The organism is Phyllobacterium sp. CL33Tsu, from assembly GCF_900113985.1.
Lineage (GTDB): Bacteria > Pseudomonadota > Alphaproteobacteria > Rhizobiales > Rhizobiaceae > Phyllobacterium > Phyllobacterium pellucidum.
In genome coordinates this window covers 1024731-1139588 of the sequence record NZ_FORJ01000001.1, presented here as the reverse complement: position 1 = coordinate 1139588, position 114858 = coordinate 1024731, and the positions used below count along the sequence as shown (strand labels likewise).

Sequence of the window (114858 nt, the reverse complement as noted above, 5' to 3'; positions counted from 1 at the left end):
TCATAGCCCTCGCGTCCGCCCCATAGCACGTAATTTTCGCCGCCAAGCTTCTGCGTCACGTCGATACAGCTTTTGACGGTGGCTGCCGCATAGGCGAAGACGTCTGGATCGGGGTTCGTGGCTGCGCCCGACATATAGCGGCGGTTGGAAAAGAGGTTGGCCGTGCCCCAGAGCAATTTGGTGCCGGTCTTTTCCATCTTGCCGGCGAAATAGTCGGCGATCTCGTGCAGGCGGCTGTTGCTCTCATTGATCGTGTCGCCTTCGGGACGCACATCCGCGTCATGGAAGCAGAAATAGGGCGCGCCGAGGATAGAGAACATTTCGAAGGCAACGTCGGCCTTCAGTTTGGCGCCTTCCATGGTGTCGTTGAACCAGGGGCGTTCGAAGGTCTGAGAGCCGAAAGGATCGCCGCCTGGCCAGACGAAGGAGTGCCAGTAGGCGACGGCGAAGCGAAGATGGTCCTCGAGGCGCTTGCCAAGGACCTTCTCGTCGGGATTGTAAAAGCGGTAGGCGAGCGGATTGTTGCTGTCCGGCCCCTCATATTTGACTGGCTTGATATCTCCGAAAAACCCGCTGCTCATGATTGAACTCCCTTTAGTGCTGGATAGAGGTTGTGATAGCGATTGTAGGCCGCGTCGAAGGCCCCGATCAGGTTCGCGTCCGGTTCGATGGTCGTATCCGTTGCGGGGGCGACGCAGATGGCATGCGGGTCAGCGCCTTCGGCAGCGATAAGCCCGAGGCGAGCAGCACCAAAGGCCGCACCGAAATCCCCATCCGCCGGTACGTCGACCGGTATGTTGAGCGCGGTGGCGATGGCTTTCAGCCAGTAGGTGGAGCGCGATCCGCCGCCGACAGCCGTGACGCGCTCAAGCCTGGTGCCGGCGGCAGCCAGGGCATGAAGGCAATCGCGGAAGGCGAAGGCAACACCTTCGAGCACGGCCTGTGTCAGAGCCGCCCGGTCGCTCGCATGTTCAAGCCCCTGGAACGACCCGCGGATCGCTGAATCGTTAAGCGGCGTGCGTTCGCCAGAAAGATAGGGCAGGAACGTCACGCCCGATGGCGCACGCAAATCCGCTCCAAGTTCGTCCGTGAGTTCGGCGGCTTTGCGGGAAACGATCCCGGCATACCAGTTCAGGGCGTCGGTCGCCGAAAGAATAACGCCCATCTGGTGCCATGTGTCCGGCAGGGCATGGCAGAATGTGTGCACGGCGCTTTCAGGGTTTGGCAGATAGGCGCGGTTGGCGGCAAAGAGCACCCCGGAAGTCCCGAGCGAAACGAAGGCATGGCCTTCTCCGACGGTGCCCATGCCGCAGGCCGATGCCGCATTGTCGCCGGCTCCGCCTGCGACCACCACCTTGTCGCCCATGCCCCAGCGCGCTGCAACATCTGGCTTCAGGATGCCGGACACCTCGGTTCCCTCGACCAGCGAGGGCATGTAGCTTTCATCGAGGCCGGTTGCGGCAAGCAGTTCCGGCGACCACGTGCGCTTGCCGACATCGAGCCAGGACGTGCCGGCCGCGTCGGACATTTCGGACACATGTTCGCCTGTCAGCCAGAAGCGCAAATAATCCTTCGGCAACAGAACGCGCTGCAGCCGCGCAAAAATATCGGGCTCGTTGTTGCGAACCCAGGCGATCTTCGGGGCGGTGAAACCGGGGAAGACGATGTTGCCGCTGAGGCTGCGGAATTTCGGGTTGGCGTCGAGTTCGGCTGCTTCCGCGTGGCTGCGGGTGTCGTTCCAAAGGATGCAGGGCCGCAGCACCTGATCGCCGGCATCGAGCAGTGTGGCGCCGTGCATCTGTCCGGAGAGGCCGATACCCTTGACGGCAGAGAGTTCGCGGCCATGGTTCGCCTTGAGCGCGGCAAGAGCGTCTTCCGTCGCCCGGATCCAGTGCGAAGGGTCCTGTTCCGACCAGCCTGAATGCGGGCGCGAAACGTCGAGATGTCCCGTGCCGGAGCCGACGATCTTTTGGTTCTCGTCGATCAGAAGTGCTTTGACACCGGATGTGCCGAGGTCGAGCCCGAGATACATGCTGGCTTCCTTCCTTCCTTGGGTGTTAGAGGGCGTGCTTCAATTGAGGGTCCTTGAGGTCGCCCGGCGCGAAGATTTGCGTGTCGAGGTGAAGCAAGGACGTCATCAGGCAGCCTTGTACGATAAGCGGATGTTCGTCCGGATAACAGCGTATGCTGAGATCCTGCGTCGCGCCCCAGCCGGAAGTGCCGGAAATGACGCCGCGCAATTCCTCTTCCATAAGGTCAAATACGCCGGCTCCGGGTCCAACCAATGCCACCGGCACGGGATCGATCAATGAAAACAGGCTGCGAAGGCCTGCGCCGATCGCCTGGCCGGCCTTGCGGAAGGCCGCACCCTCATCGCCGTTACCGGTACGGGCCCGGCCGGCGGCGGCCGCGAACGTCGAGGGATCTATATCCTGCGGCGGCGGGGTGGATTCGTTCTCGCCCGATATCGTCCGCAATATGGCATAGTCGCTGGCATAGGCTTCGATGCAACCCCGCCGGCCACATCGGCACAGCGCGCCTTTAGGGATGTGCAACATGTGCCCGAACTCCGCAGCCGAAGAGTGCGCCCCGACGAAGGGCTTGCCCTTGAGATAGAGGCCCATGCCGATGCCATGCGACAGCAGGATTGCTGCGAAATTCTCCCTGTAGTGTTCCGGATCGGTCCAGCGCAACGCTTCGGCTATCATGTTGCAATCATTGGCGACCGAAACATCCACGCCATAACGCCGCGACAGGACCTTGCCAAAGGCGATGTTCGTGTCCGGCGTGATCGGCGACCACAGCATGGTGGCGCCCGTGGCGTCGGTAACGCCCTGCACCCCCATGGAAATGTGCATCAACGGGCCGGTCCCTGAGGGACGTGTATCGATGAGGCTGTCCAGCATGGCGAATATCGATTGAAACAGCGCGTCCGCCGACATTTCAAGGGTCGGCACCCGCTCCGAAATTTCAGCGACGACCTGGCCCTTGTAATCGTAGAGGACCGCATGGACGAGGTTAAGCGCGAGCTCCACGGTAACCACGCTCGCAACGTCTGGATTGAGCACCAAGGCAATTTGCGGGCGCCCGCGCCGGTTGGAACCGAGGTCGCCCTCGCGCGCTTCGATGATGATGCCCTCGGAAATCAGCGAGGTCGTGATGGCGGAAACGGTCGAGGGGCTGAGCCCGGTCTGGGCCACGATATCGGTGCGCGACAGGAGGCCGTGACGGCGCAAAGCCGCCAGCGCAAGTCTACGATTCTGGCGCCTGACATCGTCGGGACGCGCGATCTCATCGATCAACAAACTCCACTCCTCCCCATAACCCTCTTTTTGTGCATTGCAAAAATGTTGTTGCGTTGCAATGGGTTATGCCTAGCAAAATCCATGTTGACATGGAAATGCTTTTAAGTCACTATTTTTTTCGAGCCTCGAAATAAAAGAGGTTTAGACGCGGGTCGGAGGTGTAGGCCCTCGTTCATCAGTCATCGTGCTGTGTGCACTGGGAGGATTACCATGAAGAAATATGCAACCGCTCTCGCGGGCGCTGCTGTCCTTGCTGTCTCTTTCGCGGGGCCCGTTCTGGCCAAAGACAAGATCGTCGGTGTATCCTGGTCGAATTTCCAGGAAGAGCGTTGGAAGACCGACGAGGCAGCGATCAAGAAGGCGCTCGAGGCAAATGGCGACAAGTACATTTCCGCCGACGCGCAATCCTCTGCCGCCAAGCAGCTGACCGATGTCGAGAGCCTGATCTCGCAGGGCGCCAACGCGCTAATCATCCTTGCACAGGATTCGAGCGCCATCGGCCCGGCCGTCGAAAAGGCGGTTGCGGAAGGTATTCCGGTGGTCGGCTATGACCGTCTCATCGAGAACAAGGATGCCTTCTACATCACCTTCGACAACAAGGAAGTCGGCCGCATGCAGGCGCGCGGTGTCTTCGCCGTCAAGCCGGAAGGCAACTACGTCTTCATCAAGGGTTCTTCGGCTGACCCGAATGCCGATTTCCTCTTTTCCGGCGCGCAGGAAGTGCTGAAGGAAGCAATCGACAGCGGCAAAATAAAGAATGTCGGCGAAGCCTATACCGACGGCTGGCTGCCGGCCAATGCGCAGAAGAACATGGAGCAGTTCCTGACCGCTAACGACAACAAGGTCGACGCAGTCGTTGCGGCAAATGATGGTACCGCAGGCGGCGCCATTGCCGCTCTCCAGGCACAGGGCCTTGCCGGCACCGTTCCGGTTTCCGGGCAGGATGCCGACTTTGCCGCGCTCAATCGCGTTGCCCTCGGCACGCAGACGGTAACGATCTGGAAGGACTCCCGCGAACTCGGCAAGCAGGCTGCCGGCATCGCTTCGGCTCTTGCCGACGGCAAGAAGATGGAAGAGATCCCGAACGTTCAGAAGTTTGCCGGCGGCGCCAACAAGGTCGAGGTCAGCGCCGTGTTCCTGACGCCCGTTCCGGTCACCAAGGATAATCTCGGCGTCGTCATTGATGCCGGCTGGGTGACGAAGGACGTCGTCTGCCAGGGCGTGAAGGCAGGCTCGGTACCGGCCTGCAACTAACACTTTCAAGTCTGATAGGATTGAGCGCCGCTGGTCCACTGGATCGGCGGCGTTCTAAAAGAAAATAAAACTGGGAGATTAACATGAGTGATCCGGCCATCAGTCTTGACCGGGCTCGCGCTTCCGAACTCGGTCTCGTTGCCAGGTTCTTCAAGGCGACCGAGCTCGATACCCGCCTCCTCGGCATGATCGGAGCGCTCGTCATCATCTGGCTTGCCTTCCAGTTTTTAACCGGCGGCCTCGTCAACGGCCAATTTCTGACACCGCGCAATCTTTGGAACCTGTCGGTCCAGACCTCTTCCATCGCGGTCATGGCGACCGGGATGGTCCTTATCATCGTCACACGCAATATCGATCTTTCCGTAGGCTCGGTGCTTGGGTTTGTCGGCATGGTGATGGGCGTGACGCAGGCCGAAATCCTGCCGAAGCTGATCGGCTTCGAACAGCCGTTCACCTGGGTTGTTGCGCTCGGGCTCGGCATCGTCGTCGGCGCGCTCATCGGCGGCTTTCAGGGCTTCGTCATCGCCTTCCTCGGCGTTCCCGCCTTCATCGTTACGCTGGGCGGCTTGCTCGTCTGGCGCGGCGCTGCCTGGTGGGTCACGTCAGGTCGCACGGTCGCACCAATGGATTCAACCTTCCGCCTCATGGGCGGCGGGCCGGAAGGGTCGATCGGGGCGACCTGGAGCTGGGTTGTCGGCATTGTCGCCTGCCTTGCCATTGTCGGCATGATCGTCAACGGCCGGCGCCAGCGCAAGCGTTTCAACTTTCCCCGCCGTCCGGTCTGGGCCGAGGCCTTTATGGCGGCGATCGCCTGTTTTCTCGTCCTCGGTGCGGTTTCGATCGCCAATCATTACTATTGGCCGATCGGTATCGTCCGCAAATATGCCGAGGCCAACAACATCACCATTCCGGATGGCGGCCTGTTCATCCCGCATGGCATCGCCATCCCCGTGCTGATCGCGGTCGCAACGGGCATCATCATGACCTTCGTGACGACGCGCACGCGTTTCGGCCGCTACGTTTTCGCCATGGGCGGCAACCCGGAAGCCGCAGATCTTGCCGGCATCAACACACGCTGGGTGACGATGAAAATCTTCATCATCATGGGCATTCTGTGCGCCATCGCCGGCGCGATATCGACCGCCCGCCTCAACGCTGCCACCAATGCGCAAGGCACGCTCGATGAGCTGATGACGATCGCGGCCGCTGTCATCGGCGGAACCTCGCTCGCCGGCGGCGTCGGCACCATTGCCGGCGCGATGATCGGCGCGTTGCTGATGCAATCGCTGAATTCAGGCATGGTCATGCTCGGTCTCGAAACGCCGCTGCAGAATATCGTTGTCGGCATCGTGCTTGTCGTTGCCGTCTGGCTCGACACGATCTATCGCCGCCGTACCGCTTGAGGGAGATTGAAACATGACCGATGCACAAACCCCTCTCGTCGATATCGAAAACGTCTCGATCGCCTTTGGCGGCATACGCGCCGTCGATGGCGCCTCGGTCGACCTGTATCCGGGCGAAGTCGTGGCACTGCTTGGCCACAATGGCGCCGGCAAGTCGACGCTGATCAAGGTCCTTTCCGGTGCCTACAAGCGCGACAGTGGCACAATCCGCGTCAATGGCGAGGAAGCGACGATCAACAATCCGCGCGACGCCAAGGCCTATGGCATCGAGACGATCTACCAGACGCTGGCTCTTGCCGACAACGTCGATACGGCTGCCAATCTCTATCTTGGCCGCGAGTTGATGACGCCGTGGGGAACGCTCGACGATGTGGCAATGGAGCACAGCGCCCGCGAAGTGATGGGCCGGCTCAATCCGCGGTTCCAACGCTTCAAGGACCCGGTCAAGGCGCTTTCAGGCGGCCAGCGCCAGTCGGTGGCGATTGCCCGCGCCATCCTCTTCAATGCCCGCATTCTCATCATGGATGAGCCGACGGCGGCCCTGGGGCCGCAGGAGACGGCGCAGGTCGGGGAACTCATCAAGCAGCTTAAGAGCGAGGGTATCGGCATTTTCCTGATCAGCCACGATATTCACGACGTGTTCCACCTCGCCGACCGCGTGGCGGTGATGAAGAATGGTCAAGTCGTCGGCACGGCGAAGGTCACCGACGTCACCGAAGATGAAGTCCTTGGCATGATCATTCTCGGCAAATGCCCACCCGGGGCAATTCCGGGGCCTGGCGCGGTGAACTAAAGGTAATAAAAAGGCCGCTCGAAGCGGCCTTTTTTTACTTTCAACCCTTAAAAGCTCAGACGGATTCGACGTGCTGGACTTCCGGTACGAAATGCTTGAGCAGGTTCTGGATGCCGTGCTTCAGGGTCGCCGTGGATGAGGGGCAGCCGGAGCATGCACCGCGCATGTTGAGGAAAACGGTGCCGTTCTCATAGCCGCGGAAGGTGATGTCGCCGCCGTCCTGCGCAACTGCCGGGCGCACCCGCGTCTCAAGCAGTTCCTTGATGGTATCGACGATTTCGGCGTCGGCGCTGTCGAAAAACTCGTCTTCGGAATCGCGTTCAGCATCGTCAGCAACCTGCGTGGCGCTCGTCATGATCGGCGCGCCGGACATGAAATGCTCCATGATGGCGCCGAGGATGGCCGGCTTCAGATGTTGCCATTCCGGACCGTCGCTCTTGGTGACGGTGACGAAGTCATAGCCGAAGAAGACACCGGATACGCCGGGGATTGCAAAGATCTTGCCGGCAAGCGGAGAAGCTGCGCCCGCGCTTTCAGCATCGCGGAAATCGGCCGTCCCCTGGTCGAGAACCACCTTCCCAGGCAGGAACTTGAGGGTCGCCGGATTGGGCGTTGCTTCGGTCTGGATAAACATGACGAATCTCGCGTGTCTAGTTTAGAATTGTTCAAAGGCGATATAGGCCTTAAAACTCAACTGTTCAAGTCAGGATTGTATCACGTTTCGCGGCGGGATCACGTAATCGCGTCGATATCCTCGTCAGAGAGATTGTATGGGACAACCGTGACAGGAATGGGGAAGGATTCGCGTCCCGCCAGCGACTGAACGAGGGGCCCCGGGCCTTCCTTGCCCGAGCCTGCCGCAAGGACGAGAATGGCAATGTCCTGGTCTTCCTCGATCAGCTTCTGTATCTCTTCCGATGTCAGCCCTTCACGCACAACGAGTTCGGATTCGATACCGATCGTCCCACGCACATTGGCCGCGAACTTGCTCAGCGTCGCGCTTGCCCGCTCCTGCGCTTCGGCCCGCATGATCTGCTCGACGCCGAGAAAAGCCTGGAAATCAGCCGTGTCGATGACGAAAAGGAGGAGCAGCACGCCGCCAGTCGTCTTGGCGCGGCGCGAGGCATAGGCCACCGCCCGCTCGCATTCGGGCGTCTCGTCGATAACGGCTAGAAATTTGCGGCGATGGCCCGCTTCCCGGCTGAGACGTTTCGATACCATGTGCCCGTTCCTGCCCTAACCGATGTGATCGTCCACCCCTTGCAGCACCCGGTCCTAGTCCTGCAGGAAGCCGATAATATCACGCACATTGCGCAGCGTCTTCTCGGCGAGAACGGCTGCCCGCTCACCGCCGTCCTTCAAGACGGAATCGACATAGCTCGGATCGGCCGAAATACGCCGCATCTCCGCGGCAATCGGCGCGAGACGCTCCACTGCGAGGTCGGCCAGTGCCGGCTTGAACACGGAAAATTGCTGGCCGCCGAAATCGCCGATCACCTTTTCCTTGTCCGCATCGATCAAGGCCGCATAGATGCCGACGAGGTTGTCCGCTTCCGGGCGGTCCTTGAGACCCTCGACATCGGACGGCAGCGGTTCGGCGTCGGTCTTGGCTTTGCGGATCTTCTTCGAGATCGTATCGGCATCGTCGATGAGATTGATGCGGGACAAATCCGAGGGATCGGATTTGGACATCTTCTTTGTGCCATCGCGCAGGCTCATGACGCGCGCAGCCGGCCCGCCGATGACAGGTTCCGTCAGCGGGAAGAAGCTGGCAATGGTCTCATCGCCCGATTGGGTCTCAACGCCGAGACCGAGTTCGGCGATGCGGCCGGAGAAATCCGTATTGAATTTCTGTGCAATGTCGCGCGTGAGTTCGAGGTGCTGTTTCTGGTCTTCGCCGACCGGCACATGGGTAGCGCGATAGGCGAGAATGTCGGCCGCCATCAGGTTCGGATAGGTGAAGAGCCCGACGGACGCGTTCTCGCGATCCTTGCCGGCCTTGTCCTTGAACTGGGTCATCCGGTTGAGCCACCCCATGCGGGCAATACAATTGAACACCCAGGCGAGCTCGGCGTGCTGGCGCACGCGGCTCTGGTTGAAGACGATGTGTTTCTTCGGGTCGATGCCGGAAGCCAGAAACGCCGCTGTCACCTCGCGCGTGTTGCGCATCAGCTCGGCCGGGCCGCCCCACACGGACATGGCCTGCGTGATCGCATGCTGGTCGACCACGCAATAGATGCAGTTATAGTCTTCCTGCAGAGCGACCCAGCGCCGGATAGCCCCCAGATAATTGCCGAGATGCAGATTGCCGGTTGGCTGGACACCGGAAAAGACGAGCTGTTCAAACGTGCTCATTAATCGTCCTTGATCGTTCGGGGATCGGGCTTGCAGGCGCCGATGGCAGTGAAGCGCGGTTTTGGCAGAGCCACACGCAGTATTCAAGCCCTATATCGTAGGCTGCTTGAGTTGAAGCAAGTCCCACTTGTTGCCGTAGAGATCCTGAAACACGGCGACGCTGCCATATGGCTCATGGCGTGGCTCTTCAAGGAAGATGACGCCTGATTTGACCATCGCCGAATGATCGCGCTCGAAGTCGTTCGTGTGAAGAAAGAAAGCAACCCGTCCGCCCGTCTGGTTGCCGATGGCGGCTTCCTGGGCTTGTCCGTCCGCTTTTGCAAGGAGGATACGCGTTCCGCCGTCGCCAGGCGCCACGACCACCCAGCGCTTTGATTCAGAAAGCGCGGTATCTTCGACGAGACGAAAACCAAGCTTTTGCGTGTACCAGGCGAGGGCTTCATCATAGTCGCGCACGACAAGCGTGATCAATCCGATGCGACGGCTCATGGTGCGGCATCTGTCGGCGTTGCTTCAGCGGCCTTCGCGCCGCGCTTCACGTTGCGACGGATCATGGCAAGGCTGGCGCCGCCCGTGCCGAAGGCAAGGGCAAAGTAGGAGATCATCGCCAGGATGACGAGCGTCAGCACGGCAACGGCTTGTGTGTGGAGCGGCGCATGCGGTGCAAGCGCAGGGCCCATCCATATAATCGCGTAATGAAGGCCGATCGCCATGATCGCCGCGGATATGAACAGTCGCGGGATGCGGGTGAGGAGAGGGATGTCGCGTCCCCAGTGGCCGCGCCATACCAAGGTCGCAAAGAGCAGGATGGCGTTGACCCAACCAGCAACGATCTCGGCGGTGGCGATGCCGGTCTCATACATGATCGGGAAGAGCGTGAGCGCGAGCGAGACATTCACCGCCACGGCAATTGCGGCAAAGATCATCGGTGTACGAGTGTCCTCGCGGGCAAAGAACCCGGGAAGGAACGCCTTGATCAGCACGAAGGCCGGAAGCCCCAACCCGTAGACGGCGAGGATATTGCCGACCGTATGCGTCGAGGTGGGGGAGAAGTTGCCGCGTTCGTAAAGCATGCGAACGATCGGCTCAGACATGACGAGCAGTGCCGCTGCTGCCGGCAGCGTCAGAAACAGGGTGAATTCCACCGAGCGGTTCTGCAGGCTCGACGCTTCCTTGAGGTTGCCGGAGCGCAGCGCGCGTGCGAGTTCCGGCAAAAGCACGGTAGCGACGGCAATGCCCACGACGCCGAGCGGCAGCTGGTAGATACGGTCGGCATAGGCGAGCGAGGAAATGGCGCCGGATTTCGCCGAAGCGATGTTGGTGTTGATCAAAAGGTTGATCTGCGTGATGCCCCCGGTTACTGCCGCGGGAAGCGCCAGAACCAGCAGGCGCTTCACGTTCTTGGTGAGATGCGGAAGGCGAAAGCCGATGGTGATGCCGGCATTGCGCACCGCAATCCAGACGATCGCAAGTTGCACGAGGCCGGAGACCATGACACCCCAGGACAGGGCGTAGCCGACCTGCCTGCCGTCCTGGCCCGTATACCAGGCATAGGCAAGCACACCGATCAGAATGACATTGAGAAAGACCGGGGCGATCGCAGCGGCAAAATAGCGGTGCAGCGAATTCAGCATCCCGCTCATCATCGCCGCCAGCGACATGCAGGCGAGATATGGGAACATGATGATCGCCATGCGCACCGTATTGTCGAACTTCATCGGGTCCTCGACGAAGCCCGGCGCGATGACATAGCGCACGATCAGCGGCATCGACACTTCCATCAGGATCGTCAGCGTCAGCAATACGGTGAAGAGGACGCCGAACACCTCTTCGGAGAAGCGCCGCGCCCCATCAAGACCGTTGGCCTCAATCTCCTTGGCAAAAAGCGGAACGAAGGCAGCGTTGAAAGCGCCCTCCGCAAAAAGCCGGCGAAATGTATTGGGAAAGCGGAAGGCGGCGTTGAAAGCGTCGGCGATCGGCCCAGTGCCGAGCGCGCTCGCCATCAGCATTTCGCGGGTGAAGCCGAAGACGCGGCTCATCAGCGTGCCGGATGCGACAGTTGCAAATTTCTTGACGAGACTCATTTATTCCGCCGTCATGAGGATGTTTTGCCGCTGTGGCTGGGCGGTGGTTATATCGCCTTCGCCGAAGAGCGCGAGCAGCTTCTTACGAATGCGGTTTTGCCGCGCCGTGTTGGTGACTTTCTGGCCGACGAGGTCCGTCACGTAAAACACGTCGATGACCTTTTCGCCGAAAGTCGTCACATGCGCCGAGGCGATATCGAGCGAAAGATCGGAAATGATCCCGGTGATCTCTGAAAGAAGGCCGGGCCGGTCGAGCCCCTCCACCTCGATGACGGTGAACTTGTTGGAGAGCGTATTGTTGATTTCGACGCCGGGCTCGATACGGAAAGCGCGAACCGCCCGCTTCGGCTTGGTGCGCGCCGCCAGCATTTCAGGAAGATAGTTGCGGCCGGAAAGCACATCCTCGATCAGGCGGCCGACGTTCTTCGCCCGCCTCCGCTCGTCGTCATCGGTCGGAAATTCGCGGCTGATCAGGATCGTATCGAGCGCCCGCCCGTCGCTGGTGGTGAAGATCTGCGCATCGACGATGTTGGCGCCCGCCGCGGCGCAGGCGCCGGCAATGATCGAGAGCAGGCGTGGATGATCCGGCGATAGAACCGTAATCTCGGTGACGCCTTCAAAATCATGGGTCTTGATCATGGTGGACAGCGTCTTGCCGGCCGCATCGGATTCGCGAATGAAGTTTGCGTGACGGATCTGGTCGTCGAGGCTGACCGTCAGGAGATAGTTCTGGTAGTGCAGCGCCAGGTAGGACTGGCGCTCGATCTGCGGCCAGGAAGAAAGTGCGTGTTCGAGCTGAGACCGTGCATGTTCGGTGCGTTCCTTGCGCGGAACCTCCGAGAAGCCGCCGGTCAGCAGCAATTCCGTCTCATAGAAGAGATTGCGGAGCAGCTGCCCTTTCCAGCCGTTCCATACGCCCGGACCCACCGCCTTGATGTCGCAGATGGTGAGGATCAACAGCAGCTTCATGCGGTCGAGCGATTGGACGATTTCTGCGAAATCCTCGATTGTCTTCCGATCGTTGAGATCGCGCGATTGCGCAACCCGGCTCATGGTCAGGTGCTGCTCGACGAGCCATGCGACCGTCTCCGTATCGGCCTTGGAGAGGCCAAGCCGGGGTCCTAGCCGCCTTGCGATGCGGGCGCCTGCAGTCGAATGATCTTCGGGACGTCCCTTGGCGATGTCGTGCAGGAGCAGCGCCACGTAGAGGATTTTGCGATCCTTCTTGAGCCCCGGCATGATCTGGTTGGCCAGCGGGTGTTCCTGGCCGAGATCGCCATGGTCGATCTCCGACATCACTGCGATGCAGCGCAGAAGATGTTCGTCGACCGTATAGTGATGATACATGTTGAACTGCATCATCGCGACGATCTTGCCAAAATCCGGGATGAACTTGCCGAGCACGCCGGATTCGTTCATGCGCCGCAAGATCAACTCGGGATTGCGCTCGGAAGTCAGAATTTCGAGAAAGAGCCGGTTCGCTTCCGGGTTTTCCCGCAATTCGCCATTGATCAGTGACAGCGAACGGGTGACGAGTTGCATCGCATCGGGATGAAACTCGAGGCCCTGCTGGTCGGCATAGTGGAACAGGCGGATCAGGTTTACCGGGTCCTTCTCGAAGACACCGTCATTGGCGATGGTGATGCGATGGTTGTCGATGACGAAATCGCTTGTCCCGGCAATCTTGCGCTTGCGACGGGAAAAGGTCAGGAAAATCCTGTTGAAGCCCGGCACGTGCTTGGCCTGTTCTTCCTCGAGTGCCGCGCAAATGATGCGCGTCAGATCGCCAACCTCCTTGGCAACGAGGAAGTAGTGCTTCATGAAGCGTTCGACGTCACGCTGGCCGGGATGCGCGGTATAGCCAAGGCGCCGGGCGATCTCGCTCTGGATATCGAAAGAGAGCCGTTCCTCGGCTTTGCCGGTCAAAAAGTGCATATGGCAGCGCACCGCCCATAGAAGGTCCTCGGCCTTGCGGAACTTGTTGTGCTCCGACCGCGACAGCACACCGAGCTTGACCAGCTCATCGCTGGTTTTGACGCGGTAGTAGTATTTGGCGATCCAGAACAGCGTATGCAGGTCGCGCTGGCCGCCCTTGCCCTCCTTGACGTTGGGCTCGACTAGGTAGCGCGTGGCGCCGGCCTTGCGGTTGCGCGCATCGCGTTCGGCAAGCTTGGCCTCGATGAATTGCGGACCCGTTCCCTTGATCACTTCGTCGTCGAACCGCTTTTCCAGCGAAGTGAACAGCTCCTCATTGCCACAGACATAACGCGCCTCGAGAATGCTGGTGCGTATGGTCATGTCCGCCAGCGACAGGCGAATGCATTCATCTAGATTGCGGGTGGCGTGCCCGACCTTGAGCCCGGCGTCCCACAGCATGTAGAGGATATACTCGACAACCTGTTCGCCCCACGGCGTCTGCTTGTAGGGCAAGAGAAACAGAAGATCGATATCCGACCCCGGCGCCAGGGCGCCGCGCCCATAGCCGCCGACCGCGACGATGCTCATGCGCTCCGCTGTCGAAGGGTTTACCGCAGGATAGACATGAGCGACCGCGAATTCGTAGAGCGCCGAAATGATCTGATCCATCAGAAAGGAAAGCCGCATGGCGCAACGTGTGCCCCCGGCATCTTTCATCAGCAGCTCTTCCGCCTTCTTGCGGCCGGATGCGAGCGTTTGCTTGACAAGCTGCAGCACGTCGTTGCGATCGACGGATGCTGCCCCATTGTCCTTCGCCGCCTTGACCAGATCTTCAAACTGCCGATGAAGTATGGTGGGGTTGACGATCTGTTCCAGTTTCAGGTCTGAGGCGTTCATGAACACGACTTTATGGATGATGGCTCGCTATAGCGCGAAATCAATTCAAACGGAATGACTTCATTTGAAACAGATCAGACGCACCCTTCATGAATTCGTTGCTGCAATGCCCTTCAGGCGGTAGAGCACTTCAAGCGCCTCGCGCGGCGTCATTTCATCGGGATTGACGCCGGTGAGCGCGGCGAGCAGGGCGCTGTCTTTTCCCTGTGCCGGCTTGGGTGCCTGGCGCTTCACTTCAACAGAAAACAGTGGCAGATCGTCGATCAGCTTATCGGCCTTGCCCGACGTATTGCCTGCCTCGAGCTGGTGCAGAACGTCGCGGGCCCGGCTGACGACCGCTTCCGGCAGGCCGGCGAGGCGGGCGACCTGAACGCCATAGGACCGGTCAGCCGCGCCCTTGGCGACCTCGTGCAGGAAGACGACATCGCCGTCCCATTCCTTGACCCGCATCGTGACATTGCCGAGGCGCGGCAGCTTCTCGGAAAGCGCCGTCATCTCATGAAAATGCGTGGCGAAGATCGCCCGGCACTGGTTTTTCTCGTGCAGATATTCGACCGCGGCCCAGGCGATGGACAGGCCGTCGAAGGTCGCCGTACCGCGCCCGATCTCATCGAGAATAACGAGCGAGCGGTCGCTCGCCTGATTGAGGATTGCTGCGGTTTCCACCATTTCCACCATGAACGTAGAGCGGCCGCGGGCGAGATCATCGGATGCGCCGACCCGCGAAAACAGGCGGTCGACGATGCCGATATGGGCCGAGCCCGCCGGTACGAACGAGCCCATCTGGGCAAGGATCGCGATCAGCGCGTTCTGGCGCAGGAACGTCGATTTACCGCCCATGTTCGGTCCGGTCAGCAACCAGATCGCGCCCTTGCCGGTTCCCTCGGGAGATAGCGTACAGTCATTGGCCACGAACGGGTTTGCGGCTTGGCGTCGTAGCGACTGTTCGACGACGGGATGGCGTCCGGCGATGATCGCGAAGGCCAGGCTGTCATCGACCAGCGGACGGCAATAGCCCTGTTCCTCCGCAAGGACCGCGAGCGACACCGAGACGTCGAGCGCCGCGAGTGCCGCCGCCCCGGCGCGTATCGCCTCGGCATTTTCGACGGTCTCCCGCGTCAGCTGCTCGAAAACATCAAGTTCGATGCCGAGCGCGCGGTCCGCCGCATTGGCGATCTTGGTTTCGAGTTCCGCAAGCTCGGTCGTCGTGAAGCGCATTGCATTGGCGATGGTCTGGCGATGAATGAACTTTGCCTTGGCCGCATCCGTATCGGTCATCACCGACGCATTGTTGGCAGTCACCTCGATGAAATAACCCAGCACATTATTATGCTTGATCTTCAGCGACCTGATGCCCGTCGTCTCCATATAGTCGGCCTGGAGGCCGGCGATGATGCGGCGTGAGTGGTCGCGAAGTGCGCGCATTTCATCAAGCTCGGCATTATAGCCGGGCCGCACGAAACCGCCGTCGCGCTTGAGTAGCGGCAGTTCATCGGCAAGCGCTGCTTCAAGATGGCTGAGAAAATTACGCGGCAACCCGGCGAGACAATCGCGGACCCTGGCAAGCTCGCTCGGCAGGATCTCTGTTCCGATCACGCGGCCGATCTCGTCGGCGGCTTCAAACCCGCGGGCGAGCGCGCCGAGGTCCCGGGGGCCGCCCCGTCCGACGGCAAGCCGCGAGAGGGCGCGCGGCATATCCGGCACCCCTTTGAGCGTTTCCCGGACAATGTCGGCAAGCGATTGCTGCAGCAGAAAGAAGGAGACAGAATCGAGGCGCGTGGAAATGGCCTCCGGGTCGGTCAGCGGGGCGGTGAGCCGCTCGGACAGCAATCGCGCGCCGCCGCCGGTAACCGTCCGGTCTACTGCCTTGAGTAAACTGCCGTCGCGATTGCCGGAAAGTGTACGCAGAAGTTCGAGGTTGGCGCGCGTCGCGGGATCGATGAAGAGCGAGGAACCCTCCGACTCGCGCTCCGGCCGCATCAGCGGCGGACGCTCCGCGATCTGCGTCTTTTCCACGTAGGCGATGGCGCCGGAAATCGCCGAAAGTTCGGCCCGCGAAAACTGGCCGAACCCGTCGAGCGTGCCGACATCGAAATAGCGCTGGATGCGGTTTTCCGCCGTTGCGCTGTCGAAGAGGCTTGGCGGCTGCGGCGTGACTGACCGACCGAGAATGTCGAAGATCGGACGAAGGTCCGGATCGTGGAAGACGGGATCGGCGACGATGAGTTCGCGCGGTTCGACCCGCAATATATCGGCGAGCATGCGGGACGGGTCGGTTTCGCCGACGCGGAAGGTGCCGGTGGAAATATCGATCCAGGCGAGCGCAAACTGGCCTTGGCCTCCGCCCTTCACACGGCCGAGCGTCATCAGATAATTGGCCTCGGATGGATCGAGCAGCTTTTCCTCGGTGATCGTCCCCGGCGTTACCAGACGGACGACATCGCGCTTGACGACCGATTTCGAGCCGCGTTTCTTCGCTTCGGCTGGATCTTCGATCTGCTCGCAGACGGCGACACGAAAGCCGCGCGCGATGAGCTTCTGCAAATAATCGTCGGCGGCATGGACCGGCACGCCGCACATCGGGATGTCATCGCCGAGGTGCTTGCCGCGCTTGGTCAGCGTAATGCCGAGCGCCCGCGACGCTGCGACGGCATCGTCGAAGAACAACTCGTAGAAATCGCCCATCCGATAGAACAGGAGGCTGTCGGGATTCGTCGCCTTGATCTCGATATATTGCTCCATCATCGGCGTCGGCCGCGCCGATGGCTCGGCATCGTAGGCAGGCGTTTCGATTATGGTTGCAAGTTCCGCCAATGCGCTCTCCTGATAGACCCTTGTCCAGTCTGGAGCAATCTATGCGCAAACGCAGGATTTACCCACCTCTGTAGCGGGGATCCTGCGTTCTTCTCCACAGATGATCTCAAGCGAAGCGCTTTGCTTCCGCGGCATAGTGGCTGACATAGCGTTCAGCGATGCGGCTGACCGGCAGGATGATCAAGACATCTGTCGTGCCGAAATCGTGATCGATGACGGCGCCGTCCCCGATCATCGCGCCAAGGCGAAGGTAGCCCTTGATGAGCGGCGGCATGGCAAACATGGCGACACGCGGGTTGATCGCCTCGGCCGGAACGAGGTCCATTGCCTGGTAGCGGTCAGGCAAGGCGCGGACGTCCCAATCGGGCGTCGCGCGGAAATTGTGCTGCAGGAACGAAAGTTGCAGCGCATGGGCTGCAGGAACGGTCCCCTGGAATGAGGCGCATCCGAACATGACCCCGATCGAATGATGGCGGCAATAGGTCCAGATCCCCTGCCACAGGAGTTCCACGGTGCGTTTCGAGCGGTACTCCGGCAGAACGCAGGAGCGCCCGAGTTCAAGGAAGCGCAAATCCGGCTTGGCACTGACGAGGCTTTCGATTGAATATTCGCTGGCTGAATAGAATCCGCCTGATGCAAAAGCCCGCTCTGAACGAAGCAGGCGGTATGTCCCGACGATCTGCTTGTGCTTGGGGCCGGCGATCGAGGTATCGTAGACCAGAAGATGATCGCAGACTGGATCGAAACGGTCTGCATCGCGCTGTTCGAGCGTCGCCGATCCCTTGGCGCCGAGCTCGTCGAAGAAAACCTTGAAGCGAAGCTGCTGCGCCGACTCGATCTCGTCCTCGGTCTGGGCAAGGCAGACCTCCATCGTGCCGATGCGACCGAGCACCGAAACAAGGTGAGGCGCCACAAGAGGCGAGGGCGTTGAATCAACCTGCGAGACCATGCGCTGATCTTTAGTAGGTGAAGCACGTTCAAGCAAGGCGATGCTCATGTCGATTCGCTCTTAAGAGAGGTTGATCGGTGGTTCGGTCGCCTCCTGAATACTACAAATCGATGACGGCAGCATGACGTGACGGTGGCAGGCTTGGGGCCTCTTGTGCCGCCATCTGAATCCTCGGGTCACATGACTCGCGGTCGAAGAAACAAGGAGAAGGTAGCATCGGAAGATGACCTGAGAGCACCAGGCTGGATCCTTGGGCCAAGCGCAAGGAACCCCCTATCTCAGTTCTTCCCGGGTTCACCCTTCGAAGCCCGGCGCTCGCGCAGCCAGGCGAGCACTTCTTCAAGCACGACCAGCGCCGCGCCGACTGAAATATAGGCATCGGCGAGATTGAAGACGGCAAACGACCAGGTCGGCAGATGGAAAAGAACGTAATCGATAACGTAACCGTGAATGCTGCGATCGATCAGATTGCCGAGCGCGCCGCCGATGATCAGGGCGAAGCCGAAGCGCGAAATCCAGCGGGTGGCCGTCGTCGTCCACCAGAGATAGCTGACGAAGCAGATGATGACGAGCGTCAGCGCAATCAGCGCAAGGTCGTGCAGCCCGCTGAGCATGGAAAAGGCAATGCCATTGTTGTGAACGCGAAACAGTGCGAGGAACGGCAACACGTCGATCTGCTGCTGGTAATCCATGCCGGTCTCGACCAGATATTTGATGATCTGGTCGCTGACGACCGCAAAGGCGACGACGGCCAATAGATTGTAAAGCGCTTTGGTTTTCATCGTTCTCTTGTTTCAGTTTCCGCCATCGAGTTTGAGCGCGTCGCGCCTTATCTCGAACAGCATGATCCCGGTTGCAATGGCAAGATTAAGCGAATCCGCGCGGCCCTCCTGCGGGATCCGGGCAAGCTTGTCACAGCCGGCCGCGAGTTGGTCCGGCAGGCCCTGCTGCTCATTGCCCATCAAGAGGACAACGGGATGGTTCGCATAAGGAATGGTGCGGTAATCGACGGCGCCTTTGAGGTGCGTACCAACGACGAGCCCGGCAAAGCCTTTGCGCCAGGCCAGGAACTCGGCCTCGGTGGCGCGCATGAGCGGTACCGCGAAGACCGAACCCATGGTGGCGCGCACGGTTTCGAGCGAGAATGGATCGGTGGTATCGCCGATCAGGATGATGCCCTTGGCGCCGACGGCGTCTGCCGTGCGAATGATCGTTCCTAGATTGCCGGGATCGCGGACCCGGTCCAGCGCCACATAGACGTCGTTGCCTCGCGGCCTCAGTGCAGCAAGCGGCTGGATCCGCTGTTCGAGGACGCCGACCACCATTTGCGGATTGTCGCGCCGGGTTATGGCGGCAATGACCTTCTCACTGACTTCGAGGACATCCCCGCCCTTGGCGATGGTGCGCGCCGCCACCTGCTCGACAAGTGAATTGCCCTTGCCTGCCTTGGAAAAGACGAGCGTGCGGATCGTCCAGCCGAGATCGAGTGCGTCGATGATCAGCTTCAGCCCCTCGGCGAGAAAAACACCCTCCTGATCGCGATATTTTTTCATCGCGAGTGCGCGCAAATCCTTCACGATCGGGTTGGTGAGGCTGGTCACTTCCTTGACCCTGCCGGGTCGCGCGAGTCCGGTGCCTCGGGTGTGGTCGTCGTGTCGCGTCATGTATTTTCCCAACGGCTGAACAGCGAGGTGGAAAGCGCGCGTCCGGATGAACGTTCGCGCAGGATAAGTTCGCCCGACTCCACCGTACCGCCGAGGCCGGTGAACGCATCGCGCATCAATTCATGAATCGCAAAAAACGAGGCGCGGATCGAATAGGCGGTCAACACGACACTGAGCGCATTGGGGGAAAGGATGGCGCGGCAGATATCGACCATGTCGGGGAGGTTGTCGAAAAGTTGCCACACCTCGCCGCCCGGCCCGCGGCCATAGGCCGGGGGGTCGAGTAGGATGATGTCGTAGGTGCTGCCGCGCCGTTCCTCGCGCATGACGAATTTCATGGCATCCTCGCAGATCCAGCGGATGGGCTTGCTGGAAAGGCCGGCCATTTCCTGGTTTTCGCGCGCCCAGGCGATGGCTTTCTTCGAGGCATCCACATGGGTGACCTCTGCCCCGGCCCGCGCGGCAACGAGCGAGGCAACGCCGGTATAGCCGAAGAGATTGAGCACCTTGACCGGCCGTTTCGCGTTTCGGATCAGCCTGTCCATATGCGCCCAATGGGTACCCTGCTCGGGAAAAACGCCGACATGCCGGAAGGAAGTGAAACGGCCATAGAACGGCAGGCCATCGAAAGCGAGCGGCCAGGTTTCACCGAGCGGCACTCTCGGAAAGTGCCAGCGGCCGACGCCTTCCTCATCCGTATTGCCGGTAAAGACTGCATCTGCCTTGTCCCATTCGGCCTTGTCCCAGGCCGGCAGCCAGATCGCCTGGCCTTCGGGACGCACGATGCGATAGGGGCCGTATTGCTCCAGCTTCAGGCCATTGCCGCTATCGAGGAGCGCGTAGTCCTCCGAAGGCAGGGTTTCGAGGATAAGGCCGGTTCGCTCCTCCGGACGTGCTCCGGACCGGCGCACAAGCACGCGTCGTGTCGACGCGTCCTGACGTGCGGAATCGTCGACGGCGGGCGTGCGCACCTGCTTGGCAAATTGCGGCCGCGGCTTTACCGGGCTTTGCCATTGCACGGCGCCCTTAGCGGGGTTGGCCTTGCTGGCAGCGCCCTTGGTCTTTCTCGTTTTTCCGCCGGATGGTTTCAAATCTCGCTTTCCCTGTCTTGGCTAGAACGCTCTAAGCCAAGATGTTGCAGGGCGAAAGCGAAATCCGAGCCGTTAGGCTTGTGATGCAGCGTTTGCCTTCTCAAAAACAAGGATTCCGGCCGCCAGATCCTCAAGTGCGGCACCGACCGATTTGAACAGCGTGATTTCCTCGGCGGACTGACGGCCCTTCATCGTGCCGCGGGTGAGGTCGAACAGGTCGCCGATGACATGCTCCTTACTGACAACACCAGCTTTGATCGGCTGTACGATGTCGCCGCCTTCCTTGAGTGCACCATCCCTGGTGTCGACGAACACCCGGGCGCGGCGGATGCACTCATCGTCGCTCTCCCGCATGGTCGGGGTGAATGCACCAATGAGGTCGACGTGCGCGCCTGGCTTCAGGTGCCTGCCGAGGACAAGCGGTTCGGTCGAGAGCGTCCCGGCGGTGATGATGTCCGCCTCGGCAATTGCCGCATCCTTGTCCGAAACGGCTTTTGCATTGAAGCCGTCGGCGGCAAGGTCCGCCGCCACTTTTTCGGCATTGGCGAGGTTGCGGTTCCAGATCGAGATTTCCTTGATCGGCCGCACGGCGCTGTGGGCCCGGGCAAGAAACCCCGACAGCGCGCCGGCGCCGAGGACGACGAGCTTCGATGCGTCTTCGCGCGCAAGGTAGCGTGCGGCGAGCGCCGATGCCCCGGCCGTGCGCCAGATGGTCAGCCGCTGCCCGTCTATGAGTGCCTTGGGTTCGCCGGTCTTGCCGTCGAGAAGCAGGTAGACGCCCATGACTGCGGGCTTCGCTACGGCGCCGTTATCGGGCGATACGGTGACGATCTTGACGCCCATATAGCCCTTGGAGGAGTCGCCGAGGGCATCGAAATCCGACCAGGCCGGCATGAGCAGCAAGGTCGATGCTGCGCCATCCGGCCGCTCGACTGTGTGGTGGTGGCGCACGGGCTGAATGACGCCCTGGCGGAACGCCTGTTCGATGGCGTCGATCATATCCGGCCAATTCAATAGCCTGTCGACCTCGGCCGGGGAGATCAGTTTCATGTCTTGTTCCTTGGGTTTTCTTGTAATTGTGCCCTAGTGGAGCGAGGGCAGGTTCGGCGTCGCACCACTATCGACCGATGCTTTCTTGGCTTCCTTGCGCAGGAGTTCCGCTTCGAGTTTACGCTGGCGCGACAGTTTCCTATGTTTTCCTTGGTTGAACCAGGTAGCGAAACTGCCGAGGATGAGTCCGGCGATCAAGGCAGCGAACAGCCAAACGAAGAGCGGGGCCGTGTAGGAAAGGGCTGGGTTTCCGGGATTGAACGGATCGATCGTCAGTTGAACTGGCCCGCGGTTCGCAACCGACAGCGCTATGAGAACGATTGCAAGCGGCACCAGCACGAGGACGATGATAATGCGATTGATCATGTATTCCTCCCGGCGCGCTTCACCCGCCCGTTCGATGAACCTCAGCTATTGGCATTGAGACGGTCGCGAAGTTCCTTGCCGGTCTTGAAAAAGGGCACCCATTTTTCTTCAACCTCGACGCTTTCGCCGGTACGCGGGTTTCGGCCACTGCGTGCAGGGCGGTTTTTGACCGAGAATGCACCGAAACCCCGAAGCTCGACGCGATTGCCCTCTGCCAGTGCATCCGTGATCTCATCGAAGATCGCGCCGACTATATTCTCGACGTCGCGCTGAAACAGATGCGGGTTGCGGTTGGCAATGATCTGCACGAGCTCTGATTTGATCACAGCGAGTTCCCTTTCGGTTCAAGACCAGGAGGACATAGGCCCCACCTCAAGACTATGTCACTGATCTTATATGTTTAATATTCTTTTATTGCGCCCCGGCAGGCTTGCCGTCAACGTGCCAAACAGAAACGAGTCCGTCAAGGAACATGCGGTCTCCGGTGAGCTGATTCAGCATTCCGGCGCTCTCCTCCGGCAGGCCGAGATAGCGGGCGAGCATTTTTGTCGCTGAATTTGAGAAGAACAGGCCGAGCGAGGATTTTTCCACGGGCTTCCATTCGACAACCGGCAGTTTGTCGTTGACGCCTTTGGTCTTCAGCCAGGCGATGGCTGTATCCTCGCCGCCGAGTTCGTCAATGAGTTTGTTGGCGATGGCCTGCCGGCCGGTGAAGACCGATCCATCCGCCAGCGCCAGCGCCTGCTCATGCGTGAACTTGCGCCTTTCCTGCACGAGCCCGACGAACCAGTCATAGGAATCGATGATCATGCGGTGGATCATTTCCTTGGCTTCATCGCTTGCCGGATTGAAGAAATTGGGTTCGGCCTTCAGGGGACTCGACTTGATAGTCTCGACTTTGACGCCGAGCTTGGTCAGAAGCTGCGAAATATCGGGGTATTGGAACAACACGCCAATCGAGCCGACGATCGACGATTGGCGCGCGACGATATGATCGGATGCGCTGGCGATCATGTAGCCCGCCGACGCTGCGAGCGTTCCGACTTGCGCAACCACCGGCTTCTTAACGGCAAGCTTGCGCACGGCCTCATAGATCGCCTCTCCGCCCGCTGTCGTTCCGCCGGGGGAATCGACCGACAGGATGACACCCCTTACGGCGTTGGAATCGGTCACGTCCTTGAGCCGCTTCAGCAGTTCCTCGTTCTCGAAGATCGTGCCTTCAATGCGGACCTTGGCGATATGCGGCGATGACCTGCTGGAAAACGCATCCGATCCTGCCACCGAAAAATAAAACAAAATCAGTGCGAGAGCGACAATCAACAGCGCCAGGATGCGCCAGAATGTCAGTTTTCGGCGCAGGCGCCGTCTGTCAATAATCGCGTCAGCCGTGTTTGCCATCGTTTTGTCCATTCGTTCTCAACGTCGGTAAAAACAATCTCTGCGACATCACGAGAGGGAAGTCTAGGGTAAGGTTCCTGCGCCGGCATCTCCTCGCGCTTCATTAGAAATGCGCTAGGACCTTGTATCTCGCACGCCAACGTCATACTTGTGGTGCGGTGCAACTCGCGCGTTTATCTGTTCGCCCGTTTCATCGAAAAATAACCATATTGGCGCCAAGTAGCCATACTATTGTCATTACGTAGTAACAGCCAGGCCATGTCAGTTCAGAGAAACGATACGCATCCGCACGTCCAGGCTGCCGCTGGTGCCGATCACCACGCAGAGGTGGCACGTCAATTTGCGGCGTCCGACAAGGATTCCGGTGTCTTTCGTGCGGCGGAACGCCATTCGCGCCGCGTGCGAATCCTGAAATTTGCGCTCCCAGCAGCGGCGATCGTCGGCGCGGCCGTCTTTTCCTGGTTCACGTTCTTTTCGACGACCAACATGCCGAGCAATATCTCGCTCGAGAATGCCGCGCTGGAAAACGGCAAGCTTGTCATGACGAACCCCAAACTCGACGGCTTCACCAAGGACAAGCTTCCCTACAAGATGAGCGCGGTCAAGGCGTTGCAGGAAGTCGGCAACACCAACGTCATCTCGCTGCAGGGCATCAGCGCGGAGCTTCCGCTCGGTAAGGATATGCGCGCCAATGTCCAGGCCAAGTCCGGCGTGTTCGATAATGCCAACCGGCAGTTGAAACTCGACAGCGAGATCAATTTCACGACGTCTGATGGCATCAGTGCCCAGATGAAATCGGCGGATATCGATATTGCCGGCAACTCCATGTCCACCAAAGATCCGGTCACTATACGCAACGGCACTTCAAGTATTACCGCCGATACGATGCAGATCAGCGAAAGCGGCAAGGTAATGACCTTTGAGAAGCGAGTAAGGCTTGTCATTCAGCCCACAAAACGGCAAGAAGGTACAGACGCAGTCAAATCAGTCGAGTAGTATTGGTGCTCGCTCACTGAGAGTTGTGGGAATATCCGAATTTTTAGGAGAGAACGATGTCGCGCGGGGCAAGACTGATAGGCATTTCGACTGTTGCATTGGGATTGTTGGCATCATCGATGGTCGTATCCGCCATCGCGCAGGAAAATGCGCCCGGCGGAGGCATCAAGCTCTCCGGCGATCAGCCGATCCAGATCGACGCCGACAAGCTCGTCGTCCATGACAAGGAGGGAACGGCCACCTTCACGGGCAACGTCACCGTCGTCCAGGGCGCGACCCTGCTCAAGGCCGGCTCGATGATCGTCTACTATGTCAAGAAGAAAGAGGGCGATCCGGCCCCCGCCGCGGATGCGCCTAAGACGGGCGGGCTTGGCGGCTCGCAGGATATCGATCACCTCGAGGTCAACGACAAGGTCTACGTCAAATCCAACGATCAGGTGGCAACCGGCGATCACGGCACGTTCGACATGAAGTCGGAGGTGCTTGTGCTGACGGGCAACAAGGTGGTTCTGACCCAGGGCGACAATGTCGCCGTAGGCTGCAAGCTGACCGCGCAACTCAAGACCGGCGAAGCCCAGCTTGAAAGTTGCAAGAGCGGCCAGACCGGGCGAGTCTCGATTGTGGTCGCCCCCAACAACCAACCAAAGAACTGAACCGGCGGAACAGCTGTAAGTGTCATTTTTTTCACGTCGCACAAAAGCCAACAGCGCCGCGCGGCCGGAATCCAGTCTTTCGCATGAGATGCGTCCTGCCGATCCGGCAGCCATCGACCGCATGAAGGGCACGCTCGTCGCGCGCGGCATAACCAAGGGCTATAATGGCCGTCAGGTCGTCAACGGCGTGTCGTTCGGCGTGCGCGCGGGTGAGGCAGTAGGCATTCTTGGTCCAAACGGCGCGGGCAAGACCACATGCTTCTATATGGTGACCGGGCTTGTTCCGGTCGATAAGGGCACGATCGAGATCGATGGTTTTGATGTTACGACCATGCCGATGTATCGCCGTTCCCGCCTTGGCATCGGTTACCTGCCGCAGGAAGCGTCGATCTTTCGTGGCCTTTCGGTGGAGAACAACATCAAGGCTGTGCTCGAGATTGTCGAGAAGGATCGTAGCGCCCGCGCGCAGGAACTCGATTCCCTGCTCGAAGAGTTTCATATTGCCCATCTACGCAAGGCACCCGCCATTTCACTTTCCGGCGGCGAGCGACGTCGTCTCGAAATCGCCCGTGCATTGGCATCCCGCCCGAATTTCATGCTGCTCGACGAACCGTTTGCCGGCGTCGATCCAATTGCCGTGGCGGATATTCAGCAATTGGTGCGGCATCTCACGGGACGTGGCATCGGTGTGCTGATTACAGACCACAATGTGCGCGAGACGCTGAAGCTGATCGACCGGGCCTATATCATCCACGCCGGGCAAGTTCTTACCCATGGGCGCCCGGACGAAATTATTGCCAATCCAGACGTCCGGCGGCTTTACCTCGGCGACCAATTCAGTCTCTGACCCTTCAGCTTTTGCGCGATTCAGCGCAAAATTCTGTCGGTAGTGCCTTTCCGCCACTTCAAAAATGCCGCAGCCAGCGCTTTTTGAGCGCAGTGCGATTGACAAGCAAGGATTGGGCCAGTTTTGTACTTCGGTACAGGAGTGCTCCCATCCTCATGGCTTTATCGCCAAAACTCGATCTCAGGCAAACCCAGGCACTGGTGATGACACCGCTGCTCATGCAGTCGATTCGACTGCTGCAGCTGACCCACGTCGAGCTCGAACAATTCATCGAACAGGAGATCGAGAAGAACCCTCTGCTTGATCGCGATGAGGCCAACGGCGACTACCTTGGCATGGAGGAGCGGGCCAGTAGTTCCGAGCGTATTTCCGGTGAGGACGGCGAATTTGGCAAGAGCGTCACCGGAGATGGGGACGCGGGCGAACACTCCAACGGTCAGGGCGATCATTGGCTCGAAAGCGGCGAAACGATCAGCGCCGGCTCCATGTCCGAGACCTTCGATAGTTCACTTGAGAATATTTTCCCGGATGATCCCGGTACGCATGATCTGATCGGCGGCGATCTTGCCTCCCAGTGGAAGTCATCGGTGGGAGACGGCTATGTGTCTTCAGGAGAGGGCTACAATATCGAACAGGTAACGGCATCGCCGCTGACGCTCAGGGATCATGTCGGCGAACAGATTATTTTTACCTTCGAGAGCGCCGCCGACCGCCTCATTGCCGCGGAACTTGTCGACCATCTCGATGAAATGGGTTATCTGCGCGCCGATATCGACGAGATAGCCGAGCGACTGGGTGTTGGGGCGGCGCATGTGGAGCGATTGATCAGTGCCATGCAGGGCTTCGAGCCGGTCGGACTGTTTGCGCGCGACCTCGCCGAATGCCTTGCGATCCAGCTGCGCGCAAAAAATCGCTTTGATCCTGCCATGCAGGCCCTCCTGCAAAATCTCGAGCTCCTGGCCAAGCGCGATTTCCACACCTTGAAGAGGCTCTGCCAGGTCAGCGAAGCCGACATTCTCGATATGCTCCGGGAAATCCAGCAGCTTGACCCGAAGCCGGGCACGGCCTTTTCGTCGGGAATCGCCGACAGCATTGTCCCGGACGTCATCGTCGATATGGCGGCCGATGGAACTTGGCGGATCGAGCTCAACCCTGACGCACTGCCGCGCGTGCTGGTCAACAACAGTTATTACGCAACCCTGTCGAAGGCCAAGGCTTCGCCGCTGGAAAAGACGTTCCTGAGCGAATGCCTGCAGACCGCCAACTGGTTGACCCGTAGCCTCGATCAGCGTGCCCAGACGATCCTCAAGGTTGCGAGCGAAATCGTGCGGCAGCAGGAACAGTTTCTCCTCCAGGGTATCGCATATTTGCGGCCCTTGAACTTGCGTACCGTGGCCGACGCCATCGGCATGCACGAATCGACGGTAAGCCGTGTTACCGCGAATAAATACATGCTGACCAAGCGGGGCGTTTTCGAGCTTCGCTATTTCTTCAACGCCGGCATATCGGCGACGGAGGGCGGCGAGCAGCATTCCTCGCAGTCGGTTCGACACCAGATTCGCCAGCTCATCGATGCCGAGACGCCAAACGAGATCCTTTCAGACGATACGCTTGTGGATCTGCTGAAGGAGCAGGGGATCGACATCGCCCGGCGCACGGTCGCCAAGTATCGCGAGGCGATGAACATTGCCTCCTCGGTGCAAAGACGGCGCGAGAAGAAAGCGCAGGCTTCTGTGCGCAAGAAAGATCCTGGCTCTAGATTACTCCATCACTCGGGTGTAGACTCGTTTTGAGTGGGCAATGAACTGGGCCATAGAAGCCTGGTCAGGGAGAGAGAAGCGCCGGTACTTTGCGACGGTCGGAGCGAAAGCGCGCGTTTGGACATGAAGAATCAGCAAGCGAAATGTGATGGAGCGCTCGCACGGATTGTGCGGGATGGCTTTGCTCGTCTTCCAACATCGGTGTAGATTGATTTGGTAAACGGAAATCACAATGAAGGTGAGCTATCATGAGTCTGCGTGTATCTGGGAAACATATGGACATTGGCGACGCATTCCGCATCCGCATCGAAGAGCGGATCGGAGAGATGGTGGCCAAGTACTTCGATGGCGGATATACCGGCCACGTCACAGTGGAAAAACAGGGTTCGAGATTCATCGCAGACTGCCTTGTCCGTCTGGATACCGGCACGGTTCTCCAGGCGGCCGGTGAAGCTCAGGATCCATTGCTTGCCTTCGACGCTGCGGGCGAACGCGTGGACAAGCGGCTGCGCCGCTACAAGCGACGCTTGAAGTCGCATCAGGCCCCGGGATCGAATGGTGTCTTCGATGACGTGTCCTATCGCGTCATGGCGCCGGTACCCGACGATGACGAGGAATTTCCTGAAGATTACGCGCCGACGATCGTAGCCGAAACGTCGATGGCGCTTCGCAGCATGAGTGTGGCTTCGGCGGTGGTCGAGCTCGATTTGAAGGACAGCCCTGTGGTCGTCTTCCGCAACTCTGGAAGTACGCAGGTAAATATCGTATATCGCCGCCCTGACGGAAATATCGGTTGGATCGATCCATCGACCGTAGCGGGTCAAAGTGCGGCCCGTGGATAACAAACGTGAACTACTGCCCGCGCCCGAAATGGGCGCGGACGGTAACTGGAAGGAAGAGAGATAATGGATCTGGGTGATCTCATTCAGCCCGATGCTGTCCTGCCCGCATTGAAAGTCAACTCCAAGAAGCAACTCCTGCAAGCCATGTCGGAAAAGGCAGCCGCATTGACTGGCCTGAGCGAGCGCGAAGTGTTTGATACGGTCTTGCAGCGCGAGCGCCTCGGTTCGACCGGCGTCGGCAACGGAATTGCGATCCCTCACGGCAAGCTCAATAGCGTGAAGCGCATCACCGGCGTCTTTGCGCAGCTCGATGCGCCGATCGATTTCGAGGCGCTGGACGACCAGCCCGTTGATATTGTCTTTCTGCTGCTTGCCCCGGAAAATGCCGGCGCGGATCACCTGAAGGCCCTGTCGCGCATCGCCCGGACGCTGCGCGACCCGGAACGTGTTGCCAAGCTGCGCACGGCCCACGATGCAAGCCTGCTCTATGAGCTGCTCACGGACCAGCCAACGTCGAACGCGGCGTGATCGCAATGATCTCAAATGGATTGCGGTAATCGCAGACTAACGCGGTCGACCACGCTGGTGGGAAGTGCTGAGCAATTTCCTATGAAGAACGGTTGATCTTCCGCGCGTAAAGCTCAAGCCGGTGATGCACGATATCGTATCCGAGCGATCGGGCGATTTCTTCCTGCAACTGCTCGATTTTCTCCGATTTGAACTCGATGACGGCACCCGTATCGATATCGATCAGGTGGTCGTGATGCTCGCCATGCGCCTGTTCGAAACGTGATGGACCACCGCTGAATGCGTGTCGGTGTATCGCACCCATCTCTTCGAGCAAGTTCATCGTTCGATAGACGGTCGAGAGCGAGATGCTGTCGTCGATTTCGCTGGCGCGATGGAAAATCTTCATCGCGTCCGGATGGTCTTCGGTCGATGTCAGGATATCGAGAATGATGCGTCGCGGGCGGGTGATGCGGATGCCAGCGTTGCGCAACTCCTTTTCGTAATCCGGCTTCTGATTCATGAGATTTTTCATGGCCGTGATTATGCGTCAGATCCGCGTCAGTTGCAAAGATTCTCAACTGGAATTTTGCGGGTAAACCGCTGGGTAAGTGTGCCGCCGGCGCTGGACCGGCGGCACGTCAGAATTCATTTTGCCGCGGTCGAGACGGCGTCGATCGATACGCCGCCCGCCGGGACCTCGACAACGACCTTGTGTTCGCCCTTGGTCTCAAGCGGAATGCCGCCTTCTGCCTTGGTGAGTTTCTTGCCGTTGACCGTAATCTTCTTGCCGCCCTTGCCAGCAGGCCGGACCTCGATCGAGTACCGGGCTTCGCCATTACGCAGCACGAAGCTGAAACCATCCCAATCCGAGGGAAGGGCAGGGTCGACGAACAGGCGGTCGTTCTGCCGCGTGATGCCGAGGATTCCCTCGGTAGCAACGCGGTAGAGCCAGCCGGCCGAACCGGTATACCAGGTCCAGCCGCCGCGTCCGCGCATTGGATCGACCGAATAGACGTCGGCTGCCACGACATAGGGTTCCACACGGTAGAACTCGGCCTTTTCGGCGCTCAGCGCATGGTTCACAGGGTTAAGCTTCTTGAACCAGCGATAGGCTTCGTCGGCGTCGCCGAGTCTCGCCATGGCAAGTACCGCCCAGGTCGCGGCATGCGTGTACTGGCCGCCGTTCTCGCGAACGCCGACGGGGTAGCTCTTGATATAGCCTGGATCATGCCGCGACTTGTTGAACGGCGGAGTGAACAGCTTGATGATTTCGGCTTCGTCATCGATCAGATGCGTCGCCACCGATTTCATGGCTTGGCGCGCCCTGGACGGATCCCCAAAACCTGAGAGAACGCTCCAGGATTGCGCGATCGAGTCGATCCTGCATTCCTCGCTCTTCTTGGAGCCGAGCGGCGCACCGTCGTCGAAATAGCCGCGGCGATACCATTCGCCGTCCCAGCCATCCTTTTCGAGCGCTGCCTTGAGGCGCTCTATGTGGGCCTCCCAACGCTCGATGCGGGCCGTATCCTTGAAGGTTCTGGCAATCGGGATCACGTCGCGGAGCGTGCTGATGAGGAACCAGCCGAGCCAGACACTCTCGCCCTTGCCGTCTTCACCGACCCGGTTCATGCCGTCGTTCCAGTCGCCGGTGAGCATCAGCGGCAAGCCGTGCGCGCCGGTCCGCGCCACGGCGAGATCGAGGGCGCGCGCAGCATGTTCGTAGACGCTTACCTTCTCGCTGGTGATCGTAGGCTGGTAGAAGGCGTCGTGCTGGCCTTCGTTGAGCGCCGGACCGTCGATGAAGGCAACCTGCTCGTTGAGAATGCTCATGTCGCCGGTGACCGTCGTGTAATGTGCGATCGCGTAGCCGAGCCAGACGACATCGTCGGAGATTTTCGTTCTAACGCCGGCGCCGCTCGTCGGCAGCCACCAATGCTGGACATCTCCCTCCTTGAACTGGCGCGCCGATACGTTGAGAATCTGCTTCCTCGCCAACGACGGATCGAGGATCAGCATCGACAGGGTATCCTGCAGCTGGTCGCGGAAGCCGAAGGCGCCGCTTGCCTGATAGAAAGCCGATCGCGCCCAGATACGGCACGCAAGGCTCTGGTAGGGCAGCCAGCGATTGACCATCAGGTTGAAAGCTTCGTCGGGCGTTTCGACCTGCAGGCCGCCGAGAAAGTTCGACCACAGCGCTCGGGAGGCGCCGAGGGTCTCGTCGAAGCCCTGTTTGCTTTGTTCGCGCAGGATACGCCGTGCCTCGTCGGCACTACCGGCATCGCCCATATAGAACAGCAGTTCCTTCGTCTCGCCGGCCGCAAGCGTGATATCGACGTTGAGCGCAGCGCAGGGGTCTCCGCCTGCCTCGACGACGTTGGAGAGCGTCCTTGCCTGCAGAACCGCAGCCGGGCGATCGACGGAGCCGAGCGTTCCAAAGAACTCGGCGCGATCCGACGTCACCGAATTCGGCTTCACGCTCGTTGCATAGAAGGCGACATTGTTGCGACGGTCGATGCCATAGGGGTTGCGCGCCATGAGCACGCCGGTTTCGGCATCCCAGGACGGTACGATAAACGGAGCGGTCTTGGCGCGGGAATTGCCGAGCATCCATTCGACAAAGCCGTAGACGCGCAGGCGCTTCGCCGAGCCGCCATGGTTGGTGAGCTTCAGCCGCGACACGCGCACGGGTAGTTCGACATGGATGGTGTGGGTAAGTTCAAGCCCGACATTGCCGTGGCGCGACGTGAACGTCGAATAGCCCTGCCCATGGCGCGCTTCGTACGGGACGGACGGGTCGCGCAACACCGAAGCCGTGGGAGCGAACGCGACGTTCTTGTCGAGATCGACAATATAGATCGCTTCGCCGGAACGGTTGCTGACGGGGTCGTTCGACCACTGGGTCAACTGGTAGTCGCGGCTATTGCCGGACCAGGTGAATCCAGCACCCTCCGCGGCGACGTGGAAGCCGAAGCTGGAATTCGAAATGACGTTGATCCAGGGTTGCGGCGTCTGGGTGATCCCTCCGAGGCGGACCACATATTCACCGCTTGCAAGGTCAAAACCGCCAAAGCCGTTCCAGAATGCCAGATCGTCGCCCGATATCTTCGGGTTGCGCGTCCGCATCAATTGCGTCGGCGCCGGCGCGATGTTGCGCATCTCCTCGATGCTGCCCGTGTCGACCGTCGCGTTGACCTTGCCGGCGGCTGCGTCCGCTGTGGGCGCGAGGTCGGCGCTGAGGCCCTCCATGCGCTTCAACTGTTCGGACAGGGAGCCGTTCTGCGCATGCATGACGATGCGAGCTGAGGCGAGCAATGTATTATAGCTGGCATCGCTCATCTGGTCGCGGCGGACCGTGAAGATATGAACGCGCGGTCCGAGCTGCGCGCCGCGCGCCCGGCTGTTCTCGCAGATTGCTTCAAGACCCCGCTGGAAATCCTGCGCATAGGAGAAGGAGCGTTCGTTGATGACGACGACATCGACGACAAGGCCTTTCGCGCGCCAGTACTCGTGGGCGCGGAGCAGATTCTTGAGCGTTTCCATATCGGCTTCGTCATCGATGCGCAGGGCAAGGATGGGGAAGTCGCCGGAAATGGACATCGGCCAGAGTTCGGACTGGCTGCCGAGGCCGCTGGCGATGCTTTCGGACGGCATCCGCAGTGCCTTGTCCGGATAGATCAGGCTGGTTGCGACACGCTGGAAAACCTGCGCTTCATCGGGGTTGATGCCGATGTGATGCAGACGGACCTGCGAACTCGTCCATGACAGCGAAAATTCGCGTGCGAAGCAATCCGGATGGCGGAAGCGGCCGACGACGTCCTCGAGTTCCTGGCGGTTGGGGCGCACCAGCGTCCAGAAGACGAGCGTCACCTTTTTGTGGGCGGGCACGCGGACGCGGCAGCGCAGCGACGCGATGGGATCGAGCACGAAGCCCTGCGAGCCGGTAAGCGTCGCGCCCTCGTCGAATGCGGCGGGATTGCGCAGCGTTCGGCCGCGGCCGATGAAGGCCCGCCGATCAGTCTCCGCCTGAACTTCGCGCATGGTTCCGGAACTGTCGCTGACCATGTGGGCGACATGGATGTCCGGTTCGTCATTGTTGCGCTTGCGACGTGTCGCATAGATCGTATCGCCGCGCTTGTCGATTTCGGTCTCGACGAACATCTTGGCGAATGCCGGGTGGGCCGTATCCGCGTCGTCATTGGTCAATACGAGTTCGGCATAGGAGGTCACTTCGATGATGCGATCCTTGCTGCCCGTATTGGTGATGACGATGCGCCGGCCTTCGCCGTCGGAATCCGACGCGACGATGGTTTCCACCGTCGTGTGCAGCGTGCCCGCTTCCTTGATGAATTCGGCCTTATAGTCGGCGAAGATCGTCATGCTCTTTTCGCCGGTGGCCCGCACGGGATCGCCAGTCGCCGACCACCAGTCACCGCTCTCCATATCGCGCAGGAAGAGGAAGGTGCCGTAGCCACTTTCGAGGATATCCGGCTGGAAACGTGTTATTGCGAGCCCGTTCCAGCGGCTGTAACCGCCACCATTGGCGGTGACCATCACTGAATAATGGCCGTTGGACATGACCTGCGTTGCGCGCGGGGCGCCGAGCGGATTGTCGATGATGTGGATCGAGGGAGTTTCTTCGCTGCTTTCCACGGCCTTGCGCATCGGGTTCTCGGCCTTGGCCTGGAGAACCGGGATTTCCCGCGGCGCCTTTTCCTGGAGCAGGAGTTCGGCGGCTTCAATGACCGGGTCCGAGTGGAAGCGTTCGCGCATACGCCCTTCGAATACGACATTGTTCACCGCGACGATCGACATGCCGTGATGGTGAGCCATGTAGTTGCGCACCACAGCGTAGTCCTCGCCTTCGCGAACGCGCGACTTGGTGAAGTCGACGGCATCGTAGAAACCGTACTGGCCAAGGGCGCCAAGCGCGCGAAGTCGCTTCAGGTTTTTTACAGCTTCGGCCGGCTGATATTGGCTGGCCATGATGCTGGCATAGGGCGCCACCACATAGTTCTTCGAAAGGCCGCGCTTCAAACCGAGCGTCGGCACGCCGAAGTTGGTGTACTGGTAGTTCATCTCCGGGTCGCGCGCATTATAGGCGGCTTCCGATATACCCCAGGGCAGGTCTTTCGACGCTCCATATTCGATCTGGCGCTGGACGATCAGCTTGTTGGTCTGGTCGAGCATGCTGCCGAGCGGCTCGATCATGACGAGCGGCGGCATGAGATATTCGAACATCGAGCCCGACCATGAGATCAGGGCGCCGCGCCAGCCGACGGGAACCAGCAGACGTCCAAGGCGGAACCAGTGATCGACGGGAATATCGCCCTTGGCAATGGCAAAGAGGCTCGCAAGTCGGGCTTCCGAGGCCAAAAGGTCGTAGCAGCTTGCGTCGAGTTCGTTGCTTTCGACGCGGAAACCGATCGACAGCAGGCGGCGCTCCTTGCGCTCGAGGAAGGTGAAGTCGGTATCGAACGCCAGCTGGCGCGCGCGGGTTGCGAGCGTTACCAGCCGTTCGCGCAGGACGTCCGTGCCCTCATGCGAGCCGATGGCGTCATCCGTGTGGGCCTGACAGGTCTTGACCAGCAGCAGCGCCCATTCATTGGCGGTGACGCTGGCGGGGCTTTCGAGCTCGCCATGCAACTCCTCGGTGAGGCGCTGGATATCGCCGGCAAAGAGGGAAAGGTTGATGGTGCGCAGCGAAGCCGTCTCCGGCTCCTCCTTGATGGTGGTGATGGCACGGCGGAAGTTTGCGACGCGCTCCTCAAGGCGGCGGCGCAGCGGCCGCAGCACGCGGCGATCATCTGGAATATCGTTGATCGCCTCTTCGAGAATGTCGCTTACATCGAGAATGCCGTCGAGATCGCTCTGGAGATAGACGGAAGGTGCTTCGGCCCATTTTTCGAGGGCCGACGAAAGCGCAACCAGATGGCCGGCGAGATTGCCGCTATCGACAGCCGAGACGTAGAGCGGCAGCAGCGGCCGCAACGTCGTCGTCTCGTACCAGTTGTAGAGATGGCCGCGATACTTCTCCATCTTCTCGAGCGTGCTCAGCGTCTGGTCGATCCGCGTCAGCGTTTCATGGAAGCCGATCCAGCCGAAATCGCGTGCCGCGACCGTCGACAGCAGATACATGCCGATATTGGTCGGAGACGTGCGCGTTGCGATGACCGGATGCGGATCCTCCTGGAAATTGTCCGGCGGAATGTAGTTCTGCTCCTTGGTGACGAACGTATCGTAGTAGTGCCATGTGCGGCGCGCGATGCGGCGCAGCTCGCTCTTATCGGACGATCGGACGGCGAGATCGTCGAGTGGCTTGGCCGAACGGCTCACGAGCCAGGCGATCATCGGCGACAGGAACCAGATTAAGGCGAAAGGCACCGCCAGGAACCATGCGCGGCTATGCCCGGCGAGGGGCAAGCCGATGGCGATGATGGCGACGACCGTCGCCGGCCACATCAGCTGCATGTAGTACTGGAGCGTGTCGGGCGAACTCGTCTTCGCCTGGGCGGCGGCCCGCCATTCGAGGAGGTGCTTGCGCGTGACGAAGAGGCGATAAAGCGTGCGCACGATCGCATCGCCCATCAACACCGCCATATTGGCGAGGAAGGTGATGCGAAGCGCAATATCGGCCGCGCCGGAGAAGATGTCGGTCAGAATCGCCTGGAAGTGGCCCTTGAGCGACAGGTTCATGTCTGTCGGCACAAGATTGGTGAACAGGATCATCGTCGGCACGATGAACATGCTGAAGATGAGGAAGCACAGCCAGAGCGTGGCAAGGCCAGGCGGCAGCAACGTCCATCCGGCAATGGCAGCAATCAGCCAGAAGATCGGCGCAAGCGAACGGCGCAAATTGTCGACCATCTTCCAGCGCGTTACGGCCGTAACGCCCGGCTTGGTGCTGAAGAGATAGGGCAACAGCTGCCAGTCGCCGCGGGTCCAGCGATGATGGCGCGAAATATCGACATTGTAGCCGGTGGGATAATCTTCCACGACTTCGACGTCGCTGACCAGCGCGGCACGCGCGTAGCCGCCCTCGAGAAGGTCGTGGCTGAGCACCGAGTTCTCGCCGATCTTGCCGTCGAGCGAAGCTTCGAAGAAATCGACATCATAGAGGCCCTTGCCCGTGAAGGTGCCTTCGCCGAGCACGTCCTGATAGACGTCTGATACCGCGAAGACATAAGGGTCGATGCCGCGGTTGACCGAAAAGACGCGCTGCAGGAACGAGGCGTCGTCACCGGTAGTGAGCGAGGGCGTCACGCGCGGTTGCAGAACCGAATAGCCGCTTACGACGCGGCCGGATTTTGCCCGGTAGATCGGGCGATTGAGCGGATGCACCAGCTTGCCGGCGAGGCGATTGACCGAATCCGGCGTCAGGCGCGTGTCGGAATCGAGCGTCATGACAAACTTGATGTCGGTCGGCAGTTCCTCGTTGGAGGGGAAATAGGTCGTGTCCTTATCGCCGCGCAGCAGCAGGTTGAGTTCGTGCAGCTTGCCGCGCTTGCGCTCCCAGCCCATCCAGCAGACTTCCTGCGGGTTGTAGAGCCGCTTGCGGTGAAGCAGGAAGAAGCGCGGATTGGCCTGCGTATAATGTTCGTTAAGCGCGGTGATCTTCTCGCGCGCATAGTCGAATATGTCGAGATCGTCGTCCGTCTGCTCGTTCTGGCTGTCCTTCCAGTCAGTAAGGAGGGCGAAATAAACCTCGCCGCGCGGGTTGGTAAGGTAGTGCACTTCGAGGTTGCGGATATGCTCGTCGACGGAGTCGCGCGAGGTGATCAATGTCGGCACGGCGACGAGGGTTTTTGCCTCGGGCGGCAGTCCGTTCTTGTATTCGAAGCCGATAAGCCGCGTCGGCGGCATGAACATCGGTATGATCCAGTTGACGAAGCCGTTGGCCGTTTCCATCGCGGGGAAAACCGCAAGCACCGTGAAAAGCAGCGTCATGCCGTGCGACAGACCGGCCTGACGGAGCCAGTAGTGGATCAGAAGCAGGATGGCGATCGAAAAGAAAGATGCCGGCACCCAGAGCCCGGCAAGGCCGAGCTTCCGATAGAAGCGGACCCAGCGCTCAAGCACCGTCGGTGAATAATCGCACTTCGCCTCGAGTTCGGGCCGGCCATCGCCGGAGAGGTAGTAGCCAACGTCGCGCTTGCGCTGTTCGGTGACGGCATCGCCGCCGCCGGTCTCTTCGGCGCTCTTTTGGGCAAGGTCCAGCGCTTCGAGGGTGATATCATGCTCGCTCTTGCCGGACCGCCGCGCGATTTTTTCGATGGCGACGCGGTAGGCATTGCGTGAATGGAAGTCGAGCGCGTCGAAATTCGAATTCTCGCGCAGGACGGCATCGACGCCGCTGACCGTCTCGAACCATGTGATCCAGTCGACGTCGTCGATGGACTTGAGGCTCCGGATCAGGTTGCCCATGGTCACGCCGCCGGTGGACTGGCGTGTATGTTCCTGGATGATAGCGTCCTCGGCGTCGCTGCCGTTCTTCTCGAGCTCTTCTTCCAGCCATGCAACAGCGGCGCCCGAATGGGTCGCGCCGCCGCGCAGACGATAGAGGAGGTGCGTGGCGAAGGTGCTGTCACGTGCCGCCGGCGCATATTGCGCGAGCAGCTGCGGCAGCGCGTCCTTGTCAGCGTAAAGGGTGATCTCGTCGGCAACCGTGTTGGCGAAGGCGCGCATGCGGCGGGCGCGCTCGACGCGCAGGGAGAGCCGGCGGGCATTTTCGATAAGGATGAACCGCACCGCAGAGGGCAATGCCCAGAGTTCGCCGATATGCAGCGGCTCGACCGTCTGGAAGCCTTCGACGATTGCGCTGAGACTGTTCAGCGAAAACTGGCTGTCCGTATGGGCGACATAGAGCCAGGCAAGCGCCATGACGCGCGGAATGCCGGGATTGTTGGCGAGCGGCGGCAGTTGCCGGAAGAACTTCTTCGGCAGATCGCGCTCAACCTGCTGAATATTCTGGTCGACGAGATAATAATTATCGAGCAGCCACTGAGCGGCTGGCGTGATCGTTTCACCTTTGCGTGCTGCCGCATCGGACGAGCGATAGGAATGCAGAATGAGCTTGGCGTTTTCGACGGTGCGCTGCTCGAACACCATCGGTTCATAGTCGGGCAGGCGGACGTCTTCGCCCTTCGCTACCCGCGCTCCCAGATCCCGCAAGTCATCGATTGATTTGTAATGAGCCCTGATAGGGTTCGGCTGGGCAGAAAGGACCTGGCCGGCTGTATTTTTCTGGGATGTGAAAGCTTGAATGAAACTCAATGCGGGCATTTGCCATCATTTCGGTTGGAAGAAATAATCTTCTGATTGCAGCACAAGGTTCGCTCGGGATCGTTCCCCCTCACGAACAGTTTACGATCTAATCGGCTCAAGGCAATGACGCTAGAAGCACTTTCGCCTCTAGCGATCAGTTTTGATGAAAATGAGTCAGATTTCCATTGGGCTTTTGGCGTATTTCAGCCGGAAACTGTTAAGGCGGGCTTTGGTTGCAAGGGGTGGCCCCAAACAAAAAAGCGGGATCGCGATGATCCCGCCAACGCCGCATTACCTGCTTCAATCGCGGGCAAAGACGCGAAAATGTCTTGGCCTGAAAGCGATTCCGGAGAGTTCAGTCGCAGGGTGGTCGGCATCGATGCCGATTTCGATACGCTCCTCAGCACCCGCGACCATCAGTTCGACGCGCCGCGTTGCGCCGACACGGCGGCTCGCGACGACCGTACCCGCGATGCAGCCATTCGAGCCGTCGACCAGCTCGACATCGTGCGGGCGGAAATAGAGCATGCCGTTGCCATCGGGCCGGTCGGCCTTAAGGCCAAGTGACTTCTCGCCGATCCAGACAGTTCCGCTCTCGATGCGAACCGGCAGGCGGCTCGATTCACCGATGAAGCCATAGACGAACGGCGAGTTTGGCTTGTCGTAGACTTCGTCCGGCGTGCCGACCTGCTCGATGCTGCCCTGACTCATCACCACGACCCGATCGGCAAGTTCAAGCGCCTCATCCTGATCATGGGTCACGAAGACGGTCGTATGCTTGGTCTTGTCGTGGATTTCGCGCAGCCAGCGCCGGAGTTCCTTGCGAACTTTGGCGTCGAGAGCGCCGAAAGGCTCGTCGAGCAGCAGAACGCGTGGCTCGATTGCCATCGCACGAGCGAGGGCGACGCGCTGGCGCTGGCCGCCCGACAGCTGCGCTGGGTAGCGCTTTTCCAGGCCTGAAAGCTGGACGAAGTCGAGAAGCTCCGATGAACGGCGCCGGATCTCGTCCTTGGCGGGCCGCGTGTTCGAGGGCCGTACCTTCAGCCCGAAACCAACATTGTCGATGACCGTCATGTGCCGGAACAGAGCATAATGCTGGAACACGAAACCGACATTGCGCTCCTGGACCGACTTCAGCGAGGCGTCCTCATCGCCGAAGAACACCTTGCCCTCGGTGGGGGATTCCAGCCCGGCGATCAGGCGCAGCAGAGTTGTCTTGCCCGAGCCCGACGGACCGAGCAGGGCGATAAGTTCGCCCGACTTTATTTCCAGTGAAACGTCGTGCAGCGCCGGAAAGCGATCGAATTCCTTGCGCACACCACTTACGCGAACATCCATTTCAAACCCTCTCAGTGTCCGCCTGCTGCCCGCAGCTCCGCGCCGTATCGCATCTCAAGCAATGACTTGAGAATAAGCGTGACCAGCGCCAGCAGCGCCAGAAGCGAAGCCACCGCGAACGCAGCGACAAAATTATATTCGTTGTAAAGAATTTCGACATGCAGCGGCATCGTATTGGTCAGCCCGCGAATGTGGCCTGATACGACGGACACGGCGCCGAATTCCCCCATGGCGCGGGCGTTGCACAAAAGCACGCCGTAGAGCAAGCCCCATTTGATGTTCGGCAATGTCACATGCCAGAAAGTCTGCCAGCCATTGGCCCCGAGCGAGAGCGCGGCTTCCTCGTCGGTCGTGCCCTGATGCTGCATGAGCGGGATCAATTCACGGGCAACGAAGGGGAAGGTCACGAAAACCGTCGCAAGCACGATACCGGGCACGGCAAAGAGGATTTCGATGCCATGCGATTTGAACCATGGTCCAAGCAAGCTGTGCGAGCTGAATAGCAGCACATAAACCAGGCCCGAAATTACCGGCGAGACCGAGAACGGCAGGTCGATGAGCGTCGTCAGGAACGCCTTGCCCTTGAATTCGAACTTGGCGATGGTCCATGCGGCGACCACGCCGAAGACGAGATTAAGCGGTACGGCGATCGCGGCGACGAGCAGCGTCAGGCGGATGGCAGCTTGCGCGTCAGGCTCTATGAGCGCGGTGAAATATTCGGCCGGTCCTTTGCGGAACGCCTCGACGAAAACCGAAACGAGCGGCAGGACGAGGAACAATCCGAGAAACACCAGCGTGATGCCGATCAGCACATAGCGTGAGCCGCGGCTCTCGGTCGTTGCCGGGTGCCAGGTCGCCGCTGCGGGGGCTGCGGTCTGGGACAGGTCATGTACCATAGCCATACCTCCTGCGGCTCCACGCCTGAATAAGATTGATGATGAAGAGCATGGCAAATGAGATCAGCAGCATGATTGCTGCGATCGCCGTCGCGCCGGCATAGTCGAATTCCTCAAGCCGGATGACGATGAGGAGCGGCGCTATCTCTGACACGTAAGGCAGGTTGCCCGCGATGAAGATCACCGAACCGTATTCGCCGACTGCCCGGGCGAAGGCGAGGGCGAACCCGGTGAGGATCGCCGGCTGGAGACCGGGCAGCAACACACGCGTGATCGTCTGAAAACGATTGGCGCCGAGCGTGGCTGCAGCTTCCTCGACCTCCGTGCGGATTTCTTCCATCACCGGCTGCACCGTGCGCACCACGAAAGGCAGGCCGACAAAGATCAGCGCGATGGTGATGCCGATCGGGGTGAACGCAACCTTGATGCCAAGCGGATCAAGCCAGCGTCCGATCCAGCCGTTCTTGGCGTAGATCGACGTCAGCGCGATACCGGCCACGGCTGTCGGCAGGGCGAAGGGGAGATCGACAATCGCATCGATGATGCGACGACCCGGAAAACGATAGCGCACCAGCACCCAGGCAACGACGACGCCGAAAAAGACGTTGATCAGCGCCGCGACAAAGGCCGTGCCAAAGCTGATCTTGAGTGCGTTGAGGGTGCGGGGATCGGTCGCGACATGCCATAGCCCGGCCCAGCCAAGGGATGCGGAACGCCATGCGAGACCCGTTAAAGGAATAAGAACAATTAATGCGAGGTAGGCAAGAGTGAAGCCGAGTGTCATTCCAAATCCCGGAATGACACTCGGCCTCTTAAACCGCCAACCTGCTTTCGCGAGGTTGGAAATCATGCTGTTATTGTTTCGGCTTGTAAATCTGGTCAAACGTACCGCCATCTCCGAAGTGGTAGGGCTGCGCTTTGGCCCAACCGCCGAAGATAGGATCATCGATCTTCACTAGTTTCAACTCCGGCAATTTCTTGATGAGGTCGGGAGCGACCAGTTCCGGTTCTGCCGGACGATAGAAATGCTTGGCGGCGAGGGTCTGGCCCTCTTCGGAGTAGAGATACTGGAGATAGGCCTCGGCAGCCTTGCGCGTGCCCTTGGCATCGACATTGCCGTCGACGACAGCAACCGGCGGCTCGGCAAGGATCGACTGCGGAGGAACGACGATATCGAATTTGTCCTCGCCGAATTCAGCCAGCGACAAATAGGCTTCGTTTTCCCAGGCAAGCAGGACGTCCCCGAGTTCGCGCTGGGCGAAGGTCGTCGTCGAGCCGCGGGCGCCGGTATCGAGGACCGGAACGTGCTGGAACAACGTCGCGATATATTCCTTGATCTTGGCTTCGTCACCGCCGTACTGGCCATAGGCCCAGGCCCAGGCTGCCAGATAATTCCAGCGGGCGCCGCCCGAAGTCTTCGGATTTGGAGTGATGACCTGCACGTCATCCTTGATCAGATCGCCCCAGTCCTTGATGCCCTTGGGGTTTCCCTTGCGAACCAGAAACACGATGGTCGAAGTGTATGGCGCCGCATTGTGCGGATATTTGGTGCGCCAATCGGGATTGATTTTCTTCGTCGCCTCGGCAATCGCCGTAATGTCGCTTTCGAGCGCGAGCGTTACAACATCGGCATCAAGTCCGTCGATCACGGCGCGGGCCTGCTTGCCCGATCCGCCATGCGAACTCTGGATGGTGATCGTCTCGCCGGTGTCGGCTTTCCACTTCGCCGCAAACGCCGCGTTGAAATCCTTGTAGAACTCGCGGGTCGGATCGTAGGAGACGTTGAGAAGGGTGGTGTCCGCAAAGGCAGCAGACATCGGTTGAACGGCGATCGTTGCTGCAAGCAACGCTGCCGCGAATGTTAGGGAAAATCGGGAATTTTTCATGCCTGCCTCCGTATGATGAGAACTGAAGCGTAGCAGAGGCCCCAAAATTAGGGGCGTTAGAAAGAATTCCTTTTACAGGGGAAAATTAGAATATTCTACCGCAAGCACCTTAGTCTATCGAAACGGTGGGCCGTTGCACAGGATTCCTGATGCGCCGGGCACGATCGGAAAATTGGGAATGCGGGGCCCGATTTCGCCCCGTTCCTGAAAAATCATACTATCGTGGAATAGTTGTCTAACGGGATGGCGGATGGTTCGGAAGCGGCCCCGCAATTCACGGGGGCCGAACCGCTCTTAACGAGGCCGGCCCCTGCCGTGGTCGTGGTAGGTTCTGTCGATCGTGCCGGCCTCGGCGACATTCACATAGTTTGCGGATGGCCGGCTTTCAGTGAACGTCCGGGTCTTGATCGGTATGGCGAAGGCGGCTGCGGTCAGAAGCGCCGTCGCAGTGATGGAAAGGCGGCGTTCCAGCCGTGAACTGATGATCATTGTCTCGTCCCTTTAGTGCAGGCTCGCGCGCTGCGGGCGCGAAATAATGTCGTCGATTGCGAATTTCGGTATCGGCAAAAGCACCTGGTCCAATTCGACCAGCGTTTCGGCAAAGGTGATCGCAGCGTTCTCCACATCCTCCTGACGGGAAGGACATGCCATGGCATTGAGGCAAGTTCTGGCCGCAACCATGTCACAATTTTGTAGGCCCGCGATCAGTCCCAAAGTCAGGCATTCCTCCCGGCATACATGGTGCGAACCGAATGGAAACGTCTTCAACGGGCACAGTGCGCAATGGCGCAGGGTGCGGATGAAATACGACAGTTCCGAGAGCGCCCGATTGCCGTTGCGGCTGCCGAGCAGCTCGCTGTAGAGACCGAAAGCCATCTCCCAGGCGATTACCGATCCGGTTTCAAAGCCCGCAGTCCAACGGCGATAACCTTCGAGAACGAGCTTCTCGGGAGTTCGATCGAAATAGCAGCCGTTGCCGCCATGCGATTCAGTCAGATGCGGATACATCGCCTGCCCTTTCGTGATTGCGTGTTGCAGCGAAAGAGCCTTTGCGGCGACCTGGAAGAATATCGGCCAGCCGCTTCGGACTGGAGGATAAAAGCAGTTGCTGCCGTGGCAGCAGGGAAACCACGCGCAGGCGTGGCAGAAAAAGACCAATCATAAGGTCCTCCAATCGAAAGGGTTCAAGGCCCAGACATCAAAGGGATGCATCCATGGGATGCCGGCGCACCTCGCGCCAGTTCGCATAAAGGCTGGCGAACCTGATAAAGTCAAACACTAAATCTTTAAAACTATTAAAAATATCAATAGGTTAGAATTATTCTAGGAAATTATGAGTTTTTTAGTATACAATTGTTCCAAACGCCACAAAATAAGGAACGGTCTTGCTGTGGCAGGGTTTCTCGCCGGGCCAGAAAACGCGCGACGAGAAACCACGTGCCATCAGCTTTCGATGAGCAGGCGCAACTTCTTGAGGGCGACGTCCTTGCTCTCCTTATAGTCAATCGTGCTCTTCAGTCTTCCATCGCGATCAAGCAGGATCACCGAGGCGGTATGGTCCATCGTGTAGTCGCCGTTCTCGGTCGGCACCTTGCGAGCATAAATCTTCCATGCTTTCAGCACCTTCTCGATTTCGTCCGGCTTGCCGGTAATGCCGGTGATCCTGTCGGTGAAAGCCGTGGTGTAGCCTTTCATGACATCCGGCGTGTCACGCTCCGGATCGACGGAGATGAAGAAAACCCGCAGGTCCTTGCCCTCGTCGCCAAGGTCCTTCAGCCAGCCCGACATCTCGAAAAGCGTTGTCGGGCAGACTTCGGGACAATGCGTGAAGCCAAAAAAGAGCACGCTTGGATGGCCCTCGAATGCGGCTTCGGTGATGGGCGCTCCATTCTGGTCGGTGAGGTTGAAGGGCGTGCCGAGTTTCACCCCCGCAGATTGGCTGCCAAGACGAGTATTGACATAGGTGATGACCAGCAAAAGGGAGAGGACGGCAATAGCCGCCCACAGCCCATAGCGCAGAAGCCGAATCCCCATTTCAGTGTCCCATGTCCGTGGCGTTGGCCGCGCCGACCATCAATTGCAGGTCCACCTTGCCGGCCTTGGCGAACTCCAGGGTAACAGGAACCATGTCGCCCTCCTTGAGCGGTGATTTCAGCCCCATCATCATGAGGTGCAGGCCGCCGGGTGCCAGCTTTACCGTCTCGCCAGCCGGAATTTCGAGGCCTTCCTTCAGTTGGCGCATCTTCATAACGCTGCCATCCATCTTCATTTCATGAACCTCGACCCGTTCCGCAACGGGCGTGGAGCCGCCGATAAGGCGGTCGGCTTCTTTCGATCCGTTGGCGATCGTCACATAGCCGCCGCCAACCTTGGCTCCGGGCAGCGTGGCGCGGGTGAAGGCATCGCTCAAGGTGAGGTCGCCGGCCTTTACCGGCTCCATCGCGCCGGCGTCAGTCATTTCCGTGCCGGCCTGCATTGCCGAGTGATCATGGGCGGCCGCTGCGAGGGAGAAGGAAGCGGACACGAGAAGCGCCGCGGCAATTGTTGATAGTGTTTTCATGGAAAGGGTCTCCACTTCGGATTTCAAGAGAATACACGTTTGAGGGGCGAGGGTATGCGCGTGAGCAACTGATCCAGGATCAACATTGCGAGAATGGCGAACCCGGTGAGGGGAAAGAGTACGCCGAAGCCAAGGATCACAAGGGTGAGGACAGCGAAAACACTTTTCTGCGTGGGCATGGGCGGCACGCCGAGCTGACCGGACGGGCGGCGCTTCCACCACATGACGACAGCGGTCACCGAGGTCAGGACGATGGCGAGGCAGGTCATGAGCATGACGAGTTGGTTGGCGACTCCGTAATACTGGCCCATGTGAACGCCGATACCGAATTCCATTGTCTTGGCCCCCGCGCCATAATCACCGAATTTCAGGTCGATGAGGGGCTTGCCGCTGTACTGGTCGTAGTGAATGGTCCGCTGCTTTGCGATATCGTCGGGGAAGATCGCGGCGGTGTAGACGCCGGTCTTGCCTAAGGGCAGCGACACCTCGAATCCGGGGGTCAGGCCAGCCGCGTTGGCCGACGCCACGATGCTGTCGAGACCTACCGGCGAAGCATTGCTCGGCGAGGATGTCGGAACTGGCGCGTTTTCGACCGTCCAGCCGGCATTGGTCAGGACATCCTTGGTCGGCACCTCAGAACTCGGAACCTCGTCCCAAAGCTGGGTCGGATAGCCGAGGCCGGCACTGGCGAGGACGGAGTTGGCTTTATCGCCCCAATAGCCGGACCAGGGCATGCCGGAAATCGCAAGGAAGAAGATCAGCGCCCCTGCGCCAGCTCCGGTTACGGCGTGCAGGTCGCGCCAGAACACGCGCTTCTGCGGTGTGCCGCGAACACTGACGACGCCGCCGGTCTGTTTGCGCGGCCACCAGAGGTAGAAACCGGTGACGACGAGAATGAGGGCAAGCCCGCCCACCGCTTCGACGATACGATTGAAGGGGAGGCCGAAATATTCGAGGCTGTGGATCTTCTTGACGACCCAGTTGAACTCTTCCTTCTCTGCAACCGTGCCGAGAACAGCGCCGGTATAGGGGTTGAGAAAGACGTAGGTTTTTCCTGCTTTCGTGCCAACGATGACGCGTACGGACTGGCTTGGCTCGGCCGGGGCGCGATAGCGCAGGACCTTGGAGCCCGGCAGGGCTGCCTTGGCGGTTTCAGTCAGGAGCGAGGGCGCAAGCGCGGTCCCATTCGGCTCGACGACATTGCGATAGGCAAAGACCGTATTGTCGATCTCGTCATTGAACAGATAAAGGCCGCCGGTGATGGCGAGGTTGAGCATGAAGGGGATGACCAGCAGGCCGGCAAAGAAATGCCAGCGCCACACGGCCCGGTAAAGGGATAGGCTAATTGTATTGGGCTTCGCGGAAGCCACGCTCGAAATGGTCATTGGTAATCCAATCGTCTGACGATAAAGCATGACGATCTGCAAACGCAGGCCGTCGTGACGTGCCCTACGGCACGAACTGTGTCAGGCGAAAGGTGGGGCTTGCGGCGGCGCCGAAGGCGGGTAGAGGCTGCGCGCGATCAGGATCGATTTGCGCGCTATCGCTATCGATTGCTCCGGCTGGAATTTCGCTTCCGATATAAATGGCGGAACCGCCAGAATGAACGATGCGGCGAGTCGGCACGCTTCGCAGCCCGTGCCATGCCAGACGCTCTTATGGCTGTCCTCGCCGCCGCTGCCGGGGAGGCAGAGAACAGGAACGGTGCCGTCGGGAAGCGTATAGGCGGCAAGATCGATTGGCTGAGCCTCGGCGGCAACCGGCTTATGTGCGAAGGCAACGCATACGAGCGCAATGGCGCAAAGTATGCGCAATGCCGTTCGCCAGTCGTGCCAAATTCCGCGCATCAACGCCCCGATTCCAGTTCGAGCCAATCAAATACATCAGCGTCAGCTCAAAATCTATGCGGCAAAGCGACAATGAAATCAGGAGGCGTCGATCTCGATCAGCCAAGCGCATTTGGGTATGCGGACGAAGGCCAGCATATCACCGCGAGCAAGGTGGATCACATCGTCGATTTCGACGGTTTCGCCCGCATGCAACGTAGCTTTTGAGCGAAGCAGTAGAAATGTTTCCTTGGCTTCCGCTGTCAGTTCCTGGCGTTCGAGCGGTGTAACACGGGCGGTAAAACGGCCGCGGCGCACCATGACGTTGAGATCGATTACCGTCTCGATGACGTCGGCGCGCGTCGGAATATCACCGGGAAATGGTAGTGCCGGTGAGGTTGAGCCCAGTTTCACGGGCGTGCCGGCGCCAACTTGCAAATTCATGGCGCCGTCAAGCACTGCCAGTACCCTGTCGATGCCGGCAAAGGCGGAGAAGGGGCCGGAATCTGGCACCTTCGCCATGCTGATGCGCCAATCGAAGCTGTCGATTGCAGCCCCTTCCGGCGCTATGGCGATCTCGGTGGTCACGCCGGCGCCATTCTTCCACGGCATGCGCTTGTGGGCGCCGGCGCGCAATATACGCATCAGCCGAGGATACCGGGCAGGTTAAGACCCTTTTCCTTGGCGCATTCGATTGCGATCTCGTAGCCCGCATCGGCGTGGCGCATGACGCCGGTGGCCGGGTCGTTCCAGAGCACGCGGCCGATCCGCTCCGCGGCGTCGTCCGTGCCGTCACAGCAGATCACCATGCCGGAATGCTGCGAATAGCCCATCCCGACACCGCCGCCGTGATGCAACGACACCCAGGTGGCGCCCGACGCGGTGTTGAGGAGCGCATTGAGCAGCGGCCAGTCCGAGACGGCGTCAGAGCCGTCCTTCATCGCTTCCGTCTCGCGGTTCGGCGAAGCGACGGAACCGGAATCGAGGTGATCGCGGCCGATGACGATCGGTGCTTTCAGTTCGCCGTTTCGCACCATTTCGTTGAAGGCAAGGCCGAGACGGTGGCGATCGCCGAGACCGACCCAGCAGATGCGCGCCGGCAGCCCCTGGAAGGCGATGCGATCGCGTGCCATGTCGAGCCAGTTGTGCAAGTGCGTATTGCCTGGCGTCAGTTCCTTCACCTTGGCGTCCGTCTTGTAGATGTCTTCCGGATCACCCGACAGGGCGGCCCAGCGGAACGGACCGATGCCGCGGCAGAAGAGCGGACGGATATAGGCCGGCACGAAGCCGGGGAAAGCAAAGGCGTTTTCAAGGCCTTCATCCTTGGCGACCTGCCGGATATTATTGCCGTAGTCGAGCGTGGGAATGCCCTGGTTCCAGAACGCGAGCATGGCTTCCACATGCACGCGCATGGAGGCCCGCGCGGCCTTTTCTACGGCCTTCGGGTCGCTCTCGCGCTTCTCGCGCCATTCGGCAAGGGTCCAGCCCTTGGGCAGATAACCGTTGATCGGATCGTGCGCCGAGGTCTGGTCGGTCACCATGTCAGGCCGTACGCCGCGACGTACGAGTTCCGGCAGAACATCCGCGGCATTGCCGAGAAGACCAACCGATTTGGCTTCGCCGGCCATGGTCCAGCGATCGATCATTTCCAGCGCCTCGTCGAGCGTCTCCGCCTTGGCGTCGACATAGCGGGTGCGTAGGCGGAAATCGATCGAATCCGGATTGCATTCGACGGCGAGGCAGCAGGCGCCGGCCATGACTGCGGCGAGCGGTTGTGCGCCGCCCATGCCGCCAAGGCCACCCGTGAGGATCCATTTGCCCTTGAGGTTGCCGTCATAATGCTGCCGGCCGGCCTCGACGAAGGTTTCATAGGTCCCCTGCACGATGCCCTGCGTGCCAATGTAGATCCACGAACCCGCGGTCATCTGCCCGTACATGGCGAGACCCTTCTTGTCGAGTTCGTTGAAATGATCCCAGGTCGCCCAATGCGGCACCAGATTTGAATTGGCAATAAGAACACGCGGCGCATTGGAGTGCGTCTTGAATACGCCGACGGGCTTGCCGGACTGGACGAGCAGCGTTTCATCCCCGTTGAGGGTCTTCAGCGTCGAAACGATCTTGTCGAAGTCGTCCCAGGTGCGCGCAGCCCGACCAATGCCGCCGTAGACGACGAGTTCGTTGGGGTTCTCGGCAACGTCCGGATCGAGATTGTTCATCAGCATCCGCAGGGGCGCTTCGGTCATCCAGGATTTGGTGTTGAGCTCATTGCCCCGGGGACTGCGGATTTCCCGGATATTGTGCCTCGGATTGTTCATTACTTGCTCCCCAGTTTAATGGCGGTCTGTGCGATGATTTCGAGTATGTCCTTGAGGTGCCTGCGCAACTTCTCGGCCTTGCCTTCGTCGTAGTCGAAGGGTGGCGCTTCGGTCGCAAGGTGCGACGATTGCGTCAGCTCCATCTGGATGGCGTGAATATTGGAGGAGGGCTTGCCATAATGGCGTGTCGTCCAGCCGCCCTTGAAGCGGCCGTTGATTACGGCGTCGTAGCCGCGGGCAGCAAAAGCAATGCGGCCAACCGCAGAGGCAATTTCCGGCGAGCAGCTTGTGCCCTCATTGGTCCCGATGTTGAAATCCGGCAGCTTCCCTGCAAACAGGAACGGGATATGCGAGCGGATGGAATGGCAATCGTAGAGGATGGCTAGCCCATGCGTCTTGCGCACCCGCTGGATTTCGTCGAACAGAGCCTCATGATACGGGCGATGAAACCGTTCGAGTCTCAGCTTCGTATCGGCTGACGTCGGCATTTCGCCGTCGCGCCAGATGGCTTTCCCGTCGAAATCGGTTTCCGGAATGAGCGCCGTGGTGTTCTGGCCTGGATAGAGACTGCCACCCGCAGGATCGCGGTTCGCATCGATGACGTAGCGGTGGAACGTCGCCCTGACGGTCGAGACGCCTGGCAGGAGGCCATCATAGAGCTGGTCCACATGCCAATCGGTGTCGGCGAGACGCTGGCCGTTCTCGTTCAGACGCGACCAGATTTCGGCAGGCACATCCGTGCCTGTGTGCGGAAATCCGAGGATGATCGGCAGCGATCCCTGTTTGACCTCGACAATGCTCATAGACGCGTATCCAGAACTGGGAGAATTTCGGCCGAAATCGCGGCGTTCAGTGCGCCTGAGGCAATAAGCTCGCTTACGGCCTGAAGGTCCGGCGCCATATAGCGGTCGTCGTCAAGTGTCGGCACCGCTAAGCGGATAACGCCGTGGGCGCGGGTGAGTTCCGGGCTCGTCGCGAGCGGACTGCGGAGGTCGATGCCTTGCGCCGCCGTCAGTGCCTCGATGCCGATGATCGAGAACAGATTGTCGGTCATCTGCAGAAGCCGTCGGGCTCCATGGCAGGCCATGGAAACGTGATCTTCCTGGTTGGCCGACGTTGGCGTCGAATCTACCGAAGCCGGATGCGACATCTGCTTGTTTTCTGACATGAGCGCTGCGGAGGTGACCTCCGCGATCATCAATCCGGAATTGAGGCCGGGCTTGCGCGCAAGAAATGCCGGCAGGCCGTAGCTCAAGGCTGGATCGACCAGCAATGCGATACGGCGCTGGGCGATCGCGCCGATTTCGCAGATGGCAAGCGCGATCTGGTCCGCAGCGAACGCCACCGGCTCAGCATGGAAGTTGCCGCCCGAGACGACGGAGCCATCGCTGAGAACCAGCGGGTTGTCGGTGACGGCATTGGCCTCGATTTCGAGCGTGCGTGCGGCCATGCGCAAGAGATCGAGGCACGCCCCGTCAACCTGCGGCTGGCAGCGGATGCAATAGGGGTCCTGCACGCGTTCGTCGCCTTCGATGTGACTTTCGCGGATCGGTGAATTTTCGAGGAGGCGGCGCAGCGCTGCCCCCGTGTCGATCTGGCCGCGATGCCCGCGCAAGGTATGGATATCGGGGTGAAACGGCGCGGACGAGCCCATTGCCGCGTCGGTCGAGAGCGCTCCGGTGATCAAGGCCGACTGGGCAGCCCGGTGAGCACGAAACAAACCTGCAAGAGCGAGCGCGGTGGAAGCCTGCGTGCCGTTGATCAGCGCGAGCCCTTCCTTGGCGGCAAGAACGACCGGCTTTAGCCCGGCCTTCGCAAGCCCATCGCCCGCCGGCATGCGCTCGCCGCCCAAGACGACGTCGCCTTCGCCGATCATGGCCGCGGCCATGTGCGCGAGCGGAGCAAGGTCGCCCGATGCGCCGACAGAGCCCTTTTCCGGAATGACGGGGATGACGCCCTTGTCGAGCATCCCCTCAATCAGGCTGATGAGTTCGGGACGGACGCCGGAGGCGCCGCGGCCGAGCGAGATCAGCTTCAGCGCCATGATCAGGCGCACGATGTTTTCGGGCAGCGCGTTGCCGACGCCGCAGCAATGGGAAAGGATGAGATTGCGTTGCAGGGTCGCCACATCGGCCGCATCGATCTTGATGCTGGCAAGCTTTCCGAAGCCCGTATTGATCCCGTAAACGGGAGCATTGCCCCGCGCAATCTCGGCAATGCGTGCCGCTGCAGCCTCAATCCCGGCCTTGAACGATTGGTCCAGCCGTACGGCCTCGCCCTGCCAATAGATGGTTTCCAATACTGAAATAGGCACGGAGCCGGGATGGAGAACAACAGTCATGGTTACGCTTTCAAGAAGAGCTGGTGAAGCGGGTTGAAGCCAATGCGGTAACAGAGCTCCGCCGGTTGCTCTGCATTCCAGATCGCAATCTCGGCCCGTTTTCCGGGCGCGATCGTGCCGATATCCTTGTGGAGCCCGAGTGCGCGCGCTGCCTCGCGGGTTGCCCCGGCGAGTGATTCCTCGACGGTGAGGCGGAACAGAGTGCACGCCATGTTCATCGTCAAAAGCAAGGAGGTGAGCGGCGACGTGCCGGGATTGCAGTCGGTGGCGACGGCGATACGCACGCCTGCTTCTCGTAAAAGCTTCACGGGCGGGGCCTGTTCCTCGCGCAGGGCGTAGAAGGCGCCGGGTAGGAGCACGGCAACGGTACCGGCTTCGGCCATGGCGTTGGCGCCCTCGGCGTCGAGATATTCAAGATGGTCGGCCGACAGGGCGCCGTAGGATGCCGCAAGCTTTGCGCCACTGAGATTGGACAATTGCTCGGCATGAAGTTTTACTGGCAGGCCAAGGCTTTTGGCCTTGTCGAACACGCGCGCGATCTGTGTCGGCGAAAAGGCGATGCCCTCGCAAAAACCGTCCACCGCATCGACCAGTCCTTCCGCGTGCGCTGCTTCGAGACCCGGCAGGGCGACTTCGGCGATGTAATCGTCCGCGCGCCCCTTGTATTCAAGCGGCACGGCGTGCGCGCCGAGATAGCTCGTCTTGATTCGGACCGGGCGGAGCGTCGCAAGCCTTCGCGCAACGCGCAGCATCTTGAGTTCGGCTTCGATATTCAGGCCGTAACCGGATTTGATCTCGATGGTGGAAATTCCCTCGGCCAGCAGCGTGTCGAGGCGCGGCAGGCTTTGCGCCACCAGTTCATCCTCGCTGAACGCATTGGTTGACTTGACCGACGACACGATGCCGCCACCGGCGCGCGCGATTTCCTCGTAGGTTGCGCCCTCGAGGCGCATTTCGAACTCGCGGGCGCGGTTGCCGCCGAAAACGAGGTGGGTGTGACAATCGACAAGCGCCGGCGTTGCCAGCCTGCCACCGAAATTCTCGATTTCTACATGGTTCCAGTCGGCGGGAACGTCTTTGCCAACCCAGGCGATGCGGTCGTCTTTCACGCCGATTACGCCATCCTCGATCAAGCCGTAAGGCGCGCCGATGTCTTCCAGCGTTGCGATCCGAAGTCCCGAAAGGATTTTTCTCATTGGCGTTGGCCGTGTCCCATTATGGTCTTGCTCATACCATTATTATGTATATACATATTATGTCAATCGGGTGCAGGAGAAGAAATGAGCGAGGCCACGAAATCAGTTTTTGCGCGCAGGGCCCTGACCGCCAATGGCTGGGAAAACAACGTTCTCATCCGCGTGGACGCGAGCGGACGCATCGCGTCGGTGACACCGGAAACCATCGAAGAATCAGATGCTTATACCGTCGACGCGTTGCTCCCCGCGCAAAGCAACCTGCACAGTCACACCTTTCAGCGCGCCATGGCGGGCTTGTCGGAAGCACGCAGCCCCGCCGGACGCGACAGCTTCTGGACGTGGCGCGAAGTCATGTATCGCTTTCTCGATATTCTCGATCCTGAGGACATTGAGGCGATTGCCGCCTTCGCTTTCGTCGAAATGCTGGAGTCCGGTTATTCCAGCGTCGCCGAGTTTCATTATTTGCACCATCAGCCCGGCGGCGCGACTTATGCAAAGCTCGGGGAATTGTCGGAACGCATCGCCGCCGCCGCCAGCGCAACTGGCATCGGGCTGACGATTTTACCCGTCGCCTATATGCAGGGCGGCGTCGACGGCCGTGCGCTCGCTGGCGGTCAGCTTCGGTTCGGAAACAAGCTCGACCGCTATGTGCGGCTGGCTGAAGAGGCAAAGAAAGCTGCGGCCAGTGTCAGCCCCGATGCCGGCTTCGGTGTCGCGCCCCATTCCATCCGCGCAGTAAATGAACGCGACTTAAAGGCGCTGGAACAGCATTTTCCGGGCGTTCCCTTCCATATCCATATTGCCGAGCAGATTCCGGAACTTCAGGAAGTCGAGTCCGCCTATGGCCAGCGCTCGATGAGCTGGTTGCTCGATCATCTGCCCGTCGCTGAGCGCTGGTGCCTCATCCATTCGACCCACATGAATGAGGATGAGACGCTGCGCGTCGCGGCGAGCGGCGCGGTTGTCGGCCTGTGTCCGATCACCGAAGCAAATCTTGGCGACGGCATCTTCAACGGCGTCCAATATCTCAACGCTGGCGGACGGTTCGGCACCGGATCCGATTCCAATATTCGTATTGCGCCTTCCGAGGAGTTGCGCCAGCTCGAATACAGCCAGCGTCTGCGCGACGTTTCGCGCGTCATGCTTTCGCGCGACGGAAAATCCTGCGGCCGCACGCTTTTCGACGCCGCGTTGCTGGGCGGAGCTCAGGCACTCGGGCGCGCGAGTGGCAGCCTTGAAGCCGGCAAATGGGCGGATATGATTGCCCTTGATGTTGATAACACAGCGGTTTTAGGCCTTGCCGGCGACAGGCTGCTTGACGGCTGGATATTTGCCGGCGACAGAGATGCGGTAAGCGACGTCTGGTCGGCCGGACGCCATGTCGTGCGCGAAGGCAGGCATCGCGATCGCGCTTCGATATTCAAGTCCTACAAGGCGCGCCTTGCGTCGATTCTGGAGAGAGTGTGACGGCAACCGCGCGCAAATCGTTCCATGCGATCAAGGCTGAGATGGCGCGCCGCATTGCCGAGCGCGTCTGGGCGCCCGGCGCGCTGATACCCGGCGAGGAGGTGCTTGCAGTCGAGTTTGGCTGCGCCCGTGCCACCGTAAACCGGGCGCTGCAGGAGCTTGCGCGCGGCGGCGTTCTGGTGCGCAAGCGCAAGGCCGGCACGCGTGTTGCGCTGCATCCGATGCGTGAGGCACGTTTCGTCATCCCCATCGTGCGCCAGGAGATCGAGAACAAGGGCGGCGCCTATCAATTTCGCCTCGTTTCCAATGTCGTGGAAAAGCCGCCGGCATGCGTGACGAAGCGCCTTGGCATCACCAAGGCCAAGGATATGCTGCATGTGCGCTGTCTGCACCTTTCCGATGAAAAGCCCTACCAGTATGAAGACCGCTGGATCAATCTGGACGCAGTGCCGGCCATTCGCCACGAGACTTTCGAGACCGTCAGCCCGAACGAATGGCTTGTCACTCACTCACCGTTTTCGCAGGCTGAAATCGTGTTCCATGCGGGCCTCGCCGACCCGGACGAAGCCGACATGCTCGATCTTGTCGTGAACGATCCCGTCTTCGTCATCGAGCGCCTGACCTACCTTCCGCAAAAGCCAATTACCTTCGTTCGCATGATCCATCCCGGCTCGCACCGCATGGTGACAAAGCTCTGATCGGCCCCGCCGCGTCGCTGGAATGCAAATGATCATTGGCGTTTGGCCCCAACTGCACTATTTGAGTCCCCAAGGAACGACAGGGATGGAATTTTAAATGGCAGGCGTGACGAAAGATCAGGTTCTCGAACAGCTGAAGACAGTGACGGGCCCCGATTTCAACAGCAACATCGTCGAGCTCGGCCTCGTTTCGGATATCTTCATTGCCGACAACAAGGTGTTTTTCTCGATCACCGTGCCTGCCGCCCGCGCCCAGGAACTGGAACCGCTGCGGTCCGCCGCCGAGCGCGTCGTGAAGGCGTTGCCCGGCGTTGCCGGTGCAGTCGTCGCCTTGACCGCCGAAAAGAAAGGCGGACCGACCAGTGATGACGCACCGCGAGCAACGCCGTCACCCCGTCCCGTGCAACGTTCCGCACCTGCCGGGGCCACGCCGCCGCCGCGCGTTCCCGCGCAAGGCTCACAGCCGCACACGCATGGAGCCGCGCCGGTGAAGGCCGGCGTGCCCGGCGTTGGCGCGATCATCGCTGTTGCCTCCGGCAAGGGCGGCGTCGGCAAGTCGACCACGGCAGTCAATCTCGCACTCGGCCTCAGCGCCAATGGCCATCGTGTCGGCATTCTCGATGCTGATATTTACGGGCCGTCCATGCCGCGCCTCCTCAATCTGCATGGCAGGCCGCAGGTGGTTTCAGGCCGGGTGCTGAAGCCGATGCAAGGCTATGGGCTCAAGGTCATGTCGATCGGCTTTCTCGTCGAGGAGGAAACGCCGATGATCTGGCGCGGGCCGATGGTGATGTCGGCGCTGACGCAGATGCTGCGCGAGGTGGAGTGGGGCGATCTCGATGTGTTGGTCGTCGATATGCCGCCGGGCACTGGCGACGCGCAATTGACCATGGCTCAGCAGGTGCCGCTTGCCGGCGCCGTCATCGTCTCGACGCCGCAGGATCTGGCGCTGATCGATGCGCGCAAGGGCCTCAACATGTTCAAGAAGGTCGACGTGCCGCTTCTCGGCATCGTCGAGAACATGAGCTATTTCATCGCTCCGGATACCGGAGCGCGCTACGATATTTTCGGCCATGGCGGCGCGCGCAAGGAGGCCGAACGCCTCGGCGTGCCCTTCCTCGGCGAAGTGCCGCTCGTTATGGAAATCCGTGAAACATCCGACAGCGGAAGGCCGGTTGTCGTCAGCAACCCCGATGGTCCGCAGGCCAAGGCCTATCGCGAGATCGCGGCGAAGGTCTGGGACGAGTTGCAATCGGCCAAGGGCGGACGCACCGCCCCGTCGATCGTGTTCGAGTAGGTCGGTTTCCTTGAAGGTGCATTTAAGTCCGCTCGGTATTTGCGGACTTTGGCACGGGGATACCGACCCCCGCCCGTTGGTCTCTACAGATTAACCGCTCAGACGCTGCCGACTCCAGCCGAGGCGTAGGGCCGCGTGAAGGGGCCGATGAGACCCGTCCACACCTGTTCATCACTCGATCGTCTCCACCGTCGATTCCCGGGCCTTTACCCTTGCCTTGGCCGTTGCGCCAATGCTGCGCGCATCCATGAACGTCTGGATTTGATCGAAGCTGACATAGCCGGCGCCAGCCGTGTCGATTTCGGCGAAATGATCGGCGATGAAGCCCCAATTGGCGTCTTTTGCCTGCTGCCTGGTCAGTCGCGGGGAAGAGCCCGCCGCGGCTTTGAAGCGTTGCATAAGCCGCTGGTCGAGTTCATGCTGAATGCCGCTCTCGGTCAAGGGCGCGCGCGCCGTGCCGGATGGATCTGCCGGCGGCTTGCGCAGATCGTCATAGGCCTGGGCAGGCGATGCAAGCATGAGCGCTGCCAGAAGTGATGTCGATATGATGATGCGGTTCATGGCTCGCTGCTCCTAGTTCGAGGCAATGGCTGGCGGCAGGCTGTAGCGGGGGTCGTCGAAAAACTTGTCGATCTCCGCCTTCAAGGGCGCGCGGGACACCTCGGTGTTATAGGTCATGTGGCCGCCTTCGAACCACTTGACCGGCACTCGGTCCGCCATTCCCGCATTCTTCAAATCAAGCTCGGTCTGGAATCCCGGGGTCGCGATGTCCTCGTAGCCATGGAGGATCAACAACTTTAACTCCGGGTTTAGAGTAAGGGACTCATGGAGGTCAGGGATGCTGGAGGGGCTCAAGGCACCCACCGAACCCCGGTGTGGCCAATTCCAACTATATATGGCGTAGCAACAATCGCTGTAGTCTGAACCGTTCTCGTAGTTCACCGATTGTTTCATGTAGCTTTTGAACTGGTTGACGAAGGCGTCATCGATGTAGTTGTCGGGATTGTAGGGCGCGTTAGACGGAAGTTTCATGCGCGCGTCGTATCGTCCCAGCTTGTAGCCCGGTATGAGACTGTATTGCACCCATCCCGGGTCGATGTTGGGGTCATCCACCCACAGAGCATCTGGGATACCGGTTTTTGCCTGCAATTCTGCGATGAGGTCCTTACCGGGTTGCGTGGCGACGAATGTCTTCCAGGGAACCAGGGGACTTCCAGCGGGCAAGGATAAGGGGTGTTCCTTGAGCAACGGAAGGTATTTCTCCGTGACAAAGGTCCGCATCGTTTGAAGATAACTTTCAGCTGATGCATTCCCCCGAGCCGTGGCGAGCTTATGATAGTCGCCGACCATCCCATAAGTCGGCAAATATCCGGCGCAACTGATCTTTTCATCCATATCACAGTTGGATGTGTAGTCGAGGATCGGTGAATTCAGAATCAAGCCCGAAAGGACAATGCTCTGTTTGCCGGAGGATTCCGGCAAAAATCGCGTCGTGCCCTCATTGAGCAGAAGATCGGCGACAATCGGCGTACGGATGCCGCCGTAGGACTCGCCGTAGAGATATTTGGGCGATGTCTGCCTGTTGTTGACATTGTTGTATCGGATGATGAAATCGCGAACCAGGCCCGCATCCCAGTCGGTGCCCCAGAAGTTCGCGTTTATATATGGTGCGACAGCCGTCGAATAGCCTGTGCCTGCAGGATCAACGAAGACAATGTCCGTCTTGTCGAGAAGCGTGATTGCGTTCTCTTCCAACGGCAGGGTTGATGGTGGCTCCTTGTAGAACTCTTCCGGAATCGACGGAGCATCCGATTTCAGCCGCACCGGCGCCCAGGAGCCCATATGGAGCCAGATGGAAGCGGACCCCGGTCCACCATTCCATAAAAATGTGACGGGCCGCTTGTCCTTCGGAAGCCCGTCGCGCGTATAGGCGGTATAGAAGATCGCGGCTTGCGCCTCTTGCTTGCCGGGAGCAAGGCCCTTGGGCCCGTAGGCGATAAGGTGACCGGCCCGGGCGGTAAACGGGACCGTCTTGCCGCCGATTGTCATCGAACTACGCTTGACCGAGGTGGTCTCGTCCACCTGGGATGCCAAGATCGTCCCCCCAATTCCCGTATCATAGATGTTGGGATCATTGAGCATTCGGTCCTGCGGCGCGAGAAGGGCAAAGGCCTTCTCTTCCAGCCCGGCATCGGCAAGGAGCGTTCCGGCCTCGACGATGAGACCGACGGCGGTGAGCGTGTCTGCGGCTTTTTCGAACTGGCCCTCCTTCTGAAGTGCTGCCGCCTCGCGTTTAGCCCGTTCAGTCAGATTTTCAGTAATGGGCGCGGCCGGCTCTACTACGGCTATGGTTGTGCCGCCTTCCCCGTGAGAGGGTACGTTTGCTGCGGCGTTAGCCGAGGTAGGATTATTGAAGGTGCTTGCACCATCTGGCTGTGGTGCCGAAGAATCCGAACCATCGCAAGCGGTCAGCAACAGCAGGGTGGCGAGAGCGCAATTTCTCAAATTCATTCTGGTTAAATCCTTATCTTAAGATGAAGGCGTCTTCTCGGGTCGATAGAGTAGAGATATGCCGAGGGTGCATTCTGCTTGCTGCCAACCTATAGCTGGCAAGCAGACACGCGTAGGGACGCGCTGCAGCCCCGTCCCACTTCCTATTGAGAAGAGAGGGCTGGCGGCAGGCTATAGCGGGGATCGTCGAAAAATTTGTCGAGTTCGGCCTTCATCGGCGCGCGCGCCTCTTCGGCCAGGTAAATCATGTGCCCGCCCTCGAACCATTTGACCGGAATCCGGCCGCCGAGCGCGGCTTTCTTCAGATCGAGTTCAGTCTGAAAGCCAGGCGCCACAAGATCCTCGTAGCCATGCAGGATGAGCAGCTTGAGATTCGGGGAGAGCCTCAGAGCCTCATTGAGATCGAGAGTGGTCGCAGGACGCGAACTGGTCGACCTATATTCCCGTGCGCTTCGGATATCGCAGCAAGCCTTATAGCCTGAGCTGCTTTGATAGTTCACCGACTTTTTCATATAGGTCGTGAACTCGTTGCTGAACGCAAGATCGACATATTTGTCGGGATCGTAGGCATATTTCGTGGGAACCGTCAGGCGAGCATCGAATAGGCTCAGGCGCTTGCCTGGCACAAGGTCATCCCGCACATTTGTGGAGTTCACGAAGCCCTTATCATTCCATTCACTCCCTGCGTACCCGGTTTTCGCCTTCAGTTGATTGACGAGGTCTTGGCCGGGAGCAGTCGCGACCCAGGTCCACCACGGTACGACGTCACTTCCTTCTGGGGCCTTTTGCGGATGTGCTTCATGGGCCGGCAGGTAAGTATCCGTAACGAACTTCCGTATCGATTCGAAATACTGCTCCCGCGTTGCGGTGCCGCGTCCAGCGCCAAGCTTGTGATAATCGCCAACCATTGCGAAGGATGGGAGGTAGCCGGCGCAGTTCGCGTAGGTACCGTCATAAATGTCACAGCGCTCTACCGGATCGAGGTTTGGCGAACCGAGGACGAGACCCGACAATGCAATGGCTGGCTTGCCCGACTTGTCCGGTGTGAAACGGCCGGTACCTGCATTGAGGAGCAGGTTTGCAACCCTTGAGGCGCTTGTTGAACCAGAGGATTCGCCAAGAAGGTATTTTGGCGAACTCTGGCGATTGTTCACATTGTTGTAGCGAATTATAAAATCGCGGATGACGACGCTTGATGTGTCCGCTGGCGCGAAGTTCTTATTGGTGAATGGCGCGATGGCAGTTGAATAGCCCATGCCCACTGGATCGATGAAGACGAGATCCGTCTTGTCGAGAAGTGTAAGACTGTTTTCCTCAAGCGGAAATGTCGTCGGCGGCTTCTTGTAAAATGCCTCGGGTATGGGTGCGTCCACTTTCAGCCGGTTAGGCCCCCACGAGGCCATGTGCAGCCAAAGGGAAGAGGCCCCGCTATCCCATACAAAGGTGACGGGGCGGTTGCCCTTCGGCAGGCCGTCACGGGTATAGGCTGTATAAAAGATTGCGGCCTGGGCATCTTGCTGCCTGGAGGTTGGATCTTCGGGCGCGTAGGCAATCAGATGGCCGGCGCGTGCGGTAAACGGTACCCTCTTAGAGCCCAGCTTCAGGGAACTGCGCTTGACTGAAGTGGTCTCGTCGACCTGCCATCGCATGATCAAGCCGTCGGGACCCATGTCGTAGCTGGTAATATCATTGACGCTGCGATCCTCGGGGACCAGGAGATCAAAAGCTTTTTCTTCAAGGCCTGCATCCGCGAGAAGGGCTCCGGCCTCATCCAGGAGACCCGCTGCGGACAGTTTACCTGCCGCATCTTCGAACCTGCCATTAGCCTTGAGGGCGGCCGCCTCGCGCCGCGCCGCAGCCAGTGCGTCCTCGGTGATCGCAACGGTCGTCGTCTCCGGATTAGGTGCAACAATTGCCGGGGCACCCCCACTGCCATCACCGGTCGCAACGGTTGTTTCGGACCCTGCAAAAGTGCTCGACGCCGATGGAGCCTCGGCGGTGTTCGAATCGTCGCACGCCGCAAGTGCAACAAGCAGGGCCAGTAATGAATATCTAAAATTCATTGTCGCTAAATCCTTGGTTAAAAATGCCAACGTTTCAAAACAAGGACCGCCGCGTCAATTGGCCTAAAGTTTAATCAGGGTTGGTTATGCCCGAAAAATTTGCAGGGCCCTTTCGTGGCAAGGCCTCCGATGTAAACAATGAGATCATTAGAGGAGCAAATGCCCAGGCTCGTTGCCGCCAAATGTACTCAGCCCTTCACGCGCTTCGCGTGCCAGGCAATGTGATCAGCCATGAAGGTTGAGATGAAAAAGTACGAATGGTCATAGCCGTCGCGCATATTGAGCGCCAGCGGAATGCCGGCCTTGGCGCAGGCTTCTTCCAGCAGCCAGGGGCGCAGACCATCGTCAAGAAATCCGTCTGCCTTGCCTTGGTCGACCAGTAACTCCGCCACGCGCGCGCCATCCTCAATGAGCGCAACGCTGTCATAGGCCCGCCACTCAGCTTCGTCTGGCCCGAGATATTTCTCGAAGGCCGGGCGTGACCAGCCGGCGACCATGGGCCGCGCGATCGGCGCGAACGCTGAAACGGATTTGAAACGTCCCTTGTGCTTCAGGGCTTGCGTGATCGCGCCATGGCCGCCCATGGAATGACCGAATATGCCCTGGCGCTCCATATCCACGGGGAAGTTGGCCGCGACCAGCAACGGAAGTTCGTCGCCGATATAGCTGGCCATCCGATAGTTGGTCGACCAGGGCGCCTGCGTGGCGTCGAGATAAAAGCCGGCGCCGCTGCCGAATTGCCAGTTGTCTTTTTCGTCCCGCACATTCTCGCCGCGCGGGCTCGTATCCGGGCAGATGATGGCAACGCCGTGTTCGGCTGCGGCGCGGCGATATTCGCCCTTGTCCATGACGTTCTGATGCGTGCAGGTAAGCCCCGAGAGGTACCAGAGGAGCGGAACCGGACCGTCCTTCGCCTGCGGCGGCAGGAATACGGCAAAGGTCATGTCGCATTGGCAGGCTTCGCTGCGATGGCGATAGACGCCCTGAATTCCCTCGAAGCTCCTGGCGGTCGATAGCGTTTCCATGGGTGATCCCGATTTATTGCGGTTGGCCGAGCGCGACGGCGACATTCACCGCGGCTGCGACCAGCACCGTATTGAAGAAGAACGAAACGATGGCGTGGACGAGATTGATCCGGCGCATCTGCGAACTGGTAATCGCGGTGTCGGACGTCTGCGCCGTCATGCCGATAATATAGGAGAAGTAGACGAATTCGATGCCGCCGGGCTCCTTGTCGCCCGGAAAGTCGAGACCGCCGGCGTGGTGGCGCGGCTTGTCCTTCACGCCGTCGGCGTCTTCGTCCGGCTGCCAGTACATATGGGCATAGTGGATCGCCGTCATCATGTGGATCGTCAGCCAGCCGAGTGGGACTGCGAAAAGCGTCAGCGTCAAGTCGAGCGGGTGCTTGTCCTGACCGGAATTGATCAGCGCAAACAGCGAGCCGACGGCGACGAGCACAGTGCAAAAAGTGACAGCGAAGATGATGCCCACAGGCTCGTCCGATTTGGCCGCATTGTTGCGAAGGTAGTCGGGCGTGAGCCTGTGAACCTTGAATGCCGACAAGAGCAGGTAGATGACGAAAAACGCATTGGCGGCAACGACAGCGGCAATGCGCGACGAAAGCAAAAACACCGCAACTGCGAATACGGCGATCCCGACGACGGCGGCGATGTAAAAGGGATTATGGCGTTTCCACATGTGGGGCCTTTGTCGAACGACAGCTAGTCTGTTGCGACCGCAGCAGGGCGCTGCATGTCGATATGCGGAATGTCGTCCTCGAGATATTCCTCCGACACCGGCACGAAACCGAAGGATTCGTAGAAACCCTTGAGGTGGCTCTGCGCCGAAAGATTGATCGGGCGTTCGGCATAAAGCCGCTCGCATTGGGCAATGGCCTCGACCATCAGCCGCTCGCCAAGACGCTTGCCGCGATGGTCCGGAGAGACGACGACGCGGCCGATCCGGGCAGCGGGCTCGTCCTTTTCCGGCTTGCGGATGCGGGCGCTGCCGACGAGCGTCTTGCCATCCATCAGGCGCAGGTGCAGCGCGTCGACATCCTTGCCGTCGAGCTCGGGGTAGGGACATTTCTGCTCGACGACGAAGACGTCGACCCGCATCTTGAGCATATCATAGAGTTCGCGCGGGCTGAGTTCGTCCAGCCCGCTGAGGATTACTTTATACGGACCGGGTTCCATCAGAAAGTGACGACCGAACGGATCGACTTGCCCTCATGCATGAGATCGAATGCGGTATTGATTTCGTCGAGCGGCATTGTGTGAGTGATCAACGAGTCGATATCGATCTTGCCCTCCATGTACCAGTCGACGATCTTCGGCACATCTGTGCGCCCGCGCGCACCGCCGAAGGCCGTGCCGCGCCAGTTGCGCCCGGTGACGAGCTGGAACGGCCGCGTCGAAATTTCCTTGCCGGCCTCGGCAACGCCGATGACGATGCTGGTGCCCCAGCCCCGATGGCAGCATTCGAGCGCCTGGCGCATGACATTGGTGTTGCCGGTGGCGTCGAAGGAAAAATCGGCGCCGCCGTCGGTCAATTCCTGGATTGCCTGCACGACTTTGTCATTGCCCACTTCGTTCGGATTGACGAAATCGGTCATGCCGAATTTCTTCGCCATCGCCACCTTACCGGGATTGATGTCGACACCGATGATCTTGTCGGCGCCTACCATGCGTGCGCCCTGGATGACATTAAGGCCGATGCCGCCGAGTCCGAAGACGACGACGTTCGCGCCGGGCCACACCTTGCCCGTATAAATAACCGCGCCGATCCCGGTGGTGACGCCGCAGCCGATGTAGCAGATCTTGTCGAATGGCGCATCCTCGCGCACCCGGGCAAGGGCGATTTCGGGTAGCACGGTGAAGTTGGAGAAAGTCGAGCAGCCCATATAGTGGAAGACCTCACCGCCCTCGCAGGAAAAGCGGCTGGTGCCGTCGGGCATGACGCCTTGCCCCTGCGTCGAGCGGATGGCTGTGCACAGGTTCGAACGCTGCGAAAGGCACGTCTTGCACTGGCGGCATTCGGGCGTGTAGAGCGGAATGACATGGTCGCCGACCTTCAGCGAGGTCACGCCCGCGCCAATCTCGCGCACGATGCCTGCGCCTTCATGCCCGAGAATCGCCGGGAACTTCCCTTCGGAATCCAGCCCTGAAAGCGTATAGGCATCGGTGTGGCAGACCCCGGTCGCCATGATCTCGACGAGGACTTCACCGGGCTTGGGGCCGCTGATCTCGATCGTTTCGATGGTGAGCGGCTTTTTGGCCTCCCAGGCGACGGCGGCGCGCGATTTCATGAAATTCTCCCTGATGCGTCTTGATCAGCAATGTGATTTGCTTTGGCGCACTATCGGGAAGGGGCACAGGGTCGTCAATCCGGGCCGCGACATTTCTCGTCGTCAGGTGGCGCGTCGTATCATCCCTCTGGACTCCCTGATACCAAGCCTGCCAAAAGGTCTGCACTTAGATATCGGACCTGTACGTGAAACAACTGCCACCCCTCCCTGTCACCGAAATTCTGCCCGCGCTTGATGATGCGCTGGCGCATGGAATCGCTGCCGTGCTCGTCGCTCCTCCCGGCGCGGGCAAGACCACGCTCGTGCCGCTGCACCTGCTTGGTGCGTCATGGCGGGGGGATGGCACGATCGTCCTGCTTGAGCCGCGCCGCCTCGCTGCCCGCGCTGCCGCCAACCGCATGGCGAGCCTCCTTGGCGAGAGTGTGGGTCAAACCGTCGGCTATCGCATGCGGCTTGAAAACAAGGTCTCGGCGAAGACGCGCATACTCGTCGTAACGGAAGGTGTGTTCGCCCGCATGATCCTCGATGATCCGGGGCTCTCGGGCATTTCCGTGGTGCTTTTCGATGAGTTTCACGAGCGTAGCCTCGATGCGGATTTCGGCCTGGCCCTGGCGCTCGATGTGCAGGCTGCATTGCGGCCCGACTTGAAGCTTCTGGTGATGTCGGCGACGCTCGACGGTGCGCGCGTGGCCAAACTCCTCGGCAGTGCGCCGGTCCTCGAAAGCAAGGGCAGGTCCTTCCCCGTCGATATCCGCTATCGCGAGCGGAAGCCCGACGAAAAGATCGAAGATGCAATGGCGCGGGCGGTGCGGGACACGCTCGCCGGGGAGAGTGGCAGCATTCTCGCTTTCCTCCCCGGACAACGCGAGATCGAACGGACCATCGCAGCGCTCGAGGGGCGTGTTCCGGCGGACACCTTTGTCACGCCGCTCTATGGCGCGCTCGAGGGCCGTGATCAGGATGCCGCCATCAGCCCGCCGCCTCCCGGCAAACGCAAGGTGGTGCTCGCGACGTCGATTGCCGAAACCTCCATAACGATCGATGGCGTGCGCGCCGTTATCGACAGCGGCCTGGCGCGGCTGCCGAAATTCGAACCGGCGACCGGCCTCACCCGGCTCGAAACGGTGCGGGCGTCGCGCGCTGCCGTCGAGCAACGCGCCGGACGTGCCGGACGCACGGAGCCCGGCGTTGCATTGCGTCTGTGGCGTGCAGAACAGACTGCGGCACTCGAAGCCTTCTCGCCGCCGGAAATACTTGAGGCTGATCTTTCCGCCCTTGTCCTCGATTGCGCCGCCTGGGGCGTAACTAACCCAGCCAGCCTTGCATTTCTCGACATGCCGCCAGTGCCTGCGGTCAAAGAAGCAAAGGCCCTGCTCAACGACCTTGGGGCGCTCCACGATGATCGCATCACGCCGATGGGCGAAGCCATGCGCAATCTCGCTTTGCCCGTCCGCTTGGCCCATATGGTGCTCGCGGCACGTGAGCGCGGCCAAGGCATGCGCTCTGCCGAAATCGCTGTGGTTTTGACGGAGCGCGGCCTTGGCGGCAACGACGTCGACATCGAAACGCGACTGGCGCGCTTTGAACATGAGCGCGGTGATCGGGCGGCACGCGCGCGCGGACTGGCGAAACGCCTCGCTGGCAAGGATACAGGCCGGGCAGATGCGCAGGAGAGTGCCGGGCGGCTTCTCATAGACGCTTACCCGGACCGTGTCGCCAAGGCGCGCGGCAATGGCCAGTTCACGCTCGCCAATGGCCGGGGCGGCGAACTCGACCCCGTCACCTCGCTGGCAAAATCGCCATGGCTCGTCGTCGCCGATCTTGCGGGGCGGGCGGGCCGTGCACGCATTCTTTCGGCAGCGGAAATCTCCGAATCCGACATACGCGCCGCCCTCGGCGATCGCATCATCAATGGCAGGCACGTTAGTTATGACCCGGCCCGCAACGCCTTGCAGGCGCGCGAAGTTACGCGTATCGGCGCCATCGCGTTGGCAGAGAAGACCTTGCCGGCGCCGACTGGCGAAGAAGCCGACCGAGGCGTCATTGCTGCCGTCAGGGACCACGGCCTCGACATCCTGCCATGGTCCAGGGAAGCGGCGATCCTGCGGCGTCGCCTCACTTGGCTGCATCAGGGTCTTGGCGATCCTTGGCCGGCGATGGACGATGCGTCGTTGCAAGCAAACCTCGAAGACTGGCTGTTGCCTTATCTCAAGGGAACGGCTCAGCTCGGCCAGATATCGGGACATGCGATCGCCGAGGGGCTGCGTGCGCTGGTGCCTTATGATTTACAGCGAAAGATCGATGCCTTGGCGCCAACCCATTTCGAGGTGCCGACCGGCTCGAACATCCCGATCCGCTATGAGGCGGAAGCGCCTGTGCTCGCCGTGCGCGTGCAGGAATTGTTCGGGCTCGGGGCACACCCGGCCATCGCCAGCGGAACGGTGCCGCTGCTGCTGGAGCTGCTGTCGCCGGCCCATAGGCCGATCCAGATCACCCGTGATCTACCCGGCTTCTGGAAGGGCTCCTGGGCCGATGTGCGCTCCGACATGCGTGGCCGCTACCCGAAGCATGTCTGGCCGGACGACCCCGCCAATGCGGTGCCCACTGCCCGCGCGAAACCGCGGGGAACCTGAGCGGTCACAACCAACGATTAACGCTGAAGCAGGCTCCCAGGAATCATGTTTCCATTTGCGTGAGCTTTGTTCTAAATCACCGGCATGGTCCAGGATTTCCAGACACGCTCATCATATCTTTCGCGCCGGCTCCGGCTGACTACGCTGATCCGGCTGCGCTGGCTTGCGGTGGCAGGACAGAGCATCGCCGTGCTCTTCGTCGCGCTCTACCTGAAGTTTCCGTTTCCCGTCAGCATATGCTTCGCGCTGATCGCCTGTTCGGCCTGGCTGAACCTTCTCATGTCGTTCCGCTATCCGATAAATCACCGCCTTGAACCGCGGGCGGCCATCACCGTGCTTGCCTTCGACATATTGCAGGTGGCGGGACTGCTTTATATGACCGGAGGGCTGCAGAACCCCTTCGCCGTGCTGATGATTGTTCCGGTCATCATCTCTGCGACGTCGCTGCCGGCCTATGCGACGACCGCACTTGGCCTTTTGGTAACGGCCTGCGCAACGTTGCTCGCCTATGTCTACCTGCCCTTGCCCTGGTATGAGGGCGAGACGATGCAACTGCCCTTCGTACTGATCGCCGGCGTCTGGTGTTCGGTCGTTTCGGCTCTGGCATTCACCGCGGTCTATGCCTACCGCGTCGCCGAGGAAGCCCGTCTCCTCGCCGATGCGCTCAACGCCACCGAACTCATCCTGCAGCGCGAGCAGCATCTCTCCGCGCTCGATGGACTCGCCGCCGCTGCCGCGCATGAGCTCGGCACACCGCTGGCAACCATCGCGCTCGTTGCCAAGGAGATGGAGCGCAGTCTCAAGAAGGATGACCGGTTCGCCGAGGATATCGAGCTTCTACGCTCGCAGACTGAGCGTTGCCGCGAAATTCTCAAGCGGCTGACGAGCCTGTCGTCGACCAGTGAAGAGCACATGTCGCGCCTCAAGATTTCCTCGCTGATCGAGGAGGTCATCGAACCCAACCGCAATTTTGGCATCAACATCGTGGTGTCGAAGATGCGCGGCGAAGGCAATGAGCCGGTTATCCGCCGCAATCCCGGCATCATCTACGGTCTTGGCAATCTCGTCGAAAATGCCGTCGATTTCGCGCGCGAAACCATCAACGTCAATTGGGGCTGGAGCGACAGGACCGTGGAGATCGTCATCAGCGATGACGGCAAGGGTTTTGCACCCGATATTCTCGACCGCATCGGCGAGCCGTACACCACCGGCCGCGACCGCGCCATCAACGAGCATGGCGGCGGTCTCGGCCTTGGCCTCTTCATCGCCAAGACATTGCTCGAACGCTCAGGCGCGACAATTACCTTCCGCAATCGCAACGATCCGGGGCAGGGGGCAGAAGTCGTTGTTATCTGGCCTCGCCATCAATTGCTTACTGATGGATAATCTTTGACTTTTTGTTCATTGCGAACCATTAACATCCATATTTACAGTGAATGAGCAGGAATACCTGATGGAAAACACGGATCAGGACGATATTGAAGCGATCGGCGGTGATCGAACACTTCTTCTGGTCGATGACGACAAGCCCTTCTTGCAGCGGCTGGCACGCGCCATGGAGTCACGCGGCTTCGTTGTCGCCATTGCCGATTCGGTCGAGGCCGGTCTTGCGAGCGTCAAGGTCAATGCGCCGGCCTATGCGGTCGTCGATATGCGCCTTGGCGACGGCAACGGCCTTGATATTATCGAGGCGATACGCGCCCGCCGCGAGGATACGCGCGCGATCGTCCTGACCGGCTATGGCAATATCGCGACCGCGGTAAACGCCGTCAAAATCGGGGCGATAGACTATCTTTCGAAGCCTGCCGATGCTGACGAGGTCTTTGCCGCGTTGACGCGCCGAACAGGTGAAAAAGTTGCGCCGCCAGAAAATCCGATGTCGGCCGACAGGGTGCGCTGGGAGCATATTCAGCGGGTCTATGAAATGTGCGACCGCAATGTTTCGGAAACGGCGCGCCGGCTTAACATGCATCGCCGCACGCTGCAGCGGATCCTCGCCAAGCGCGCCCCGCGTTAGATCGTGGTGACGATTAAAACATTTACTGCTTCTACAGCAATCTGAAACGAAACGCTTTATTCCACGTCGGTCTCGGGCAGCTCGATGCCGGCGAGTTCCGCGAGCGTCATGCGCGCAGCACTGACCCGCGCAAAGCGCAGGGTCATGGCCTTACGCGTAGCGCCGGGCAACTTGTGCTGGGGGGCGTCGCGAATGATCTCGGCGCCATAGCCATCCGAAAGGATGAATCCGCAATCGTCCGGAAAAATATCGGCGGGAACGCCGGGGTGGGTCGCGAAGAACAGCCGGTCGCAATGCTGGCGGTAAACCGGCCATTTGCGATCGACCCGGAAATCCTCGATCGAGGATTTGATTTCGACGATCCAGATTTCGCCACTGCGCGTCAGGGCAACGAGATCTGCGCGCCGCCCCGAGGCGAGCGAGAGTTCCGGCATGACCGCGAGGCCGAGTTCAAGGAACAGCCGCTGCACCCCGCGGCGCACCATCATGGCGTTTTCCGACTGGCGGCCATCTATCAAGGGGCTTGTCTGACCTAGGGAGACGAGTGGCATAAACGAGACAATACCGACAAAACTGCAACCATGGGTAGGAAAACCAATCGCCAGGTTGAGCAAAACATGGTTAACGAAACACTGCGCTTTACAGTTAATCAGGCATTAACAATATTGGCGCAAGAGAGGCAACAGCTAAACCAAACGCCGATTCGCGCACAATTATTCACTGGGGTGACCATGCAACTGAAGACTATCGTCCTTGCGGTTGGACTGATGAGTGCAACCGCCTTGACCGGTTGTTCGACAATCGGGCTCAGCTATTCGACCGCGTCCTATAATTCCGTCGTTGACGCGGGATACGTCATTCCAGCGGTTCCGCGCACCAAGATTCCGCCGCAATATCTGCGCCAGGAAGTCAACTATGACGGCGGCGAAGCGCCGGGAACGATCATTGTCGATACCAAGGCAAAATATCTCTACTACGTCCTCGGCGACGGCCGCGCCATGCGCTACGGTATCGGGGTCGGCAAGCAAGGGTTCGAATGGTCGGGCAGCGCCCGTATTGCCTTGAAGCGCGAATGGCCGACATGGACCCCTCCGAGGGAAATGATCGCTCGCCAGCCGAAGCTTGCCGAGTTCCGCGACGGCATGGATCCGGGCCTGAGCAATCCTCTCGGTGCCCGCGCCCTCTATCTGTTTAATAAGGGCGGCGACACCGGCTATCGCCTGCATGGCACACCGGAATGGTGGTCGATCGGCAAGGCGATGTCGTCTGGCTGCATCCGCCTGATGAACCAGGACATCATCGACCTCTACAATCGCGCCGAAGTTGGCGCCAAGGTCATCGTCCGCTAGCATTCCCCGGTATTTAGAAAGCGAAGGGCTCCGACATGTCGGAGCCCTTCTTTTTTGTCCAGCGAACGCTTTGTGCGTCAGTTGAGGGCGCACTCCTTCGCCGGCTTCAGCCGCGGCGTCTGTGTGCCATCCGGCGCGAAGGATGGCGGCAGCAGCGCGGCCGGCGGGTTCGAACCCCAGCAACTCGGCTTGTCGCTCAACGTGAACTCCAGGCGCGCACCCGACGATAGTTTGTCGAAATCGATCCATGGGCTGTCATGGGCTGCACCGTTCACCGTCAGTTTCTGGATATATTTAAGCGGGGTCTTGTCGGCCGCGATCGTTACGATCTTGCCGCTGCCTAGCTTTATCCGCGCTTCCGGGAAGATCGGACTGTTGATCGCAAATCCAGGCACGGCCGGGATTTCCGGATAAAGCCCGAGTGCGCCCCAGATGTAGACGCCGGACATGGCGCCTTCATCGTCATTTCCCGGCAACCCCGAAGGTGAAACCGTGAACTGCTCGTCAACGATGCGCCGGACCAACGCCTGCGTCTTGTACGGCTGGCTCGTCCAGTTGTAGAGCCACGGCGTAAGAAAGCCCGGTTCGTTGCCAATCCACAATCTTGCGGGCTGATAGCTCCAGCCGCCATTGAGGTTCTTTGTGAACTCATCCAGGCGGGCAATCCCGTCCTTTTCGGTTCCCTTGTCTTTGTCCGTATCGATCACCAGTTTGGCGAGCATGCCGCGAATGTCGTGCGGAACCATGAAGGTATATTGCTCGGCATTGCCCTCGCGGTAGTCAACATCCCCATTCGAGCTCGGCGTGTACGCCGTCCATGTTCCATCCTTGTTACGTGGCTGCAACTGCGGATAGGGCTGCCCGGCAACACTGCGCCAGTTCGGGTTGAACAGGTTGGCCCAGTTGCCGGAACGTTTCAGCAGCGTCTTCGGCTCGTCTGCTGCGGCTCCAGCGACGATCTGCGGATCCGTTGCAGCGATGCCGCTTGCGTATCGAGAGACGGCAAAGTCGGTGCTGGCATATTCCATATTCGTCGACGTCGCCTGATATTCGCCGCCGCCCTTGGCCAGATAGCCAAGTTCGATGTAACCGGCGAGTCCCGGCAGGTTAGTCGTCGTCCGGCATTTTGTGGCGCGGCCAAACGCCGTATCGAGCATGATCTTGCGCGCCTTCTGCCGGTCGAAGCCTGCTGCGCCGAAGGCGTTCGACTGGGCAACTATAATCGATGCGCCATCACCGGGCATGATGCTGCTGCTGGTATTTCCCTCCGCCCACATCGGGAAAGTCCCGCCGCAATCGTCCGCGTCGAAAACGAGCGACTGCATCATGTCGCCGACATCATCGGGCGCAAGCAGAGCCTGAAGCGGCGCAAGCGACCTGTAGGTGTCCCAACTCGAAAAGGTCGTATATTGGACATGGCCTTCGGGGGCCTTTTTCGTGGTGCCGGCGTCATTGAAACTGATGTACTCGCCGTTCACATCGCTGAACACGGACGGCGCCAGAAAGGCATGATACATGGCCGTATAGAATTTCGTCTTTTCGTCTTTGGTCCCACCGTCGACCTGGATTGCATTCAGCCGCTTGTTCCATGCCGCATCCGCTTGCTCACGGGCCTGTTCAAACGTGAGAGGCCCGCCCTCCGCTTCGAGGTTTGCCTTGGCATTGGCGATGCTGACATAGGATATAGCGACCTTCATCAGCGCCTTGACCGGAGCGGAGGGCGAGGGCGCCGGGAAGGCAAGGGTAACACTGTTGCCGCTTTGCACGGCGGTGAAGGCCCGGTCGAGCGTTGCGTAGAAATATATCTTGTAACTTTTTCCGCTGCCGCAGAACCCGCCTCCCGTTGCATAGCCGGAGACGGTGCGGTCGGCTTCGCTGACCGCGATGGTTGAAGACGATCCGGTGTAGTTTGTGCTGGCCTTAATTTTCAAGAGCGCAGGCTTGCCCTCGGGATAGGTAAAGCGACCCAGTCCACTGCGCACTGTACTTGTCAGTTCTGTTCGAATGGCATTCGACATTTTGACAGAGTAGTACCCGGCCCTTGCGACCTCGTCATTATGGCTGAAGGGAATAGTACCTTCTTTTGCGTCGATCTGCGGCATGATTGGAATCGCGCCGCCGGAAGGACAACCGACGCCGCTGAGATGTGTCAGGCTGAAGCCGGTGATAGATGCTTGCGGGTAGTGATAGCCAGGCGGGCTCCACGTTCCTGGAACTGCCGGCGTATCGGGACCCCATGCAATCATTCCGAATGGCGCATTTGCCGATGGCGTGGTGAATCCGCCAAGCAGGTCTTCCGTGCTTCCGGTATCGGTCGGAGGGACCTGCCCGGTTCCGATCATCGGATCGACGAATTGGGTCAGTGCCATGTCCGATTGATCGGGATTTCGCAACGCCATCTCGATTTCGGTCAGGCGCGCCAGGATGTTCTTCAACGTTGCCGGATCGCCCGCAGGTTTGGCTGCAAGTTCCTTCTGCAACTGCGCGAGCGTCGCTTGTATCGTCTTGATGGCTTCCGGATCACCGCTTGGTTTCGCAGCAAGGTCCTTTTGAACCTGGGCAAGCGCATCCTGCAGTGCTTTGACAGCCGCTGGATCGCCGTCAGGTTTGGCTGCAAGTTTCGCCTGAACCTCGGCAAGTGTGTCCTGAAGTGCCTTGATAGCGACAGGATCGCCGTCCGGTTTGGCTGCAAGTTTCGCCTGCACCTCGACAAGTGTGTCCTGAAGTGCCTTGATAGCGACAGGATCGCCGTCAGGTTTGACTGCAAGTTTTGCCTGCACCTCGGCAAGTGTGTCCTGAAGCGCTTTGAGAGCGACGGGATCGCCGTCCGGTTTGGCTGCAAGTTTCGCCTGCACCTCGGCAAGCGCGTCCTGAAGCGCCTCGACAGCCTTCGGATCACCGGCAGGTTTTGCCGCAAGGTCGTTCTGCAATTGCGTCAGCGTCGCCTGCGGCGCCTTGATGGCCTCAGGATCGCCGTCAGGTTTGGCCGCAAGTTGTGCCTGCATCTCGGTGATGATGGTCTGCGCGTGCTCCAGTTCGGCAGCGCCTTGCGTTAGCGTTGTGCCCAAACTGCCGGCCGCCGCCTCGAGCTTGCTCTGGCCATCCTTCAGGCCTTGAATCTCGCCGGCCTGCTGGGCAATCGTCTGTTCGAAACTGCTCGTGTCGTTGTTGCTGTCTGTCTGTCTGTCGTTATTGCAACCCGCCAACAACGACACGCCGACCAGACCCGCCGCGAATGCGGTCCGTGATTTCATAATTTCCTCCCAATGAATTAAATATGATGTGCAAAGATCAAAATCCGCCGGCTCTATCGCCGAACAATATCGATATGTTTGCCGGCGCGAATTTGCGACCGGGCGGGCGCTTAGCCAATTTACCTCCCCTTTTGCGAAAATCGCCAAGCGCGCATGGCCTGTCAATTCAACGAAGGTCGTAAACATGCTCGGCTCATCTGAAAATCGTCATGTTGACCTGCTACGTCCCGCCCCAATAGATTGAGGCAGATGCGCAGAAACTGGAAGGTCATCATGTTCAAAACCATTGCCACCACACCATTCGACGACCAGAAGCCCGGAACGTCCGGCTTGCGCAAGAAAGTCCCGGTCTTCCAGCAGAAGAACTATGTTGAGAACTTCATCCAGTCGGTGTTCGATTCGCTTGAAGGATATAAGGGTGAGACGCTCGTCATTGGCGGCGACGGCCGCTACTACAACCGCGACGTGGTGCAGATTGCCTTGAAGATGGCGGCCGCCAATGGCTTTGGCCGCGTGCTCGTCGGGCAGGGTGGCATCCTCTCGACGCCCGCGGCATCGAACGTGATCCGTAAATACAAGGCCTTTGGCGGCCTCGTTCTTTCGGCCAGCCACAATCCGGGCGGTCCGAACGAGGATTTTGGCATCAAGTACAATATAGGCAATGGAGGGCCGGCGCCGGAGAAGATCACCGAGGCGATTTTCGCGCGTTCGAAGGCGATCAAGCAATATGTCATCGCGGAAGCTGCAGATATCGATATCGATACGATCGGCAAGCGCGAAATCGCCGGCATGCAGGTCGAAATCATCGATTCGGTTGCCGACTATGCGGCGCTTATGGAACAGCTTTTCGACTTCGATGCGATACGTGACCTCATCAAATCTGGTTTCATCTTCCGCTTCGATTCGATGCACGCCGTAACGGGCCCCTACGGCAAGGAGATTCTCGAGAAGCGCCTCGCCGCGCCGGAAGGCACATGCGTCAACTTCGTACCGCTGCCCGATTTCGGCGGGCATCATCCCGATCCCAATCTCGTCTACGCCAAGGATCTCTATGACCTTTTGATGTCGCCGGACGGCCCGGATTTCGGCGCCGCGTCCGACGGTGACGGCGACCGCAACCTGATCATCGGCAAGGGCATCTTCATCACTCCATCCGATTCGCTTGCGATGCTTGCGGCCAATGCCCACCTGGCCCCCGGTTACAAGGCCGGTCTCAAGGGCATCGCACGCTCGATGCCGACCAGCGGTGCCGCGGACCGCGTCGCCGAAAAGCTCGGCATCGGCATGTACGAAACGCCGACGGGCTGGAAGTTCTTCGGCAATCTGCTCGACGCCGATATGGCGACGATCTGCGGCGAGGAAAGCGCCGGCACCGGATCGAACCACGTGCGCGAGAAGGACGGGCTTTGGGCCGTGCTCCTCTGGCTCAACATACTTGCCGTGCGCCGCATGAGCGTCATTGACATTGCCCGGGAACATTGGGCGACCTACGGGCGCAACTATTATTCGCGTCATGACTATGAAGGCGTCGATACGGCTGGCGCCAACAAGATGATGGACGATCTGCGCGGCAAACTCGCTTCGCTTCCCGGCACGAAGGTCCAGGGTCTGACGATCGCAACCGCCGACGACTTTGCCTATCACGACCCGGTCGACAAGTCGGTGAGCGAAAACCAGGGCATACGCGTACTCTTCGAAGGCGGCTCGCGCGTCGTTTTCCGCCTGTCAGGCACCGGCACGTCGGGCGCGACGGTCCGTGTCTACGTGGAACGCTATGAGCCAGATCCGAAGCGCCATGATCTTGAGACACAGAGCGCACTTGCCGACCTTATCCGCGCTGCGGAGGATCTTGCCGGGATCAAGGCTCACACGGGTCGCGACAAGCCGAGTGTGATCACTTGATTTATTGCCGCGCCGCGCCTTCAACGCGCGGATCGTCGCCAAAAGTCGCGAGAGTGAAGCCCAGCCGCAGGTCCGGCATGTCGCATATGGCATTTACGCCGTAGTCGGAGAAATGCAGCCGCCATGTCGTCTTGCGCACGGGGGTGGGCATGGCGAAGCAGGCACAGGAGAGCAGGGCGAGATTGGCGCCGCCTTGCGGATCGCGCACGGACTGGTAGCGAATGAGATCGATGCCCGCCGCAAGCGCCGCATCGGCAAGGGTGAGGCAGGCGGAATAGTCGGTTGGATGCGTCCAGCGGCTTCGATGTTCGGCAAAGGGCGCGACCGTCAGATAGATGGCGTGGGTCGTGGCGTAGCGCGCTTCGAACGCGGTGAATTCGAGCGCATTGCGCGGCCAGGGTGTGCCCGGGCTTTCGATGAAAAACAGCAGGCGGTAAAAAGCGGTTTCGGCAACCGCCGTTTCAACCATCTCGCTCGAATAGAAAACGCCCGGCGAATAGCCTTCGCGGCGAAAGCGAGAATTGCCTGGATAGCGCCCGTAGCGAAACGGGGTCGCAAGCAGATAGTCGAGATGAATGCAGGCGGGCGGCAGCGGCGGCTTCGTGGCTTCGAGTTCATCTTCAAGCAGGGCCTGCTCGTCGAGCGTATCGACAAGTTTCATCGTTGAAACGCGATGTTGCGCTTCGACCAGACGCCAGCAGCCGCCATGGCTGTCTCGGGCTTCAGATCGGAGCGCGTCGGGCGTCCAGATAGGCGAGGACATGGGTGAGACCGTCAATGGTTTTGATCCGGTGGAGCGGCTTGCCGCCGAGCACGCTATTGTCAGTTCGCATCCATGTGCGCGCAACCGCATCGTCGCCGCCAACGATAGCGTCGAGCGAGCGGTAGAGGCGGATGAAAAGAAGCGCGAGTTCGTAACTCTTGCCGGTGAGCGGCGCGCCATCGAGGCTACGCTTCAAGCGCGATATGCTTGGCTCCGAAAGTCCGACAATATGGGCAAGCTCCTTTGCGGTGAGGCCCAGGAGTTCCGACGACCGCAACAGCGCCTTGGAAACGACGGCGGTTCGATCCGGGGTTTCTGAAAGCGGTTGAGCAGCGGTTCCCATGGGTATTCCTTTCATTGGAAAGAAATATATAGAATATTTCCTAGGAAATCAAGTTAGCGCCGCGCCTGCACGGTCATTGGCAACCCGCCATCGGGTTGCGTCGTCAATTTCTGCACGGGCCACGGCTTGTAGGCGCCTGCGACATCGAATCTGAAGCGGTGCAGCAGAGTCGCCAGCGCGATGATCGCCTCCTGCAGAGCGAAACTCGCGCCGATGCACACGCGCGGCCCGGCGCCGAACGGCAAATACTGGAAACGGTCGATCCTGTCGCGATTTTCCGGGTGAAAACGCGACGGCATGAACGCATCGGGATTATCCCAATAGAGCCGATGGCGATGGACCGTCCATGGCATAACCAGTACGGCTGCCCCCTTGGGCAGTTTCAGGTCCATATATTGATCGTCTTCGATTGGTTCGCGGTTGATCGAGGGAGCCGGGGGATAAAGCCGCATTGCTTCTTCGAAAGCGGCGCGGGTGAGCGGCAATGCATCGAGCCAGGCATGCGGCGGCGGCACGTCCGCCTGCGCCATAAAGGCGTCGATCTCGGATTCGATCAAATCGCGTTCCCACGGCGCCTTGGCGAGGAGATAGAGCGTCCAGCCCAGTGCGCGCGCCGTGGTTTCGTGCCCGGCCCCTATGAACGTAATGATATTGTCCTCGATCTCGGCGCGCGAAAGTCCCTTCGGGCCTTCTGCCCTGAGCAGCAGGGTCAGAAAATCGTTGGGAACCTTGTCGCCTTCCCGGTCCATGCGCTTGCGGCGCATCTTCATGGTGTTGGCAACGATCTGCCGGAAGAAGGCGAGGGCGCGCCTGCCCCGGATTTGGGTGAAGCGTGGCATCCAGTTCGGCGCCCCAAGCAGGTCGAGCGGATCGACGCGGCCCATGGTTTCAAACAGGCGGTCGACCTCGTGCGAAAACTGGTCCGGATCGCCAGCAATCTCGCCGGAGAACAGCGTCTCGGCCAAAATGTCATAGGTCAGCATGGTCATGTCGCGCGACACGTCCGTAGGACCGGAAAGGTTCTCGTAGCGCTTGGCGAAAGCCTCACTCGTCCGCCTCATCGCCTCGGCAAAACCATTGATGTGGCGAGGCGTAAATACCGGTGCCATGGCCTTGCGAGAACGGCGCCACGTTTCGCCTTCGGCAGTCAGGAGGCCATCGCGCAAGATGGGGCGGAGGATACGCTGACGAACCGCCGCCATCTTGTAGTTCTTGGCATTGTCGACGAGGACGTGGCGGATGAGGCCAGGATCATTGGCGATAATCGTGTGGGCGAAGGACCAGTCGATCGACACCCACGGCTCGTTATAGGAAGGCTCGCCCCACAGTTCGAGCGGGTTGCGATAAATCGTGCGAATAAGGCGCAAGGTGCCGACCGGCCCGGTACGCGGGACGGGCGCTGGCGGAACAAAGGCGCTTTGAACACTATCCATATTAGCAGGCTCCTGCCGACCATGTGGGCATGGGGGTGCAGAAATGCCAATGGTTTCTTTTGGGGCGGCGCCAGCCATTTTGTGCTTGACGGCGCAAACTGGATAAGGTGTGCTCCGCCTCGAGCTTGCGACGTGATTTTAAGTTCCCGATTTCTACTATCTGTTTTTTTACCCGCCTGCACTGATATCGTTTCGGTCCATATTGTGAGGTTTTCAATTATGAATTTTCGCCTTTGCTGGCTTTTGCTGGCTGTTTTCCTGGCATCGTGCGACGGAGGTTCGGATTCCGACAGCGCCGATGCGACGCCGACCTTTAATCAACCCGCGCCAGTCAAGCCTCAGCAGGCGCCGACATCGACTGTTCCACCGTCTCCGCCCGCATCCATTCCGGTTAAGCCGATAACGGTGGCTAATTATGACCCCGATGGAAGAGTGGATGATTCGGGCGCTCGCGAGGTCTCAGCCAGCAAACCGCACACGATCGCCTTCAAGGGAACCTCCATTCCCTTCACGGCAACCGCCGGTCAGCTGATTGCATCCAAGCCTGGCTCGGGCCTGTTCAATGCTGAAGCGGTGATTTCCTATACGGCCTATACACGCGACGACCAGCCGCGGGATGCGCGCCCGATAACCTTCGTGTTCAACGGAGGGCCGGGCGGCTCATCCGCCGATCTGGATATTGGCTTCCTTGGACCGATGCAAGAAGACGGCCCAGCCCCATCGGAGGACGTCATCGGGCCGCTGAAAGACAATCCCAACACGATTCTGGACAGGACGGATCTCGTCTTCATCGATCCGGTCGGGACCGGCAATTCCCTCGCCATCTGGCCGAACAAGAATAGGGACTTTTGGGGCGCCGACAGCGATGCCAAAGTGTTGCGGGATTTCATCACGCGCTATGTAAACGTTTACAACCGCCAGAACTCGCCCAAATATATTTACGGCGTCTCATATGGCGGATTTCGGGCGCCAATCATGGCGCGTCTGCTGCTGGAGAGCGGCACCAGCCAATACACGACATTCACCACGAGCAAAAACGTCCTTTCCGGGCTCGTCCTGAATTCCCCGATATTGGATATAACGAGCAACTGTTACTTGTTCTACGCAACCTGTGGCGGTGCGATCCCGACCTACGCGATGGTGGCGGACTTCCACAAGAAATCAACCGCTCGTGGAAATCAGGGACTTGAGCTGTTTGCCACAAATGCGAGCGCCTTCGGGTCCGAGTTCAGTGTTCTTTACTACGAAGTCTTCAGCGGAACTGATGCGAAAGTGCCCGACAGAAAGCCTTGGGAAGACTATATCAAGAAGCCGGAGGGGATAGAATTCCTCAACAAACTATACGCCTATACGGGTCTAGGTAAAGTGTACCAGCCAGGCGACAGTTCCCAGAACAATCCCTGGATTGCTACGCCAAACATGGACCCGGTCGTATTTGCGCAAAAATTTGCGCCCGAGAAGGGCCAGCTCTTGCTCGGCGATGGCAGATACATTCTCAAGCCGCAAGCGGTAGAACCAGCCTTCGATCGCACGAACGATTACTACGCCTGGCGGAAAGATTATCACGCCAAGTTCATCGGCTACGAACCTCAGTCGCCTTATGTCGGCTTCAACGGCAAGATCATCGATATGTGGGATTATAAACCCGATCCGAAGACAATCGCTGACAACCAGCAGCGGGAGAGCAACAGTATCCCGGATTTGACATACAGCATGACGCTTAATCCGAACCTGAAAGTGCTGGTTCAGCACGGGTATTACGATCTGAATACGCCGTTCTATCGGTCGGAGTTTGACCTTTACAACGTCGGCCTGGCCGAAAAGGTACCAGTCAAGGTTTACGAGGGTGGCCACGGCGTTTCGCCATATGACACCGGCGCTTATGACAAGCTGATGCAAGATCTGGACGCCTTCTACGACGGGCCGTCGGCGACAATGTTCGCAGCATCCAACCCGCCCGCATTTGAACAGGTGAAACAATGAAACGACATCATATCTGTGCGTCGATCCTTATTGGCGCCATTTGCACTGCCTCGCTCGCCAGTGCGAGTGATTTCGCCAGCGAGTCGCGGCAGCAGCGCGGCCTGATGAGAATGCAGCGGGGCTTCGCGCCGCGTCAGGCGCCATCGCGGATGGCAGCGGTCCCGTTGACCCGGGCAAGCGTTGCGACCGAAGTCGACCAGCGCACAGCCTCGCTCTTCGACCGGGCTGCGGATCCCGCGACCCATCTTGTCACGCAGGAATCCGCTTCAAAGTCGGGGCTCGGCTTTTTTGTCGATCACTTCGCCGAGATTGACCGCGACCGGGACGGCAGCTTGAAGTTCAGCGAAGTCAAAGGCTTCCTCGATGCGCGCTCGCCTGTCGCAAAACCTGCATCGGGATCGGTCCAGATTATCGAGTAGCACCCGTTGCGCCTTTAACTCTGTCTGGCGGGTTGTTCTCAGCCCGCCGGACCAGGCGCACGCCCGGGTGCGGATCTCTGGTCGTATTTCTCGCCCGGATGAGCCAATTTGGCCATGATCCGTGGATATTCACACCCCTTAGAATTGGAAAAACGTGCGATAAGCACTATATCTAGGCCAAGGACCGGGCATGATTCGCCCGGTTCTGCTATAAATACGGCGCGCCGATCCTGGCGACCCGAGAAAAGATTGAATCTACATGAGCGATACACCGGAACTGACAGTTGAAACCTCGCCAGAATACGGTGCGGAGTCCATCAAGGTTCTCAAGGGATTGGATGCGGTTCGCAAGCGCCCGGGCATGTATATCGGCGATACGGACGACGGTTCCGGCCTTCACCACATGGTCTACGAAGTCGTCGATAATGCCATCGACGAGGCACTTGCCGGCCACGCGACCCGTGTTACCGTCACGCTCAATCCCGACGGTTCGTGCACGGTCACGGATAATGGCCGCGGCATTCCGACGGACATGCACTCCGAGGGCGTTTCCGCCGCCGAAGTCATCATGACCCAGTTGCATGCCGGCGGCAAATTCGACCAGAATTCCTATAAGGTTTCGGGTGGTCTGCACGGCGTCGGCGTTTCGGTGGTCAATGCGCTTTCCGTCTGGCTGAAACTCAAGATTCGCCGCCAGGGCAAGATCCATGAAATGAGCTTTACCCATGGCGTCGCTGATGCGCCGCTCGTGGTGACAGGCGATGCCGGCGATGCGACCGGTACGGAAGTGACCTTCCTGCCGTCCACGGACACGTTCTCAATGGTCGAGTTTGATTTCAAGACGCTTGAGCATCGTTTGCGCGAACTCGCTTTCCTGAATTCGGGCGTGCGCATTCTGCTCGCCGACCGCCGCCATGCCGATCCGGTCGAGCTCGAGCTCTTCTACGAAGGCGGACTTACCGCCTATGTGCGCTATCTCGACCGCACCAAGAAGGAACTTGTCGCAGATCCGATTTACATTCGCGGTGAGAAGGACGGTACGACGGTCGAAGTCGCCATGTGGTGGAACGACAGCTACCATGAGAATGTGCTGTGCTTCACCAACAATATTCCACAGCGCGATGGCGGCACGCATCTTGCCGGTTTCCGTGGTGCCCTGACCCGCCAGATGACCGGTTATGCCGACGCCTCGGGCCAGACCAAGAAGTCGAAGGTCACGCTGACCGGCGATGACTGCCGTGAAGGCCTGACTGCGGTCCTGTCCGTCAAGGTCCCCGATCCCAAGTTTTCGTCGCAGACCAAGGACAAGCTCGTCTCGTCCGAAGTGCGCCCGGTCGTTGAAAGTCTCGTCAACGAGGCGCTATCGAACTGGCTTGAAGAGCATCCGGCCGAAGGCAAGGTGCTTGTCGAGAAGGTGATCCAGGCGGCTTCCGCACGCGAGGCGGCCCGCAAGGCGCGCGACATCACCCGCAAAAACTCGCTAAGCATCAGCTCGCTGCCCGGCAAGCTTGCCGATTGCCAGGAGCGCGACCCGGCCAAATCCGAAATCTTCATCGTCGAGGGCGATTCCGCTGGCGGATCGGCCAAGGGCGGACGCTCGCGCCAGAACCAGGCGATCCTGCCGCTGCGCGGCAAAATCCTGAATGTCGAGCGCGTCAAACTCGACCGGATGCTCTCTTCCGACCAGATCGGCACGCTGATTCTTGCGCTCGGCACCAGCATCGGCAAGGACGAATTCAATCCGGACAAGCTGCGCTATCACAAGATCATCATCATGACCGACGCCGACGTCGATGGCGCCCACATCCGTACGCTGCTTTTGACGTTCTTCTTCCGCCAGATGCCGGAACTGATCGAGCGCGGCCACGTCTATATCGCACAGCCGCCGCTTTACAAGGTGACGCGCGGCAAGTCCTCGCAATACATCAAGAACGAAACCGCCTTTGAGGAATATCTGATCGACTCGGGGCTCGATGAAACCTCTTTGGAGCTGGTTTCAGGGGAAGTGCGCACCACCAACGACCTGCGCGTTGTCATCAATGACGCGCTGGCAGTTCGCCATCTCTTGCAGGGCCTGAACACGCGTTACGACCGCGCGGTTGTCGAACAGGCAACCATCGCCGGCGCGCTCAATCCCGAAGCGATCTCCGATACCGCCAAGGCGCAGGAACTGGTCGCCGAAGTTGCAGCCCGGCTCGACCTCATCGCCGAGGAAACCGAAAAGGGCTGGACCGGCCGCCTTGCCACCCCTGATGATGGTGTTGACGGCTTCGTCTTCGAGCGGTCTTTGCGCGGCGTCAAGGAGACGGTGACCCTCGACATGGCCCTGCTCGGCTCGGCCGATGCGCGCCAGCTCGATCGCTACGCCGCCCGCCTCCATGATATCTATTCACAGCCGCCGGTGCTCCGCCGCAAGGAAAAGGCGGACGCGGTCGCCGGGCCGATGGCTCTCCTCGACGCCGTCTTTGCGGCCGGGCGCAAGGGCCTCTCGCTACAGCGCTACAAGGGTCTTGGCGAGATGAACGCCGAGCAACTCTGGGAGACGACGCTCGATCCGAACGCGCGCTCCCTGCTGCAGGTCAAGGTCAATGACGCCACCGACGCGGATAGCCTGTTCTCGCGGCTCATGGGCGATGATGTCGAGCCGCGGCGCGAATTCATTCAGGACAATGCGCTGAGTGTGGCGAACCTCGACGTTTAGTTAAGGCGTTTCTTCTTGCCATGGATTGATCACCGTGAGCCCGGCCGCGGTGAATGGCATTGTGTCTCTCGAGGCGACGGAATATCCGCGGCTCTTTGCGACCGCAGCTATTTGCCCGTCTGCGATTGAGATCGTCCGTCCGGTCGAACGCGCCTGGCTCACCAACGGGGCGTAGACCAAGGCCGCTTGCCGGTCAAAATCGAGGATCCGATCGCCGAAGAGGTACGAAATGAGTTCGCTCAGCGCGCGATCAAGGCCTTGTTTTCGCTTGCCTTTGGGCAAGAGTTCAATCCCGAGGAGAAGCTCCGACAGGCTTGTTGTGGTGAGAAACAGCGTTTCGGCCCCTTGTTGATCGAGCCATGACAATACCCCCGGGTCCGGGCTCCGTTTCAGCGGCTCGGAAATAACATTCGTATCAAGGACGATCATTCAAAATCCGCAGGTTCTGCGGGTGTCTGATCCCGGCCGGGTTCAAGGTCAAGCCCGCCATGGCGGCGGCCGAAAGCGGCAAGTTCCGAGCCTATCTTCAAGCGATCCTTCGGGCGTGTCGCCTCCTCCAGAATTTCGCGAATTTCGGCCTCCGTGCTCCGGCCATGTTTGGCGGCACGCAATTTGAGCGCACGATGCGTTTCTTCCGGCAAATTCCTGATGGTTACGGCAGCCATGATTTCTCCACTATAACGCCAGGTGGATGATATCATATCGGGTGGGATGATAGCAAACGGCCGCCGGTGTGAATTCCGGGGGGGCGGCAATCGTCCACAACTTAACAGTGTGCAACAGGCGATCAGTTGTGAAGCGACTAAAGTCTTTTATACTTTTGTACAACAACGCTATTGCCTGTTCGCTGGCGTCATGATTTTTTGTCACTCGGCGACGTCGGTTCGGGATGGCGGGATGCTTGCCCGACGGAAATGTCGCTGTTTGCCAACCTGATCGGGAATTGAAATGCAGCCTGTCTTCGATGGTCACAACGATGTGCTTTACCGGTTGTGGAAACATTCGAGAGACGGCGCCGATCCCGTGGAAGAATTCGTCAAGGGGACGACCTCCGGACACATCGACAAGCTAAGGGCACAGAAGGGCGGGCTCGCCGGCGGACTCTGCGCCATCTATGTTCCCTCGGGCGATCTCGCATTCAAGGCCCCCGATGCCAACGGGCATTATTCGACGCCCTTGGCCGCGCCGCTCGATCGGGCTCCTTCATTGGATGTCGCGCTTGAAATGGCGTCCATTGCTTTGCGCCTGGAGCGTGGCGGCGGCTGGAAGCTCTGCCGTACGACGGCCGAAATCGAAGCGTGCATGCGCGACGGCACCTTTGCTGCGGTCCTGCATATGGAAGGCTGCGAGGCGATAGGCGCTGATCTGGCGGCGCTTGACGTTTTCTATGCGGCGGGGCTGCGCACGCTTGGTCCGGTCTGGAGCCGCAACAATATCTTTGCCCATGGCGTGCCCTTCGCCTATCCGATGTCGCCGGACACCGGCCCCGGCCTTACCGCAGAGGGCGAGGCGTTGGTCCTGGCCTGCAACAGACTGGGTATTCTCATCGACCTTGCCCACATCACCGAAAAAGGCTTCTGGGATGTCGCGCGCATCAGCGATCAGCCGCTCGTTGCAAGCCATTCCAACGTGCATGCGCTGACCCCGGTCGCGCGCAATCTGACCGACAGGCAACTCGACGCTATTCGCGAGAGCAAGGGGCTGGTGGGCCTGAATTACGCGGTCGCCATGTTGCGGCCTGACGCGCGCGAAAATGCCGATACCCCACTTTCAGATATGATCCGCCACATCGATTACATGGTGAACCGCATGGGCATCGATTGCGTGGCGCTGGGCTCCGATTTTGACGGCGCCAAGATCCCCGGCGAGATCGGCGACGCGAGCGGCAACCAGAACCTCGTTGCTGCCCTGCGCGATGCCGGCTACGCAGGCGAGGATCTGGCCAAGATATGCCGCGACAACTGGCTGCGCGTGCTGCGTTCCGCCTGGCATGAAGAACAATAACAAGACGACATCGCTCTAGAACAGGGAACTGACCAATGCTGATGAACAAGACCGACTCCAAATTTCGCCTTCTGCTCGGGGGCGCTGCACTTTCCGCGATCCTGGTGTCCGGCGTGCCGGCATTTGCCGCAACGCCCGCCGATACGCTTGTCGAAGCCTTCGCCATCGACGACGTGATCACACTCGATCCGGCTGAAGCCTTCGAGCTCACCACCGGCGAAATCAATGGCAATACCTATGACAAGCTCGTTCGGCTCGACATCAACGACCCTTCGAAGATCGTCGCCGATATTGCCGCAAGTTGGACAGTATCCGATGATGGCCTGACCTATACGTTCAAGATCAAGCCGGATCTGAAATTTGCCTCGGGCAATCCGATCACCGCCGAGGATGTCGCCTGGTCGTTCGAGCGCGCCGTCAAGCTCGACAAGAGCCCAGCGTTTATCCTTACGCAGTTTGGCCTGAAGCCGGACAATATCACGGAAAAAGCCAAGGCAACCGACCCGTCGACCTTCGTGTTCACGGTGGATCAGGCCTATGCACCGAGCTTCGTTCTTAACTGTCTGACGGCCACGGTTGCTTCGGTGGTGGACAAGAAGCTCGTCTCCGAACATGTCGTCAATGACGATTTCGGCTATGCCTGGTTGAAGACCGCTTACGCTGGTTCCGGTCCGATGAAGATTCGCGACTGGCGCGCCAACGAAATCATCGTCCTCGAGCGCAATGACAATTATTACGGTACCAAGGCGCCGCTGAACCGCGTCATTTATCGTCACGTGAAGGAAAGCGCCGCGCAGCGCCTGTTGCTCGAAAAGGGTGATATCGACGTTGCTCGCAACCTCGAGCCGAACGATCTTGAACAGGTCGTCAAGAACGGCGAGATCACCACGACGAGCGCCCCGAAGGGCACGATCTATTACTTCAGCCTCAACCAGAAGAATCCGAACCTCGCCAAGCCGGAAGTGCTCGAAGCCCTGAAATATCTCGTAGATTACGATGCGATCGGCGAAAAGCTGATCAAGGGCATCGGCGAGATTCACCAGACCTTCCTGCCCAAGGGCATTCTCGGCGAACTCGACGAGAACCCCTACAAGCTCGACGTCGCCAAGGCCAAGGAGCTTCTGGACAAGGCCGGGCTGAAGGATGGTTTCTCCTTCACGATGGATGTGCGCAACAACCAGCCGGTGACGGGCATCGCCGAATCCATTCAGCAGACGATGGCGCAGGCCGGCGTAAAGATGGAAATCATACCGGGTGACGGTAAGCAGACGCTTACAAAGTATCGCGCTCGTACCCACGACTCTTATATCGGTCAATGGGGCGTCGATTACTGGGATCCGAATTCGAATGCCGACACCTTCACCAACAACCCGAACAATTCGGATGAAGGCACCAACAAGACCCTCGCATGGCGCAATGCCTGGGATGTGCCGGATTTGACCAAGGAAACCAAAGCTGCCCTGCTCGAACGCGACAATGCCAAGCGTGCCGCCATGTACCAGGATCTGCAGAAGAAAGTTCTGGCGACCAGCCCGTTCGTCTTGATCTTCCAGCAGACGGAAGTCTCGGCCCTGCGCTCGAACCTCAAAGGCTTCAAGCTCGGACCGTCGTTCGACACCAACTACGTCTTCAACGTATCAAAGTGATCGGGCCCCAAGGGCTGATGCAATGAGCAGTACCGACACACAAATGGAGTCCAGGCGTTCCGGCGCCTGGGCTGGCAATTTTCTCTGGGCAGTAGGACGTTTCCTGCTGATCGGAGTCATCACGTTTTTGGGCCTCCTTGCAGTCACCTTCTTTATTGGGCGGGTAATACCGATCGACCCGGCGCTGGCAATCGTCGGCGACCGTGCCCCCGCCCATGTGGTGGAACGGGTGCGGGAGGAACTCGGGCTGAACCTGCCGCTCTATGAGCAGTTCTTTCTCTACATAAAGGGCATATTGCAGGGCGATTTCGGCAATTCTGTCCTGACGACCAACCCCGTCATGACCGATATCAGGCGGGTTTTTCCGGCAACGATGGAACTTGCAACAATGGGCACGCTCATCGGTGCATGTATCGGCGTTCCGCTCGGCGTACTCGCCGCCGTCAAGCGTGGCAGCCTGATTGACCAGTTCGTCCGCATCATTGGCCTGATCGGCTATTCCGTGCCGATCTTCTGGCTCGGCCTTCTCGCATTGCTGGTTTTCTATGCCAAGCTTGGCTGGACCTCGGGTCCCGGCCGTATCGACGTGGTTTATGAATATACCTTCACGCCCATTACCGGCTTCTATCTGCTCGATGCAGTGATCCAGGGCAATTGGGAAGCCTTCCGCAACATCTTCAGTTTCATCATCCTGCCGGCATCCTTGCTCGGCTATTTTTCACTGGCCTATATCAGCCGCATGACCCGAAGCTTCATGCTGAATGAACTCGAGCAGGAATATATCGTTGCCGCACGCGCAAAAGGCCTTTCCGAAACGCGGATCATCTGGGGTCATGCCTTGCGCAATGCCGCCGTTCCGCTCGTCACCGTCATTGCGCTTTCTTATGCCGGCCTGCTCGAAGGCTCTGTCCTTACCGAGACCGTTTTCTCGTGGCCAGGGCTCGGCATGTACATCACCAACTCCCTGCAGAACGCCGACATGAATGCGGTGCTCGGCGGAACCATCGTCATCGGCACTGTCTTCGTTGCCATCAATCTTCTGTCCGATCTGCTTTATCGGGCCCTCGACCCACGGACGCGCGCACGATGACAGAGGCAATCAACACGTCGCGGCCGCTTACGCGCCGCGAATGGCTGATGAGCGACCGCCCGCAATCGCGGACACAGGCGCGACTTGGCCGCGCCTATCTCGTCTGGAGCCGTTTCGCCAGCAACCGCCTTGCCGTTGTCGGGCTCGCCATCATCATCGCCTTGCTGCTGGTTGCTGCCTTTGCGCCGCTGCTGGCGCCGCATTCGCCCGTTGCCGGCGACCTGCGCAATGCGCGCCTGCTGCCGCCCGGTGGTGACTATCTGCTTGGTACTGACGATCAGGGCCGCGATATCCTCTCAAGGCTCATCTATGGCTCGCGCCTGACGCTTTATGTCGTCATTCTCGTTGCGATCATCGCGGCGCCAATCGGGCTGCTCGTCGGTACGATTGCCGGTTACGCCGGCGGTTGGGTCGATGCCGTGTTGATGCGCATCACCGATATTTTCCTTGCCTTCCCCAAGCTTATCCTGGCCCTGGCGTTCGTCGCCGCCCTAGGGCCGGGCATTGAGAATGCCGTTATCGCCATAGCGATAACCTCGTGGCCGCCCTATGCGCGCATTGCCCGCGCCGAGACGCTGACGGTGCGCAACTCCGATTACATCGCCGCCGTCCGGCTGATGGGAGCATCGCCGACGCGCATCGTGCTCCGGCACATCATGCCGCTCTGCCTGTCGTCGCTGATTGTCCGCGTGACGCTCGACATGGCAGGTATCATCCTCACCGCTGCTGGCCTCGGCTTTCTTGGGCTTGGCGCACAGCCGCCCTTGCCCGAGTGGGGTGCCATGATCGCATCGGGAAGGCGTTTTATCATGGACCAATGGTGGGTCGCCGCCATGCCGGGCTTTGCCATCCTCATCGTCAGCCTTGGTTTCAATCTTCTTGGCGACGGGCTGCGCGACGCGCTAGATCCGCGAGGCAACAACCAATGAGCACCATGCTGACGGTTGACGACCTCCGCGTCACGTTTCCGACCCGCACGGGCGCCGTCAACGCGGTGCGTGGTGTGTCCTTTACGCTTGGGCGCGAACGCCTCGGCATTGTCGGTGAATCAGGCTCCGGCAAGTCGCAGACCGGCCGCGCCATCATGGGCCTCACCCCTCCACATGCAACCATCACCGCAAAGACCCTGAACTTCGACGGCATCGATCTGCTGGAGACGTCCGTCAAGGAACGGCGGGCGCTGCGCGGCAATCGTATCTCCATGATCTTGCAGGATCCGAAATATTCGCTCAATCCGGTCATGAGCATCGGCAGGCAAATCGTCGAAACGCTCCGGACCCACGAGAAGGTCAGCAAGCGCGAGGCGCGCCGACGCGCGCTCGATATGCTGGCCGCCGTCCAGATACGCGACCCCGAGCGCGTCTACGATCTCCATCCGCACGAAGTATCGGGCGGCATGGGGCAACGCGCGATGATCGCCATGATGCTGATCACCGGACCGGAACTGCTAATTGCGGACGAGCCGACCTCCGCGCTCGATGTTACGGTCCAGCTCGACGTGCTCGGCATTCTTGACAATCTGGTGCGCGACAGGGGCATGGGCCTCATTTTCATCTCGCACGATCTGCGGCTGGTTTCGTCGTTCTGCGACAGGGTCATCGTCATGTATGCTGGCCGCATCGTCGAAGAAATTGCGGCGACGGATCTGCGCAATGCCAAGCACCCCTATACGCAGGGACTGCTGAACTGCATGCCCGAAATAGGTGCTGACCGGCATCCACTGCCGACACTCGACCGCAAACCGGAGTGGGCAGCATGACGCCGGCGCTGAAGATCGACAATCTCGAAGTGACGTTCAATCGCTTTCGCGCGCTGCGCGGGGTCAGCCTCGAAGTGGTGCCCGGCGAGTCCTTCGGTCTCGTCGGCGAATCCGGTTCGGGCAAATCGACGCTGCTGCGCGCCGTGGCGGGTCTGGCGCCCGTGACCGCGGGGACGATCGAGGTCAATGGCAATTTGCTCGGCGCATCGCGCACAAAGGCCTTTTACCGCGAAGTGCAAATGGTGTTCCAGGATCCCTATGGTTCGCTGCATCCGCGCCAGACCGTCGACCGATTGCTCCTTGAGCCGCTCGCCGTACATGGATTCGGCGATATCGAGCGGCGCATCTTGCGGGCGCTTGACGAGGTCGGGCTCGGTTCCAGTTTTCGCTTCCGCTACTCGCACCAGCTGTCAGGCGGCCAGCGCCAGCGTGTCGCCATCGCCCGCGCCCTGATTCTCGAACCATCGATCCTGTTGCTGGACGAGCCAACCTCTGCGCTCGACGCATCAGTGCAGGCGGAGGTGCTGAATCTTCTCGAAAAGATCCGCCGCGACCGTAAGCTGACATTCGTCATGGTCAGCCATGATCTCGCAGTCGTAACGCACATGTGCGACCGGCTCATGGTAATGCAACACGGCGCGGAGGTAGAACGGCTCACCGCGTCGGAACTGGCCCGGCGCCATGTAACGCAGGACTACACGCGCAACCTCCTTGTTGCGAGCCAGGGTTTTGTCCGCCCTGTCGTTCAAAACGCCTAATGCAGCTTCATCGAACATTTACCATTTGCAGACGCATTTCTTCCCCGACGACCGTTCCAGGGCAGATCGTGAAAATCTGAACGAATTTCATAAGCCGTCATTTACGCCGGACAACTGATGGTTGCGCTCATCGACTGGAGTGGGGCCATGAAGTATCTACGTCAATTCATAAAAGACCGCCGCGGCGCAACCGCGATCACATTCGGTTTGCTGCTTGTACCGCTCCTGGGGTTTGCCGGGCTCGCCGTGGATTATAGCCGCGCCAGCAATGACCGTTCTCGGCTGCAGAATGCGGCCGACGCCGCGGCGCTTGCGGCAGCCTCGGTCTTTACCGGTTCCAACAAAGCGGCCGCCGAGGCGAGGGCACGCGCCTTTCTGCAGGCAAATCTCGGCCTGCGCGCTGAAGATATCAATTTGAACTTCAGCACGGAAAATCAAAAGGTTTCCATCACTCTTGGAGGCCAGACCAGCACCCTGTTCATGCATGTTCTCAACAAGGACAACATGCCGATCAACGTCAACGCCACGGCGCTCGCGCCGTTGAAGCCGACGACGGCCAAGATCACGATCGACAAGGTTACGGGCTACTGGTTCAAGAAAGTTTCCATCATCGTCGTGCGCAATGGCAAGGATGTTGTCGTCGGCACCATCAAGTACACCGCGACCGACCATAACCTCTACAATGGTAACGGCGGCGGTAAAACAGACCCGGACATCAATGTTCCGATCACATTCGATCTCGGTGACTACACCAAGCTGTACCTCAAGATGGAAATCAAAAATGACGGTTGCGATGTCGGCTACAAGGACAAGAACGCCGGAAAATCGCGATACGTCGATTGCATTGCCACAAATGAGTCGGGCTATTCGAAATACAATTCCACGCTGAAAACCGACGATCCGAACACGGTCAACCATTTGTTCGTCGATGGCGTCCAACTGCCGGTGGGATCGAAGCCCCCACTCGATGATCTGATGAATTGTGACAACACGCCCCATAGCCATGCGTGGGAAGACGGCGGCGGCTGGGCCAACCAGGACTTCTACTACAAGATCACGGCCGCCTGTAAATCGGTCGACGGCGAGAACGTTCGCCTGACCCACTAGGACCTGACGCGGCGCGATTGACTTTGATCTCGCGCCGCTCCATCATCGCTTCATTCCGAGGGGGGCACTGTACAGTGCTGAGATAGCGTCGAGCTGGACCCTTGAACCTGATCCGGGTCATGCCGGCGTAGGAACGGGAATTGAGCAAAGTTCGCGCCTTTTCAGCTTCACCTTCGCGCATGACCGGATCTCCAAAAGCGACGGAGTCCAGAGCGTGCCATACATCCTGACATCTGAACTGCGGCGGTAGCTGCCAACCATGCGCCTCGTTACTCGCATGGTCGCGGCGCTTGCCGCCGTCGCTGCTTGCTGGCAAGTGGCGGTCTGGCTATTCCAGCCTCCGCGATTCATTCTGCCCGGGCCAATTGCGGTGGTGTCGGCGCTGGTCGAAGAGCGGCAATATCTTGGCGTCAACGCATCGATCACGCTCATCGAGATCCTGCTTGGACTGGCCTTCGGTGCGCTCGCCGGCATTGTCATCGCGCTGCTCGTCGCCGCCATTCCTGCCTTCCGCCATGTCGTCTGGCCGCTTCTTCTTGTCTTGCAGGCACTCCCGGTGTTTGCCATCGCGCCGCTGCTTGTTCTGTGGTTCGGCTTTGGACTTGCCTCCAAGGTGGTGATGGCAAGCCTCATCATCTTCTTTCCCGTGGCGTCGGCCTTTGCCGATGGCCTGCAGCGAACCAACCGCGATCTGCTTGATGTGGCTTCGCTCACGCAAGCGACGCCGCTCGCAACCCTGCTTCTCGTTCGGGTTCCGAGTGCCTTGCCCTCGCTCGGATCGGGCCTGCGGGTCGCCGCCGTCTTTGCCCCGATCGGCGCCGTGATTGGCGAATGGGTCGGCTCGTCGCGCGGGCTCGGCTTTGTCATGCTGCAAGCCAATGCCCGCATGCAGACCGAAACCATGTTCGCGGCACTGATGATCCTCGCCGCCCTCACCGTGATCCTGCGCTTTCTCGTCGACGCCCTGACCCGCCGCCTTACCCCGTGGGCGCCGGAAACATGACCATCTCTCCTCATCGATGCAACAAAGGACAAACGATGTTCCGCATACGCTCATTGATCCTCGCCATATGTCTTGCGCTTTGCGCCGCAACCGCACCTGCAAGAGCCGCCGACAAGCTGACGGTTCTACTCGAATGGTTCGTCAATCCGGACCACGCCCCTCTTGTCATCGCCCGCGAGAAGGGATTTTTTGCCGATGCCGGTCTTGATGTGAATCTGATGCCGCCAGCAGACCCGGCCGCGCCGCCACGCCTCGTTGCGGCAAAGCAGGCCGACATCGCCATCCACTACCAGCCTAATCTCTACCTCGACCATGACGCCGGCCTGCCGCTGGTGCGCTTCGGGACGCTGGTGGAAACGCCACTCAACACGGTGATGACGCTGGCCGATGGTCCCATCAAAAGCCTCAAGGATTTGAAGGGCAAGAAAGTCGGCTTCTCGGTCTCCGGGTTCGAGGATGCGATGCTCGGCGCCATGCTCAAGTCCGAAGGCATGTCCATCAAGGATGTAGAACTGATCAACGTCAATTTCGCACTTTCGGCCTCGCTGATCGCCGGGCAGGTCGATGCGACGGTCGGAGCCTACCGCAACTTTGAACTGACCCAGATGGCACAGGAGGGTCATAGCGGCCGCGCCTTCTTTCCCGAGGAGCACGGCGTGCCGGTCTATGACGAACTCATCTTCGTCACGCACCGGGATCTCGTGACCGACAATCGCCTGCCGCGCTTTCTCGGCGCTGTCGAAAAGGGGGCGATCTACCTTACAAATCACCCGGACGAGAGCTGGCAGATTTTCATCAAGGCCTATCCGGATCTCGACAATCCGCTGAACAGGCAGGCGTGGATGGATACGCTGCCACGCTTCGCCAAACGGCCGGCAGCTCTCGATCGCAGCCGCTACGAACGCTTCGGTGTCTTCCTGCACGAAGCAGGACTGATCAAATCGATCCCCGCCGTCGGCGACCTTGCCGTCGAACTCTCCCAACCTCCTTCGCTCTGATGAAAGAGAAGATCATGCCAAAAGTAGATTTCCGGCTGAATGCCATTGTCGATGTCGAGGCTATTGGCGACGAGCATGACCTTGGTGCTCTGGTGCTTGCTGCGGCCCGAGGCGGCGCCACGATCATCCAATATCGCGACAAGAATTCGCCAACACGAAAGATGGTGGAACGTGCCCATGCGATCCGGGCAGCGCTGGTCGGCAGCGGCGTTCCGTTCGTCGTCAACGACCGGGTCGACGTGGCGCTTGCCACGGGTGCCGACGGGGTCCATGTCGGGCGCGAGGACATGCTGGTCGCCGACGTCCGTCGTCTGCTTGGCCCGGATGCGATCATCGGTTTGACGGTGAAGAACGAATCCGATGCCGAAGCCGCCATCGCTGGCGATATCGACTATGCTTGCATCGGCGGGCTGTTCGAAACGCCGGCCAAGCACAATCCCGACGGTCCCATCGGCTTTGACGGCTATCAACGTCTGGCGCAGGTCATTCGGGCGAAGAAGCCCGACCTGCCGATCGGCGCTATTGCCGGCCTCGATCTCGCGCGCGCTGCACCGGCCATCAAAGCCGGGGCCGATGGCATAGCGGTCATTTCGGCCATTTTTCGGCAGGTCGACCCGAAGGCCGCTGCGCAAATACTGCGCGAGGCAGTGGACAAGGCGCTCGAGGCACGGCGATGACCGCGATCGCATTGACCATTGCCGGTTCCGATAGCGGCGGCGGCGCAGGTATCCAGGCGGACCTGAAGACCTTCTCGGCGCTTGGCGTCTACGGCGCGAGCGTCATCACAGCCATCACCGCCCAGAACACAAAGGGCGTGACAGCAATCGAAAATCTCTCGCCTTCGATCATAAGCGCGCAGATCGATGCCGTTCTGTCAGACATTGACGTGGCCGCGATCAAGATCGGCATGGTCTCCGCAGTTGCAGCGATCGAGAGCATTGCCAACGGCCTGCGCGGCTGGGACAGGGCGCTCGTTATCGACCCGGTGATGGTCGCGACCTCAGGTGATCGGCTACTCGAACCGGGAGCCATCGATGCGTTGCGGCAGGTGCTTCTCCCCAAGGCAACCCTCGTCACACCCAACCTTGCGGAATCAGCCCTGCTGACCGGGCGGCCCGTCGCAGGCGATGCGGCCGAAATGGTGCGTCAGGCCGAGCTTCTGCTGGCTTTCGGTCCGTCAGCAGTTTTGATCAAGGGTGGCCATGGCAGCGGACCGGAGAGCAGCGATTTTCTGTGGGACGGAAAAACGCAAGAATGGTTTTCCAGCCCCCGCATTGCCACGAATAACGATCATGGAACCGGCTGCACGCTTGCCTCCGCCATCACGGCTGAACTGGCCAAGGGCGAGATTCTGGCCGATGCCGTGGCACACGCCAAGGATTACGTGACGTCAGCGATGCTCGCCGGCAGTGAGCTCAAAGTGGGGCGGGGGCGCGGACCCGTGCACCATTTCCACCGGTGGTGGTAGGCACGATTGTGGAGGCCAGCAAATCCTGCCGCTCGAAGGGCAGCGGGATCACCGCCGGAAACACCACCTTGCCGTCGGCATAGGCAAGTTCCGTCGGCGTCATGAGGGCGCTCGTCGCCTGCGCGGCAGGGGCCGTACTTGCTTCCGATGACGTCGCAACAAGAGCGGTCTGTACGGGCTCTGCCGAAGGTTCGAGCACGTCGAGCATGCCCTTCTGCTTGGCCTGATAGTAATACCCGCGTGAATAGAGGCGGACTGCCTGGTCCGGATTGTTGTCCGCCACTTTATAGGCCCCAGCGAGATACTTCACCCCGTATTTAAGGTTGGTCTCCGCATCGAGCAGATCCTTGGCGTTACCGTCATGGCCGAGGCCGCGTGCAGTCGCTGGAAGCAACTGCATAAGTCCCCAATAGGGCCCGTTGCGTGCCTGGGGATTGAAACGGCTTTCACGCTTCACGACACGGCGGACCAGGGATTCCGGCACAGCATAGGCGACCGAGTATTTTGTGATCAGGCCATCGACGGATTTGTCGGATGTCTTGGCTAAAGGCCGAGAGTCAGTTGCCGCCACGCGTGGCGCAGCCTCGGGAACCGGGATCGACGCCGCGGTCGGAAGCTTCGGATCGGTTGTCGAGCAAGCACCCAGAACCAAGGCAAGGCTCAGGGCGGCGAAGGCGCGCGGCAATCGGTTTTGAGACAGCATTGGTCACCGGTCGAAGAAGTCAGAGTATCGAGATTTCTCTTAGCTTGTTCGCGTGTGCCGACGGCAATCACTTTCCGATACAATGTGTAACAATTGCCTGAGGTCGAGGCGCGAGGTGCGCCGGGTTGACTCCAACATATATATCAATGTATCAGTTAATGATTGGTAAGGCCAGTTTACCAGTCATGCGCGGAGAGAAGCCGTGCGGGGAGGTCAAATGTTCGCAGCGATCCAGCCGCGCCGCCTGTATCAGCAGGTCGCGGAACAGATCCGTGATTTGATCGAATGCGGTTCATTCGCCGTTGGCGAACGATTGCCCGGCGAACGCGAACTTGCCGAGGAACTTGGTGTTTCCCGCCCGACAATCCGCGAAGCGCTCATTGCGCTGGAAGTCGAAGGCCTGATCCATATCCGCATGGGTTCGGGCGTTTACGTCACCAATCAACGCAAAGAAAAGCCTGTGCTCGCCCCCTCGGACGACCTTGAAGGCCCGTTCGAACTGCTGCGTGCCCGTTCGCTCATCGAATGTGCGATCGTCGAGGAAGCCGCCAAAGTGGTGACGCCGGCACAGGTCGAAGCCATGGATGCCGTGCTGACCAGGATGGGGAAAACCTTCAATAATCCGCATGCTTCGATTGCGCTCGACCGGACATTTCACACCACCATTGCAGGCATCATAGAGAATGCTGTGCTCGAGCGGTTCGTCGGACAGCTCTTCGATCAGCGCATGACACCGTTTTTCGAGCGGCTTGCGAGCTACTTCGAGAGCGCGGTTTCCTGGCGTGAGGCATTTGCCGAACACCGGGCAATTCGAGATGCGATCGCTTCGGGCGATCCTGCTCGCGCCAAGGCGGCGATGCAGTTTCATCTGCAGCAATCACAATCGAGATTTTCCAGGAGCTTCGAGGAGGAACTCGAAAGCGAGAAAGGTCATCCGCCGAAAGGCTCGACACGAAACACCACGATCTGATTTCAATCTGGGAGGAGAAGGACATGAAGATCAAGCTTATGGCCATTATGGGAGCGGTGGCCGCGCTCGCACTTTCGGCTGCGGCGGCACAGGCCCAGACCGCTCTGAAATGGGCCCACGTCTATGAAACCTCGGAGCCGTTCCACACGGAATCCGTCTGGGCCGCCGAAGAAATCAACAAGCGCACCAATGGGCGCTACAAGATCGATGTCTTTCCGGCTTCACAGCTCGGCAAGGAAGCAGACATCAACCAGGGCCTGAAGCTCGGCACCGTCGATATCATCATTTCGGGATCGAGCTTCGCAGCGCGCGATTTCAAGCCGATCGGCGTGACCTATTTCCCCTATATTTTCCGCGGTCCCGAGCATTTGATCGCCTATACGAAAAGTGACGTCTTCAAGCGTCTCGCCGCTGGCTATGAGGAAAAGACCGGCAACCACATCGCCGCCGTCAGCTATTACGGCACCCGCCAGACCACGTCCAACAAGCCCATCAGCAAGTGTTCGGACATGCAGGGCCTGAAGATCCGCGTGCCGGACGTTCCCGCCTATCTTGCCATGCCGCGCGCCTGCGGCGCCAACACGACGCCGATCGCCTTCGCCGAGGTCTATCTCGCCCTGCAGAACGGCACGGTCGAGGCCCAGGAAAATCCGCTGACAACGATCGAAGCTAAGAAGTTCTACGAGGTGCAGAAGAATATCGTTCTGACCGGCCATATTGTCGACCATCTCAATACGGTCGTCTCCAAGCAGCTCTGGTCGAGCCTGTCCGACGAGGACAAGAAGATCTTCGGCGAGGTCATGCAGGAAGCGGCCGAGCGTACGACCAAGAATATCGAGGAGAAGGAAAAGGCGCTCGTTGCGACATTCAAGGAAAAGGGCATCAACGTGACCGAGGTCGACAAGGCCGACTTCGAGAAGACGGTCATGGAGAAGGTGAAATTTGAGGACTTCGGCTACGAGAAGTCCGACTGGGAGGCCATTCGCGCCATCAAGGAATAATCCGCGGGAGCCGGGCGGCTGGTCCGCCCGGCATTCCATTCACTTGGATGCGAAGACCGGAGAATGCCAATGGCAAAGGAAGTCCACACACAGGTTACGGCCGAGGAGATCGCCCATTCCTTCGAGGATGCGGCGCCGGTGGCCGACGTTTCGGATTATGCGATCGAAGACTGGCTGACGCTCGCCGTATTCTGGCTCATGACAGGCTGCGTGTTTCTGCAGTTCTTTACCCGCTACGTCCTTAACAACAGCTACGCCTGGACCGAGGAGATAGCTACCAACTGTCTCATCGCGGTCGTCTTCCTCGGCTCTGTCATGTGCGTGCGTCTGTCCCGCCACATTCAGGTCGACGTACTCTATCACTATCTTCCGGCTTCGGTTGCCCGGGCCCTGTCGACGTTCGTCGATATCGTCCGCATCGGCTTCTTTGCCTATGCCGTGTGGCTGATGTGGCGTTACACGCAGATCGTTGCCGAGGAGCGCATGGTCACGGTCGACCTGCCGCGCAATATGGTCTTTTACGCCGTATTCGTCGCATTCGTATTGATGCTCTTCCGCTCGGTTCAGGTTTTCATCGCCAATATGCGCCGCGGCTATTCGGTGCTCGAGCGGCCCGAGGAATTTCACAAGGTAGAGGATTGATCCATGTTGTTGCTCGTCGGAACCTTTCTCTTCCTTATGCTCGTCGGCGTGCCGGTGGCGATCTCCATGGCGGTCGCGTCGGTGCTTTATCTCGTCTTCTTTGGCGTGGCGCCCGACATCATCGTTGCGCAGCGCATGATTGCCGGCGTCGAGAGCTTTCCCTTGCTCGCCGTGCCGTTTTTTATCCTCGCAGGCAATCTGATGAATTCGGCAGGCGTTACCGGACGCATCTACTCCTTTGCGGTCGCGCTTGTCGGCTGGATGAAGGGAGGCCTGGCGCAGGTCAACATCATCGGCTCGGTCATTTTCTCAGGCATGTCCGGTACGGCTCTTGCCGACGCTGCGGGCATTGGCACCATCGAGATCAAGGCGATGAAGGATCACGGTTATCCGATTGAAGCGGCTGTCGGCGTGACTGCCGCCTCTGCGACCCTTGGCCCGATCTTTCCGCCGTCGCTGCCCTTCGTTATCTACGGCATGATGGCCAATGTGTCGATCGGCGCGCTGTTCATGGCCGGCATCGTGCCCGGCGTCGTCATGACAGTGCTGATGATGCTCACGGTCGCCATCTTCGCCTATGTCAAGCGCTGGGGCTCTGACGCGCCCTTCGAAATCAAGCAGCTTCTCGAAGCTTCGCTTGAGATCGTCGTCGTCTTCAGCGTACCGCTTGTCATCTATCTCCTGACCCTGACCGGGCTATCGGTCAACGCCTCCGTCGGCATCGCTCTTGTGCTTCTGCTTGCCGCCGACTGGTATTTCGACTTCTCGGCGGTCATGGCCCTGATGACCCCGGTCATCCTGATCGGCGGCATGACCATGGGCTGGTTCACGCCCACTGAGGCGGCTGTTGCCGCGGTGCTCTGGTCGCTGTTCCTCGGGCTCGTCCGCTATCGCACCATGACCCTGTCGAGCCTTGCCAAGGCAAGCTTCGACACCATCGAGACAACGGCATCGGTGCTCTTCATCGTTACGGCGGCGTCGGTATTCGCGTGGCTGTTGACCGTGAGCCAGGCAGCGCAGCTCCTGTCGACGGCGATCCTTTCCATCACGGAAAACAAGTGGGTGTTCCTCATCCTCGTCAACCTGTTGATGCTCTTCGTCGGCTGTTTCCTTGATACGATCGCAGCCATCACGATCCTTGTGCCAATCCTTTTGCCGCTCGTTCTCAAGTTCGGTATCGACCCCGTGCATTTCGGCCTGATCATGACGCTCAACCTGATGATCGGACTTCTGCATCCGCCGCTCGGCATGGTATTGTTTGTCCTGTCGCGGGTCGCAAAACTATCCGTGGAACGCACCACCATGGCGATCCTGCCCTGGCTCGTTCCGCTCTTTATCGCCTTGATCGCCATAACCTTCATCCCGGCGATTACGCTTTGGCTGCCAACACAATTGGGTCTGATCAGATGAGTATGAAAGGCATAGCTGCAACACTCTTCGGCGCGGAGGACCTTCGCGTCGTCGATATCGATCTTGGCGAGCTCGCACCGAACATGGTGCGGGTCAAGTTCGGCGCCGGCGGCATCTGCGGTTCGGACATGCACTATTACCGCCACGCGCGGACCGGCGATTTCGTTGTTACCTCACCCCTCGTCCTTGGCCATGAGATCGCCGGCGAAGTGATTGCCGTTGGCAGCGGCGTCACGTCGGTGGCTGTCGGCGATCACGTTGCGGTCAATCCGTCGCGCTGGTGCGAAAAATGCGTCTACTGCCACGAGGGCCGACCCAACCTGTGCGAAAATATCTACTTCATGGGCTCGGCTTCGAAGACCCCGCACATGCAGGGTGGATTTGCCAGCGTCTTCGATGCGACGGCGGCACAATGCGTCAAGGTGCCAGCCGATTTGCCGTTTGAGGCCGCCGCCCTCGCGGAGCCGCTCGCCGTTTGCCTGCACGCGGTGCGGCGCGTCGGCCACGTCAAGGGTTTCTCGGCCATCGTCTTCGGGGCCGGGCCGATCGGACTTCTGACAATGCTCGCCCTGAAACATGCCGAGGCGGGCTCGGTGACGATGGTCGATGTCGCTGCAGCGCCGCTGAAGTTTGCCGAAGAGCTTGGCGCCGACCAGATCGTCGACCTGTCGAAGGGCGAAGAGCAGCTGGCGGCGCTGGCTGAGGGGACCCCGTTCGATATCGCCTTCGAGATCTCCGGAACCGCCGCGGGGCTGGCCTCGGCGATCCGCACCGTGCGGCGCGGCGGAACCGTTGTACAGGTCGGCAATCTTGCGGGTGGCACCATCCCGGTGCCGGCCAACGCGGTCATGGCCAAGGAACTTGATCTTGTCGGCACCTTCCGCTTCGGCGAAGAGTTCTTCGAGGCGGTCGAACTCATTGTCGAGGGCAAGATCGACGTGCTGCGGCTGGTGACTGCTCAATATCCGCTCAGCGGTGCTCCGGAGGCGTTTCTGACCGCCCTCGACCGCTCGCGCAGCGTGAAGGTCGTTTTGACCGCGTAGGCGGCAGCGGCGATTTGTGCCCATTGCGGCGCTTGGCGAAGCCGATGAAATCGGTTACCAAGCGCCGGTAACGCCGATTTATTAACGATCCCGCGATAGAATTCTGCTTCTGTCGCGAGTGGAACGATCCGGAAGACAAACGTGGGGCGAGTTCTTAGGGCTTTGTATTCGTTTTCGAAATCCGTGGCTTTGATGGGTGTGATCCTCGGTGTCGCAAGTGGTTGCACCACGGCAGCGACGCTTGATCCGACGCCGTCCGCAGTGGCGGTCCTGCCGCTGAATTCCGAGAAATATGCTTCTGTCGTCGTCGATGGCAGTACCGGGGTCGTGCTTTATTCGGCCAACGCCGATCTGCCGCGCATTCCGGCATCATTGACCAAGATGATGACGCTCTACCTCACATTCGAAGCCCTCCAGTCCGGTCGCATCACGAAGTCGACGCTTATTCCGATGTCGGCTCATGCCGCCTCGCAGGCGCCCAGCAAGCTCGGCGTCCGCCCGGGTCAGGCCATCGATGTGGATACGGCGATCAAGGCGATCGTGGTAAAATCGGCCAACGACGTCGCAGTCGCGCTCGCCGAATATCTTGGCGGCAGCGAAGAGCAGTTTGCGGCGCTGATGACCGAGAAGGCGCGCCGCCTCGGTATGAAGGGCACCAACTTCCACAACGCCTCTGGCCTGCCTGATCCGCAGCAGATCACCACGGCGCGCGACATGGCCCTCCTCGGCCTTGCATTGCGACGGCACTATCCGGGCCAATACTATTACTTTGCCGTGCATGAATTCGCCTTCAACGGCAAACTGATCCGCGGGCACAACCGCGTCCTGGATCAGGTCAACGGCGCCGACGGCATCAAGACCGGCTATGTACGGGCTTCCGGCTTCAACATCGTCACCTCGGTCAGCGACAATGGGCGCCAGCTCGTTGCCGTCGTGATGGGCGGCGATACGGCACGAAGCCGGGACGCCCAGGTCGTGAACCTTGTGAACCAATACCTTCCCCAGGTGGCATCGCGATAATCCAGAGGTCAACCGTCGCAAACGCGGCGGGATGGTCGCGAAATTCGCAATGGTGCATTGCAATATATACCGGCAGAAAAAACCCATTGCATAAGTATTTGTCGAACATATTGCATCGCAATACAATCTACCATATGATACAGCCGATAGAAATTGGTATTACTTTGAAAATTTGATACTTTAGTTTATTAGACTAAGTGTTTAATCCATCAACATAGACTTACATATTTCTGCGTGACATCTTCTAAATCGATTAGATTTGGGAGGATTTTAGTCATGGATACGACCCGTAGACGTTTTTTGACTCAAGGCGCCATTCTGGTCGCCGGCGGTATTGTCAGTGCCTGCGACAAGGACAATGCCAAGCCCGTGGCAGAGACCACGTTCGAAACGCCAGCGGTGCCGCCGACCACGCCGCCTGTCACCCCAACCGTCGAATTGCCTATTGAGCTGCCACCTGTCGTGCCCGAGGCGACAATGAAATCCATGGCAGGCACGCGGGTTCTCAATGGGGGCTGGACTTTCCAGGATGCGAAGAATGTGCCCGAGATCATACCTGCGGGCGACATTTCGAAAGCGGATTATTCAGCGGAGCAATGGCAAACGGCCGCCGTGCCCGGGACAGTTCTGACCAGTATGGTGAATAACGGCGTATATCCTGAGCCGCTTTATCGCCAGATCGTCACCGCGCTCATTCCAGATACGCTGAAAGACAGCGATTACTGGTATCGGGCCGCAATCGAAATTCCCGTTTTGGAAGCGGGTCAACGCTTCTGGCTACGGTTCGACGGGATCAACTATTTGGCCGACATCTGGCTCAACGGTCAAAGCGTGGGCCGTATCGAGGGCGCGTTCAAGCGCGGCTATTTCGATGTCACCGACATCATCAAGGACAAGCCGGGGCAGAACGCTTTTCTCGCTGTCAAAATCTACAAGCTCGAGTTCACCGAAGGGCCGTTGCTTCCAAGCTTCAAGAGCGGCGTGACCCGTGGCGGCCGCAATGGCGGTAAGACTGGAACAACCCTGCGCAACGGGCCCACATTCTTCTGCGTTGCCGGATGGGATTGGGTGCCGACGATACCGGATCGTTGCATAGGTATCTGGCAGCCCGTCTATAGTTTCACCACCGGCGCATTGAGGATCACCGACGTTCGGATTGATCCGGTGATCGCTGATGACCTGACGAGTGCCGATCTGGCTATACACGTCACCGTAGTCAATCACGGCGGCTCGGAAAAAGCCGGTGTAGTCTCGGGCAGGATAGGGGACATTGAGTTCAAACATGCGATCGAATTGCCGACTGATGGGCAGACAAAGACCGTAACCTTGACGTCGACCGATCTGCCGCAACTCTTGCTCAAGAACCCGAAGCTCTGGTGGCCGAACGGCTATGGCGACCCCTATCTCTACCCTGTGTCGATCAGGGTGAATGTCGGCGACACAACCTCCGACGTTCGCGAGCTCAAGTACGGAATACGCAAGATTCAATATGTGCGTCCAAGAGGAGCCAACAACGATCTCGGGATCACGATCAACAACCTGCCAATTCTTGTCATGGGCGGCAATTGGGATCTCGACGAGGCATTGAAGCGCGTACCGCGGGAGCGCATTTTCAACGCGGTCCGGCTTCACCGGGATGCGAACTTGAACCTGATCCGCAACTGGAACGGTCAAAGCACCAGCAAGGACTTCTTCGAGGCTTGCGACGAGTACGGAATACTCGTCTGGCAGGACTTCTTCTATTCGACGGAAGGCGATTGGGCATCAGGCGCATACAACGTCGAAAGGTATCTCGACAATGTTCGCGATGTCATCACCAACTACCGCAATCACGCCTCGATCCTGCTGTGGTGTGGCGGCAATGAAGGCAAGCCGAACAATCAAAAGCTGGTCGATGGTCTCGATAAACTCGTTACCGAGCTTGATCCCAGGCGCGAATGCCTGACAAGTTCTGCAGGAGATACCAACGAGCAATACGCAGGAACCAAGCTGGATGGCTATAGTTCGGGCGGACCCTATCACTGGGTCACTCCGCAATCGCTCTTTAGTAAAGTCTCAAGCGATTCCTCCACGCCGTTTCACAACGAAATGGGCTCTTACTCCATCCCGACGCTCGAATTTGTCCAGTCGATGTTGCCCGAACAATCCTGGCAATGCCCTGACGATTACTGGGCTGACCGGGACATCAATGCCAATGGCGGCAACGGTAATGGGTCGTCGGGAGGAGGGATTTTTGGCGCAACAGCTAATCGTTATGGCAAGCTGACAAACCTTGCCGACTTTGTCCGCAAGGCGCAATTGATGAATTACGAATGCATCAAGGCGATTTACGAAGCGCATGCCGTCAATTTCGGACCGATAACGCCGACTGTGACCTCGACCTCGACGGGCGTCATCATGTGGATGAGCCACCCGGCGCAGCCGAGCTTCGTGTGGCAAATGTATAGTTACGATTTGGAACAGCATTCCTCCTTCTTTGCCGTTAAAAACGGTTCGAAGCGCGTCAACGTAGTCATGAACGCGCAGACAAGGATAGTCAGCGTGGTTAACCAAAGCGCGGAGCGGGTGAAGGGCAGCGTCGATATCAGCGTATATAATCTCGACGGTAGTCTGGTGGTTCGCACCGTTCAGAACGTCAGTCCCGTGCCTGCCGCATCTGCAGTGAAGATTATCGATATCGGCGCCAAGATCGCAGCCGCCACCTCAGCTGTGTGTTTCGTATCACTGAAGTTCTCAAATTCCGTTGGCCAGTTACTGGCGGAAAATTTCTACTGGTATCAAAAGGGCAACGCCGACAAGGACTATACCAGTATGGAAACCATGCCTCTGGCGGCGCCCTCCATTGCCGCAAGAAAGGTGGAGGAAAAGGATGGCAATGCCAAGATAGCGGTCACGGTTGAGAACCCCGGTACGGCCATTGCCGTCATGGTGCACTTGCAACTCTTTGACAGGAAAACCAACAAGCGCATTCTTCCGGCCTTCTTCAGCGATAACTACCTCAATCTTCTCCCTGGCGTGAAGCGTGAGGTGACAATCGAGGTGCCGCTGCAGGAGGGGGTTACGTACGACTTTGGCGTCCGTGTAGATGGGTTCAACTTTGGTCCCGATGCCAAGCTCGATGCGAGCGGTAGCGTTCCGGTGGTTCGCAATGAGAATGCGCTGGCAATCGCGCCTTGCCCGGGCATCACGTTCAACAACTGCGCGGCGCCTCAGTAACTACGGGCAGCCTGTACCTCAGACGCGAATGGCGGTCCCTTAGGGGCCGCCATTGATTTTATTCAGAACATGAATGGGCGCAAAATGCGCGCCCGATCAATCCCATTTCGGCGCAAGATGGCCGGGATTGACGATCCGCCCGTTCGGACGGGCCAGGGCATGCAGCGCTTGCATCTCGTCGTTTGAAAGCTCGAAGTCGAAGATGTCGAAATTGGCCTTTGCGCGTTCCGCGCTCACCGTTTTCGACAGTGCGACCACGCCTTGCTGCTGCACCAGCCAACGCAGCACCACCTGTGCCGCGCTCTTGCCGTGGGCAGCCGCGATCGCCTTGATTGCCGGGTCGTCGATGACCTTGCCGTCCGCCATGGCATAATAGGCTGTGATGCTCATGCCAGCCTTGCGCGCCGCGTCGAGCACGGCGCTTTGGTCGAGATAGGGATGGTATTCGACCTGGTTGGTGACGATCGGAGCCTTGCTGAGCTTGACTGCTTCAGCCATCAGCGCCGTGTTGAAATTGCTGACGCCGATGTGGCGAACCTTGCCCGCATCGCGCACTTCGTTGAGCGCGCCGATGCGCTCGGCAAGGGGCACATCGCTTTGCGGCCAGTGCAGGAGAAGAAGATCGACATAGTCAGTCTTCAGCTTCTTGAGGCTCTCATCCACCGACCTGACGAAGGCGTCGTGACGATACTTGTCCACCCACACCTTCGTGGTAAGGAACACATCGCCGCGAGCGACGTCCGAATTGGCAATGGCTTCGCCAACTTCGGCCTCGTTGCCGTAGATCTGTGCGGTATCGACGTGGCGGTAGCCGAGCTTCAATGCGGCCGGCACCATGCGCAGCACATCGCTGCCCGGCATGCGGAAGGTGCCGAAGCCGATTGCGGGGATTTCTGCGCCATTGGCATTAACGTTAAACATGGTTTTTCCTTTGACTTAACAGGTGGCCAGTACTGCGGCCGAAGCGCGCCTATCGAGCATCTGGCTCCAGAGCGTCAGGCCGAGGGCTCCGACGACGAGAAGAGCACCGACCCATGGCGTTGCGCCAAGGCCGAGCGGGGAGGCGACAATGATGCCACCAAGGAATGCCCCGCCAGCTATGCCGAGGTTGAAGGCGGCAATATTGAGCGCCGAGGCGACATCGACTGTATCGGGCGTGTGGACCTTTGCAAGCTGTACTACGTAGAGTTGCAACCCCGGAACATTGGAGAAGGAGAGCGCGCCAAGGGCGGCGAGCGTCACCAGCGACCAGACCGGCGATACGGCAGTGATGGTGAAAAGGGCAAGCACGGCAGCCTGCAGGCCGAACATGACTACCAGCGCGCCGACCGGATTGCCATCGGCAATACGCCCGCCCACCATATTGCCGACCGCGATCGCGAGGCCATAGAGCACGAGAATGAGGCTGACGGTGGATTCGCCGAAGCCCGTGATCTGCTGCAGCACCGGAGCGAGAAATGTGAACATGACGAAGGTGCCACCATAGCCGAGTGCGGTCATGCCGAAGGCGAGCAGCAGGCGGCCATTCGCAAGAACACGCACCTGGTCGATCAGGCGGGCAGGGGCCGCCTTGGCGATCTGCGAAGGCAAGAGGATGGCAATCGCCGCGAAAGCGATGACGCCGAGGCCAGATACGGCCCAGAATGTGGCGCGCCAGCCAAGCTGCTGGCCGATGAAGGTGCCGAGCGGCACGCCGGTGACGATCGCGACGGTAAGGCCGAGAAACATCAGGGCGATGGCTGAAGCGCGACGGTTGGGGGCAACGAGATCGGCGGCAATGGTCGCTCCTACGGAGAAGAAAACCCCGTGGGCGAAAGCGCTGAGCACGCGCGCGACGAGAAGCAGCTCATAGCTTGGCGCAAGTGCCGCGGCCGTGTTGCCGATGATGAAGAGCACCATCAGCCCGAGCAACAGCGGCTTACGCTCGATGCGACCGGTGAGAGCGGTGAGGATCGGCGCGCCAAAGGTCACGCCGAGCGCGTAGACGCTGACAATAAGCCCCGCGAGCGGTAGGGAGATGTTGAGATCGTTGGCGACCGTGGGTAGCAGGCCAACGATGACGAACTCCGTCGTCCCGATGGCATAGGCGCTGATCGTCAACGCCAGAAGAGCAAGAGGCATTGTGCTGTCCTTTTCAAAACGGCGATCTTGGGAACCGGCCGCAAATTGAGTATGTCGAACCTGGAGTCCGTTGCGGTGAATATGGCTTGCGGCGATTACCTTGATAATCGGGGTGCAACGCGCAATACTTGTGACGCGGGTTCACAAATGGCGCGTTTCGAGATGGATAACCGGGCTGGAGAAATGGACGTGTTCGTTCAAGCCGTGGAGCTCAACAGCTTCTCTGCGGCGGGGCGACGCCTTGGTCTGTCACCGTCTGCCGTCAGCAAGATGATCAGCCGCATCGAGGAGAGGCTTGGCACGCGGCTTCTCGTCCGCTCGACACGCACCTTGCAACTCACGCCTGAAGGCGAGGTCTATCATCAGCGTGCCATGCGCATCGTCGCCGAGATCGAGGAGGCCGAGCGGGCGGTCGCCCATGGTGCATCGGCCAAGCCGCGCGGCCTGCTGCGCGTCAACTCGTCTGTGCCTGTTGGTGTCACCTGCGTTTTGCCGCTCGTGCCGAAGTTTCTCGAGCAATATCCCGATGTCAGGCTGGATGTTTCGCTGAGCGACGGCGTTGTCGACCTTATCGAGGAGCGGGCTGACATAGCGATCCGCGTCGGCCCCATGCGCAATTCGGCATTGAAGGCGCGCAAACTCTTCGAAAGCCGCGTCGTCGTTATCGCATCGCCGGATTATCTCGACAGGCATGGAGTGCCGGAGCGTCCAAGTGACCTGCAGCACCACAATTGCCTGAATTTCAACTTTCGCCGCACCTTGAACGAGTGGCCTTTTCGTAATCTGCAATCAAAGGAAACAGAACTCCTGGCCGTTTCTGGCAATTTCATCTCCAATAACGGTGAAACCGCCCAGCAGATGTGTGTCGCCGGACTTGGAATTGCGCGGCTCGGCCTGTTTCATGTGATCGATGACCTTCGAGCAGGCCGTCTGAAAGTGCTTCTCGAGCCATATAATCCCGGCGACCTTGAACTCATCCATGCGGTCTTCGTCGGCCATGAATATCTGGCGGCAAGAGTCCGCAGTTTCGTCGATTTTCTGGTAGAGAATATTGGACCGTGCGATGAACTCTCGGTTCCTGAAGCAGCGAAAGCTGGCTGATCGAAATCATGCCCATGACTGATTCCGAAGACTTGAAGCGCATAAGGCGAGCCTATGCCAGCAAGGTGCTGGCAAGCGTTGGCGTGGACGACGCGCGCATCGAGCGGGCCTTTGCCGAAGTGCCGCGGGAGGACTTTCTCGGTCCGGGTCCATGGCCGATCATCAGGTATGGACTGGGTTTTGGTCTCAGCCCCGATGACGATCCGGTTCACCTCTATACGGATGATCTCGTTGGCATAGCGCCAGAGCGGCATATCAACAATGGCGAACCGTCATTGCATGCCCACCTCCTCTGGCACGCAAACATCGCCGAAGGCGAGCGTGTCGTTCATATCGGCACCGGCACGGGCTATTATACCGCGATCATGGCGCATCTCGCGGGACCTTCAGGACATGTTCTCGGCATTGAGATCGAAGCGGATCTTGCGGTGCGCGCGAAGCAATATCTCGCCGGTTATCGCAATGTCGAAATCGTTCAGGGGGATGGCACGAAACGATCGTTCGAGCCCGCCGATGTGATCTACATCAATGCCGGCGCAACCAGGCTCGATGATGGCTGGCTCGATCGTCTCAACGACGGCGGCCGGCTTCTTCTGCCGCTCACGACCGACGATGGCTTCACGCTGATCGGCTGTGGCTCGCGTCCCCGCGGCGCCGTATTCCTCATTACCCGCCAGGGCGATGCGTACACTGCGCGGGCAATCTCGGGCGTAGCGATTTATCCCTGCGCAGGAATGCGGGACCCAGAGTCCGAAAGAGCCCTGGCCATCGCATTCGGCAATGGCGAGCTTAAGCGCGTGACGCGCCTCTACCGTTCAAACGATATACCCCCCGAGCGTTGCTGGCTCGAGGGAAAGGGCTGGTGTCTCGCCTATGATTGAGACAGTGAAACGGCATCCTTGTTGCGGACAGACGTTCGGTTCTTGAGATTGAGAAGATTGCCGCTGAGGATGAGGACTGCGCCGAGTGCGGTGAACATATCCACGCGCTCCGCATAGATCAGCCAGCCGAGAACGGCCATCAGGGGTACCCGCAGGAAGTCCATCGGTATCACCACCGTTGCGTCGGCATATTGCAGCGCCTTCGCCATGCAGAAGTGCGAAAACGTGCCGGTAAAGGCGATGATGACCACCCACGGCAGAACGTGCAAGGACGGCCATTGCCACACGTGCAGGGCGGGCAGGAGGCCGATCGCCGATTGGATGATCAGCATCCAGAAAATAATCTTCACGACGCTGTCCGTTCGCGTCAGTGATTTGACCATCGTAAAGGAAATGCCGAAGGTGAAAGCCGCGCCAAGCACGATCAGCTGTCCGGTTTCGACCGAACCGATGCCGGGGCGGACGATGATGACCACGCCGACGATGCCGAGGATGATGGTGAGGATGCGCCAAATATTGAGGCGCTCGCCGAGGAAGGCAACCGCCATCAGCGCGGTCCAGGCCGGCGTCGTGAACTCTATAGCGATGACCTGCGCCAGCGGAATCATCGACAGGGCCTGGAGCCAGGCGAATTGTCCGGCATAATGCGCGGCGTTGCGGCCGAGATGCCGCCAGATGCGGCTCGTCTTCATGGCCCTGACGCCGCCCGAAGAACGGACGAGCGGATAAAGCATTGCAAGACCGATCAGCGAGCGCATCTCCATGATCTGGAAGACATTGAGCTCGCGAGAGGCTTCGCGGCCGGATATAGCCATCATGAGGATCGCCGTAAGCGATCCCATCATCCAGAGGGCAGCCTTCAGTGTGGATTGCGGCATGATGAATTATTGCTTGGCGTAAATTCCGGCGAAATCCGCAAAACCTTTGACTTCGATCGGATTGCCCGAAGGATCGCGGAAGAACATGGTCCATTGCTCACCCGACTCGCCCTTGAAGCGCACGGTCGGCGGCATAACGAACTCCACGTCGGCCTTGGCGAGGCGCGCGGCCAGATCGTTCCAGACATCAAGCGGCAGAATGACGCCGAGATGCGGCATCGGCACCATGTGGTCGCCTACCTTGCCCGTATTGGTGGTTTCGAACGGCTTGCCGAGGTGCAGCGAAATCTGATGGCCGAAAAAATCGAAATCGACCCACGTGTCAGTGCTTCGTCCTTCCTCGCAACCGAGGATTGATCCGTAAAAACGCCTCGCCTCGTCGAGATCGGTGACGTGGTAGGCAAGGTGAAACAACGAGCGCATGGGAAATCCTGATCAATGGCGGGGTGCGGCGGACGCTAACAGCAAAAAAGCAGCCAAACAAACCTATTCCGCTGCCAAGTTATGGATTTCATGGAACCAATATAGAAAGCAAGGAGTTATCTGAGGCTACACTCATATGGTTCCCCAAAAACAGGAAGTTTATAATGTCGATTTTGATCAGTCTCTTGATCACCGTTCTGGTGATCTTCCTCGTTCTTTACCTCATCCAGATGCTGCCGCTTGACGGGCGCGCGAAGCAGATCGCCCAGGTCATCGTCATTGTGATCGGCATCATTTCGCTGCTGAAGTATCTCGCGGTCTTCTAAGCCTCATCAGCAACAGGCTCCAACTGGCCGAGAAGCCAGTCCCGGAAGGCGCGGATTTTGGGCACGTTGCGCCGCGCCTCCGGATAAACAAGCCAGTAATAGTGGTCGGCAGTGCCGACAATATTGAACGGCTGGATAAGCAGGCCTTGTGCAAGCTCGGTTTCGTAGAAGGCCGGGGTAAGAATGCCGACCCCTTGGCCGGCAATGACCGCTTTGCCTTCAAGGTGCTGATCGCCGAAACGGCTGCGGGGGTCGCCGCGCAGGTCGGGATTGGCAATTCCGGCGGCATTGAACCACAGGCGCCACCACGGATCGCCGGGATCGACGATCGTCAGCCTCAGAAGGTCCTCGGGTGATTTCACACCCCCAATCGACGCGGCAAGCTTGGGACTGAGCATCGGCGTAAAATCGGCATCGAAAATACGGTGCGCGACGAGGCCCGGCCATTTTCCGCTGCCCGAACGTATGCCGATGTCGGCGTCTTGTCTTGAAAAATCAATGATTTCCCGGTTCGCCTGCAGGCGCACCGCCAGATTTGGTTGCGCGAGTTGGAATGATCCAAGCCGTGGCACGAGCCAGTTCGCAGCGAATGTCGGGATCGTGCTGATGGTCAATACGCCGTCGGCATTCTCGCGCGTCGCGGCTATGGCCGCCCGCATCATGTCGAACGCGTCGCTGATGATCGGCGACAGGCGCGCGCCGACCTCTGTCAGGGTGACTTGGCGCGGGCGGCGAAGGAACAATTGCGCGCCGATGCGCTCTTCAAGGAGCTTGATCTGATAGCTGACCGCAGCTTGGGTCATGCCGAGTTCTTCCGCGGCCTTGGTGAAACTGCCGTGGCGGGCGGCGGCTTCAAACACCCGGATGGAGGCAAGCGGAGGTAGGTTCATTCACGTCTCACATAAGCTCTGCTTATGCATGCTACTTGGCGTTTTGTTGGAAAACAAGGCGGAACGGGCGCATGTTCTCATCACCCAAGACTAAAATCGCCAGGATTGAATTGGAGTTGAGACGATGAACATTATGGCAACCCACGCCGCTCGTACCGTCGGCCACTTGACGCTTCGCGGCCTTCTGACCAAGCCCGGACGCCAAAACCCGGTCGAACGCCGCCCCGTCAGAATCGACGCCGAAGAGTTTTCCGATCACATGCTGCGCGATATCGGCGTGATTGACGGCCGTCCGGCCCGCGGCGAGCGCGCGGGCGAGGATGATCTTGGCGCGTTGCTGCGCGACGGGCCGAAGCGGTTTCTATAGAGTCTAGGAGTCGAAATCGGTTTCGAGCTGCTTTTCTAGTGCAACAAGGTCATCGGGCAAGGGCATGCCCATGGCCCGGAGTTCGTTGAGCTTTTCACGCAGGTTCTCGTGAATTTCATGGGCATCGGTGGGCCGCTGGACCATCGCTTCGAGCAAGAGGGCAATTTGCGCCTTGATGTCTTCGAATGCCATGTTATGTCCTTTCACGCCGTACACTGAGTAGTTTATGATAACAGATTATTCCTGGCCGGAGTATTGATTGTCGGAGACCTTTTCCATCCACTCCGCGGCCTTGCCTTCAAGCCTCTCCTGCATGGCAAGATGCGCCATATAGGTATCGGGCCCGGCGCCATGCCAATGCTTTTCGCCCGGCGGAATCCACACCGTATCGCCGGCGCGGATTTCGCGGATCGGTTCACCCCACACCTGCACGAGCCCTTTTCCCGAAACCACGTGCAGCGCTTGTCCCAGCGGATGGGTGTGCCAGGCGGTCCTAGCCCCGGGCTCGAAGCGCACAAGAACAGCTTGAAGCCGCGCTGGGGCGGGCGTTTCGATGATAGGGTCCTGCCAGACCGTTCCGGTGAAATATTCCTCCGGGGCACGACGCGAAGCGACCGAGCCAATTGCTTTGATTTCCATCACATACCTCGCGCAATTTCCGGTGCTGCCGGATAGTCCAAAACCTCAGGCGTTTGCATTGCCACAGCCGACGTGACCACCGAATCCAGAAATCCCGGGAACCGGTGCTCCAGGTCGTCGCGGCGCAATGTCAGGAGGCGGCGTGTGCCGTCCGGGCGAACGTGTATAATGCCGGCCTCGCGCAGCTTTGCCACATGATAGCTGATGGCCGTCTTGGAGCCTAGCTGGAGAAACTGCCCGCAAGTCATCGCTTTTTCGCCGTTACGGGCAAGAATGGCGATGATGGCAAGACGGGTTTCGTCGCCAAGAGCAGTCAGGACGGCCGGCAGCGCGATGTCTTCGGCCGTGGGGTGATCGAGATATTCTGTCATACGAAATTTAATAGCAATTGGCAGGAGAGTTTTCAATGTTCAATATTTGTTGAACTTAAAGCTTGACTCCTGCAAGGCCCAGGCGTTAGTTCAACGTTCATTGAACATTTAGGTGATTTCCATGGATATTCGTCTTTTCGGATTAGCGCTTGGTGCATTCGCCATCGGTATCGAGGCATTCGTCGCGGCAAGTCTTCTGCCGCAGATCGCTGGCGATACGGGCGTCACTTTGGTCCAGGCCGGCTATCTTGTCGTGGCCTATGCGTTTGCCTATGCGATCGGAGCGCCGGTTGTTGCCGCGCTCACCGGCTCGCTCGACCGCCGCACGATTCTGGCCGGCAGCGCGACGGTTTTCGTGATTGGCGCGCTGTGCGCCGCCATTTCGCCGACATATCTGCTTCTCCTGCTTGCCCGCCTCCTGATTGCGGTGACCGCAGGTCTATACGCGGCGACGGCGCAGGCAACAGCGGTCGCCATTTCGGAAGCCCATCATCGTGCCCGCGCGGTTGCTGCTGTCGTCGGCGGCACCACGCTTGCTGTCGCGTTCGGCGCGCCGCTTGGCGCCGCTATCAGCGCTTTTGCCGGATGGCGCGGCACCTATGCCTTTATCGCGCTGATCGGTTTGATTGCAGCGGTCGTCGTCTGGTCGCTGTTGCCGCGTGGACTTTACGCAGACCGACTCACGCTGTCTCAGCGCCTTTCAGTGATCCGCCACCCCGGCCTCATGCCGGCGCTGCTGACCACGCTCCTTTACATGACCGGCGCTTTTGCGGTTTACACCTATATTGCAGCGATTGCCGTTGACGGCGTCGGCCTTGGCAAGTCGATGCTGCCCGTGGTTCTCCTATCGTTCGGTATCGGCGCGGCCATCGGTAATTTTTTGGGAGGCCAGTTGGCTGACCGGCTCGGTGCGACCCGCACTGTCGTCGCTGCCTCGGTCCTCAATGCCATGGTGCTGGCGACTGTAAGCTGGATCATGCAACTACCGCACGATCTCGCCGGTCCCGTTCTTATCGCGCACATGTTCGTCTGGGGCGTGATCGCCTGGATGTTCCCGCCGGCGCAGGCGAGCCGGATCCTGACCATCGCGCCGGAAAGCGCGCCATTGGCGCTCTCGCTGAACTTTTCCGCGCTCTACCTCGGCGTTGCTTTCGGATCGATGATAGGCGGCCAGATCCTTTCCCATGTCGGGCTGATCCATCTTGGCTGGCTGGGCGCGCTCTTCCCGGTGCTGGGGCTTGCAGTGCTCCGATTTGCGGACGCGACGTCCCGCAAGGAGAAATTGTCGATGGCTCGATTTGGCTAGTGCCGTCCTCGTTCTTTAATGAACGACCGTCGTGTCGAAGGGCTTCAGACCGTGATGCTCCATGCTGTCGCGATAGATCGCCGTCGCCTGGGTGCGGTTGTGCGCGCGCAATTTGCGGATAAGATTGTGAACATGCACCTTGACCGTATGCACCGAAAGGGCAAGGCGGTCGGCAATGATCTTGTTCTGCAAGCCCTCGGAGAGAAGCTGCAAAATCTCGTGTTCGCGCAGGGTCAGGGTCTTTACCGGCCAAGCATTCATTGAAGTATGCTTCGGCTGGGCGCTGAACGGCGTCTGAGCCTTGACCTGTGTGCCGTTTGCAGCCTTTGCCATCGAGCGAACAATCGTTGACGGATAATATTCGCCGCCGTTGAGCATCAGCCAGACGACCGCCAGCCACGCATCAAGCTTCAGGCTGAAAGGCAGGAGGCCCTGAACCAGATTATTGTCGAAGAGCGTGTTGAATTCCGGAATGGACGCACTCGTGTCATCGATCATCAATGTCACGTAAGCATCGGGAAAGCGCATTTTGCAGCGCGCGATACAGTCGATGAGGTCGGAGACAAAATCGGCGTGGATCATAACCAGACCGATTGCGTCGTCGTTTTCGCCGGAGTCGGCAAGCTTGTTTGAAAGGTCGACCTTGAGATCGGGAAACGTTCGTTCGAGTGATTGCACAAGACCCTGGAAAACGACTCCAGCCTCGGCATAGATGAGGATGCCGCTCTTGAAATTCGCTCCGCCCTCGTTCGGGGAGCCGCTTTGGATTTGGTCAGTCCTCATACGCGCCACCGTCACACTCATGATCCTACCCTACGCCATTTGATGAGAAAAAAGCCGCCAGATTTTGTTATGATTCGATTGGAATCGCCCCCGTCCCAAGGCCGATTCGTTGCGGCTAACCCCTTGTATTTCATGTTAATCGGCAAGGGTAATGGACCAAACGTGACGCGGGCGTGACGCGAAGGTGCGATGTACGCGCGCGCGAGGCCGGACACGTCTATTCCGAT

99 protein-coding genes, 3 pseudogenes and 1 riboswitch (1 of these 103 cut by a window edge) are annotated in these 114858 nt (G+C 59.5%); of the genes and pseudogenes, 43 read left to right on the top strand and 59 right to left on the bottom strand.

All coding sequences use genetic code 11. The features are described 5' to 3' along the window. The 3 genes in view from xylA to BM074_RS05570 are tightly spaced (at most 25 nt apart) and all read right to left on the bottom strand, a layout consistent with a single transcriptional unit that may run on beyond the window. Positions 1-581, bottom strand: partial view of a xylose isomerase gene (gene xylA, locus BM074_RS05580; protein WP_091920329.1) — the 5' end (the start) only. 730 nt of this gene lie to the left of the window's left edge; the window shows 581 of its 1311 coding nt (coding positions 1-581); its start codon is at positions 579-581; its stop codon lies off the left edge, out of view. Continuing rightward, positions 578-2032, bottom strand: coding sequence for a xylulokinase (gene xylB, locus BM074_RS05575; RefSeq protein WP_091920327.1), 1455 nt, complete (start codon positions 2030-2032; stop codon positions 578-580). Before xylB ends, xylA begins: the two co-directional genes overlap by 4 nt. Positions 2033-2057: 25 nt before the next feature. Further along, positions 2058-3302 (bottom strand): ROK family transcriptional regulator, encoded by a 1245-nt coding sequence (locus tag BM074_RS05570; RefSeq protein WP_091921494.1) that lies wholly within the window; start codon positions 3300-3302, stop codon positions 2058-2060. 213 nt (positions 3303-3515) lie between these two features. Between BM074_RS05570 and xylF the strand changes: the two genes are divergently transcribed. The 3 genes from xylF (at position 3516) to BM074_RS05555 (ending at position 6755) form a co-directional block, all read left to right on the top strand. Next, positions 3516-4559, top strand: coding sequence for a D-xylose ABC transporter substrate-binding protein (gene xylF / locus BM074_RS05565; protein ID WP_027230640.1), 1044 nt, complete (start codon positions 3516-3518; stop codon positions 4557-4559). 83 nt (positions 4560-4642) lie between these two features. Beyond that, entirely contained in the window at positions 4643-5962 is a 1320-nt protein-coding gene (locus BM074_RS05560) for a sugar ABC transporter permease (protein ID WP_091920326.1), read from the top strand. A gap of 13 nt (positions 5963-5975) precedes the next feature. After that, positions 5976-6755 carry an ATP-binding cassette domain-containing protein gene (locus tag BM074_RS05555; protein ID WP_027230638.1) on the top strand — a complete coding sequence of 260 codons (780 nt, stop codon included), beginning with the start codon at positions 5976-5978 and terminating at the stop codon, positions 6753-6755. Positions 6756-6810: 55 nt separating this feature from the next. Here the strand turns inward: BM074_RS05555 and BM074_RS05550 are convergent, their stop codons facing one another. The 15 genes and pseudogenes from BM074_RS05550 to sppA form a co-directional block, all read right to left on the bottom strand. Then, positions 6811-7389 (bottom strand): NifU family protein, encoded by a 579-nt coding sequence (locus BM074_RS05550; protein WP_091920324.1) that lies wholly within the window; start codon positions 7387-7389, stop codon positions 6811-6813. Between the two features lie 98 nt (positions 7390-7487). Next, positions 7488-7976 (bottom strand): universal stress protein, encoded by a 489-nt coding sequence (locus tag BM074_RS05545; RefSeq protein WP_027230636.1) that lies wholly within the window; start codon positions 7974-7976, stop codon positions 7488-7490. 54 nt (positions 7977-8030) lie between these two features. Continuing rightward, complete coding sequence (gene trpS, locus BM074_RS05540) at positions 8031-9110, bottom strand: tryptophan--tRNA ligase (protein ID WP_091920322.1); 1080 nt, start codon at positions 9108-9110, stop codon at positions 8031-8033. Positions 9111-9200: 90 nt separating this feature from the next. Continuing rightward, positions 9201-9599, bottom strand: coding sequence for a VOC family protein (locus tag BM074_RS05535; RefSeq protein ID WP_091920320.1), 399 nt, complete (start codon positions 9597-9599; stop codon positions 9201-9203). After that, on the bottom strand, positions 9596-11194 hold the full coding sequence (gene murJ / locus BM074_RS05530) for a murein biosynthesis integral membrane protein MurJ (RefSeq protein WP_091920318.1): 1599 nt from the start codon (positions 11192-11194) through the stop codon (positions 9596-9598). Before murJ ends, BM074_RS05535 begins: the two co-directional genes overlap by 4 nt. Then, a complete protein-coding gene (locus BM074_RS05525) occupies positions 11195-14008 on the bottom strand; it encodes a [protein-PII] uridylyltransferase (protein ID WP_091920317.1) in 2814 nt (937 codons plus the stop codon). An 87-nt stretch (positions 14009-14095) separates the two neighbouring features. Further along, positions 14096-16753 carry a DNA mismatch repair protein MutS gene (gene mutS / locus BM074_RS05520; protein ID WP_091921492.1) on the bottom strand — a complete coding sequence of 886 codons (2658 nt, stop codon included), beginning with the start codon at positions 16751-16753 and terminating at the stop codon, positions 14096-14098. A gap of 175 nt (positions 16754-16928) precedes the next feature. Then, a pseudogene (locus tag BM074_RS05515) lies at positions 16929-17714 on the bottom strand (GNAT family N-acetyltransferase); the annotation flags it as partial. Between the two features lie 335 nt (positions 17715-18049). Next, positions 18050-18553 (bottom strand): signal peptidase II, encoded by a 504-nt coding sequence (gene lspA / locus BM074_RS05510; RefSeq protein ID WP_091920314.1) that lies wholly within the window; start codon positions 18551-18553, stop codon positions 18050-18052. 12 nt (positions 18554-18565) lie between these two features. Then, on the bottom strand, positions 18566-19435 hold the full coding sequence (locus BM074_RS05505) for a TrmH family RNA methyltransferase (protein ID WP_027230628.1): 870 nt from the start codon (positions 19433-19435) through the stop codon (positions 18566-18568). After that, positions 19432-20526, bottom strand: coding sequence for a class I SAM-dependent rRNA methyltransferase (locus BM074_RS05500; protein WP_091920313.1), 1095 nt, complete (start codon positions 20524-20526; stop codon positions 19432-19434). Before BM074_RS05500 ends, BM074_RS05505 begins: the two co-directional genes overlap by 4 nt. 72 nt (positions 20527-20598) lie before the next feature. After that, on the bottom strand, positions 20599-21576 hold the full coding sequence (locus BM074_RS05495) for a bifunctional Delta(1)-pyrroline-2-carboxylate/Delta(1)-piperideine-2-carboxylate reductase (protein ID WP_091920311.1): 978 nt from the start codon (positions 21574-21576) through the stop codon (positions 20599-20601). A gap of 33 nt (positions 21577-21609) precedes the next feature. After that, complete coding sequence (locus tag BM074_RS05490; protein WP_027230625.1) at positions 21610-21942, bottom strand: lipopolysaccharide assembly protein LapA domain-containing protein; 333 nt, start codon at positions 21940-21942, stop codon at positions 21610-21612. A 41-nt stretch (positions 21943-21983) separates the two neighbouring features. After that, positions 21984-22268, bottom strand: coding sequence for an integration host factor subunit beta (locus tag BM074_RS05485; protein ID WP_027230624.1), 285 nt, complete (start codon positions 22266-22268; stop codon positions 21984-21986). Between the two features lie 85 nt (positions 22269-22353). Next, positions 22354-23340, bottom strand: a complete 987-nt coding sequence (sppA, locus tag BM074_RS05480) for a signal peptide peptidase SppA (RefSeq protein WP_027230623.1) — start codon at positions 23338-23340, stop codon at positions 22354-22356. A 258-nt stretch (positions 23341-23598) separates the two neighbouring features. Between sppA and lptC the strand changes: the two genes are divergently transcribed. From lptC to ptsN, 6 genes and pseudogenes are all read left to right on the top strand, one after another. After that, positions 23599-24336: an LPS export ABC transporter periplasmic protein LptC gene (gene lptC / locus BM074_RS05475; RefSeq protein ID WP_091920303.1), complete on the top strand. Its 738-nt coding sequence runs from the start codon at positions 23599-23601 to the stop codon at positions 24334-24336. A 56-nt stretch (positions 24337-24392) separates the two neighbouring features. Then, positions 24393-24989, top strand: a complete 597-nt coding sequence (locus BM074_RS05470; protein ID WP_091920301.1) for an LptA/OstA family protein — start codon at positions 24393-24395, stop codon at positions 24987-24989. A 118-nt stretch (positions 24990-25107) separates the two neighbouring features. Beyond that, a pseudogene (gene lptB, locus BM074_RS05465) lies at positions 25108-25836 on the top strand (LPS export ABC transporter ATP-binding protein); the annotation flags it as partial. Positions 25837-25991: 155 nt separating this feature from the next. After that, positions 25992-27629 (top strand): RNA polymerase factor sigma-54, encoded by a 1638-nt coding sequence (gene rpoN / locus BM074_RS05460; protein ID WP_091920299.1) that lies wholly within the window; start codon positions 25992-25994, stop codon positions 27627-27629. A 215-nt stretch (positions 27630-27844) separates the two neighbouring features. After that, the gene (gene raiA / locus BM074_RS05455; RefSeq protein WP_036813481.1) at positions 27845-28438 is read left to right on the top strand and encodes a ribosome hibernation-promoting factor, HPF/YfiA family; all 594 of its coding nucleotides are present in this window, start codon (positions 27845-27847) and stop codon (positions 28436-28438) included. A 63-nt stretch (positions 28439-28501) separates the two neighbouring features. Continuing rightward, on the top strand, positions 28502-28966 hold the full coding sequence (gene ptsN, locus BM074_RS05450; RefSeq protein ID WP_027230619.1) for a PTS IIA-like nitrogen regulatory protein PtsN: 465 nt from the start codon (positions 28502-28504) through the stop codon (positions 28964-28966). Between the two features lie 79 nt (positions 28967-29045). On the opposite strand, the gene BM074_RS05445 is transcribed toward ptsN, so the two are convergent. From BM074_RS05445 to hutI, 17 genes are all read right to left on the bottom strand, one after another. After that, the gene (locus tag BM074_RS05445; protein ID WP_228017347.1) at positions 29046-29468 is read right to left on the bottom strand and encodes a Fur family transcriptional regulator; all 423 of its coding nucleotides are present in this window, start codon (positions 29466-29468) and stop codon (positions 29046-29048) included. 125 nt (positions 29469-29593) lie between these two features. After that, entirely contained in the window at positions 29594-38227 is an 8634-nt protein-coding gene (locus tag BM074_RS05440; RefSeq protein WP_091920296.1) for a GH36-type glycosyl hydrolase domain-containing protein, read from the bottom strand. A gap of 282 nt (positions 38228-38509) precedes the next feature. Next, positions 38510-39547, bottom strand: a complete 1038-nt coding sequence (locus BM074_RS05435) for a sulfate/molybdate ABC transporter ATP-binding protein (RefSeq protein ID WP_091920294.1) — start codon at positions 39545-39547, stop codon at positions 38510-38512. A gap of 11 nt (positions 39548-39558) precedes the next feature. After that, positions 39559-40449 (bottom strand): sulfate ABC transporter permease subunit CysW, encoded by an 891-nt coding sequence (cysW, locus tag BM074_RS05430; protein WP_051614651.1) that lies wholly within the window; start codon positions 40447-40449, stop codon positions 39559-39561. After that, the gene (cysT, locus tag BM074_RS05425; protein ID WP_027230615.1) at positions 40433-41293 is read right to left on the bottom strand and encodes a sulfate ABC transporter permease subunit CysT; all 861 of its coding nucleotides are present in this window, start codon (positions 41291-41293) and stop codon (positions 40433-40435) included. Before cysT ends, cysW begins: the two co-directional genes overlap by 17 nt. Positions 41294-41297: 4 nt before the next feature. After that, positions 41298-42329 (bottom strand): sulfate ABC transporter substrate-binding protein, encoded by a 1032-nt coding sequence (locus tag BM074_RS05420; RefSeq protein WP_091920292.1) that lies wholly within the window; start codon positions 42327-42329, stop codon positions 41298-41300. A gap of 294 nt (positions 42330-42623) precedes the next feature. Then, the gene (locus BM074_RS05415) at positions 42624-42818 is read right to left on the bottom strand and encodes a hypothetical protein (protein WP_091920291.1); all 195 of its coding nucleotides are present in this window, start codon (positions 42816-42818) and stop codon (positions 42624-42626) included. Between the two features lie 12 nt (positions 42819-42830). Next, on the bottom strand, positions 42831-43337 hold the full coding sequence (locus BM074_RS05410) for a hypothetical protein (protein ID WP_027230612.1): 507 nt from the start codon (positions 43335-43337) through the stop codon (positions 42831-42833). Between the two features lie 435 nt (positions 43338-43772). Beyond that, entirely contained in the window at positions 43773-44363 is a 591-nt protein-coding gene (locus BM074_RS05405) for an SCO family protein (protein ID WP_091920289.1), read from the bottom strand. Between the two features lies 1 nt (position 44364). Continuing rightward, positions 44365-44889 (bottom strand): copper chaperone PCu(A)C, encoded by a 525-nt coding sequence (locus BM074_RS05400; RefSeq protein ID WP_027230610.1) that lies wholly within the window; start codon positions 44887-44889, stop codon positions 44365-44367. A 23-nt stretch (positions 44890-44912) separates the two neighbouring features. Beyond that, positions 44913-46274, bottom strand: a complete 1362-nt coding sequence (locus BM074_RS05395) for a PepSY-associated TM helix domain-containing protein (protein WP_091920287.1) — start codon at positions 46272-46274, stop codon at positions 44913-44915. Positions 46275-46355: 81 nt separating this feature from the next. Next, positions 46356-46736: a hypothetical protein gene (locus BM074_RS05390; RefSeq protein ID WP_091920285.1), complete on the bottom strand. Its 381-nt coding sequence runs from the start codon at positions 46734-46736 to the stop codon at positions 46356-46358. A gap of 78 nt (positions 46737-46814) precedes the next feature. Continuing rightward, positions 46815-47360 carry a HutD/Ves family protein gene (locus BM074_RS05385; RefSeq protein WP_091920283.1) on the bottom strand — a complete coding sequence of 182 codons (546 nt, stop codon included), beginning with the start codon at positions 47358-47360 and terminating at the stop codon, positions 46815-46817. Further along, entirely contained in the window at positions 47360-49030 is a 1671-nt protein-coding gene (gene hutU, locus BM074_RS05380) for a urocanate hydratase (RefSeq protein WP_027230607.1), read from the bottom strand. The genes BM074_RS05385 and hutU overlap by 1 nt, the downstream gene beginning before the upstream one ends. Next, the gene (gene hutG / locus BM074_RS05375) at positions 49030-49833 is read right to left on the bottom strand and encodes an N-formylglutamate deformylase (protein ID WP_027230606.1); all 804 of its coding nucleotides are present in this window, start codon (positions 49831-49833) and stop codon (positions 49030-49032) included. The genes hutU and hutG overlap by 1 nt, the downstream gene beginning before the upstream one ends. Next, a complete protein-coding gene (hutH, locus tag BM074_RS05370; protein ID WP_027230605.1) occupies positions 49830-51371 on the bottom strand; it encodes a histidine ammonia-lyase in 1542 nt (513 codons plus the stop codon). The genes hutG and hutH overlap by 4 nt, the downstream gene beginning before the upstream one ends. A 2-nt stretch (positions 51372-51373) precedes the next feature. Beyond that, positions 51374-52567 (bottom strand): imidazolonepropionase, encoded by a 1194-nt coding sequence (gene hutI, locus BM074_RS05365; RefSeq protein WP_027230604.1) that lies wholly within the window; start codon positions 52565-52567, stop codon positions 51374-51376. Between the two features lie 84 nt (positions 52568-52651). Between hutI and BM074_RS05360 the strand changes: the two genes are divergently transcribed. The 3 genes from BM074_RS05360 to BM074_RS05350 all read left to right on the top strand — a co-directional run bounded on the left by BM074_RS05360 (position 52652) and on the right by BM074_RS05350 (position 56029). Beyond that, on the top strand, positions 52652-54034 hold the full coding sequence (locus tag BM074_RS05360) for a formimidoylglutamate deiminase (protein ID WP_091920273.1): 1383 nt from the start codon (positions 52652-52654) through the stop codon (positions 54032-54034). Then, entirely contained in the window at positions 54031-54732 is a 702-nt protein-coding gene (locus BM074_RS05355; protein WP_244532735.1) for a GntR family transcriptional regulator, read from the top strand. Before BM074_RS05360 ends, BM074_RS05355 begins: the two co-directional genes overlap by 4 nt. Positions 54733-54829: 97 nt before the next feature. Beyond that, the gene (locus tag BM074_RS05350; protein ID WP_027230601.1) at positions 54830-56029 is read left to right on the top strand and encodes an Mrp/NBP35 family ATP-binding protein; all 1200 of its coding nucleotides are present in this window, start codon (positions 54830-54832) and stop codon (positions 56027-56029) included. A 171-nt stretch (positions 56030-56200) separates the two neighbouring features. On the opposite strand, the gene BM074_RS05345 is transcribed toward BM074_RS05350, so the two are convergent. The 7 genes from BM074_RS05345 to BM074_RS05315 all read right to left on the bottom strand — a co-directional run bounded on the left by BM074_RS05345 (position 56201) and on the right by BM074_RS05315 (position 63910). After that, positions 56201-56590 (bottom strand): hypothetical protein, encoded by a 390-nt coding sequence (locus BM074_RS05345; RefSeq protein ID WP_091920271.1) that lies wholly within the window; start codon positions 56588-56590, stop codon positions 56201-56203. A 12-nt stretch (positions 56591-56602) separates the two neighbouring features. Then, positions 56603-58540 carry a S10 family serine carboxypeptidase-like protein gene (locus tag BM074_RS05340; protein WP_210186470.1) on the bottom strand — a complete coding sequence of 646 codons (1938 nt, stop codon included), beginning with the start codon at positions 58538-58540 and terminating at the stop codon, positions 56603-56605. A gap of 143 nt (positions 58541-58683) precedes the next feature. After that, on the bottom strand, positions 58684-60603 hold the full coding sequence (locus tag BM074_RS05335) for a hypothetical protein (protein ID WP_091920269.1): 1920 nt from the start codon (positions 60601-60603) through the stop codon (positions 58684-58686). A 188-nt stretch (positions 60604-60791) separates the two neighbouring features. Further along, the gene (gene fghA / locus BM074_RS05330; RefSeq protein ID WP_091920267.1) at positions 60792-61628 is read right to left on the bottom strand and encodes an S-formylglutathione hydrolase; all 837 of its coding nucleotides are present in this window, start codon (positions 61626-61628) and stop codon (positions 60792-60794) included. A 13-nt stretch (positions 61629-61641) separates the two neighbouring features. Beyond that, entirely contained in the window at positions 61642-62301 is a 660-nt protein-coding gene (locus BM074_RS05325; protein WP_027230599.1) for a DUF1345 domain-containing protein, read from the bottom strand. A 23-nt stretch (positions 62302-62324) separates the two neighbouring features. Further along, complete coding sequence (locus BM074_RS05320; protein WP_091920266.1) at positions 62325-62798, bottom strand: GNAT family N-acetyltransferase; 474 nt, start codon at positions 62796-62798, stop codon at positions 62325-62327. Continuing rightward, on the bottom strand, positions 62798-63910 hold the full coding sequence (locus tag BM074_RS05315; RefSeq protein ID WP_027230597.1) for an S-(hydroxymethyl)glutathione dehydrogenase/class III alcohol dehydrogenase: 1113 nt from the start codon (positions 63908-63910) through the stop codon (positions 62798-62800). The genes BM074_RS05320 and BM074_RS05315 overlap by 1 nt, the downstream gene beginning before the upstream one ends. 185 nt (positions 63911-64095) lie before the next feature. Between BM074_RS05315 and hrpB the strand changes: the two genes are divergently transcribed. The 3 genes from hrpB to BM074_RS05300 all read left to right on the top strand — a co-directional run bounded on the left by hrpB (position 64096) and on the right by BM074_RS05300 (position 68560). Then, on the top strand, positions 64096-66543 hold the full coding sequence (hrpB, locus tag BM074_RS05310) for an ATP-dependent helicase HrpB (protein ID WP_091920264.1): 2448 nt from the start codon (positions 64096-64098) through the stop codon (positions 66541-66543). An 84-nt stretch (positions 66544-66627) separates the two neighbouring features. Continuing rightward, positions 66628-67929, top strand: coding sequence for an ActS/PrrB/RegB family redox-sensitive histidine kinase (locus BM074_RS05305; protein WP_027230595.1), 1302 nt, complete (start codon positions 66628-66630; stop codon positions 67927-67929). Between the two features lie 67 nt (positions 67930-67996). Further along, positions 67997-68560, top strand: coding sequence for an ActR/PrrA/RegA family redox response regulator transcription factor (locus BM074_RS05300; protein ID WP_027230594.1), 564 nt, complete (start codon positions 67997-67999; stop codon positions 68558-68560). 56 nt (positions 68561-68616) lie between these two features. On the opposite strand, the gene BM074_RS05295 is transcribed toward BM074_RS05300, so the two are convergent. Beyond that, entirely contained in the window at positions 68617-69111 is a 495-nt protein-coding gene (locus BM074_RS05295) for an MmcB family DNA repair protein (RefSeq protein WP_027230593.1), read from the bottom strand. Positions 69112-69291: 180 nt separating this feature from the next. On the opposite strand from BM074_RS05295, the gene BM074_RS05290 reads away from it, so the two are divergent. Then, the gene (locus tag BM074_RS05290; protein WP_027230592.1) at positions 69292-69909 is read left to right on the top strand and encodes a L,D-transpeptidase; all 618 of its coding nucleotides are present in this window, start codon (positions 69292-69294) and stop codon (positions 69907-69909) included. Positions 69910-69986: 77 nt separating this feature from the next. On the opposite strand, the gene BM074_RS05285 is transcribed toward BM074_RS05290, so the two are convergent. Further along, a complete protein-coding gene (locus BM074_RS05285; RefSeq protein ID WP_175498905.1) occupies positions 69987-73163 on the bottom strand; it encodes a GH92 family glycosyl hydrolase in 3177 nt (1058 codons plus the stop codon). Positions 73164-73433: 270 nt separating this feature from the next. On the opposite strand from BM074_RS05285, the gene BM074_RS05280 reads away from it, so the two are divergent. Beyond that, positions 73434-75065, top strand: coding sequence for an alpha-D-glucose phosphate-specific phosphoglucomutase (locus BM074_RS05280; RefSeq protein WP_175498962.1), 1632 nt, complete (start codon positions 73434-73436; stop codon positions 75063-75065). 1 nt (position 75066) lies between these two features. On the opposite strand, the gene BM074_RS05275 is transcribed toward BM074_RS05280, so the two are convergent. The 3 genes from BM074_RS05275 to BM074_RS05265 are packed head-to-tail and all read right to left on the bottom strand — an operon-like array spanning position 75067 to position 77604. After that, on the bottom strand, positions 75067-75828 hold the full coding sequence (locus BM074_RS05275) for an RES family NAD+ phosphorylase (RefSeq protein ID WP_091920259.1): 762 nt from the start codon (positions 75826-75828) through the stop codon (positions 75067-75069). Beyond that, positions 75788-76171 carry an MbcA/ParS/Xre antitoxin family protein gene (locus BM074_RS05270; RefSeq protein ID WP_091920257.1) on the bottom strand — a complete coding sequence of 128 codons (384 nt, stop codon included), beginning with the start codon at positions 76169-76171 and terminating at the stop codon, positions 75788-75790. The genes BM074_RS05275 and BM074_RS05270 overlap by 41 nt, the downstream gene beginning before the upstream one ends. 53 nt (positions 76172-76224) lie before the next feature. Next, positions 76225-77604 (bottom strand): cytochrome P450, encoded by a 1380-nt coding sequence (locus BM074_RS05265; RefSeq protein ID WP_091920256.1) that lies wholly within the window; start codon positions 77602-77604, stop codon positions 76225-76227. Between the two features lie 219 nt (positions 77605-77823). On the opposite strand from BM074_RS05265, the gene BM074_RS05260 reads away from it, so the two are divergent. The 3 genes from BM074_RS05260 (at position 77824) to gyrB (ending at position 82707) form a co-directional block, all read left to right on the top strand. Continuing rightward, a complete protein-coding gene (locus BM074_RS05260) occupies positions 77824-79587 on the top strand; it encodes a S10 family serine carboxypeptidase-like protein (RefSeq protein WP_175498903.1) in 1764 nt (587 codons plus the stop codon). After that, positions 79584-80006: a hypothetical protein gene (locus tag BM074_RS05255; RefSeq protein ID WP_091920252.1), complete on the top strand. Its 423-nt coding sequence runs from the start codon at positions 79584-79586 to the stop codon at positions 80004-80006. The genes BM074_RS05260 and BM074_RS05255 overlap by 4 nt, the downstream gene beginning before the upstream one ends. Positions 80007-80265: 259 nt before the next feature. Further along, positions 80266-82707 carry a DNA topoisomerase (ATP-hydrolyzing) subunit B gene (gene gyrB / locus BM074_RS05250; RefSeq protein ID WP_091920251.1) on the top strand — a complete coding sequence of 814 codons (2442 nt, stop codon included), beginning with the start codon at positions 80266-80268 and terminating at the stop codon, positions 82705-82707. Here the strand turns inward: gyrB and BM074_RS05245 are convergent, their stop codons facing one another. Both BM074_RS05245 and BM074_RS05240 read right to left on the bottom strand, forming a co-directional pair. After that, a complete protein-coding gene (locus BM074_RS05245) occupies positions 82708-83136 on the bottom strand; it encodes a type II toxin-antitoxin system VapC family toxin (protein WP_027230584.1) in 429 nt (142 codons plus the stop codon). Continuing rightward, entirely contained in the window at positions 83133-83372 is a 240-nt protein-coding gene (locus BM074_RS05240) for a FitA-like ribbon-helix-helix domain-containing protein (protein WP_027230583.1), read from the bottom strand. Before BM074_RS05240 ends, BM074_RS05245 begins: the two co-directional genes overlap by 4 nt. Positions 83373-83655: 283 nt before the next feature. On the opposite strand from BM074_RS05240, the gene BM074_RS05235 reads away from it, so the two are divergent. The 11 genes from BM074_RS05235 (at position 83656) to thiD (ending at position 94540) form a co-directional block, all read left to right on the top strand. Continuing rightward, complete coding sequence (locus BM074_RS05235; protein WP_027230582.1) at positions 83656-84711, top strand: dipeptidase; 1056 nt, start codon at positions 83656-83658, stop codon at positions 84709-84711. A 35-nt stretch (positions 84712-84746) separates the two neighbouring features. After that, complete coding sequence (locus BM074_RS05230) at positions 84747-86357, top strand: ABC transporter substrate-binding protein (RefSeq protein WP_027230581.1); 1611 nt, start codon at positions 84747-84749, stop codon at positions 86355-86357. A 22-nt stretch (positions 86358-86379) separates the two neighbouring features. Next, entirely contained in the window at positions 86380-87447 is a 1068-nt protein-coding gene (locus BM074_RS05225; protein WP_027230580.1) for an ABC transporter permease, read from the top strand. Next, positions 87444-88376 carry a nickel transporter permease gene (nikC, locus tag BM074_RS05220; protein WP_027230579.1) on the top strand — a complete coding sequence of 311 codons (933 nt, stop codon included), beginning with the start codon at positions 87444-87446 and terminating at the stop codon, positions 88374-88376. Before BM074_RS05225 ends, nikC begins: the two co-directional genes overlap by 4 nt. Further along, complete coding sequence (locus tag BM074_RS05215; RefSeq protein ID WP_027230578.1) at positions 88373-89206, top strand: ABC transporter ATP-binding protein; 834 nt, start codon at positions 88373-88375, stop codon at positions 89204-89206. Before nikC ends, BM074_RS05215 begins: the two co-directional genes overlap by 4 nt. After that, complete coding sequence (locus BM074_RS05210; protein WP_027230577.1) at positions 89203-89964, top strand: ABC transporter ATP-binding protein; 762 nt, start codon at positions 89203-89205, stop codon at positions 89962-89964. The genes BM074_RS05215 and BM074_RS05210 overlap by 4 nt, the downstream gene beginning before the upstream one ends. A gap of 147 nt (positions 89965-90111) precedes the next feature. Next, positions 90112-91071, top strand: coding sequence for a TadE/TadG family type IV pilus assembly protein (locus BM074_RS05205; RefSeq protein ID WP_036814007.1), 960 nt, complete (start codon positions 90112-90114; stop codon positions 91069-91071). Positions 91072-91119: 48 nt separating this feature from the next. Beyond that, a riboswitch (TPP riboswitch) is annotated at positions 91120-91222 on the top strand. A 108-nt stretch (positions 91223-91330) separates the two neighbouring features. Continuing rightward, positions 91331-92074 carry an ABC transporter permease gene (locus tag BM074_RS05200; protein ID WP_091920249.1) on the top strand — a complete coding sequence of 248 codons (744 nt, stop codon included), beginning with the start codon at positions 91331-91333 and terminating at the stop codon, positions 92072-92074. Positions 92075-92118: 44 nt separating this feature from the next. After that, positions 92119-93072 (top strand): ABC transporter substrate-binding protein, encoded by a 954-nt coding sequence (locus BM074_RS05195; protein WP_175498960.1) that lies wholly within the window; start codon positions 92119-92121, stop codon positions 93070-93072. 14 nt (positions 93073-93086) lie between these two features. Next, the gene (gene thiE, locus BM074_RS05190) at positions 93087-93749 is read left to right on the top strand and encodes a thiamine phosphate synthase (RefSeq protein ID WP_091921484.1); all 663 of its coding nucleotides are present in this window, start codon (positions 93087-93089) and stop codon (positions 93747-93749) included. Beyond that, a complete protein-coding gene (gene thiD / locus BM074_RS05185; RefSeq protein ID WP_091920246.1) occupies positions 93746-94540 on the top strand; it encodes a bifunctional hydroxymethylpyrimidine kinase/phosphomethylpyrimidine kinase in 795 nt (264 codons plus the stop codon). Before thiE ends, thiD begins: the two co-directional genes overlap by 4 nt. A gap of 202 nt (positions 94541-94742) precedes the next feature. On the opposite strand, the pseudogene BM074_RS23255 reads toward thiD, so the two are convergent. Continuing rightward, a pseudogene (locus BM074_RS23255) lies at positions 94743-95081 on the bottom strand (lytic transglycosylase domain-containing protein); the annotation flags it as partial. A 379-nt stretch (positions 95082-95460) separates the two neighbouring features. Between BM074_RS23255 and BM074_RS05175 the strand changes: the two are divergent. The 7 genes from BM074_RS05175 to BM074_RS05145 all read left to right on the top strand — a co-directional run bounded on the left by BM074_RS05175 (position 95461) and on the right by BM074_RS05145 (position 104545). Next, entirely contained in the window at positions 95461-96213 is a 753-nt protein-coding gene (locus BM074_RS05175) for a FadR/GntR family transcriptional regulator (RefSeq protein WP_091920242.1), read from the top strand. Positions 96214-96236: 23 nt separating this feature from the next. Continuing rightward, positions 96237-97214, top strand: a complete 978-nt coding sequence (locus BM074_RS05170) for a sialic acid TRAP transporter substrate-binding protein SiaP (RefSeq protein WP_027230570.1) — start codon at positions 96237-96239, stop codon at positions 97212-97214. A 69-nt stretch (positions 97215-97283) separates the two neighbouring features. Further along, complete coding sequence (locus tag BM074_RS05165; RefSeq protein WP_091920240.1) at positions 97284-97856, top strand: TRAP transporter small permease; 573 nt, start codon at positions 97284-97286, stop codon at positions 97854-97856. Positions 97857-97859: 3 nt separating this feature from the next. Next, on the top strand, positions 97860-99266 hold the full coding sequence (locus BM074_RS05160; protein WP_027230568.1) for a TRAP transporter large permease: 1407 nt from the start codon (positions 97860-97862) through the stop codon (positions 99264-99266). Further along, the gene (locus BM074_RS05155) at positions 99263-100309 is read left to right on the top strand and encodes an L-idonate 5-dehydrogenase (protein ID WP_091920239.1); all 1047 of its coding nucleotides are present in this window, start codon (positions 99263-99265) and stop codon (positions 100307-100309) included. The genes BM074_RS05160 and BM074_RS05155 overlap by 4 nt, the downstream gene beginning before the upstream one ends. Positions 100310-100501: 192 nt before the next feature. Then, positions 100502-101329 (top strand): D-alanyl-D-alanine carboxypeptidase family protein, encoded by an 828-nt coding sequence (locus BM074_RS05150; protein WP_051614826.1) that lies wholly within the window; start codon positions 100502-100504, stop codon positions 101327-101329. 276 nt (positions 101330-101605) lie between these two features. Then, on the top strand, positions 101606-104545 hold the full coding sequence (locus BM074_RS05145; RefSeq protein WP_091920237.1) for a glycosyl hydrolase 2 galactose-binding domain-containing protein: 2940 nt from the start codon (positions 101606-101608) through the stop codon (positions 104543-104545). Between the two features lie 96 nt (positions 104546-104641). Here the strand turns inward: BM074_RS05145 and BM074_RS05140 are convergent, their stop codons facing one another. Both BM074_RS05140 and BM074_RS05135 read right to left on the bottom strand, forming a co-directional pair. Further along, positions 104642-105466 carry an aldo/keto reductase gene (locus BM074_RS05140; protein WP_091920235.1) on the bottom strand — a complete coding sequence of 275 codons (825 nt, stop codon included), beginning with the start codon at positions 105464-105466 and terminating at the stop codon, positions 104642-104644. 15 nt (positions 105467-105481) lie between these two features. Next, positions 105482-106666: an MFS transporter gene (locus BM074_RS05135; RefSeq protein WP_091920233.1), complete on the bottom strand. Its 1185-nt coding sequence runs from the start codon at positions 106664-106666 to the stop codon at positions 105482-105484. A 162-nt stretch (positions 106667-106828) separates the two neighbouring features. On the opposite strand from BM074_RS05135, the gene BM074_RS05130 reads away from it, so the two are divergent. Both BM074_RS05130 and BM074_RS05125 read left to right on the top strand, forming a co-directional pair. Continuing rightward, positions 106829-107767 (top strand): LysR family transcriptional regulator, encoded by a 939-nt coding sequence (locus BM074_RS05130; protein WP_091921482.1) that lies wholly within the window; start codon positions 106829-106831, stop codon positions 107765-107767. Between the two features lie 14 nt (positions 107768-107781). Beyond that, positions 107782-108648: a protein-L-isoaspartate O-methyltransferase family protein gene (locus tag BM074_RS05125; RefSeq protein WP_175498901.1), complete on the top strand. Its 867-nt coding sequence runs from the start codon at positions 107782-107784 to the stop codon at positions 108646-108648. Here BM074_RS05125 and BM074_RS05120 read toward each other — a convergent pair. Both BM074_RS05120 and BM074_RS05115 read right to left on the bottom strand, forming a co-directional pair. Beyond that, the gene (locus BM074_RS05120; protein WP_091920230.1) at positions 108639-109526 is read right to left on the bottom strand and encodes a DMT family transporter; all 888 of its coding nucleotides are present in this window, start codon (positions 109524-109526) and stop codon (positions 108639-108641) included. The two genes, BM074_RS05125 and BM074_RS05120, sit on opposite strands and share 10 nt — an antisense overlap. Before the next feature lie 6 nt (positions 109527-109532). Continuing rightward, complete coding sequence (locus tag BM074_RS05115; RefSeq protein WP_027230562.1) at positions 109533-109949, bottom strand: VOC family protein; 417 nt, start codon at positions 109947-109949, stop codon at positions 109533-109535. Between the two features lie 164 nt (positions 109950-110113). On the opposite strand from BM074_RS05115, the gene BM074_RS05110 reads away from it, so the two are divergent. Beyond that, entirely contained in the window at positions 110114-110275 is a 162-nt protein-coding gene (locus tag BM074_RS05110) for a Thivi_2564 family membrane protein (RefSeq protein ID WP_091920228.1), read from the top strand. Here BM074_RS05110 and BM074_RS05105 read toward each other — a convergent pair. Next, a complete protein-coding gene (locus BM074_RS05105; RefSeq protein ID WP_091920227.1) occupies positions 110272-111165 on the bottom strand; it encodes a LysR substrate-binding domain-containing protein in 894 nt (297 codons plus the stop codon). The two genes, BM074_RS05110 and BM074_RS05105, sit on opposite strands and share 4 nt — an antisense overlap. A 124-nt stretch (positions 111166-111289) precedes the next feature. On the opposite strand from BM074_RS05105, the gene BM074_RS05100 reads away from it, so the two are divergent. Then, positions 111290-111532 (top strand): hypothetical protein, encoded by a 243-nt coding sequence (locus BM074_RS05100; protein ID WP_091920225.1) that lies wholly within the window; start codon positions 111290-111292, stop codon positions 111530-111532. Positions 111533-111535: 3 nt separating this feature from the next. Here the strand turns inward: BM074_RS05100 and BM074_RS05095 are convergent, their stop codons facing one another. Genes BM074_RS05095 through BM074_RS05085 form a run of 3 tightly spaced genes read right to left on the bottom strand, consistent with a single transcriptional unit; the run spans position 111536 to position 112542 of the window. Continuing rightward, complete coding sequence (locus BM074_RS05095) at positions 111536-111724, bottom strand: hypothetical protein (protein WP_027230559.1); 189 nt, start codon at positions 111722-111724, stop codon at positions 111536-111538. 45 nt (positions 111725-111769) lie between these two features. Continuing rightward, positions 111770-112171 (bottom strand): (R)-mandelonitrile lyase, encoded by a 402-nt coding sequence (locus BM074_RS05090; protein ID WP_091920223.1) that lies wholly within the window; start codon positions 112169-112171, stop codon positions 111770-111772. Beyond that, positions 112171-112542 carry an ArsR/SmtB family transcription factor gene (locus BM074_RS05085; RefSeq protein WP_091920221.1) on the bottom strand — a complete coding sequence of 124 codons (372 nt, stop codon included), beginning with the start codon at positions 112540-112542 and terminating at the stop codon, positions 112171-112173. Before BM074_RS05085 ends, BM074_RS05090 begins: the two co-directional genes overlap by 1 nt. A gap of 121 nt (positions 112543-112663) precedes the next feature. Here BM074_RS05085 and BM074_RS05080 point away from each other — a divergent pair, with 121 nt between their 5' ends. Continuing rightward, entirely contained in the window at positions 112664-113848 is a 1185-nt protein-coding gene (locus tag BM074_RS05080) for an MFS transporter (RefSeq protein ID WP_027230557.1), read from the top strand. 15 nt (positions 113849-113863) lie between these two features. On the opposite strand, the gene BM074_RS05075 is transcribed toward BM074_RS05080, so the two are convergent. After that, positions 113864-114631 (bottom strand): helix-turn-helix domain-containing protein, encoded by a 768-nt coding sequence (locus tag BM074_RS05075; protein WP_051614631.1) that lies wholly within the window; start codon positions 114629-114631, stop codon positions 113864-113866. Positions 114632-114858 lie beyond the last annotated feature (227 nt).

Excerpts from the sequence above, each read along its gene's own strand:
- BM074_RS05555 (WP_027230638.1), top strand. The coding sequence starts at position 5,976 with ATGACCGATGCACAAACCCCTCTCGTCGATATCGAAAACGTCTCGATC.
- sppA (WP_027230623.1), bottom strand. The coding sequence starts at position 23,340 with ATGGCAAACACGGCTGACGCGATTATTGACAGACGGCGCCTGCGCCGA.
- BM074_RS05435 (WP_091920294.1), bottom strand. The coding sequence starts at position 39,547 with ATGGATGTTCGCGTAAGTGGTGTGCGCAAGGAATTCGATCGCTTTCCG.
- trpS (WP_091920322.1), bottom strand. The coding sequence starts at position 9,110 with ATGAGCACGTTTGAACAGCTCGTCTTTTCCGGTGTCCAGCCAACCGGC.
- BM074_RS05080 (WP_027230557.1), top strand. The coding sequence starts at position 112,664 with ATGGATATTCGTCTTTTCGGATTAGCGCTTGGTGCATTCGCCATCGGT.
- BM074_RS05100 (WP_091920225.1), top strand. The coding sequence starts at position 111,290 with ATGAACATTATGGCAACCCACGCCGCTCGTACCGTCGGCCACTTGACG.
- BM074_RS05260 (WP_175498903.1), top strand. The coding sequence starts at position 77,824 with ATGAATTTTCGCCTTTGCTGGCTTTTGCTGGCTGTTTTCCTGGCATCG.
- BM074_RS05205 (WP_036814007.1), top strand. The coding sequence starts at position 90,112 with ATGAAGTATCTACGTCAATTCATAAAAGACCGCCGCGGCGCAACCGCG.
- BM074_RS05410 (WP_027230612.1), bottom strand. The coding sequence starts at position 43,337 with ATGTATCCGCATCTGACTGAATCGCATGGCGGCAACGGCTGCTATTTC.
- hutG (WP_027230606.1), bottom strand. The coding sequence starts at position 49,833 with ATGAGCATTGTCGAGGTCAAACAGGGATCGCTGCCGATCATCCTCGGA.
- BM074_RS05350 (WP_027230601.1), top strand. The coding sequence starts at position 54,830 with ATGGCAGGCGTGACGAAAGATCAGGTTCTCGAACAGCTGAAGACAGTG.
- hutI (WP_027230604.1), bottom strand. The coding sequence starts at position 52,567 with ATGAGAAAAATCCTTTCGGGACTTCGGATCGCAACGCTGGAAGACATC.
- BM074_RS05160 (WP_027230568.1), top strand. The coding sequence starts at position 97,860 with ATGTTGTTGCTCGTCGGAACCTTTCTCTTCCTTATGCTCGTCGGCGTG.
- BM074_RS05175 (WP_091920242.1), top strand. The coding sequence starts at position 95,461 with ATGTTCGCAGCGATCCAGCCGCGCCGCCTGTATCAGCAGGTCGCGGAA.
- BM074_RS05110 (WP_091920228.1), top strand. The coding sequence starts at position 110,114 with ATGTCGATTTTGATCAGTCTCTTGATCACCGTTCTGGTGATCTTCCTC.
- BM074_RS05505 (WP_027230628.1), bottom strand. The coding sequence starts at position 19,435 with ATGACGCGACACGACGACCACACCCGAGGCACCGGACTCGCGCGACCC.
- BM074_RS05415 (WP_091920291.1), bottom strand. The coding sequence starts at position 42,818 with ATGATCATCAGTTCACGGCTGGAACGCCGCCTTTCCATCACTGCGACG.
- BM074_RS05360 (WP_091920273.1), top strand. The coding sequence starts at position 52,652 with ATGAGCGAGGCCACGAAATCAGTTTTTGCGCGCAGGGCCCTGACCGCC.
- BM074_RS05245 (WP_027230584.1), bottom strand. The coding sequence starts at position 83,136 with ATGATCGTCCTTGATACGAATGTTATTTCCGAGCCGCTGAAACGGAGC.
- BM074_RS05545 (WP_027230636.1), bottom strand. The coding sequence starts at position 7,976 with ATGGTATCGAAACGTCTCAGCCGGGAAGCGGGCCATCGCCGCAAATTT.
- BM074_RS05170 (WP_027230570.1), top strand. The coding sequence starts at position 96,237 with ATGAAGATCAAGCTTATGGCCATTATGGGAGCGGTGGCCGCGCTCGCA.
- BM074_RS05305 (WP_027230595.1), top strand. The coding sequence starts at position 66,628 with ATGGTCCAGGATTTCCAGACACGCTCATCATATCTTTCGCGCCGGCTC.
- BM074_RS05285 (WP_175498905.1), bottom strand. The coding sequence starts at position 73,163 with ATGAAATCACGGACCGCATTCGCGGCGGGTCTGGTCGGCGTGTCGTTG.
- BM074_RS05150 (WP_051614826.1), top strand. The coding sequence starts at position 100,502 with ATGGGTGTGATCCTCGGTGTCGCAAGTGGTTGCACCACGGCAGCGACG.
- mutS (WP_091921492.1), bottom strand. The coding sequence starts at position 16,753 with ATGATGGAGCAATATATCGAGATCAAGGCGACGAATCCCGACAGCCTC.
- BM074_RS05135 (WP_091920233.1), bottom strand. The coding sequence starts at position 106,666 with ATGCCTCTTGCTCTTCTGGCGTTGACGATCAGCGCCTATGCCATCGGG.
- BM074_RS05085 (WP_091920221.1), bottom strand. The coding sequence starts at position 112,542 with ATGACAGAATATCTCGATCACCCCACGGCCGAAGACATCGCGCTGCCG.
- raiA (WP_036813481.1), top strand. The coding sequence starts at position 27,845 with ATGAGTCTGCGTGTATCTGGGAAACATATGGACATTGGCGACGCATTC.
- rpoN (WP_091920299.1), top strand. The coding sequence starts at position 25,992 with ATGGCTTTATCGCCAAAACTCGATCTCAGGCAAACCCAGGCACTGGTG.
- BM074_RS05340 (WP_210186470.1), bottom strand. The coding sequence starts at position 58,540 with ATGAATTTGAGAAATTGCGCTCTCGCCACCCTGCTGTTGCTGACCGCT.
- BM074_RS05105 (WP_091920227.1), bottom strand. The coding sequence starts at position 111,165 with ATGAACCTACCTCCGCTTGCCTCCATCCGGGTGTTTGAAGCCGCCGCC.
- BM074_RS05440 (WP_091920296.1), bottom strand. The coding sequence starts at position 38,227 with ATGCCCGCATTGAGTTTCATTCAAGCTTTCACATCCCAGAAAAATACA.
- thiD (WP_091920246.1), top strand. The coding sequence starts at position 93,746 with ATGACCGCGATCGCATTGACCATTGCCGGTTCCGATAGCGGCGGCGGC.
- BM074_RS05335 (WP_091920269.1), bottom strand. The coding sequence starts at position 60,603 with ATGAATTTTAGATATTCATTACTGGCCCTGCTTGTTGCACTTGCGGCG.
- BM074_RS05535 (WP_091920320.1), bottom strand. The coding sequence starts at position 9,599 with ATGAGCCGTCGCATCGGATTGATCACGCTTGTCGTGCGCGACTATGAT.
- BM074_RS05445 (WP_228017347.1), bottom strand. The coding sequence starts at position 29,468 with ATGAATCAGAAGCCGGATTACGAAAAGGAGTTGCGCAACGCTGGCATC.
- lspA (WP_091920314.1), bottom strand. The coding sequence starts at position 18,553 with ATGAAAACCAAAGCGCTTTACAATCTATTGGCCGTCGTCGCCTTTGCG.
- BM074_RS05095 (WP_027230559.1), bottom strand. The coding sequence starts at position 111,724 with ATGGCATTCGAAGACATCAAGGCGCAAATTGCCCTCTTGCTCGAAGCG.
- BM074_RS05405 (WP_091920289.1), bottom strand. The coding sequence starts at position 44,363 with ATGGGGATTCGGCTTCTGCGCTATGGGCTGTGGGCGGCTATTGCCGTC.
- BM074_RS05550 (WP_091920324.1), bottom strand. The coding sequence starts at position 7,389 with ATGTTTATCCAGACCGAAGCAACGCCCAATCCGGCGACCCTCAAGTTC.
- BM074_RS05090 (WP_091920223.1), bottom strand. The coding sequence starts at position 112,171 with ATGGAAATCAAAGCAATTGGCTCGGTCGCTTCGCGTCGTGCCCCGGAG.
- BM074_RS05115 (WP_027230562.1), bottom strand. The coding sequence starts at position 109,949 with ATGCGCTCGTTGTTTCACCTTGCCTACCACGTCACCGATCTCGACGAG.
- BM074_RS05125 (WP_175498901.1), top strand. The coding sequence starts at position 107,782 with ATGACTGATTCCGAAGACTTGAAGCGCATAAGGCGAGCCTATGCCAGC.
- BM074_RS05215 (WP_027230578.1), top strand. The coding sequence starts at position 88,373 with ATGAGCACCATGCTGACGGTTGACGACCTCCGCGTCACGTTTCCGACC.
- BM074_RS05315 (WP_027230597.1), bottom strand. The coding sequence starts at position 63,910 with ATGAAATCGCGCGCCGCCGTCGCCTGGGAGGCCAAAAAGCCGCTCACC.
- lptC (WP_091920303.1), top strand. The coding sequence starts at position 23,599 with ATGTCAGTTCAGAGAAACGATACGCATCCGCACGTCCAGGCTGCCGCT.
- BM074_RS05255 (WP_091920252.1), top strand. The coding sequence starts at position 79,584 with ATGAAACGACATCATATCTGTGCGTCGATCCTTATTGGCGCCATTTGC.
- gyrB (WP_091920251.1), top strand. The coding sequence starts at position 80,266 with ATGAGCGATACACCGGAACTGACAGTTGAAACCTCGCCAGAATACGGT.
- BM074_RS05385 (WP_091920283.1), bottom strand. The coding sequence starts at position 47,360 with ATGCGTATATTGCGCGCCGGCGCCCACAAGCGCATGCCGTGGAAGAAT.
- murJ (WP_091920318.1), bottom strand. The coding sequence starts at position 11,194 with ATGAGTCTCGTCAAGAAATTTGCAACTGTCGCATCCGGCACGCTGATG.
- BM074_RS05345 (WP_091920271.1), bottom strand. The coding sequence starts at position 56,590 with ATGAACCGCATCATCATATCGACATCACTTCTGGCAGCGCTCATGCTT.
- ptsN (WP_027230619.1), top strand. The coding sequence starts at position 28,502 with ATGGATCTGGGTGATCTCATTCAGCCCGATGCTGTCCTGCCCGCATTG.
- BM074_RS05265 (WP_091920256.1), bottom strand. The coding sequence starts at position 77,604 with ATGGATAGTGTTCAAAGCGCCTTTGTTCCGCCAGCGCCCGTCCCGCGT.
- BM074_RS05320 (WP_091920266.1), bottom strand. The coding sequence starts at position 62,798 with ATGGAACCCGGTCCGTATAAAGTAATCCTCAGCGGGCTGGACGAACTC.
- BM074_RS05145 (WP_091920237.1), top strand. The coding sequence starts at position 101,606 with ATGGATACGACCCGTAGACGTTTTTTGACTCAAGGCGCCATTCTGGTC.
- BM074_RS05155 (WP_091920239.1), top strand. The coding sequence starts at position 99,263 with ATGAGTATGAAAGGCATAGCTGCAACACTCTTCGGCGCGGAGGACCTT.
- BM074_RS05525 (WP_091920317.1), bottom strand. The coding sequence starts at position 14,008 with ATGAACGCCTCAGACCTGAAACTGGAACAGATCGTCAACCCCACCATA.
- BM074_RS05560 (WP_091920326.1), top strand. The coding sequence starts at position 4,643 with ATGAGTGATCCGGCCATCAGTCTTGACCGGGCTCGCGCTTCCGAACTC.
- BM074_RS05225 (WP_027230580.1), top strand. The coding sequence starts at position 86,380 with ATGAGCAGTACCGACACACAAATGGAGTCCAGGCGTTCCGGCGCCTGG.
- hutU (WP_027230607.1), bottom strand. The coding sequence starts at position 49,030 with ATGAACAATCCGAGGCACAATATCCGGGAAATCCGCAGTCCCCGGGGC.
- BM074_RS05240 (WP_027230583.1), bottom strand. The coding sequence starts at position 83,372 with ATGGCTGCCGTAACCATCAGGAATTTGCCGGAAGAAACGCATCGTGCG.
- hutH (WP_027230605.1), bottom strand. The coding sequence starts at position 51,371 with ATGACTGTTGTTCTCCATCCCGGCTCCGTGCCTATTTCAGTATTGGAA.
- BM074_RS05490 (WP_027230625.1), bottom strand. The coding sequence starts at position 21,942 with ATGATCAATCGCATTATCATCGTCCTCGTGCTGGTGCCGCTTGCAATC.
- BM074_RS05165 (WP_091920240.1), top strand. The coding sequence starts at position 97,284 with ATGGCAAAGGAAGTCCACACACAGGTTACGGCCGAGGAGATCGCCCAT.
- BM074_RS05120 (WP_091920230.1), bottom strand. The coding sequence starts at position 109,526 with ATGCCGCAATCCACACTGAAGGCTGCCCTCTGGATGATGGGATCGCTT.
- BM074_RS05295 (WP_027230593.1), bottom strand. The coding sequence starts at position 69,111 with ATGCCACTCGTCTCCCTAGGTCAGACAAGCCCCTTGATAGATGGCCGC.
- BM074_RS05210 (WP_027230577.1), top strand. The coding sequence starts at position 89,203 with ATGACGCCGGCGCTGAAGATCGACAATCTCGAAGTGACGTTCAATCGC.
- fghA (WP_091920267.1), bottom strand. The coding sequence starts at position 61,628 with ATGGAAACGCTATCGACCGCCAGGAGCTTCGAGGGAATTCAGGGCGTC.
- cysT (WP_027230615.1), bottom strand. The coding sequence starts at position 41,293 with ATGATTTCCAACCTCGCGAAAGCAGGTTGGCGGTTTAAGAGGCCGAGT.
- BM074_RS05390 (WP_091920285.1), bottom strand. The coding sequence starts at position 46,736 with ATGCGCGGAATTTGGCACGACTGGCGAACGGCATTGCGCATACTTTGC.
- xylB (WP_091920327.1), bottom strand. The coding sequence starts at position 2,032 with ATGTATCTCGGGCTCGACCTCGGCACATCCGGTGTCAAAGCACTTCTG.
- BM074_RS05075 (WP_051614631.1), bottom strand. The coding sequence starts at position 114,631 with ATGAGGACTGACCAAATCCAAAGCGGCTCCCCGAACGAGGGCGGAGCG.
- xylF (WP_027230640.1), top strand. The coding sequence starts at position 3,516 with ATGAAGAAATATGCAACCGCTCTCGCGGGCGCTGCTGTCCTTGCTGTC.
- BM074_RS05325 (WP_027230599.1), bottom strand. The coding sequence starts at position 62,301 with ATGTGGAAACGCCATAATCCCTTTTACATCGCCGCCGTCGTCGGGATC.
- BM074_RS05275 (WP_091920259.1), bottom strand. The coding sequence starts at position 75,828 with ATGTCCTCGCCTATCTGGACGCCCGACGCGCTCCGATCTGAAGCCCGA.
- BM074_RS05400 (WP_027230610.1), bottom strand. The coding sequence starts at position 44,889 with ATGAAAACACTATCAACAATTGCCGCGGCGCTTCTCGTGTCCGCTTCC.
- cysW (WP_051614651.1), bottom strand. The coding sequence starts at position 40,449 with ATGGCTATGGTACATGACCTGTCCCAGACCGCAGCCCCCGCAGCGGCG.
- BM074_RS05270 (WP_091920257.1), bottom strand. The coding sequence starts at position 76,171 with ATGGGAACCGCTGCTCAACCGCTTTCAGAAACCCCGGATCGAACCGCC.
- BM074_RS05300 (WP_027230594.1), top strand. The coding sequence starts at position 67,997 with ATGGAAAACACGGATCAGGACGATATTGAAGCGATCGGCGGTGATCGA.
- BM074_RS05130 (WP_091921482.1), top strand. The coding sequence starts at position 106,829 with ATGGATAACCGGGCTGGAGAAATGGACGTGTTCGTTCAAGCCGTGGAG.
- BM074_RS05200 (WP_091920249.1), top strand. The coding sequence starts at position 91,331 with ATGCGCCTCGTTACTCGCATGGTCGCGGCGCTTGCCGCCGTCGCTGCT.
- BM074_RS05495 (WP_091920311.1), bottom strand. The coding sequence starts at position 21,576 with ATGAAACTGATCTCCCCGGCCGAGGTCGACAGGCTATTGAATTGGCCG.
- thiE (WP_091921484.1), top strand. The coding sequence starts at position 93,087 with ATGCCAAAAGTAGATTTCCGGCTGAATGCCATTGTCGATGTCGAGGCT.
- BM074_RS05395 (WP_091920287.1), bottom strand. The coding sequence starts at position 46,274 with ATGACCATTTCGAGCGTGGCTTCCGCGAAGCCCAATACAATTAGCCTA.
- BM074_RS05420 (WP_091920292.1), bottom strand. The coding sequence starts at position 42,329 with ATGAAAAATTCCCGATTTTCCCTAACATTCGCGGCAGCGTTGCTTGCA.
- BM074_RS05470 (WP_091920301.1), top strand. The coding sequence starts at position 24,393 with ATGTCGCGCGGGGCAAGACTGATAGGCATTTCGACTGTTGCATTGGGA.
- BM074_RS05140 (WP_091920235.1), bottom strand. The coding sequence starts at position 105,466 with ATGTTTAACGTTAATGCCAATGGCGCAGAAATCCCCGCAATCGGCTTC.
- BM074_RS05230 (WP_027230581.1), top strand. The coding sequence starts at position 84,747 with ATGCTGATGAACAAGACCGACTCCAAATTTCGCCTTCTGCTCGGGGGC.
- BM074_RS05290 (WP_027230592.1), top strand. The coding sequence starts at position 69,292 with ATGCAACTGAAGACTATCGTCCTTGCGGTTGGACTGATGAGTGCAACC.
- BM074_RS05235 (WP_027230582.1), top strand. The coding sequence starts at position 83,656 with ATGCAGCCTGTCTTCGATGGTCACAACGATGTGCTTTACCGGTTGTGG.
- nikC (WP_027230579.1), top strand. The coding sequence starts at position 87,444 with ATGACAGAGGCAATCAACACGTCGCGGCCGCTTACGCGCCGCGAATGG.